This is a genomic window from uncultured Campylobacter sp. (assembly GCF_938030145.1).
In the GTDB taxonomy this organism is placed as follows: Bacteria; Campylobacterota; Campylobacteria; order Campylobacterales; family Campylobacteraceae; genus Campylobacter_B.
Map to the genome: position 1 here is coordinate 57672 of NZ_CALHGM010000009.1, position 115343 is coordinate 173014.

The window sequence follows — 115343 nt, forward strand, 5'->3', positions numbered from 1 at the left end:
CTCGTGGCGATTTACGCGCGCCATGATTAGATCGCACATTCGCGAGATCACGCGCGCAGTGTCTTTGATAGACTCGCCTCGCCCGAGCTGGATGTCGCGACTGCTCAAAAACAGCGCGTGTCCGCCTAGCTCGTTCATCCCCACGTCAAAGCTAACGCGCGTTCTAGTCGAGCTTTTTTCAAATATCATCGCTAATTTTTGATCTTTTAAATACGGCTTAAAATTTCGCGCCTTAGCCTCTTTTTTAATCTCAAACGCTAAATTTAAAATCTCGATTATCTCGTCTTTGCTAAAATTGTTTAACGTAAGAAAGTGCCTCATTTATCTCCCTTATATTTTATAAATTTACTAAAAAATTCTTTTAAATCACCTTTCGTCATATCGCCCGCAGCCACCTTTACGACTACGTCTTCCATCGCTGCATAAAATTCCTCGTCGTCCAAAACTATAGAATTCGCCGATAAAAACTAGCGTCAAATATTTCATTTATCCTTTAATCGCTCAAAAACGGCCCTATTGCTCGGCTTATCCAGTTTCGCAATAACGGCGCTCGAAAGCTCGTCGAAATTCTCTATGCACTCATCCCCGTTTACGGGTAAAATTTTAGCTTCAAATTTCATCTTTTTTGCTAGCTTCATCACTGCATCCAAGACGGCTTGCATTTCATTACTTTTAATTTCGAGTGCTATTTTATTCATCGCTAGCCCCTGTTTAAAATTTCCGCGATCTCTTTGGCGTGATAGGTGATGATCATATCCGCGCCAGCGCGCCTTATGCCTATCATCGTCTCCATCATCACGCGCTCATAATCGATCACGCCCGCCTTCTTGCCCGCCTGCAGTAGCGAGTATTCGCCGCTTACGTTATATGCGCAAATCGGCAGCAGCGTGCGCTCCCGCAGGTCTCTGATTAGATCCAGATACGCAAGCGCGGGCTTTATCATCAAGATGTCCGCTCCCTGCGCCTCGTCCTGCAAGCTTTCGTTGATCGCCTCAAATCTATTTGCGGGGTCCATCTGGTAGCTGCTGCGGTCGCCAAAACTCGGCGCGCTCTCAGCCACGTCGCGAAACGGCCCGTAGTAGCCGCTGGCGAACTTCGTCGAATACGCCATAATCGGCAAATTTTCAAATCCGCCGCGATCGAGCGTCTCTCGCAAGGTAGCGATAATGCCGTCCATCATGCCGCTGGGCGCGATCATATCCGCGCCTGCTTTGGCGTGGATGAGCGCTTGCTGCGCCGAAATTTCAAGCGTCGCGTCGTTATCCACCGTCTGATGCACATGATCGATGATGCCGCAGTGCCCATGGTCGGTGTATTCGCAAAAGCACAGATCGGTGATGACGAGCAAATTTGGAAATTTAGCCTTTATCGCGCGCAGAGAAGTCGCGATGATGCCGTCCTCGCTTAGCGCGTCCGAGCCGATACTGTCCTTTAGCGAAGGAATTCCAAAAAGCAAAATTTTATCCAAACCAAGCGATATGAAAATTTCACACTCTTTTAAAATTTCATCCAAGCTCATCTGAAATACGCCGGGCATCGAGGCGATCTCCTTTTTGATACCGCTTCCTTCCACGACAAAAAGCGGATAGATCAGCGAGCGGGTCTGCAGATCGGTTTGTCGCACCAGATCCCTAAGCGCGGGGTTTATTCGTAGCCGTCTAAATCGTTTAAACATTATTTTTCCTTTTTTAGCTAGAATTGCGGGATTCATAATATCACAATTGGAGTAAATTTAAGCATGGATATAAAAATTTCAGAGGTCGCAAATCTCCCCTCCCGTTTCGGAAGCTTCCGCGTTCAGTCGTTCAAGCAAGGAAACAAAGAGCATTTGGCGATATTTAAGCAACCTTTGGAGGGTGTCGTAAATGTGCGGATCCACTCGGAGTGCCTTACCGGCGATGCGATCGGCAGCCTAAAGTGCGACTGCGGCGAACAGCTCGAAGCGAGCCTAAAATATATCGAAGCACGCGGCGGCATGGTGATCTATCTGCGTCAAGAGGGGCGCAATATCGGACTTTTTAATAAAATCAACGCCTACGCGCTGCAAGACCGGGGCCTTGATACGATCGAAGCAAACCATCAGCTCGGCTTCAAAGCGGACGAGCGAACCTACGAGATCGTGGATTTCATACTCGCTCATTTTGGAATTTCGCGCATAAACCTGCTTACGAACAACCCGCAAAAGCTGCACGATCTGAAAGTAGAAGTGGTCGCGCGCGTGCCGATCATCATCACGCCTAATAAATTTAATGAAAACTATCTGCGCGTCAAAAAAGAGCAGATGGGGCATCTGCTGTGAAGCTTGCGCTGAGCGAGAGCTTTGGCGAGCAGGTGGCTAAATTTAAAGCTTGTCTGCAAAAATTTAACCGCGTCCATAGCCTCACGAATTACGATGATTTGGATGCGGTGGTGCGCGACAGCCTAAGCGGAGTGAATTTCATACCGCGCTACCCGCACATTGCATGCGACATCGGCTCGGGAGCGGGCTTTCCCGGGCTATTTTTGGCGCTCGCACTGCCGCTGTGCGAGTGGCATCTGTTTGAGCCAAATCAAAAAAAAGCGGCGTTTCTAACCTACGCGAAGGTTAGCCTCGCTCTAGCTAACGTAAAAATCCACGCCGAGCGCGTGCAAGACGGCGCAAAGCTGCGCGCCGATCTGATAAGCTCGCGAGCGCTGATGAGCGCGCGAAGCTTGGTTGAAATTTGCCGCGGCTTTTACGACGAAAACACGACGTTTTTACTCTACAAAGGCTCGGGCGCAGAGACGGAAGCAGAGGAACTCCGCAAGGAATTTGCAAGCGCGAGCTGCGAAATTTTTAGCGGCGAAAACGCTTTGAAAAATAGAAAATTTTTAGTGATCAAAGGGGTGAAATAATGGGGAAAATTCTAGCCGTCGCCGTTATCGCGGCGCTCATATATTTTTTGATAGTGCCTAGATTTCGCGTAAAGAAAAAGGACGATGCGACCGAGCTTTTGGCGTGCGACGAGTGCGGGACGTACTTTAGCAGCGACGAGCTTGCTCTGCGCGACAAAAAGCGCCTTTGCAAATCCTGCGAAGCCAAACTAAGGGGCGGCAAATGATCATCCTAGGCCACGCGCTCGTGCCCTACGAGCCGCTGTATCTCATCAAAAACGGCGACGAAGTTTTCAAATACGACAATCTGCTCTTTAAATTTAACGACAAGCTCATCGCCGCGGCGCAAAAGGCGCAGAAAAAATTTAGCGTTATTACGAACGATATAAATGAAATTTTACTCGCAAACGGCGCAGGCGCGCGCTTCATCATCGTGGATAAAAAATCAGCCGCAGCCGCGCAAAAACTAGCAAACGATTATTTATTCGACGCCAAGATCGCGATGTTTATCGGCTCTGCGCGGGCGTTAAAAGGCCTAGCCGAGCTCGGCATCGATGCGGCGATCTTTAAAGACGCGATCGCAAACGCGCCCAAATCGCTACTTGCAAGCATCGGAGATAGCGTAGGCTCGAAATTTCACTTCGGGCTTCCGAAAAAAGATGAAATTTTCGGCGGCGCGCAAAAGCTCGCGGATAAAATTTCGGCTCTGGATAAAAAGCTAAGCGCGCCCGCAGCTGGTAAAAATGACGATATCTGGAAAAAATAGCAAAGTCCTAAGCGAATTTATTCGCGGGCGTAAAATTTCTATGACTCACGCAAATTAAAATTCCGCGCATAATTTTGCTTAGCCTCGCGGCTTAGAATTTAACGCGAATTTCACCCGCTTACGCAGATAGGAATTCTACGCGGAATTTTGCCCTCTTTCGCAAATTAGAATTCTGCGCGAAATCCCACGCGTCCTCTGCAAAATTCTCTCGCTTATTCAATTTAAAATTTTACCCGCTCGGATATATTTAAATTTTACGTAGAATTTCGCCTGGCCTCGCGGCAAGAAATTTCAAAAAGAATTTTATCCTCCCGCGCGATGCGAAATTTTACTAAATTTTCTACGCGCGATATAAAATCTACGTAAATTTTACTCGCGCAATTAACGTAAATAAAATTCCGAACCTGCCTAAGCTTCATAGAATTTCGCGCAAAATTTACTCGCAGAGATGATATAAATTCCTAGCCATTGTTTTAAATTTTACTCGCGTTTTAGCTGATTTTATGCGCGCGGTAAGGATTTTTTAAAGCTAAAATTTTATATAATTATGCGTTTCAAAAAGGCATATTTTGAGTACTAAATTCTTTCTAGCGATCCTTGCGATAGGCGTTATAATGGGGCTTTGCGCAGGGCTCTTAAACTTCGGCATCAACGAAATTGAAACTTTTGCTTTCGGGCATAATGATGAGGAATTTCACATTATCACGGAGCAAACCACTGCGCTTAGGCGCTTTCTTAGCGTCCTCGCAGCCGGCGCAATCGTAACTTTAATTAGAATTCTGCTAATAAGACTAAAACCTTTTTTAAACGTAGCTTCGATGATGGAGGGACAAAATCCGCCGTTTTGGCAAAATTTAATCCACTCGGTTTTGCAGCTTGCAGCCATCGCCATGGGCGCACCGGTAGGCAGTGAGGCTGCCCCGCGCGAGCTAGGTGGCTTGTTTGCGGCTAAAATTTGCCGCACCTTAAATATCGGCGGAGATGAGCTTCGGCTATTTGTCGCATGTGGCGCGGGAGCGGGACTAGGTGCTGTATATAACGTCCCGTTAGCGGGCGCGCTTTTTAGCCTAGAAATTTTACTTAAAAGCTTCGATACTCGAGCGATTTTGTGCGCCTTTGCCACTAGTGCGGTGGCTACAGCTACAGCGGAATTCGGAGCTTCAAAAGAAATTTATTACACAGTTTCGAACTTCGCCCCTACCCCGCAGAATTTACTCGCAGCAGCGTTAATCGGACTTGTCACGGGGGTCGCGGCGAAATACTTTCAAGACGCGGTGCGCTTGTGCGAAAAGCTGCGCATAAAAAGCCTTAAAATCGCACTTACACTGCCGCTTGCGTTTTTACTTACCGCGGCGATCGGCGCATACGTACCAGAAATTTTAGGTAACGGGCGCTCCGCAGCGCAGTTTGCTTTTAACTCCGCGTCCTTCAGCCCCTATTTGCTTGCGATCTTGCTTTGCAAGGCATTTTGCATTTTGATGATCTTTCGCTGCGGCGGATATGGCGGCACGCTAACGCCAAGCTTCGCGCTGGGCGCAGTTTTGGGGCTATGCGTTGGATTTGCGATCGGCGAAATTCTACCTATTAGCCTAAGCGCAGCGGGGGTTTGCGGAGGGGCTGCCTTTTTAGCGATCAACCTAAACGCGCCGCTTTGCGCCTTCGCCCTAAGTGCAGGATTTTGCGGGCTAAATATCAACTCATATTCGGTCGTCGTTTTTAGCATCGTATGCGCCGTGATCGCTAGAAATTTACTGACGAAAAATTTAGCGTAGCCGCGGCGATGATGGTCCAAGAACCTGCCCCGTCAGCATAGAGTGAGCGCCATAGGTCGCGCATCACTGGGCTAGGGCGGAGTCGTAAGGATATGCGCCTAAGCTGATCGTTGGTAAATTTAAGATAAAATTTCGCCACTTTAACCAAAGGAGAAAACAATGGGTTTACTTTCATTCGTAGCCGAAGCAGGCAAGAAACTACTAGGTCTAGGCGATGACGCCAAGCACGTAAAAGACGAGATCGCCACCAATCTCAGCTCTACGCCGGTAGAGGGGCTAGAGGTCGAGGTACAGGGCGATACCGTCAAAATCAGCGGCAACGCCGATAAGGAAACTCTCGAAAAAGCAGCCCTCATCGCGGGCAACACCGCAGGCATTAAAAACGTGCAAATCGAGGGCATTCGAGAGGATAGCGCCGAGAACTACTACACCATCGCAAAGGGCGACAACCTCTCTAAAATCGCGAAGAAATTCTACGGCGACGCGAACAAATACAAGATTATTTTCGATGCCAACCGCGAGGTTATCAAGGACGCGAATCTCATCTATCCGGGGCAGAAGATCAGAATTCCAAAAGCTTAAGCTCGCTTTTGAATGCCGCGGCTTGATTTTGCAAGCCGCGAATTTTACTTTTGCGAGCATTGCGCTGCGTTTATGCGAGCTGCGATTTTATAAGCCCGCGACGCAGCGCGATTTTACGAGCCGTACTGCGGTGGGTAATTTACTATCCGCCGCACCTGCGCGCTACCGCCCTATTTGAGAGCATATAAAACACTTTGAAATTCTATTTATAAAGAGCTAAATTTGGATAAATTTAAAATCAGCACTACGCTAAAAAAGACCGAAACTAGGGATTACGACAAATATCCGATAATCATAAAAGACAACTCGATAGAGATGATTAGGCTATATCTGCCGATTGTATTCATCTTAGATGTGTTGTTGCATTTTGCACCATATAGGCCGCCACGTCCAGGAGAGTTAAATGAACGGCTAAAAGAGCTGGGAACCTGCTATATTAAATTTAAAAATTCCGCGATAGAGTATTTTTCTACGAAGAAGAATTTGATCTTATTTGAGATAGAGCTATCAAACATAGCGGAGATTAAGCGAACCTTCGGGCCTTCCTCCGAATTTCAATCATCAATTCCTACAAAAAAACTTATACTTAGCATCATTATAATTTATTTTGTTTTGATGTCCGCCGTTTTTTACTTTAAAGGTTACGCTATCGCCCCATTCGTAGTGCCGATAGCATTTGGGCTCAGCATACTCCCGCTACTGATTTTTAGATTAGTAAACGGGCTGGGGCTCGGACTGGATATGCTAAGCGGCGATAGTTTGATTATCTTCGATAAGCATTTCATTATCGACGCCTCGATTTTAACGAGCAACGAATACAAGGAGCTAAAAACCTATTTTTTACTAAAAACGGGTAAAAATTTAGATAAAATCCAGCCGCAAATTTTTATATAAATCAAAGGAGTAAGTAATGGCGACACAAAGTAAAAATAGATTAGGCTATGCGAAAAAACCATTACGATAAATCAAAATTTCATAAAAAGAATGTAAAGTAATGGAAATTTCTAATAAGCAAAAACCCAGGGATTACGACAAAGAGCCGCTAGTCATAAACGGCTATGAAAAATTTTTTGCGATCGCTTGGTATTTGGTATTGTTATTTTCAGTCTTAACGATAGCTATAATAGAGGATTTTATGGAATGTGGATCTTTATGTTCACCAAAAGGCGTAGTTATGAATTTGGTAATGTTAGGAATTCTTATTGCGATATGTATCTTTAAGTTAATTCGTAGCAAGCAACAAATAAGGTTTACGGATAGATATATAGGATTTATCGAAAACGGCGTCGTTAAGAGATTTTGTAAAGTAGAATTTGACGAACTGCGAAGGAGCTTTTCGATTGACGTATTTATTAGCTCAGAAATTTTGCAGTATATCTGCAATTTATCTCTTATGATAATGGGGCTCATAGCTTTAAAATGGGAGCTTTTGAAGATAATATTTTTTATCTACCTATGGGGATTTTTCTTAAATTTTATATTTTATCTATCAATGAATAAAAACCTCAAAGGCTTTAGAGCTATGCCGTTTATAAGGGTCGCCGAACCTACGACCAACCCCGGATATCACAATATTTTACCAAGATATTATCTTATCTATATCTACAACGATAAAATTTACAACGATATCAAAGAGTATTTTTTGCAGAAAAATATAAATATCGACTACATCAAAAAGAATTATCTGTTTGCCTAAAATCATAAAGCTGCAAGTATAAGCCTAGACGATCGACGCTCGGTTTGCCGCAAAAATCTATAAATTTTATCTAGCCGAACTCGCTCGTCTAAATCCAAATCCTCACATTCAGTTTTAAAATTTTAACGATACTCAAAAAGCTTAAAATTTCGCTCTTTATCTCGCTTGCGGGGTCGCGGCGCAGCACGCTTTCATAGACGCTAGGCTCGAAATTATCGCGCCTAGTGTGCACAAAAACATGGATCCGCCGCTCTCTGATGCTCGCCCAGATCTGCGCTCCCATCGCATCGCCCACCGCCAAAAATCGCTCCATAAATGCAGGGGTTAGCACGTACATCGCGTTTTGCGGCTCGTCGCTAAGCACCTTGTAGCGCGCGGCAAACTCCACGTTATCCATCGCGACGGGCCTTAGACCTACGTGCTGCTTACTTTGTATCTCGCGCGGATAGATGAAAACGGGCGCGATGATGCGCTTGTTAAATTCTGCTACGAAAAACGCCCCGATAAGCTCGTGCTGCAAATTTTGATGAAAAAAGCTCACGTCGCTAAATTCAAAGCTCACCCCCTGCCACGCGCCGCCCACGCGGTCGTTGCCGCGCAGATTTTCGATGAACTCGAACAGATCGCTCTGCACCACGCGCCAAAACGGCACGCTGCCGTAGGAGACGTATTCGTAGCCGAGCTCGCGCACGAAAGGCGCCAGATAGTGCTGCTTGTAACTTTGGCGGTATCGCCCGGTAAAGATATCTTGCGCGCTTCTTACGCCGAGCGCATAAAGCCGCGCCGCTAGCCACACCGCAAGCGCAAGCGCAGCCAAGCCTATCAGCGCCTGCGGCAAGGCTGCGGAGTATTTGAAGATCAAAAACGAGATCGCTACCGCGCCAAATTTCAAAATATTTTCCGTGCCGATGAGATCCTTTTGCCAGCCGTTTAGATGCACCTCGCGCAGGCTCACGGCAAGCGAGGCGACCGCCAGCAGCATAAGCAGTGTCGCGCTAAAACTCTGCGCGCCTTGCCTGCGCACGAAATACGCGATGACGCCGAATACCGCAAACAGCGCCACCGTGCTTATGACGGCTACGAGCTTTAGCTGCTCGACGTGCTTTTTGGCGTCCAGTCGCAGGCGCTCCAAATCGTAAATAGTCAAAATTTCGCCTTTTTTAAAATTTGTCCGCAATTTTAGCGAAATTCTAGGAATTTTAGAATTTTAAATTTCTCTATTTTCTAGCAAGGTTAAATTTTATTAGGAATTTCACGCGGTGGCTTAAATTTAAGGATAAATTTAAAACTCTAAGTTTAAAATTTCGCCGTAGCGGGCGGAGCGCACGGAAATGAAATTTCGTATAAAAGCGGCGCCGAATTTCAGCGCGCGGAAGCAAAATTTAAAGCGCAATTTAAAGTAAAATTCTGCGCGCAAGCAAACTCCCGCAAATCAAATCATCGGAGCAAAAATGAGATATATTTTCGGGCCCGTAACCTCGCGTAGGTTCGGGCGCAGCCTCGGCATCGATCTGAGCCCGCAGCGCAAGCAGTGCAACTTCAACTGCGTCTATTGCGAGCTGGGCGCGGGCAAGCCGGTAAGCGCGATGAGCGAGCCCTGTGAGATCGGCCCGGTCATCGCCGAGCTGAAAACTGCGCTGCAAAGCCACGCGGGCATTGATGTCATCACGATCACGGCAAACGGCGAGCCCACGCTGCATCCGCGCTTCGCAGAGCTAGTGGATGCGCTAAAAGCGCTGCACCTGCCACAGAAGCTGCTCGTTTTGTCAAACGGCTCACTCGTGCGCGAAAACAGCGCGGCGCTAGCGAAGCTTGATATCTGCAAATTTTCGCTAGATAGCGTGCTTGCAAAAAGCTTTCGCAAGGTGGACGGCCCGCACGCAGGCATTAGCACCGAGGATATCGTAAGCGCGATCGCGGATTTTGCGCGCGAGTTTCGCGGCGAGCTTGATATCGAAATCCTAGTCGTGCGCGGGCTAAATGACACGCAAGAGGATTTTGTGGCGCTGAATGCCGCTTTAGCTCGCATCAATCCGCACCGCGTAGATATTGGCACTATAGATCGCCCGCCCGCATACCGCGCAGAGGGGGTGAGCGAGGCGCAGCTGCGCTATCTGGCTACTTTCATCGAAAATCAAAACGTAAATATAATCGCCGCACCCAAATACGCAAGCGAGCGGCTGAGCTTTAGCGAGGACGAGATATTGCATACTTTAGCACGTCGTCCACAGCGCACTAGCGACGTGGAAGCGATGTTTGATGAAGCGAGCGCGCAGCTTTTAAAGCGTCTTGTGGATGCGGGTAAGGTTGTTTTCAGAGACGGCTACTATGAAATCGCCAAGAAATAGCGGCGGAATTGCGAGGTAGAATTTCGTTTCGTAATTTAATGGCAAAATTTTATCGAGATTTCGCAGGTGTAATTTTCGTCCAAATTTGCCGACAAAGTGGTGCGCCTAAGACACGGCAAACTCGATCGAATAGAACTTTTGGATCAAAGCACGATGAAGCACAATCTCGGCTCGCAAGATAAAATTTCAGATCGTAATCCAAACAAAAGCGCTTCGCAAAGCTCTAACGCCGAAGCTGCGAGCGAGCAAAATCCCGCTTCGCAAAATTTGGGTGGCGAAGATCAGAGTGCCGAAAATTCTAACGGCGAAAATCAAGGTGCCAAAAATTCGGGTGCGCAAAATTCCGATGCGTAAAATTTAGCTCGCATGATGAAAAATAAAGCTACGTTAAAATTTAAAAATTTCACCGCCCGCCCGCGCTCTTTTTGGGTTCATTTGCAGTTTGCGCAAGCAGGCGCGGCTCTTTGCTGCGCACGTCCCGCCGAAGCTGCTTGCCTCGAAAGATCAAGCACCGTTGCAAAACCGAGCGGAGTGGGTAAAAATTTTAAAAGTCTAAATTTTAAAATCGCACAGGCTCTCTCGCCGCATAAATTTCGGAGTCGCTTTTGCACGTTTAAATTTTAAAATCGCACGGAGGTAAATTTAATCCGAATAAAGCGTTATTCCGTGATTTTGGTGGGCTCACCGAAAAGCCTATTCATCTCGGAGATCAAAATTTCCTTGCCGTCCTGCGCGCCGTTTGCGAGCTCGGCGAGACCAGCCTTGGCGGCGCGCACGCTCTTACTCGTATCGCGGGGCTTTGCGGCGTAGTTTTGCGGATCAGTGGATCTTAACAGATCATCCTTGGGCGGCTGTTTTTCGCCCTCGCCGCTAGCGCCGTTTTTTTTCGGTTTTGCCGCTTTCGGCACGAAATTTTCTTCGTAATTTTCGCTGTCGTTTGAAATTTCATCCTGCTCTGAGTTTGCGGTCCTGCTCGCGCCCAAGTCAGAATTTTGCGCGCCGCTCGTCGTACCGCTAGAATTTTCAAGCGGTCTTTCTGTGCTACTTGTAGCGCTCTTTGCTTTGCCTTTTTCTACGCTATCTTTGCTGCTTGGGGCGGAGTTTTCCGCGCCGCTCGGCGCAAAATTTTCTTGCTTATGCGGCGCGCTTTGCTCGATCTTGATGGCCGCGCTCTCGCCGAAAAGTGATTTTAGCACGCTGTTGATCGCTCGCGAGCCCTTGCGCAGGTATTCTCTATCCTGCCCCTGCGCGCGCGAGAGCAGATACAGCGTGCCGCGCTCGAACTTTAAAAATTCCACGCACTTGCTAAATTTCTCGCCCAGATCATAATCGCGGTCGTAAATTTTGGCTAAAAAATTCTCGTAAATTTCATTTTGAGCGCCCGTTTGGACGGAAGAGTTAGAATTTTGCGCCTGCGCCGCCACGCCAGGTTTGATCTCGCCGCCTGCGTCAAGGTTCTGTTTCACTGCACCGCTGGCACCGGAGTTTTGTGCCGTGTTTGCGGGACGTTTCGCGCTTGTCGTAAAGCTAGGCACGCCGCTTGTCGCGCTACTCTGGCCGCTCGGTGAAAAAGTAGCGCCGCCCGGCTCGCTATTTGGCGAAAAATTCGCGCTTTGGTTGGAATTTGACCTAAAATTCGGCGCGGAGCTTTGCGCGTTTAAATTAGGCGCCGAAGCGGAAGGATAGCCCTCGCCTTGATCCAGGGATCTTCCGACCTCTATGAGCTCGTCGATTTCGCGCAGATTTACCGCCTCCATCATCATAAAAATCATCATAGAAATTGCGTAGGTGTTGTCGGGGCTGATGGCGAGCATGCTCTTGGCGCCCGCTAAAATGCGGAAAAACCGCTCATACATCAGCAGGCTAAATTTCGCGTCGCGGCGCAGGAATTTATCCTTTAAATTTGCGATCATCTCGTCGATTATCGTCTCGGCGTTGTAGTTTTCGACCTCTTTGATGATCTCGATCGCGCCCGCGCGGTCTTGGCGCAGCACGACGTCTAAAATTTCGCCTATTTTGGCGGGATCGAGCAGGCCAAGCATATCGGCGATCGCGCGCTGCGTGATTCCTTCGCGGCTAAAGATAATCGCCTGATCGAGGAGCGTGAGCGTGTCTCGTAGCGAGCCCGAGCCGCTGCGTGCTAGAATTTCGAGCGCGCCCTCTTCGTAAGCGATCTTTTCGGTTTTTAAAATTTGCTCTAGGTGCGCCACGACGGCGCTTTTTGCGATCGGTTTAAAGCGAAAGTGCTGCGTGCGCGATAGCACCGTGACGGGAAGCTTGAGCGGATCGGTAGTCGCAAGGATAAATTTTACATAGCTAGGCGGCTCCTCAAGCGTCTTTAAAAGCGCATTGGAGGCCTCTTTGGTGAGCATATGCACCTCGTCGATGATGAAAATTTTAAAGCGCGCGCTTGCGGGATGATACTTCGTCTGCTCGATGAGCTCGCGGATATCGTCGATCTTGCGGTGGCTGGCGGCGTCCATCTCGATGATGTCGATGTGGCGCCCCTCGTTTGCCATTACGCAGTTATCGCAGACCTCGCACGGCTTACCGGTAGGACCCTTGTCGCATAAAAGCGCTTTGGCAAAAATCCTAGCCGTCGAAGTTTTACCGCTGCCGCGAAGTCCGCTGAAAAGATATGCGTGGCTCAGCCTGCCCGAATCCAGCGCGTGCGCGAGGCTTTTGGCGACGGCATCTTGACCGATGAGCTGCTCAAAGCTTTTGGGTCTGTATTTTAAAGCGAGTGCTTGCAAAATTTCTCCTTTGATCTTGCAATGATACAAAAAAATCTATAAATTTTAAATTTAGTGCTACAATGCGCCCGAATTTCAGAAAAAGGATCAAAATGAAAAAATTTTTAATCGGCGTATTTGCGCTATTTTTTGTCGCCTGCTCGCAAACTAGCAGCGTCATCAGCCTAAATCCGTATCTTTCTAAGGCCGATCAGACCGTAAGCGGCAAGTCGGTAAATATCAACGCGATCAACGATCAGCGCGAAAATCAGATGGTAATCGCCGTTATAAACGACAACGACGGCAAACTCGTCGATGAGGTGCTTTTAAAAAATAATCTCTCGGCGTGGTTCGACAAGGCTTTGCGCGCGGAGCTTGAGGCTCGCGGCGTAAGGATCGATCCGGCAAGCCCGAATATCGTAACCGTAAATATTAGAAGCATCTCGGCGGCGATCAACGGCTACTCGAAGGAAAATATGAGCGCAAGAGGCGAGGTTGCGATTTCTATCGTGCAGGGCAACAAAACTACGACCAAGCGCGTTTCGCAGGATCAGAGCCAATTTACCGCGCTTCGTACGGCTAGATCGCTTAATCCTTTTGTGCAAAGCTTACTTGGCGACATCGTCAAAAAATCCGCCGATCAAATCATCTTGACGCTTTAGATGCGCTGCGTAAATTGCGGCGCGTTTAGCCTGCGCACGATCTGCGCCGCCTGCGCCGCAAATTTAGCCGAATGCCGCCTAGGCATGCGGCAGGTGGAGGGCTTTAGCGTATTTTACTACTACGGCTACTCCGAAATTCGAGAGCTTATACTTTCTAAACATCACGAATACGGCGCTGCGGTGCTTGCGCGCATAGCCTCTTTAAGCTTAGCGAAATTCCCGCTTGATCTGCGGCGCGAAATTTCTACAAATCCGCAAAATTACGAAGCGTTTAAAACAACGGACGGAATTTTTAAATTTAATGCCGTACCGCTGGATGATGACGCTCGCAGCGGCTATTCACATACGGCGATCCTAGCTCGCGCGCTAAAAAGCGAGCTAATTGAGCCAAAATTTCACTGCCTGCGCGCGCAAAACCGCGTCAAATACACCGGGCAGAGTTTGGAATTTCGCCTAAAGCACAAGCGAAATTTTAAAATTTTAACCCCGCCGCAATTCCCCGTGATCCTGGTAGATGACATCATCACCTCAGGCCTTAGTATGCTGCAAGCGCGCGAGAGCTTGATCGATGGCGGCTTTATGCCAGTGTGCGGCTTGGTTTTAGCTAATGCAAAAGAATAATTCGCTATAATCGCTCGTTAAATTTTAAAAGGATCTTTATGCAAGAAAGTATTTTTGAAAATCAAGAGATCATCGATATCGATGTCGAGGAATCGATCAAGACGAGCTATCTTGATTACTCGATGAGCGTTATCATCGGTCGCGCGCTACCCGACGCCAGAGACGGCCTAAAGCCGGTGCATAGGCGAATTTTATACGCGATGAACGATCTTGGCGTGGGCTCTCGCCAGCCATACAAAAAATCCGCCCGTATCGTAGGCGACGTCATCGGTAAATACCATCCGCACGGCGATACCGCCGTTTACGATGCGCTCGTGCGAATGGCACAGAGCTTTTCGATGAGAATTCCTTCCGTCGACGGTCAAGGTAACTTCGGATCGATCGACGGCGACGGAGCGGCGGCGATGAGGTATACCGAAGCGCGTATGACGCCGCTAGCCGAGGAGCTTTTAAAAGACCTGGATAAAGAGACGGTCGATTTTGTACCGAACTACGATGAGAGCCTAAACGAGCCCGATGTATTGCCTGCGCGCGTGCCGAATTTGCTGCTTAACGGCTCAAGCGGAATCGCCGTTGGAATGGCGACGAATATCCCGCCACATAGCCTAGATGAGCTTGTGGGCGGTCTTTTGATACTGCTTGAGAATAAAAACGCAAGCCTAGAGGAGATTATGGGCGAGATCAAGGGTCCCGATTTTCCAACCGGCGGCATAATCTACGGCAAAAAAGGAATCATCGAGGCGTATAAAACGGGCAGAGGGCGCGTTAAAATTCGCGCTAAAACCCATATCGAAAAAAAGGCTAGTAAAGACGTCATCGTAATCGACGAGCTGCCGTATCAGACCAATAAGGCGCGTCTGATCGAGCAGATCGCAGATCTCGTAAAAGAAAAGCAGATCGAAGGCATCTCCGAGGTACGCGACGAGAGCGATCGCGACGGAATTCGCGTAGTAATCGAGCTTAAGCGCGACGCGATGAGCGAGATCGTGCTGAATAATCTATTTAAGCAAACCACGATGGAGGCGACCTTCGGCGTGATAATGCTCGCAATCGACGGCAAGGAGCCGAAGATTTTCACGCTGATAGAACTTTTGAAGCTGTTTTTGAACCACAGAAAAACCGTCATCATCCGCCGCACAATTTTTGAGCTTCAAAAAGCGCGCGCTAGAGCGCATATCTTAGAGGGCTTAAAGATCGCGTTAGATAATATTGACGAAGTGATTGACGTGATTAGAAATTCCGCCGACACCAACGTCGCGCGTGAAAATTTAATGAGCAGATTCGGCCTTAGCGAGGCGCAATCAGGCGCGATTTTAGATATGAGGCTAAGCCGCTTAACGGGACTTGAGCGCGAAAAGATCGAGGAGGAGCTAAAAGAAATTTTAGCCGAGATAAAGCGGCTTGATGCGATCCTAAAGAGCGAGGAGCTGATTGAGGGGATCATCAAAGACGAGCTTTTGGAGATCAAGGATAAATTTAAATGTCCGCGCATCACCGAAATCGTCGATGACTACGAGGATATCGACATCGAAGATTTAATCGCGAATGAAAATATGGTCGTTACGATCACTCATCGCGGCTACATTAAGCGCGTGCCTAGCAAGACTTACGAAAAGCAAAAGCGCGGCGGCAAGGGGCGCGTGGCGGTCACGACGTACGACGATGACTTCATCGAGAGCTTTTTTACGTCCAACACCCACGATACGCTTATGTTTATCACCGACCGCGGGCAGCTTTACTGGCTCAAGGTCTATAAAATCCCGGAGGGCTCGCGCACCGCAAAGGGCAAGGCGGTAGTAAATTTAATCCAGCTCGGCGCGGATGAAAAGATCATGGCGATCATCCCTACGAGCGATTTTGATCCGAGCAAGTCGCTCGTATTTTTCACTCGCAACGGTATAGTAAAACGCACGAATTTAAGCGAGTTTAAAAATATCCGCTCGCTCGGTATCCGCGCTATCAGCCTAGATGAGGACGATACGCTAGTAACCGCTCTCATCGCTCCAAACAGCGCCGAGGAGATGCAAAACTACAAAGGAGGCGCTCTAAGCGGCGACGATCTGGACGGTGGCGAGGCTGAGGAAGCCTTAGAGCAGACCGAGCAGGATATTTTAGAAGGAAGCGAGAATGAAATTTTAGATGAAATTTCGCAAGACGAGGGCGCGCAAGAGGGCGAGCCGCAAAGCGCCAACGAAAATATGCTCTTCATCGCTACGAAAAAGGGAATGTGCCTTAAATTTAATCTAAATAAAATTCGCCAGATGGGGCGCATCGCTCGCGGCGTAAAGGGGATTAAATTTAAAGAAAAAGGCGATGAAGTCATCGGCGCCGCGTTTATTTTAAGCGATATGCAAGAAATTTTAAGCGTGAGCCAAAAGGGTATCGGCAAGCGCACGACTGCGAGCGAGTATCGCCTCACAAACCGCGGCGGCAAGGGCGTCATCTGCATGAAACTCACCAACCGCACGGGCGAGCTCATCGGCGTTGTGATGGTTGATGAGGAGATGGATCTCATGGCGTTAACCACCAGTGGCAAGATGATCCGCGTCGATATGCAAAGCATCCGTAAAGCGGGCCGCAACACCAGCGGCGTCATCGTCGTAAATGTCGAGGGCGACGACGTCGTGAGCATCGCGACCTGCCCGAAAGCCGAGGAGAGCGACGAGGTCGAAGCGGACGAGCTTGCGCAGGATGAAAATTTATTAAATTCAAATTTGGATAGTAAAGATTCGCAGAGCGACGGCCCTAGCGATGAAATTTTAAAAGGAGGAGAGGATGAGTAGTTACAATATCGCCATCGTAGGTGCTACCGGCGCCGTAGGCGAGGAGATTTTGCGCGTCTTAGACGAGATGAACTTCCCCGTAAAGGACATACTGCCGCTTGCAAGCGCAAAGAGCGCGGGCGAGAAGGTGGAATTCCGCGGTAAAGAATACGTCGTGAAGGAGCTTACCGACAGCACCTTCGACGAAAACGAGATCGACATTGCGTTTTTTAGCGCGGGCGGCTCCATTTCGGCGCATTACGTGCCTTTTGCTGCGGCAAGCGGCGCGGTGGTGATCGACAACACTAGTCACTTTCGCATGCAAGAAAATGTCCCGCTCGTAGTGCCCGAGTGTAATCCTCAGGATATAAAGCTATGGGAAGAGACAGGCATCATCGCCAATCCGAACTGCTCAACTATCCAGATGGTTCAAATTCTTAAGCCGCTTGATGACGCGTTTGATATCGAGCGCGTGGACGTAAGCACCTATCAAGCGACGAGCGGCGCAGGTAAAGAGGGTATGAGCGAGCTTGTAGAGCAGTTGCAGCAGTTTTTCGCTTTTAAGCTTGATGAGTGTGAGCCGAAGGTTTTCCCGCATCAGATCGCGATGAATGTCATCCCACACATCGACGTATTTTTGGACAATGACTACACCAAAGAAGAGATGAAGATGGTGAACGAAACGCAGAAAATTTTGCATAAAAACTTCGCCGTTTCGGCTACCTGCGTGCGCGTGCCGGTACTTCGCAGCCACAGCGAGGCGATCACGATAAAATTTAAAAAGGATTTCGAGATTAGCCGCGTGCGTGAAATTTTAAGAAACGCGCCTAGCATCGTGCTTGCAGACGATCCGAGCAAAAACGAGTACCCGATGCCGCTACTTTCGAGCGACACGAACGAAACCTACGTCGGCAGGCTCCGCAGGGACAATTTCGACGATAAAATTCTGCATCTTTGGTGCAGCGCAGATCAGATCCGCGTCGGAGCGGCTACAAACGCCGTGCGCATCGCGCTTCGCTGGATCGATATGCAGCAAGACAGATAGGATAAATTTAGCAGAGTTGCCGAGCCTTTGTGCGCGGATACGGTCGCGTGCGTGATTTCGGCGCCGAAGACCGGCGAATAAAATTTGCAAATCAGCCTAGTTAAAAATTTAATGCCGCGAGCTGAAATTTTGCGCCTTTAACCTGGCGCAAAATTTTAAAGACTCAAACGGGCGCGATCAAAAGAGATAAATTTACGCGATTGTAAACGAGCGTAAATTTAAACGAACGCTTCGGCATGGAGTGGTTTTTAAATTTATACGTTCGTTTGTGGAGCGGCTAATCCCAAATTAAAATTTAAGGAAGAAATGAAAGCTATATTTGAGAAATTTTTACTTTGCAGCAAATTTTTAACCCTCCTGCCGGTACTTTTTTGCATCGCGGCAGGCGCGGCGATATTTGTGGTGGCAAGCTACGAAATCTGCTCGGCGCTCTATAAAATCGTAGAATTTTTTCTAGCTCCGCAGAGCGAGCGAGCGTTTTACGTCGATATTTTAAGCGAGATAATAACGGCGATCGATCTGTATCTGGTCGCTATAGTGCTGCTAATCTTCGTATTTGGAATTTATGAGCTGTTTATCGACGAGTTTGTGGATCTGAATTTGCAAGTTTTAAAGATCGCCTCGCTGGATGAGCTGAAGCACAAACTCGGCAGCGTCATCATAATGGTGCTCGTAGTGGATTTTTTCAAGAGAATTTTGCACACCGATTTTACTACCCCTTTGGATATGCTTTTGCTCGCAGGGGCTATCTTTGCGGTTTGTTTGGCTTTGTATATTTTGAGTAAATTTAAAGGATAAAAATGGTTTTCATCGACGCATGCTTCGGCAAAGAGACCCCATACACGCCCATTTGGATGATGCGCCAGGCTGGGCGCTACCTGCCGCAATACATGGCGGTGCGCGAGAGGGCGGGCGATTTTTTGAGCCTGTGCCGCGACTATCGCGCCGCTAGCGAGGTGACGATCCAGCCCGTGGAGATTTTGGGCGTCGATGCGGCGATTTTATTTAGCGATATTTTGGTCGTGCCGATGCAGATGGGGATGGATCTGCGCTTCGAAGCGGGCGAAGGGCCGCGCTTTAGCAATCCGATCCGCTCTCAGGGCGATTTGGCGCGCCTTGATCCACAAAAGGCCGCGGCGGGGCTCGGATACGTTTATGATACGATCTCGCTTACACGCTCGCGCCTTGCCGCGGATAAAGCGCTTATTGGCTTTTGCGGCGCGCCGTGGACGATCGCTACCTATATGATCGAGGGCGGCGGCAGTAAAAATTACGCCGTTTGCAAAAGGATGCTCTACGAAAATCCGCAGCTTTTGCATGAAATTTTGCGCCTCGTTACGGAGGCGACGAAGCTTTATCTAGCGCGCCAGATCGGCTCGGGCGTTGATGCGGTGCAGATCTTTGACAGCTGGGCGGGCGCGCTGGAGCCGAGCGCGTACGAGGAGTTCGGCTGGCGATACATCTTGGAAATCACGGAATTTTTAAAGGCGAAATTCCCGCATATCCCGCTCATCGTCTTTGCCAAGGGCACGGGCGCACAGATGTCGCGGCTGAGCCGTATCGCGGCGCGGCGCGGCGCGGCGAGCTTTGACGTATGGGGCGTGGATTGGAGCACTCCTATGGGGCTTGCGCGCGAGCAGCTCGGGGGCAAATTTGCGCTTCAGGGCAACCTGGAGCCGATGCGGCTATACGATCGCGGCGCGATAGAATCGGGCGTGCGCGAGATTTTAGCGGCGATGAAGGGCGCTGCGCATATCTTTAATCTAGGCCATGGAATTTTGCCCGACGTGAGCGTGCAAAACGCCAAATATCTAGTGGATCTGGTGCATGAGCTAAGCGCACGCTAAAATCAGACTTTGCGATAGCCTGTTTGCAGCGCGCCGTTGTGAAATTTCATAGAGCCGTAATTTAAAATTTTGCTAGCCCGGGTTGCTTGATTTACTTCCGCACGATTTTTCCGCTGCCCATAAATTTTAAATTTTACACCACTTTCACGCCGTCAAAACAGCTTGCGGAACGCAAAGTTCTAAATTTTAAAATTCTGCGCCGTTTTGCGCGGCGGTATCGCTAAATTTTAAAATTTAGCCGCAATTTGAATTTTATATCGCTTTTACGCCGAGCGAGGCTTAAAATTTTACGCGCTATGTATGCGGCGGCGTAAAAATACCGCGAGCTCGCTAGTTTAAATTTAGCTCGCGCTTTAAATTTATGGCTCGCACGCCCCAAATTTAAGGATAAATTCAAAGCTCTAAGCTTAAAATTCCGTCCTAGCGGGGCGGAGCGCAGAAGTGAAATTTCGCATAAAAGCGGCGCCAAATTTCGGCGCTCGGAAGCAAAATTTAAAGCGAAATCTCGCGCCAAAAATGCCGTCATTCGTAAATCAAATCATGGAGCAAAAATGAGATATATTTTCGGACCCGTCGCCTCGCGTAGGTTCGGGCGCAGCCTCGGCATCGATCTGAGCCCGCAGCGCAAGCAGTGCAACTTCAACTGCGTCTACTGCGAGCTGGGCGCGGGCAAGCCGGTAAGCTCGATGAGCGAGCCCTGTGAGATCGGCCCGGTCATCGCCGAGCTGAAAACCGCGCTGGCGATGCATCCTAACATAGATGTCATCACGATCACGGCAAATGGCGAGCCTACGCTGCATCCGCGCTTTGCAGAGCTCGTGGATGCACTAAAGGCGCTGCATCTGCCGCAGAAACTGCTCGTTTTGTCAAACGGCTCACTCGTGCGCGAAAACAGCGCGGCGCTAGCGAAGCTTGATATCTGCAAATTTTCGCTAGATAGCGTGCTTGCAAAAAGCTTTCGCAAGGTAGACGGCCCGCACGCGGGCATTAGTGCAGATGATATCATAAGCGCGATCGCAGATTTTGCGCGTGAGTTTCGCGGCGAGCTTGATATCGAAATCCTAGTCGTGCGTGGGCTAAACGACACGCAAGAGGATTTTGCGGCGCTGAATGCGGCTCTAGCGCGCATCAACCCGCACCGCGTAGATATTGGCACTATCGATCGCCCGCCCGCATACCGCGTAGAGGGAGTAAGCGAGGCGCAGCTGCGCTATCTGGCTACTTTCATCGAAAATCAAAACGTAAATATCATCGCCGCACCCAAATACGCAAGCGAACGGCTGAGCTTTAGCGAGGATGAGATATTGCATACTTTGGCACGTCGTCCGCAGCGCACGAGCGACGTGGAAGCGATGTTTGACGAGCCCAGCACGCAGCTTTTAAAGCGGCTTGTGGATGCAGGTAAGGTCGTTTTTGAGGACGGTTTTTACGAGATCGCAAAAGGCTAGGGCGTTAAAATTTTAAAAGCTATTTTGCGGCTTGGCAAGGGGGGCTTACATTTAGACCTCGCGTCGCAAAGAGTGCAAAGGGTGTCGCCGCACGCCGAGCTAGAGAGGCGGTGCAAGGAGGCTAGCGTTAAATTTAGCGCCTAGTTGCGCCGCTGCCGCAAAGATGCTAGCACGCCCGGTTTTAGGAAACGATGCTGACGCGGCGTGCGTTGGTCTTTAATAGGCTAAGCGGTGCTTAAAAGCGCCGTTAAATTATGAAATTTATACACACGGCGCAAAGATACAGACCCCAAACGGCGCTTTTTGGGCGCCAGTGGATTATTGAAGTAGGCCGAATGGATGGCAAAAGCGGGTTTGGATCCGCGGGAGATCGCGAAATGTGCGCCTTTAAATTTAGCCCGCTACCGTGCTTCTTTGAGTTTTCTGCGTTCATTTTGGTGGATTTTTAATCACCCGCGCGTCGAATGCGCGCTTATGCACGATACTTGCGTGCTCAAATACCTGCGATCGGAAGTGCATAAACGCCGTGAAATTTTATCGCATACTTCGGTTTTTATTTTAGCCTGCAGAATTTGATTGTGCCGAAATTTTGGCGCGGATCGCGCTAAAAGCTCCGCGCCATAAATCGCCGTGGCCGATAAAATTTAATTCGCGTCGTTTTGTCGCGATAAAATTCTATGGAATTTTTTGAATGCTGGCTGCAAAATTTCAAGCCGTTACGCGCCTTGAGACGATGCCAAAATTTTAACGCGATAGAATTTCGCGGCAGAATTTTACCCCGCTTAGCGTATCTGCTAGAGCGAGCTTTGGGCGATAAAATTTAGGGCAGAGCTGCGGGCAAAATTTTAAATTCTAAGATGAAATTTTGCCCGTTAAGTCTAGCGCGCGACTATTTCGTCGATCCAGTCAAAAAGCTCCTCAAGATCGTAATCGCCGGCGTGTCCTTGCCCCCAAGGCACCGCAAAATCGACGTTTTTGCCCGCGTTTTGCAAGCTAAGCGCCAAAATCGCGGGAATCGCAAGCGCCGTATCGCGATCGCTCGCGCCGTGTCGGATGCGGTAAAATTTCGCGCCGTTTTCGTTGAGCACGAAGCTCATTGCATCCATCATCTCTACGATCCGCGCATCTGCGATTAGCACCCCTTTGGCGGGGTCATTCATCGCACTAAAATCCGTAAAATGTGCCGCGTTAAATTTAGCGCCGCCGAACAGCTCGTTTTCGGGATTTTCAAGCGCGAAGCCGTCGAATGCAGGCGGGGTCTTGGCGCGCGGCTTGGAGGTCGCGTAGCCCCAAAAAAGCATATGCGATTGCGACGCGTCGTCCTTGATCTTTGCAGCGAGGTATAGGGGCGCCTTCGCGCGAGGATTTTTCGCCGCAAAATCAGCAAACGAGGCCGATATAAGCCCGTTTATGTAATCTTTGAAGCTGCCGTCGCCGTTTTTATCCAGGCTTAGCGCGCGGCCGTCTCCGTCCTTTAAGCTTAGCGAGTTCAAATAGGCGGGGAATTGCGCCTTTAGCTCGTCTGAAATTTTAATCTGCGCTGCGCTTAGCTTGCCGCTTAGCATCTTGCGCGCGGGCTTTGCGGCGCTTTGATTTGCATCTTTTTTGGAATTTTTTTCAGCGCCGCTAGAATTTTCGCCGCGCTCGTTAAATCCCGCCGCATCAAGCCCGCTAAAATCCATCTTTTTATATTCGCTCTGCGCGCCGAACATCCACTCATACGCCGCGTCCGCGTGCTTTAGATTTGTGATCGGGCAGTATACGGACGCCGCGTAAATTTTATCGCTTGCCTTCGCAGCGCCCAGATCGTTCAGATACGGCTCGTACGCAGCCTCGTCCCCGCTTGCGCCCAAAAGCGCCGAGAGCGCTCCGCCCGCGCTCGTGCCATTTGAGACGATCCTGTTTGCGTCCCCCGGTATCGCCGCGTCGTTAAATTTCAGATACCGCACGGCGGCTTTTAGATCTACGATCGCTGCGGGCGCCTTGCCGATATAATCGCCGGTTGCGTCCTTTAGCGTGCGTCCGCGCGCTGCGGGAGCGGCTACAACGTAACCGCGCGAAAGCGCCGTAGCGATCGCGTTTGGTTTGCCGCTTGCGTCTATTTTGACCTCGCCCGCTTCGCCCGGCATGTAGCCGCCCACGCCGTTGGGTAAAAATATAGGCGCGCTTGCGGCGTCAAATTTGCCGCTCTTGCGCCCCTCAAAATACTGCTGCGGGATGAAGATATTCATGCTCTGATAGTGCGCGCTTACGGGTTTTGCGACGTAGATTATGTTTTTGTAAGCGCGAAATTTTATCTTTTTGCCACCTACGATCACGCTTTCTTGCGTAAAATTTGCGGCGTTAAATTTCAGATCTATTTGCGCGCTCTGCGTCGCCGCAACCTCGGCGTTTAGGCTTAGCGCGCCGCAAAGTATCGCGGCAGCGCCTAGGACAAGGGATTTTTTACTCATTGACGTTTCCTTTCTATTTTGATATCGCCGCTTTTTAGCCCTTTAAGCAGCTTAGTAACAAAGCTAATTTTAGCATTAAATCCGCTGCGTGCCTAAATTTTGAAATTTAAACGCAAAGGCGTCTGCAAGTTGAAAGGAATTTTAAACTCGAAGTGTTATTTTAGTGGGCATTTGCGATCCGCCGCCGTAAATCCGGCTGCATTAAATTCCGCTCTTTAATTTATAAGCTTGAGCTGTGTTTCGAAGGCGGATTTGGGGTAGAGGCCGATGAGTTTTTTGACCGCTTTGCCGTTTTTATCGTAGATCACCGACGTGGGGGTACCAAAAATTCCGCCTACGATGGTTTCAAAGTATTTCACCGAGCTCGCGCCGCTGACGCTTGGGAATTTTATCCCCTTTTCGCGAGCGACCGCGGCATCGGCTTCTAAGCCTTTGCCGTCGCCCAAAACGCCGATAACTAGCGCGTCGCCGCTAGCTTGCAGCTCGTTTAGCACGGGTACTTGGGCTTTGCACGCGCCGCAGCCGCTAGTGTAGAAAAATAGCACAAAGGGCTTGTCGTTGCCCTCGATCTTTAGCGTGCGCTCGGAGGGGTCGAACTTGGAGGCAAGCGAGGCGCCGTCGCTGCTTAGATGGTGCTTCCATCCGTCGCAGCCCGCGAGCAGTAGCGCGAACACGGCGGCAGCAACTTTTAAATTTAAAAATTTCATAATTTGAAATCCGTCCTTAAATCTACTTTTAAAACTGCTAAATTCGTTTTTAAATTTGCGTTTGAAATTTTAAAATTTGTGGCGAGATTTCTACCGGAATTTATATCGCGATCTGCGCTTAGGTGTATGTCGCGATCCGCGTCGTAATACGCACCCGTAGCGTTTTGGCTTTTAAAATTTAGAATTTTAAAATTTTTACCCACTCTACTCGGCTTCGCAACGGCGCTTGATATTTCGAGGCAAACGGCTTCGGCGGGATGCGCGCAGCAAAGAGCCTCACCTGCACGCGTGAGCTTTGTGCGAACCCAAAAAGAGCGCGGGCGGGCGGTGAAATTTTTAAATTTTAACGTAGCTATATTTTTCATCATGCGAGCTAAATTTTACGCACCGGAATTTTTGGCACCTTGATTTTCGCCGTTAGAATTTTCGGCACTCTGATCTTCGCCACCTAAATTTTGCGAAGCGGAATTTTTCTCACTCGTGCTCGAATTTTTATCGCCGTTCTTAGCTTTTAAATTTTCGGCGTTAGAGCTCTGTGAAGCGCTTTGGCTTAAATCGCGATCTGAATTTTCACCCTGAGAGCCTAGATGATGTTTCATTGTGCTTTGATCCAAAAGCTCTATTCGATCGAGCTTGCCGTGTCTTAGACGCACCACTTTGTCGGCAAATTTACCGAGCTCCTCGTTGTGTGTGACCAAAAGCAGCGTCTTGCCCTCGCTACGAAGCGTCTGAAAGAGCTGCAAAACCACGCGCTCGTTGGCCTCGTCGAGGTTGCCCGTAGGCTCGTCGGCGATGATGATGTCGGGGTCGTTGATGAGTGCGCGAGCGATGCAGACGCGCTGCTGCTCGCCGCCGCTAAGCTCGCTAGGGCGGTGCGTGATGCGGTGCCCGAGCCCCACTTTCTCAAGTGCTGCTTTGGCGCTGTCCTCGTCCACGCAGCTGTGGTAGTATTGATTTAACATAACGTTTTCGACGGCCGTTAGATAGGGGATTAGGTGAAACTGCTGAAACACGAGACCGATCTTTTTGCGGCGAAATTCTAAAATTTGCTCGTCGTTTAGCGCGCTCGCGTCGGCTCCGCCTAGGATGTATCTGCCTGCGGTGGGGGTATCCATCAGGCTTAGGATATTTACGAGCGTGCTTTTGCCGCTGCCGCTTGGGCCCATTATGCTGACCCACTCGCCGCTTAAAACGTCGAAGCTGATATTATCGAGAGCCTTGACCTCGCCGAAGTATTTGCAGATGCCTTCAAATTTTAAAATTTCCATGTCATTCCCTTAATAGATTCGCTAAATTTGGATTCAGCGCCTTTTTGATCGGATAGTAGCTTGCCGCGAGCGCAAAAATCAGGCTCAGCGCGACCGCCGCAAAGAGGCTAATCAGCCTAAAATCCACGCTGCTTGAAAATATCAGATGCCCGAGCAAGATCGCTAGCAGGTATCCCACGAATACTCCAGCTAGCGAGCCTGCGACGCAGACGGTTAAAATTTCGCTCAGGATCAGGTGGAGCAAATTTTGTTTGCTCGCGCCGATTGCGCGGATGAGCGCGAACTCTTTGATGCGCGAAAGCAGGATCGAGCTAAGGCTCGTGTTGATGCAGACCGAGGTGATCAAAAGGATCGTAATGCCGATAAGAAGCATCAAGAGCTTGATTTTGTTTAAGATGATGCCTTGGGTCTTGGATACCTTGCCGATCGGCGCGAAGCTCATCTGCGCATCGCTTAGGCTCTTTGAAATTTCGCTTAGCTGCTTAAAATCGCCGCTTACGATCGCTTCGGCGTAGTTTACCTGCGCAGGCTGATTTAAAATTTTTTGCGCCAGCGGCAGCGAGATTAGCAGCATGCCATCCTCTTTCTGCCCGTCATAGACGATGCCTTTTATCTTAACTTTGCTCGTTTCGTTTGAGCCGATCGGCGTGATCTCGATACTGTCGCCGAGCTTCGCGCCCAAAAGTTTAGCGAGATCTTGTCCGATGAGAGCGTTTTTATCGTCGAAATCCACGCCGATAAACGAGCCCTCTTTGAGATCCAAAAACGGCATAGTATCGCGCAGGGAGGAGAAATTTACGCCCATGATGATGCCTGAGTTGACGCCTAAATTTGCGCTGCCGAAAAGATATTTATTCGCGCTTTTCAGTGTGGGGATTTTAGCAAATTTTGCATCGAGCGCCGCTTCGTCCATATGGGAATTTTCTAAATTTGCGGGGCTTACGATTAAATTTGCGCCGTAGCTGTTTAGCTCGCTGGCGACCTTTTTATCGATGTCGGCGTAGATATTTACGAACGCCGCGCAAACCGCGCTGCCTAGCATGATCGCGACGAAAATCACGAAGCTGCGGATGCCGCTGTTGATGATACTTTTAAAGATCGCGCCTCTGAAAAACGCTCCGTTATTTCCTACCATAAAGCACCTCCGCAGGCAGTAGCTTGATCACTCCGCGTAGCGGCAAGATCGAGCCGATAATGCAAATAAGAAGTCCAAAGACGATACTAAGCGGAAAGACCATAAGTGAGACACCAATGAATGAGCCAAAAATTTGATATGCGATCGCCCAGCTAAGCACGTAGCCCACGACTGCGCCCAAGAGTGAGCTTGCTACGCATATGACGAAAATTTCGGCGGCGAACTGGATATAGATCATAAAGTTGCTCGCTCCCAGGGCTTTAAGCAAGCCGATCTCCTTTTTGCGCTTGTAAATTTCGCTGCTTAGCAGGCTCGTGATGCAGATGCTTGAAATCAGCAGCGATAGGATGCTTACGACGCCCATTAAATTTTGAATTTTTTTCGTGATGCCACTTTGAGCTTCGCTGACGCTAAGCACCGCCTTAGCAGTTGCATTTGGATACTCCTCGGTGATCTGATACGCGATGGAGCTTACGTATGCCGAGCAATACCATGTGTCGTATTCTGTGGCGTCTAGATTATCGAGGCTTCTTCTTGCCTTTACGGACAGATCGTCTTCGGGGATCGTCATGGCGCTGACTTCTGCCTTAGCGATGAGGCCCTCTTTGTGCGTTAGCTTTTGCACTAGCGATAAATTTGCTATCAGCTTTTTGGCTTCATCCTCCGCGCCGTGCAAAATCCCAACGACTTTAACCTCATAATCTCCAAGCTTAACCGTATCGCCGATCTTAAGCCCCAGCGCGTCGCCTGCGAGTACCTCATTCTCGGCGCCGTCTTTTACCCACTGCCCCTCTACACTCCAAAACGGATAGAGCGAGTGCACGCCCGATCTGAAATCAGGCTCGTCGCTAACGCCCACGTCCCTTTCAAAGTAGGTTCCCACGACGTCGTAATCTCCTGCGCGGGTAGTTAAAAAGGGCGCAAAGGCGGTGATATTGTTGCGCCAAAAGATTTCTTTGATCTTATGCAGCTCGCTCTCTTTTAAAAAATCATCGTTCTTAAGCGGAGAGTATTCGCGCCCACCGATCTCGATACTTAGGCTTTGCGAACGCGGCAGCACGACGATATTTGAGCCGTAGCTGCGTAGCTCCTTAGCGACCTCATCGCCGATTTTTAGCGTGATATTTAGCATGCAAGCGATCAGCGAGACCGATAAAAATATCGTCAAAAACGCTAGAATTTTGCTATCCCTGGAGTTTAAAATGGAGGATTTGATGATGCGTAAAAACATTATTTAAGCTCCTTTAGCGTGCCGTTTTCATCTACATAACGCTCGGGGTGCGCGGTGAAGGCGTTTGCATTCGCTTCGCTTTCGAAAAAGTAGGTGCGTCCGTAGTAAAGATAGCTAAATTTAGAGGTGTTTAAAATTTCTTTTCTGCTGACCGGATCGATCACTTTTTTATCCACAATCTCCGAGAAATAGGACGCGCCGTCCTCAATTGTCTTAAGCGCGATGACGATATTTTGCCCCTCTAGCTTATAATCCAGCGGGATCGGATTGCAGCCGCCCAGCTTGCCGACGCTCGGCAAAAATATCCGCACGTTGCAAGCGATGCAGATGAGCTCGTCGCCTTTTTTGATATAGCCCATATCGCCGCAGATCGAGCACGCGTCAAAAACCGCGACCGGGGCAAATTTATCCGTGAAGCGGTTTAGTAGAAAAAATCTGACCTTATGCCCGTCGTCGGTGACGTAGGCAAAGCGGTGCAGCTTGCCGTCCTTTACGATGTTTGCATCGATTATGAATTCCGCGCCTTGCGGCTCGATAATCTTAGGCTCATCGATCGTAGGCGGTTTTGAAGCGACCAAGATATAATAAAGCCCCAAAAAGCTGATTAGAATCCCAAGCGATAAGATCAGGCTAAAATCTCTAAAAATGGCAAATCTGCCCGCTTTAACCTCTCTAAATTTTATAATGTCCGCTTCGCGAGGCACTCGACTTGGCGCACGAAATGCCGTAAGTAGCGCAATTAGCGTAGCTATAAGGCAAAGAACTAGCGTCAGATAGGAGTTGTTGTAGTGGATGATTTTGGCGATGACGCTTAGAAACTCGGACGAGCCGATCGCGTTTGAAAGCCCTTCAAAACCCTTCGCAGCTAGTGCTTTGGGCGCGTCTGCCTGGCGCAGATCAAGACCTAAAAAGCCGATTTTAGCGATAAAAGCAAACGCCCATGCAAGAGCGAATGACGCTAGCTTTGCGCCCCTGCTAGCGCGCGCTAGAGCTGAGCGATAAATAAAATAGAATAAAATGAGCGCCAGCGCACCTAAAACCGCCATAAAGAGGTTGGTTAGGCTAAAGCTGTCCAGTAGCTCGCCGGAGAAAATTTTAAAATTCATCCCTATGAAGCGGTATTCAAATCCATACGCGCAACCAAGAGCAAAAATAACTATAGCGGTAAGATAGAATCGCTTAAACTTAAACGCAAGCAGTAGCGCGAGCAGCGCTAAAAGTGCGAGCGCGTCAAATATAATCTTGCCCGTATCGGCGTTTGCCGAGCGCGCAAATGCGCTAAAGCACAGCGCCCCGAATGCAGCTCCCAAAAGCGCGGGCAAAAACGATGCGCTGATAAAGCGCCTACCGCCCAGATACGCGCTTAAAAACGCGAGCGGAAACAGAGCCAAGCTAACGTGATAAAAAAATATACTCATCAAAATCCTCATCAAGCCTAATGCGCGTAAATCGCCTGTAATCGCTTAAATTTTAAAATTTTAAAACCTACGCCATTTTGTAAATTTTAAAATTTCAAATCCACTCGCAAAAAGTTCGCAACGGCAAGAGCCGCCCGCAAAGAGAAATTCGCCTCGCTCTTGCTTTGGTTTTGTCTCGCCCTCGCGCTGCGCTAAATTTAAAATTTTAAAATTTCAAGCCTCTTGAAATTTTAAAATTTTGCCGCAGCTAAAAAGATTCGTAAGCTTAAACGCATTAAAGCAAAAACGATACGCTTTGGCTGCGGCGTAGCGGTTAAATTTAAACTAGCTAAATTTAACCGCCTTAAATTTAAAGCGTGCGGCTAAACCCAATACCGCTAGGACTCCGCCGAAAACGGACTCGGCGAAGCTTGAAGCGTGATTTTACTCTTTAGGAGCGCCAGTGTATTGGAAGGTGTATTTAACCGAGAACGGCTCCCACCATTTGCCTACGCCGGTCGCTTTGTCTGCGTGGCGTCCGAATCCGTTGGCGCTTGGATTTTCGATGTTATAGGTTAGCTCGTAGTTGCCTACGCCGTTTACCATCTTGATATTGGCGCCGTAGTGAGGGCCGTCGCTAGCTACCATCGGCATGAAATTTCCTTTTTGAATCTTGCCTGTGTCTAGGTTTTTAAGCACATAAGCGATCTTTAGATAAGGGATCCACTCGCCCTCGCCAAATCCGTTTGCGTTGCCTTTAATGGCGTGGATATCCGCCTCTAGGTGGATGTCCGCTTTGCTAGGGGCTAGATCGATGCCTTTAGGCTCCATATCGATAGGCTGAAGATACACAGCAGCGATCTCCATTCCATTTTGCTCAATCGGCTCGCCGATCGGATGCTCTCCCGCCATTGCTATAACAGAGGCTAGGCTTAGTGCCAACATACCTGAAAAAATCTTTTTCATCTTTTCTCTCCTTATTAAGATTTGTTTTTTTGCTTATTTTTTAAGATTAAAATTCCTACGATTAGAAGCACGATCATCACCGCTTGCGGCACGAGGCTCTGGACGTAAGGATAAAATCCGATCCACGTAATCGTTGGAAGCCCGTCTATTACCGTAGGCACGAATACCTTGCCCTCGACTAGCTCCATCACGCCCTTGCCCACAAATACGACGGACATATAAAATATGATGACCGATGTAGCGATGAAAAATGGCTTGATAGCGATTTTAAGCGAGAATTTTTTGATGACGATATAAACTATGATAAGAGCCGCCAGACCCGCTACGAAGCCTGCTGCTACCATGCTGGTGGCTGCCGGACTTTTAGCATCGAAAAGTAGTGCCAGATAAAATAGCACCGTCTCTGCGCCCTCGCGATAAACTGCCAAAAATACCGTCCACCAAAGCATCTTGCTATCGCCAGAACTTAGGCTGTTTGAAATTTGACCTTGGATATAGGCGCTCCACTTTTTGGAGCTTGCATTTGAAAGAAGCCAAAAGCCCACGTAAAATAGCAGCACCACGGCGATTAACATCACCGCGCCCTCCATCACTTCGCGCGTTTGTCCCGCATTTTCGCTACCAAAGATATAATTCAGCCCGTAAGCCGTAGCGATACTTAGCACAACCGCGACGCCAAGAGCGCTGTAAACGATATTTAGGTGCTTTGAGTTGCCGGATTTTATAAGCAAAGCGATGACTGCGGCTACGATGATGAGCGCTTCAAATCCTTCGCGCAAGATGATGATAAACGCGTATAAGAATAGATCCCAGTTGCTTGATTTCTTCGTTAGCTCTAGGCTTTGGGTAAGCTGATCAAATAGCTTGTTTTGCGCCGCTACGATCTGCTCTTTGGAAGCGCCCGCGCGCATAAGAGCTGAAATTTTATTAAAGCTTGCTTCGGTGTCTAGCTTGAGTTGAGTATTTTTAGCACCGACGATATTTTCCATGCCGCTCTCTTCGTATTCGTCGAAGTAGATATTGCCGCTTTCGTCGATCGCGTCATCAACCTTGCCGCTCTCGTAAAGCTGCAAAACCTTAGCCATTTTGTCTTTGATATTTTGCACAATCGGCGTAAAATCCTTGCCCTCATCCTCACTAGTATCGCTTTGTGCTAGCGCAGTCTGCGGCGCTATGGAGTAGCTTTCTTGCGGCAAATCATTTACAGCTTTTAATGCTAGATTATCTAGGGCGTTTATCGCTTCGTCAAATTTTGATTTGTCCGTATCTGCATCCTCGCGCAAGAGATTTCCGATAATTTGCTGGATTGATTGATCGGTCTGAGATGAGACATATTTTCGCACTGCCTCCTCTAGACGTTCGTTGCGGTAGATATCAAATTTAGCGCGATTTAGCGCAGCTTTTAGCGCAGCAGTGTCTTTCTTATCAAACGCAGCTTTAGCGTTATCCAGCTCAGCTTTAAATTCCGTATAGACGCTCATCCACGGCGAAGTTGTACCGGATGCTGCGGAATTCCCGCCTGAGGCTGGCGCAGAAGTGCTGCCATCGCCTCCGTCTTGATACTCGGCTACGAGACGATGACCAGATTCAATCACAGGCAGAACCTCGTCAATCTCGCGATTTAGATTATCGATCATTGCTTGGATCTCATTTAGAGGCTTTTCAGCTTTGATCGCTTTACGGATATCGCCGAATTGCTTCTCCATATCGTAGGATTTTTTCTGACTTAAATTTATGCGAATGCCGGCTTCTAAATTTTCAAAATGCCCGAAATACGCCTCTTGGGTTATCTTTCTGGCCTCAGAATTATTACCATCGACATAAAGCTTGATCGCTTGAGCGAATTTCTCTTTTATCGTCGCTGCTTCGGCGCGATAATCTGTATCCGCAAAAAGCATAGCAAGCGGAAAAATTAGAGCTAAAACCGCAAATTTAAAAAATTTCATCTGAACCTTCTTGAGTTAAATTCATACATTAAATTTCAAAATCGAGCGGCAATTATATGTAGAAAAATCTTAAAAAGTAATAAAAAAAGCGGTTATCATAAAGCACGAAAGCGGCTAAATTCTCAATTGCAAGAGCTTTTTGATAGATGGAATTTAATAGAATTTAGGATATGGCGGAATTTTAAATGGCAGTCGGATTTTACTCCGACCGCTAAAATTTTAATGAAGTTTCGACCAAATTTTGCTTTTCCAAAGACCTGCAAAAACAGAAAGGATCAAGAAATAGATCATAATATTTATGGTTGTAGCTTCACGCTCAGCTTTTTTGCTATCGCCTACGTCAGCTAGATATTCCACGACCTTGGCTTCAGCGTTTTCGTTCAAGCCTACGCGCGGCATCGAAGTGCCTGGAAGCTTCTTTTGCGTATCATTGATAAACTCGTGTAGATAGTTGGCGCCCTTAGAACGGATCATCATCGAAAGATCAGGAGGCGTCGAGCCCATATACGCAGCCAAGCTAGCCTTGTCGCTGGATGCAAAGAGCTTATCATATTTGACGTCGTGGCATCTTAGACAAGCATCCTCAAAAACCGCCTTACTTAAAAGGAATTTTTTCTGCGCTTCGTCTAGTTCGGTGCCTTGCTTGATGCCGCTAGCAGCAGCCTCAGAGGCGATTAGTTTATCCTCGCTAGGAGCTAGCGACTTTAGATAGGCTACGATATCGGCGATCTCTTGATTTAAATCGCCGCCTGCACCGAAAAACCCGGGCATCGGAAAAGGCTTTTCGTCACCAAATTTCTGATCTAGCTTAAGAGCCATGATCGGATCTTTGATGAGTGCAGCTAAGAATTTATCGGTGTATAGATAGCCTGCGCTGCTAAGATCCGGAGGATTGACGCCGTATGCGGCACTAGCGCTTGCTGCGTCCATAGGAGCGGGGATATTTGCACTTTTTACTCCATGACATGCGGTGCAGCCTGCATTTGTAAAGGTTTCGGCGCCTCGCACGGCATCGCCTTTGCTAAGATCGATTTTATTTATCTCATCCCAAAAAAGCACCGTTTTGTCTTGTTGCTCTTTTGCGCTGGCAAGGGCTTTTTTAGAATTTTTTATCATCGTCTCATCTCCGCCCTTTTCGGCTGCGGCCAAAGCGCTTTCTGCTGCGGCTACGTTATGCGCGGCTAAAGCCGTATCGCCTGCTGCAAAATCGTAATTTACCGGATCGGTGTGCGGACTAAGCTTAGTATGAGCATAAGGCTCGATAAACCAGTATAAAATTCCCACACAAAAAAGCACTAAGATTAGGGTTCTTATCTCTTTCATGGCTAGACCCTCTTTCTTTCTGCGATTGTAATTAATGGAAGCACTACGACAAGCAATCCAATATAGACGATCGATAAAGCAAAGCCCCAGTATTTATTTTCGATACCAAGCTCCGCGCCGTCTGCAGGGAGCTTGCCGAAAAGGCTAAGCAGGATCATGTCGATTACCAAAACCCAAAACCAAATGAAAAACGCCTTGTTTTTGTGCGCGGGGGCTACTACGCTGCTGCGATCAAATAGTGGGATAAAAAACAGCGAAACTCCAGCGAAGGCAAAGGCGATAAGCCCGATATCGGCGGCCTTAAGCGGTCCTACGTCAAAGTAAAATCCGCGCAGAATTTCATATTCCCAGAGGAAGTACCATTCCGGATAGATATGCGTCGGGGTTTTGAGGCTATTTGCCGGCTCGAAATTTATCGGATCCATCGCAAAATCGAAATGAAAGCCCACCAGATAAAAGAAAAATATCATAAAGATACTGACGTAGAAAAAATCTTTCGCCAAAAAGCCCGGCCAAAACGGAATTACCTTACTTTCGCTAGTTTTTCCTTCCAAATACTTCTCGCCCTCGAGCTCAAAGTCAATCTCCTCGCCGTCTAGGTTATTTACATGCGGAAATCTAAGCGAATAAAAATGCACTGCCAGCACCGCTACCACCACGAGAGGCAGCAAACAGACATGAAGCATAAAAAATCGTGTCAGCGTCGGATCACTAACAGCATAATCGCCGCGAATCCATTCGACTATTGCATCGCCAACTACGGGAATTCCACCGAATAAATTCGTAATAACCATCGCTGCCCAGTAGCTCATCTGCCCCCAAGGAAGCATATAGCCGCTAAAAGCCTCCGCCGAAAAGATGATGAAAAGCAGCATTCCGCTTACCCAAATCATCTCTCGCCCTTGCTTATACGAGCGGTAATAAATAGCTACTAAAGTATGAATGTATAAGATCAAAAATACGACCGATGCCGATACCGCGTGGATATGTCGCCATAGCCAACCGTATTCGACCTCCTTCATAATCGTAAAATTTACGCTATCAAATGCCAAATTGACATCTGGCTTATAATACATCACGAGCATTAGTCCACTAACGAACAAAACTATAAATAGCGTCATCAAAATAACGCCCATCGCCCAAAGGAAGCTGATATTTTTAGGAATCCAATACTCGCTTACCATCACCTTGAAAAATTTCGTTACGGCGAGCCTTTGGTCGAACCAATCCCAAACTCCCGTAGCCTTTCTGATATGTGCCATCTGCGCCTCCTATACTTTCTGCTTTAGGGCTTGGTATTCGGGGCCCTCTTCGCCTAAAACGAGTTTCGTTCCGTCGATTTTAAAGGGCGGTATATCCATAGGGCGTGGCGGCGGACCAAATACGTTTACGCCGTTAGCATCGAAAATCCCGCCGTGACATGCACAGATGAATTGTTGCGTCGATGGCTTGTAGCTAGGAATACAGCCCAAATGCGTACAAAGCCCTATGCAAAGCGTATATCTAGCATCTCCTACGACGACATCACGGGCATCGTTTTTAGGCATATCGGCGGTCTTTTTAAGCACGAAAATCGGCTTTTTGCGCCACTGCGTTTGATACAGCTCGCCCTCTTTGATCGGACTTAAATCTACCGTAGTGACGCCGGCGGCGCGTACGCTAGGTAACGGATCCCACGATTTCTTCATCCCCACGAGTGCGAAAACGCCACCCACAGCGGCAACCGCGCCGAAAGTAAGCCCGATAAAGCCTCGTCTATCCTGTTTTAGATCAGACATCTTTATCCTTTCAAATTAAAAAATTGATAAGCGTCAATTTTAGCCAAATAAAGATTAAATCAATATGATCATAAGCAGAAATTTAGCTTAATCTTGCAAGCTAAATTATATTTTAAGATAATTTTAATGCCTAGCGAGGCGTTTTCGCAGTTTAAAATTTTATAAATTTTCAAATTCTATCATGTTCTATCATGGCGCGGAATTTAAAATTTTAAAATTTTGTCGCGCAAGAGTTATTGCGACAATGGCGTGCGAAATTTTAAAATTTCGACATCATAAATCAAATTTCATAAAGCGCGAGATTTTAAATTTAAAGACGAGCATAGAATTTATAAAATCAAATTTTAAAATTTCACTGCTCGGCTATGGTAGCGGCGGGGCGAATTTTGCACTAGCGCGCTAGCTGAAATTTTAAAATTCTAAATTACGTCGCGCTTCCGTCGCATGCAAAAATTCCGCTAGAAGCAAAATTTAAAACATTAAAACCCCATAGCGGCGCAAATTCCAAATCATTAGAATTTTACTACATCACAAAGTTTCAGGCATCAAAATTCCCTTGCGATACATTCTGTCGCGATGCAAAATTTTAAAATTTAGCGCAATCACGAGCCATAAAATTCTATAAAATTCTGCGGGGTTTTAAAGCCTAGCCGATTTGCCCGAGCGGAAATACGCCGCGATCGCAAGGGCCACCATCGAAGCGACCATCACGTACGCCCAGCCGGGCACCGGAATGCGCTCGCCGCTAGCATATGAGTGCATGCCGCTTAGGTAGAAATTTACACCAAAATAGGTCATTATGACGCTAAAATACGCAAACATCGAGGCTACGGCAAAAGCGAATTGATTATTGAGCTTAGGCATAAATCTAAAATGCACTACCACCGCATAGATGAAAATCGTAATGAGCGCCCAGGTCTCCTTCGGATCCCAGCCCCAATAGCGCCCCCAGCTTTCGTTAGCCCACACGCCGCCTAGGAAGTTGCCGACCGTCAGCAAACAAAGCCCTAGGATCATCGACATTTCGTTGATATGCGTAGCCTCCGTGATATTGCGCGCAATCTCGGGGTTTTTCTTGTCGAACAGAAACATCACGAGGGTAAAAATTCCAAGCAGCATGCAAAGACCTAAAAATCCGTAGCTCGCGGTGATTACCGAGACGTGGATCGTAAGCCAGTGAGATTTTAGAACCGGCTGGAGATTAGTGATCTGCGGATCGATGTCGCTAAGATGCGCCACCATCAGCGTTATGCCCGCCATTATTGACGTTAGCGCCAGCGAAATAGCGGATTTGCGCGAGAAAAATATTCCGCTTAGCGACAGCGCCCACGCGATGTAGATGAGCGATTCGTAGGAGTTACTCCACGGCGCGTGCCCCGAGACGTAGCCGCGCAGCGCAAGACCTGCAGTATGTGCGATGAAAGCGACGATATTTACGACGTAAACTAGCTTAAACGCGCCGCCTAAGCGAAGAGTGGGCTTCATCATTCGCAAAAAGATAAAGATCAGAAGCAAAAATCCCGAGATAGTGTAGATCGGAAAGAGGCGAGAAAAAATTTTAGCCTTATTAAATAAAATTTCATATTTTATCGCGCTTTCGCTAGGCATTAAATTTGCGCCGTTTTGTGCCTGATATTTTTTGACGTAGCTTAGCATCTTTTCTGCGCCGCTCCAATCCCCGCTTTCTTGGGCATAGACCACGGACGAAACGAATATTCCCATCATCTTTTTAACTTCAGTTGATTCGTTTTGATCCAGCGCATCGCCTAGATATAGCGGCGAAAGCCACTCGTTATTTTTAGCGTTCTTAACCGGAATAATTCTAAAATAATCCCCCATAAACGCCGAGTAAAAGACGTTTACGCGCTCATTTACCTTGATGATCTCTTTATCTAGCACACCGCGATTGCCCAAAGGCTTTCGGTTGATTTCCTCGACCATTTTATCGAGCTTGTAGTAGCTCTCGCCGCCTTTAAATTCAAAAAAATCCATCATGCTGGCGTGGCTTTGCTTTTCATCCATACCTAGAATTTTTTTAAGCTCCGGCTCGCTAACCTTGATGATTGGCGCACGCCTCCAGTAGCTTTGATTTAGCATAAACGAAAGCGCAGCGGCGTTATGGTTTAAAATTTCGCCATTTGGAGCCTTGTAGTTGTCGGCACGGTAAATTTTATTTAAAAGCTCCCTAGAAACGGTATCAAAAGGCTCCATTCGCCCATCAAATCCCTGAATTACGAGGCTTGCTAAATCCTCACTAAATTTAGGATCAAATTTCGGCACGGCTAGTTCGCCTCCCATAGTAGAAAAATTATGCGGAGGGATGGAGTCTTGCTCCGCCGCAGATTCTTGCGAAACGGAGCTCTGCTTGGAATTTTCGGCGGCGGAATTCTGCACGGAATTTTGCGCAGAATTTTGCGAAGCGGGATCTTGCACGCTAGCCGAGCTTTGCGGCGCTGAATTTTCTGCGGCTGCATTTGAGGCAGAACTTTGCGAAATAGAATTTTGAGTCGTGAAGTTTTGTTCGGCATTTGCTGTGCTAGGATACAATGCAGCCGAGCTCAAAGCCAACGCGCCTACAAATGCTAATGCCGCGCCTTTAGTACCGCGTCGCGATTTTTTGGCGCGTTTTGATGCAGAGTTTTCTGCGGAGCTTGCGGGCACCGAGCTAGACGCCGAATTTTTAGAATTTACATCTTTTTCTCGAGCAAGATGCGTATTTTCGCTGATTAAGCGCGAGAGCTTGAAAAAGCGCGAGCCCCGGTTGAAAAAGTTAAAAAACATCCCTACGCAAAGCAAAAAATAACCGATGTAAGTTGGAACTTTACCGGGGTCTTTATTGACCGAAAGCACGGTGCCGCGCTCGTCTGTATCGTATGAGCTTTGGAAAAATCGGTATCCGCCGTAATCGAGCACGTGATTCATAAAAATATCATAATCAAAGCTCGTATTGCTGTCTTTTAGCGTGATTTCGCTTTTATATCCGGAGGGCGAATTGGTGCCCGGGTAGCGATCCATCACAAAGTCGCGAAGCGCGATTTTAAAAGGCAGATGAAGCATCTTTGGCGCCAAGGCTACGATGAAATTCTTATCACCCATCTTGTAGCTAGCACCATGCGAATCCCTAGGCACGTAGATTTCGCGACTCTGCCCCGCAAAGCTTAGCGTAGCTACTACGCCGGGCTCACCCGGTAAATTCGCAGCGACCGGGACGAATTTCTCGACCGCGGAGCTAAGCAAGCTAACAGGGGCGAAATTTATCCCGTCGAAGTTGTAAAGCAAGAGATTGCCTAGCGGATTATCCTCGTTTCTCTTAAGCGGCGCAGTGCTCATATCAGCCATTTTAGTGGCGTTTATATCAAGACTTGAGTTTAAATAGAATTTGCCGTCTTTGGATTTTATGTAGATGAAATTCTTACTTTTAGGCTCTGCGTTAAAAGTGATACTAAGCTCGCCTATCTCCATGCTTTCACCCGATTGCAAGGAGACATTTTGGCTGCCAACGTTGTTGGAAAATAATAACTCCACGCGCGCAGGAGCCTGTCCGGTCGGATCTTGCACCCATTTTAGCTCGCCGTGTTCTATTAGCTCTTTAAATTTTAAATTTGCGATCCTACCCTCTACGTCTAGATTGAGATCGAAGTTCATCCGTCCTGCGCCGTTTAAAAATTTGCTCTCGTCAGCAGATATAAACTCGCCGTCACTGCCTAAAGTAAGAAGCTGAACGACCTCGTCTTTAGTCGTTACGATCGAGCTCTCGCCGCCCTCTCTTATATGGATATTGCCCTCAAAGCCGAAATATCTAGTCAAAATCGCTCCAGCAAGCATAAACAAAAAGCTCGCGTGAAAGATTAGCGCAGGCAGCGTGCGAAGTTTAATCATGCGGTAGCGATAGATATTGTAGGTTAAATTTATTCCCAAAAGCACCATCAGCGCGCCAAACCATGCAGTAGAATAAACGATCGCCCACGCTACTTCCGTGCCGTAAGCGGTCTCTACAAAAGTAGCGATCGCACAGGCTAGCGCCAAAATCAGTAGCATCACTGACGCGCACTCCATACTAAAAAATGTCTTCATTGATTTCCTTTAGATTTACGAGGGTTTTCAAAATCGCGAGATTTTAGCAAAAATTGCTTAATTTTTCATTTTACGACCTGCAAGCGCACGCCTACTAGCGTAGCTCAAATATGCGTTAAGATGCTCTGATAAAGCGGTCAAATTCTCATCTTAGGCATTCGCGCAGAAATTTAACGGCGCGGATAAATTTTGTAAAATGCTGCAGAATTTGGCAAAATTCTATGTAAATTTCATGCGTCATCTCATCGCGTAATTTCTAATTTAGAATTCCGCTGCGATAAAATTTTATCTTTGCGGAATTCCTTATTATTATTTTTTGCCTTGGGTATATGCGAGCTCGCACACGTCGCCCACGGCTTGGTGGCACGGGATCGCCGAGATCGAGTTATTAGGCGAGCCATCAATCACTTTGTCTGAATAAACCAAATAGATCAGCGAGCCCTGCACCGCGTCGTAAAGCCTAACTACGTGGGTCTTTTTGAAGATTAACGAGCTGCGTTTTTCAAAAATATCCTCTTTTTTCAGCTCCTCTTTGATGATGATTTTAGGCGCTGTCTGCACGCACGAAACAGAAGCTTCGGAGCGGTCCTCCTCCACGCCGATGATCTCTTTGGCGCCGCCTTTTTTGGCGTAAGAGACGTAGCAGGTCACGCCGTCGATCTTAGGATCTTTAACCGCGATGACTTCGATGCGATCGTCTTTGCCAAAAATTCTAAACGAAGTATTTACGCTACCTACGAGCTCGTAATCGCCCGCGCAAGCAAAAGCCGCTAAAATCGCTACTAGAATAAATTTTTTCATAACCATCCTTTGGAATTTTAGCGGCGATTTTATCATTTATAATATAAATATTAAGCAAGTTTTTATAAAATACCGCGATTTAAATTTAAAGGAATTTTATGATCGAAGATATCTTTAGAGAATACGATATTCGCGGCATCGTGGGTGGGGAGCTAAACGAGCGCAGCGTAAAGGCGATCGGCTTCGCGCTTGGCAAACATATCGCAAATCTGGGGCTTGAGCGCGTTAGCGTGGGATACGACGCCCGCCTTAGCGCGGATGAGCTTTTCGGCTATTTTGTAAGCGGGCTAAATTTTGCAGCTCTGCGAGTTTATAATATCGGCTTGCTACCGACGCCGGTGGGCTATTTTAGCGTATTTACGCATAAATTTGACGCAAACGTAATGATTACCGGCTCGCACAATCCTAAAAATTACAACGGCTTTAAGATCACGATCGGCACGGACAGCTTCTTCGGCGAGGATTTGAAGCGCCTAGGTGCGCAGGTGCGGGAGCTGATGAGTTCAAATTTTGAAATTCCAACTGATGTAGGCGCCCAGAGGTATGATATTTTAAGCGAGTATCTAGCATATTTTGAGAAGGAATTTGCGGCTCTTAAGGGCTTTGCCGCGCCCTTTATCATCGACTGTGCAAACGGCGCCGCAGGCGTTACGGCTACTAAAATCATCGAAAGGCTGGGACTAAACGCTAAAGTTTTGTTCCCGCAGCCCGACGGCAATTTCCCAAACCACCACCCGGACCCCAGCGAGGAGAAAAATTTAGCGGATCTTAAAGCTGCGATGAAGCAAGACGGCGTGGCTCTAGGGTTCGGCTTTGACGGGGATGCCGATAGGATCGCCGTGCTAACTCCGCGCCGCAACATCAAAGGCGACGAGCTAGCCTGCCTGCTTGCTCTAAATATGACCCATCCGCGCATCCTAGGCGAGGTCAAATGCTCGCAGGCGATGTACGATACCATTGATAAGATCGGCAAAAGCTTCATGGGTAAGACCGGCCACAGCAATATCAAAAAGGCGATGAAAGAGCTAGGCATCGACCTTGCCGCCGAGGTTAGCGGGCATATCTATTTTAAGGAGCGATATTTCGGCTTCGATGACGCCGTGTATGCGATGATGCGCGTGCTTGAGCTCGTAGCTAAAGGATATGATTTAGACGCCGAACTAGACAAGCTACCGCGAGTTTTTAGTACCGACGAGATAAAATTTAATACGAGTGAGGAGGCGAAATTTAAGATCATCGAAGCTCTTAAAGCTCAAATCCACGCAGGTATCGCGGAGCTGCCACCCATCCGCGATATTATCGAGATCGACGGCATCAGAGTGCGGTTTGATAACGGCTGGGCGCTCGTACGGGCAAGCAACACCACGCCTGTGATCGTAACTCGCTTCGAGGCCTGCAGCCCTGAGTTTCGCGACGAGATGCAGCGCGTATTTTTAGGTAAACTAGAAAATTTAAAGGACCAGAGATGAACGAATCTGAAAAGCAAGAGGTTGAAAAAAATATAAAAGAGCTTTTGGCTGCGAGAGCGGAATTTTTTAAATTCTTAGATGAGCGCGTGCCAAAAATCGCGGATACCGACGTATTTGATTTCGAGCGCGCAGGTGCGGCTAGCCTGAAAGAAGTTTATGCGAAATTTTATGGCTACGATTACGCCGCGCGCAAGCTGCTGCCATATTTATACCGCACTTATGGGCTAGACTTCGATGTCTGAGATCATCTTAGATCGCGCCGCTTATGCGCACAATCTAGCGCAAATCGCCGCCAAAGTAGGTGGAGCGGAGCGAGTATTTTTGGTAGCCAAGGATAATTCATACGGCCATGGCTGCAGGCTTTGCTGCGAGGAAGCGGCAAAGCTAGGCTTCGTACGCGCCGTAATGCGAAGTGCTGCGGAAGCTGCGCAGATCGCGGATTTATTTGATGAAATTTTAGTGCTCTCGCACATTCCGCGCGGGGACGAGGACGAGCGGTTTTGCTACGCGGTAAATGATCTGAGCTACCTCTCGCGTCTTAAACGAGGGCTTAAAATTTATATCGCTGCAGATACTGCTATGCACCGCAACGGCATCGCTGCGAACGAGCTAGATGAGGCGCTTAGGCTATGCAAGGCGGGCGGATTTAAGCTTCGTGGCTTTTTCACACACTTTCGCGCAAGTGACGAGCTAAGTGGAGATTTTTTCGCACAAAGGCAAAATTTCATAGAATTTAAGCGTATCGCGGGACAAAAAGCCGCCGCTGCGGGCTTTGAAAATTTAAAATTTCATTCGAGCAACTCCGCAGCTATCGAGCGAAGTGCGGGCTTTGAGGACGAATACGTGCGCGTAGGCATGGCGCAGTTCGGCTATCCGCAATTTGACGAGAGCCTAAATTTACGCCCTGTGCTAAAGCTCTATGCCGATCTGATCAGCTCGCGCGTGCTGAAAAAAGGCGAGCGCGTGGGCTACGGCGCGAATTTTGAAGCGCCACGCGATATGATGATCGGCACATACGATCTGGGCTACGCAGACGGGCTATTTCGCTACGACGGCGAGGGCGAGCTAGCGCTTGCAAGCGGGCAAAAAATGCTCGGAAAAATGTCGATGGATAGCTTCTGCGCGGAATTCGGTGGCGAGCGTATCTGCGTGCTGGGCGACGCGCGAACCTGGGCAAAGCGCTTCGGCACGATCGAATATGAAATTTTAGTCAAATTAAATTCCAACATCCCAAGGAGATTTCAATGAAAGAGCTGCAAGGAGAAAATAACGAGCGTATAGGTTACGACGATAAAGGCTTATCCGCGCGAGGCGAGAGCTTTGGCGGAGAAGAGTATCCGCGCCAAAAAGGAGGGCTTCATATCTTAATCAAAGCTCTAATCGTCTTAGTGATTGCGGCGATTGCGTTTGCGATATTTGCAGTGCCGGTTTACAATAAACTCGTAAGCAAAGATGAAGAAGTTAAGGCTGCGTGGAGCCAGGTACAAAACCAATATCAGCGCCGCGCCGACTTGATTCCAAATTTCGTAGAAACCGTCAAGGGCTACGCAAGCCATGAAAAAGATACCTTAGAAGGCGTCATAAATGCCCGCGCTAAGGCAACCGCTGTCAATATCAATGCAGAAAGTTTAGCGCAAGATCCGGAGGCGTTTGCGAAATTTAACGGCGCTCAAGGCGAGCTTAGCTCAGCCCTATCGCGCTTGATGCTGGTAGTCGAGCGTTATCCGGATCTTAAGGCAAATCAGAATTTCGCCGACTTGCAAAATCAGCTCGAAGGCACGGAAAACCGCATCGCCGTAGCGCGCAAGGACTACATCGCTTCAGTGCAGGAATACAATAAGCTAATTAGAACCTTCCCTACGAACATCATCGCGCGCATCGTAGGACTAGGCGGCGCCAAACCTAGCTTTAGCGCTGATAGCTCAAGCCAAAAAGCCCCTAGCGTCTCGTTTAAATAACGCTAAAGGCGGCAAATGCTAAGCGAGCAGTGCAAGCAAAAAATCCACGAGCTAATCACGAAAGCCGAAGCTGCAAGCGGTGCGCAGATCGTCTGCGTGGTCGCGCGCGAAGCAAGCGAGGACTGCGAAGCTAGCTATGGCGCGGCGGCAGTGACGGCGTTTGTGATTGGCATCGTTATGTGCTTCGTGCCGCAAATAAGCAAAGCTGAGCTACTGCAAATCGTAGCGCTCAGCTTCATAGCGATTAAAGCTCTGCTAGCTAAATGCCCCACGCTTTTAACTCTAATCACGCCTAAATCTCGCAGACTTCGGCTCTCGGGCGAGTTTGCGATGCAAAAATTTTACGAGCGCTACGGTAGCGTAAAAGAAGCGATAATGTTTTGCGTATGCGTCCGCGAACGCTGCGCTCATATCATCTGCGGCGCGCGAGCGGCGGAGTTTATCTCTAAGGGCGAGTTTGAACGTATCACGACGGAATTTAACCCCAGCACGCAAGGCCTTGAGCCTGCTGTTTTAAAGGCGATGGACGCGCTGTGCGAGCTAGCTATGCGAGTGCCTAAAGATAGCGAAAATAACGATATAGAAGAGACCTTGGTGGAGCTGCAATGAGAGTGGCTTGGAGATTTGCTTTTGCCCTAATGGCGCTATTTGCAATAAGCCTCGCCGCACCTAGCGAGTATCTAGCCCATCCAAACGGCACCGCCGTAATTGATGAGGCTGGTATTTTACGCCCAGCCGCAAGAGAGAGTCTGAATGAAATTTTAATGACTTTCGATAAAAATTCCACAAACCAGATCATGCTCGTAAGCCTAAAATCGCTCGGTGGCTACTCTATCGAGGAAATCGGCGTAGAGCAGGCGCGCGCTCTTGGTATCGGGCAAAAAGGGCGCGACAACGGCGTACTGCTGCTCGTCGCTCCGCACGAGCATAAAGTGCGTATCGAGGTCGGATACGGGCTAGAGGGCGTGCTAACCGATATGCGCGCCAAGCGTATCATCAGCAATAAAATTCTGCCCTATTTTAGGCAGGGGGATTACGAAAGTGGCGTCATTAGCGGGATTTCGGCGATCATTAGCACGATCGAAGGCGGCGATATAAAATTTGATCCGCTTAACGCCAACGCGCAGCAGGATCCGAGCAACAAGGACTTTGCGATCTTTATGGTACTTTTTGCGGTCTTGCTTTTCGCGATACTAAGCCGCCGCGTGACGCGCCGCAGAAGAAGCGACGAAGATATAATCTCGAGTGCAGACATCATAAGCGAAATCGCGCGCTCATCGCGCATGAGAGGCGGCTCATCCGGGGATTTTGGCAGATTTGGAGGAAATGGCGGTTTTAGCGGAGGCGGCTTCAGTGGGGGCGGCGGAAGCTTCGGCGGAGGCGGTGCTAGCGGAAGCTGGTAGCCACAGAAATTTTATCAAAATTCCAAATCGTAGAATTTTGTATAAATTTTAAAATTTCAGAATTTCTAAATTCGGCTGCTAGTATAGAAAAAACAGCACGAACGGCTTGTCGTTGCCCTCGATCTTTAGCGTGCGCTCGGAGGGGTCGAACTTGGAAGCAAGCGAGGTGCCGTCGCTGCTTAGATGGTGCTTCCATCCGTCGCAGCCTGAGAGTAGCAGCGCGAACACGGCGGCAGCAACTTTTAAATTTAAAAATTTCATAATCTAAAATCCGTCCTTAAATCTGCTTTTAAAACTGCTAAATTTGTTTTTAAATTTGCGTTTGAAATTTTAAAATTTACGGCGCGATCCCTACTAGAATTTATGTCACGATCCGCGCTGAGGCGTATATCGTAATAATCTATGCTTGGGTTCATGCCATGACCCTTGACGAGATTTATGTCATACTCCGCACTAGAATTTATATCGCGGTATGCATTGAAATTTATGTCGCGATCTATTATCGAGGCGTATGCCATAACCCACGCCGTAATCTGTGCTGAAGCGTATATCGCGACTCGTGCTGTAATCTGTGCTAAAAGTAAAATCTATATGGCGCGACCTGCCTCGCAATTCGTACTCATAGCGTTTCGGCTTTTAAAATTTAAGCGGTAAAGGCAATATATAAATTTACGCGGCGAATGGAGCTTACCCGATAAATTTTAAAATTTCGCGGCGCACAATCAAGCTATAAAGAGCAAGCTTTAAATTTTCACCAAAGCAAAGCACATTTTAAATTTAACCGCCCAAGAAATATAAAATTTATGCGCCGCGGCAGCCTAAATTTAGCGCGCCGCAAAGTATTCGCGCAGTCTGCCCTGTGCAAGCTCAAATCTAAATTTAAACGCGCGCTCACTATGATTCCAAAGATAAAATTTTGCCTGTCTGTATCGCAAATATAAAATTTCGCGCTCATCGGCACCCTGCCCTTCGAAATAAGGTTTTGGCCGTATCCGCGCAGATACTAGCGAGAAAACGCAGGCTCCGATAACCTGCGCGCGTATCGGTTACAATCCGCAGTTAAATTTCGCCATGGTAAGACCGCGGCAAGCCGAGCCACCCTGAAATTTTAAAGAATTTATCTCGCAAGCGTGCGGCGGTCCGCAATGCTCGCTTATAAATTTTACGCAAGTGCGGCGGGCGAATTAGCTAAAATTTAGCGCTTTTGGTGTAGAATTCGAGCAAATTTCAATCCAAAGGTCATCAAAATGCGCGGATATAAAATTTTCTCCGGCACCGCAAATCCCGAATTTGCCAAAAAAATCTCCAAATATCTCTCGCTGCCGCTTAGCGAGTGCGCGATCAAAACCTTCAGCGACGGCGAAATCAGCGTCCAGATCGGTGAGAGCGTGCGCGGCAAGGACGTCTTCGTCATCCAACCGACATGCGCGCCCGCAAACTCCAATCTGATGGAGCTTCTGATCCTAACCGACGCGCTGAAACGCTCCAGCGCGAACTCGATCACGGCGGTCGTGCCCTACTTCGGCTACGCTCGCCAAGACCGCAAGGCAGCCCCGCGCGTACCGATCAGCGCGAAGCTCGTGGCAAATATGATGCAGACGGCGGGGATCGACCGCGTCGTCACGATGGATCTGCACGCGGGGCAGATACAGGGCTTTTTCGACGTGCCGGTCGATAACCTCTACGGCTCGCTGATATTTTTGGATTATCTGAAAGAGAAAAATTTAAAAAATCCGATCATCGCTAGCCCCGACGTTGGCGGCGTCGCGCGCGCCAGAAGCTTCGCCAAAAAGCTCTCGCTCGATCTCGTCATCGTCGATAAGCGCCGCGAGGAGGCGAACAAAAGCGAAGTGATGAATATCATCGGTGACGTCGCGGGCAAGGACGTGATCCTAATCGACGATATGATCGACACCGCGGGCACCATCGTCAAGGCTGCGGGCGCGTTTAAGGAACAGGGCGCGAAGAGCGTCAGCGCGTTTTGTACGCACGCCGTGCTGAGCGGCCCGGCATACGAGCGCATCGAAAGCGGCGCGCTAGACGGCCTCGTCGTGACCGACACGATCCCGCTAAAGCAGGAAAGCGACCGCATCAAGGTAATCAGCGTCGCTCCGCTTTTCGGCGAGGTCATCAGGCGCGTATATCACGACGAGAGCGTAAACAGCTTATTCAAATAAAATTTTAAAATTTAAGCGTTGTGCGGTTTGTTTTAGACAGCCGCAGGAATGCGAACAATAGGCATCTTATAATAAAAGATCGCGGCTCAGCCTAAGTCAAGCGCTTACGGCGGCGGGCTCTAAATTTATAGCATTTGAGCTCGTTGCGATTTGACTATTGTCGATTTAACTGCGATGCAAAATTAGCTTCTAGGCGGCGAATTCAATTTATGCGCGGCATTTACTCCGCGCGGCGGAAAATTTAACTACAATCGCAGAGCAAATTTGCCGCATTAGCCGCTGCAAGCCGCATTTTAACGCTTGAAAAATTAGTATTAAAAATACGCTGCTTTAAATTCGCCGTAAAAATTTAATTGCCGTTCGCTTCTGTGCGCATCGGCTACGCTTCGCAAAGTCTCATTAAATTTCTCTGCAAAAACCCACGGCGCACACTAATGACAGATATCCCGAGCTCACTGCATTTAAATTTTGATATTTACAACGCGGCGTAAATTTTTAAAGCTCATTGCGCCTTTAAATTTATCATTCGCTCCTTAAACCGCCAAGAGCAAATAAAATTTTATTCATCAATGCCTATAACTAGCGATTGCACAGGAGAATAAAATATGCTTGATAGCGATAACGCCTTTTAATATTTCATAAATATTTAATCTTTTCGGAGCTATAATTTCGTCCGTGAATTTCATTCGCAAAATTTTATCAAAAGGACATAATAATGCGTAGTTTGCATTTATCACTCGTGGCAGTTTCGGTTTTAACCGCACAACTATGGGGGGGGGCAAGAGGCCGATTTAGGAGAGATCGTCGTAAGCGCCACCGCCTTTGAGCAAGATATCAAAGAAGCGCCGGCATCGATCTCGGTAATATCTCAAAAAGAGACCGAAAAGAGAAATCACAAAGACGTAGCCGACATCGTAAAGGATATACCAGGCGTATATTCCGCGCCTAGATTTAGCTCAATGAAGGGCAAAAGCGATATCAGAATGCGTGGTATGGATTCAAAATATACTAAAATTTTAATCGACGGTCGTCCTGTTTCCAGCGAGAGCGCATTTCCGGGTTTCGGCTCGCAAGGAAGCATCCAAAGCTTCATCCCGCCCGCAAATGCTATAGAGCGCGTGGAAGTAATCCGCGGACCGATGAGCTCTCTATACGGTACCGACGCTATGGGCGGCGTGATAAACATCATCACCAAGGGCTTTTCTAATGAACCTAGCGCCAATATAAACGGCTACTACGACATCGCGCAGCACAAAGACATAGGCAATGGCTACTCTACTGGATTTTATGCAAGCGGCGCGATAGTGCCAGACGCACTCGGAATTTCGCTTTACGGGCGATATTTTCATAAATTTGAAGACGCCAAAGACTACGGCAATCCAAAAGACGCGGATAAGAATTTCGGCGCGAAGCTTATGTATAAGCCTACCGAGAACGACGATCTCGCGCTTGATTACAAACACACTAAAAACTTGACCTCAAGAACTCTAGGCAAAACGGCGTATCTAGGATATAACACTCACGAAGACGACAAAGACGATCAAATTTCGCTCTCGCATAGCGGAAGATACGATAAATTTCTAACCGATACCTATCTATCGCACGAGGTTACAAAAACCTTTTCCGATCAAGCCGCAAGCGACATCAGGCTAAGATCTACGATATTTAATACTCAAGGCTCGTATCTTTTTGACTCAAATACCTTAACGCTCGGCGCGCAGTATCGCCACGAAAAACTGGATTCATCACAAAATGAGCCGGGCTTTAACGATGATGCGCATCTAAAAAGATGGGATGTGTCGGTATTTGGAGAGGATAATTTTTATGTCACAGACGCGCTTGCACTGACCGCGGGCCTAAGATACAACTACGACAAGGACTACGGCGGACACTTTGCGCCGCGCGGCTACATCGTTTATCATCTAAATGAAAATTTATCGTTTAAGGGAGGCGTATCGGCGGGCTATACGACGCCTAATATCGACGATAGATCCGAAGGGCTAAAAATTCCGATAAATCACGGACGCGGTATCAGACTGGGACGAAGTAGCCTCAAGCCCGAAACTAGCGTAAATTACGAGATCGGAACGATGTATGACAATAACGATAATCTAAGCCTTTCGGCGACCGTTTTTCACACCGACTTCAAAGACAAGATCGATAGCGTCGTAAGGTGCGGCGGCTGGGGATCGGGAGCGGATTTTAATAATCCCGCTACTTGGACATGCGTCTATCAAGGCAAGACCTATTTTGGAATTTATGAAAACGTAAATATCGGCAGAGCCTCCATAGACGGACTTGAGCTTAGCGGCGAGTGGAAAATTTTATCAAATTTAGCATTTCACGCAAACTATACCTATGCTAAATCAAAACAAAAATCAGGCGAAAACGAGGGCAAAGCGCTGACCGACACCCCGCGCTATATGATAAAAACGGGACTTGATTACGACTTTAATAGCGATCTGAGCTTCTGGACGCAGGTAAATTATATAAGCAGGGTAAAAAATGGCGTATATGTAAACACTAAGGGCTACGCCGTCACCGATGTCGGGACTAACTATAAAATCACGAAAAACGCTAGCGTAAATTTTAGCGTATATAACGTATTTAACGAAAGAGTAATAGACGATAAACCGACCAGGGCCCTCATAGCTGAGGGTCGTAAATTTCAGCTCGGCTTCAACGTAAATTTTTAATTCGAGCAAAATTTAAAGATGAAATTTGAACGATGAGGAGAGTTTTAAAGAAAAACTTTTGGTTCAACGTCCATTTAATTTTGTCTCTGCTTTGTGCACTACCGCTGCTCGTAGTCGTCCTATCGGGCTGTTTCATCTCGTATCACGATGAAATTTTTGACGCGATTAACGAGCGGCAGTCTTTCGCCGTCCAAAAAGATGTACCTCGCCTAAAAATTTCTGAAATTTTAAAAATTTTCGGCGAGAAGCAAAGCAGCTTCACGCCGGAGCTAATCGGCATAAAAGACGGCGGCGCAAGCATCGAAGTCGCGGGCAAAGACGGCAAAGGACGAGCAAGAGCGTATTTTTTGAGCCCTTATGACGGACAAATCGTCGGCGAGAACTATGAAGAGAGGATAATGAACGTTGTGCTAAGCCTACATACAAATCTAGGCTTTGAGCTTGCCTTTGGCGAGGGGGCTCGCGAGATCGGCAGGCAAATCGTGGCACTTAGCACGCTAGGGCTCATTTTGCTTTTGCTAAGCGGGATTTTGATCTATTATCCGTTTTTTAGATGCAAGCTCACAAAAGCGCTGAAGATCAACTTCAAAACTCGCGGCTACGCGCTGCTTTATCAGATCCACGGATGCACGGGCATCTATGCGGCTGCAATACTTTTTGCTATAAGCGCGAGCGGGCTATATTTTTCTTATGACTGGTTAGCAAGACTAACGAATAAAATTTTGGGCGAGGAGCAAATTTACAAAGCTGAAAAATTTGAACCTAGACAAAAGTTGGGGTTTAAGGATGCAGGCAAACTGCAAGAGATCGATGCTGTGTTTGAAATTTTTACCCGAAAGCATGGCGAAAATTTTAAATTTTTTAACATAATGCTTAATCCGAAAGACGGAGTATATAGCGCGATATACGGGATTGCGAGTGACGAGAGCGATGAATTTAATAGGATCGCGATCAATGCTACGAGCGGCGAAATTTTAAGGGATGTTAAATTTGCCGATATGAAAGCGCAAATGCCGCGTTTTGTGACGATACGCACGGCGGTTTTAGATATTCATTCGGGCGAAATTTTTGGGCAGATCGGCAAGCTTATATTTTGCCTAGCTTCGATTTCATTTTTGTTTTTAGCCGCGAGCGGTTTTTGGATGAGCTTAAAAAGGCTTATAAGATAGATTACGCAAAACACGCAGTACTCTACATAAAGACTTTGCAAAAGAGGCTACGCTCATAGCCTATAAACAAGTGCTTTGTACCGCAGAATTTCAAATTTATAGCATTTAAGATTTGGTTATAACGCAGAATTTGACTGCGAGGAAGCAGAATTTTCCTCAGCAAGGCTACCATCTGCAATTTCAATTGATTTCTTAATTGCTACGAAACTGCACTTTAATTTACCGCGCAGGTTTGCAGCTGTTTTTTTAAAATTCCGCGATTTAGAAGTTCACAAGGCATCAAAAACTATTTATGATGGTTTAGATCATGCGAACCGCCACATACGCCCGCCAGTCGTGTTTTAAAATTTTACTGTAGTTTAGTTTGCAATGCAAAGCCCTTGAGCCACTAAAAGCTCTTTATGATCTCCATTAAATGCTTGACAAGAGCCGTAATTGCGGCATTTTCATAGCTATCATCCGTATTTTGTAACGCTATGGTTTTCATATTGCCGAAAAATCCCGGATCGTAATGCTCGATGTCATTTTGCACGTAGCTTCTTAAAATTTGGCCGTTTCTTACCAGTTTAACCTCATAGATAAACTCTATGCCACCGATTCTATCGCTAGGAAACGGAGTAGCTTCACCCGTAAAGCCCCTGTGGTGCTTTATTGTAATTTTAAGCTCGTCGGTAGAGTTTTGATCCAGTAGGTTCGCCTCTTTTAGCGCCGCTAAAAGCTGCTCGTTGTACTTTTTCTCGACCGCTTCCGGCGGTTGATAGACAAATTTTTTCGGATTATGGTTTTGGATGTGGTAGTAGGTAATGCCTTTGAATTTATACGCGCTTGCGATTGGTACTTTCGGTTGAGACTGCCCGCAACCGACAAAAAATAGCGCCGCAAGAAGCAAAGCAAAAAATTTTTTCATTTTTTCTCCTTTAAAATTTTGTGCAATTATATAAAAACGGGGTTTAGCACGGGCTAAATTTCAATTCCTTTAAATTTGAAATCCATTGAAATTTCAAAGCCTCTTCAAATTTAAAATTTAATCCGAATTTGATCTGAAATTTTATAAAATTCCGCTGTTTTAAACGGGCTTTAAAAGCGCGCGCAAGCTGTTCTGAAAGCCCGAAAGGAAGGAAGCTAATGCCTACTTTTAGCACCAAAGACTACAAAGCCGCCCTTCGCAGCCGCGGCGCACGAACCACGAGCACAGGCGGATTTAGCGTCAAAAACGATAACTCCTTCATCGTGATCTTCGTCATTGCGATGATGGCTTTTATATTTTTTTACGGCATGTCGGCAGGGCTCGATTTAGATAAAATTTTTTTAGGAAACGGTCACGGACGCGGTGGAGGCGGGATTTTAGGACTTTTGATCGCCGGCGTAGCTTGGTATCAAGGGCGCGATGGCGGCGGGCTGTTTAAATTTAACGACTACGCGATTACCTTCGTTTCAAACGAGCGCAAAAGCGAAATTCTGCTCTTTAACATCGACTACGTTAGGCTCACTCCAGGCTTTTTGCGCACCTGCACCAGCTACACGGCGCTTAGCCACTCCCGCTACGTAAAACACGAGCGACTCTTTAAATTCGGGATCGGATCGATCATCGTGCTATGGCTAGTGGGTATCGCCATGAGCGAGCGCGTGGGGATGGCGTTCGCGATAATGGTCGTGGGCGTCGTGATCTTTTTCTTCGCCAAGGCACTCTCGTCGTGGCGGCTAAACGGCGACTTTCACGATATCTTGCTGCGCGACACCGTGCTGATCCGCGGCAAAGATCTGAACGACCGCGTGCTGTGGTTTGCGATCACGCCCGGTCGCAACGACCGCCGCAGGTTGCGCGCCTACCTCAAAGAGCATCTTGATTTCGACATCGACGGCGGCTAATTTTGATTTAAATTTAGAGATTTGGCGTAAATTTAGCGGCAGAATTTTGCAACGTAAAATTTTAAGAGGATTTCGCACGGCGGAATTTTGCGATCTAAATTTTACCGAGCAAAATTCTAAGGCTGAAAATTTTAAGATATAAAATTTACGAAGCAGAATTTCGCGGCGTAAATTTCAAAGCCATAAATGCACGGCGTGATATTTGCAGCCTTATACGGCGAACTCCACCTCGCTTAGCCGCCCCAAATTATCACGAAAAGAGTGCGTCATTTTTAAAATTTGCTACGATCTTGCCCGCCGCTTCGCTAAATTTCGTGCCGTTTCTAAGTAAAAGCGCCTTAATAAAAACGGCGTGATTTAACTGAAATGCGCCTATATAATCGCGCGCCAAAGAGATGAGATCGCTTGCGTCCATACCGGGCTTGATCGTGCCATCGGAGCTCACGCACTCGCCTGCCGCAAACTCCACAAACACCGCTCCGCCGGCGTGCGGACAGCGGTAGTAGATTACGAGCTCCTGCGATAATCCGCATGCGATCGTGCTTAGAGCGTGGCCGTTTATCTCCGCGCTTAGTGCGAGCTTAGGCGTGCTAAGCTCCTCTAGCCCGTGCCGCAAGCCGAAGTCGCGCACATCTCGCGCAAGGGTAAGTAGCCGCTCACCTAGGCGATTTATATTTTCGTATCCCCACAGCCACGTGCGGCTGCTGCTCGCTTCGCCGCTGCCGATATACCAGATAGCGCGCGGCGCATCATCGCCGAAACTGATCTCACCGCGCTCAAAATCCACAAACCGATGCCTGCCCTTTACGATCAGCTTCGAACCCGCCTCCCGCATCACTACGCCGCAGCCTAAACATGCCGAAAACAGATCAATAAAACTGCTCCTATCCACGCCCAAGCGGTCTAAAAATTTCATTTTTCTCCTTTGATATCGCGCCGATAAATTTAGCGCTTTTGTGGGATTTACGCTTCGCCCTCTTATACGCCGCTTTGCTATAAAACATTCGCGCTATGAAATTTCACGCGACGCGCAGGAAAATTTAATCAAATTTTATAAAGTCGCAGCGGGTAAAATTTCATAGCGGGCGCCGCCCGGATAGAATTTTGCAGGAGGCGACGGGCGCGGCGAGTGCAACTGTAGGAGATGACGGGCGCGACCGCAATGATCGGCTGGCGGACATAAAATTTAAACCGCTCGCGGAATTTTAAATTTGAAAGGCAAAATTTTAGCCTAACGGCATGCGGCAAAATTCTACGACCGAGCAGCGAGCGCTAGAGCTTAAAGCGGCGCAAAATGGGTGCGCAGCAGCGAATGTATCAGCTTGGGCACGAGCGATAGAGCTCAAAACGCCGTGCAGTCATAAAATTTAAATCATCTCTTAAGATCCTTAAATTTAAAGACGAAATTTCATACCAAACGACGAGCCGCTAAATTTAAACACCCGAGCGATCGTCAAAATTTAAAATCAAATTTTACGGCCGCGCGGCAAAAGATGAAATTTAGATTGCCCGCATACTAAATTTAATCGATCTTCAGCACGCTCAAAAACGCCTCGCTCGGCAGATTTACCTTGCCGATCGCCTTCATACGCTTCTTGCCCTCTTTTTGCTTTTCGAGCAGCTTGCGCTTGCGCGTGATGTCGCCGCCGTAGCACTTGGCGGTCACGTTTTTACCCATGGCGCGGACGTTTTCGCGAGCGATGATCTTGTTGCCGATGCTTGCCTGGATCGCGACCTCAAAAAGCTGCCGCGGCACGATCTCCTTCATCGCTTTGACGAGGTCGCGCCCCTTGGATTCGGCCTTTGAGGCGGGTACGATGATCGAAAGCGCATCGACCGCTTCGCCGGCGACGCGGATGTCGAGCTTTACGAGATCGCCGCGCCTATAATCGATCGGCTCGTAATCAAAGCTCGCATAGCCCTTGGTGCAGGATTTAAGCTTGTCGTAAAAGTCCATTATGATCTCGTTTGTCGGCACGTCGTATTCGAGCAGGACGCGCTCCGGCGTGATGTAGTCCATCTTGGTTTGGACGCCGCGGCGCAAATTTAAAAGGCTGATGAGATTGCCCAAAAACTCGCTCGGGGTGATGATGGTCGCCCTGACGTAGGGCTCCTCGATACGCTCGATGAAATTTGGCGCGGGAAGCTCGCTGGGGCTGTGTATCCGCACGCACGAGCCGTCCGTGAGATACACGGCGTATGTGACGGTCGGCGCCGTGGCGATGAGATCGAGATCAAACTCGCGCTCGAGCCGCTCCTTCACGACCTCCATATGCAGTAGCCCCAAAAACCCGACGCGAAAGCCGAATCCTAGCGCGAGCGACGTCTCGGGCTCGTAGCTAAGCGAGCTGTCGTTTAAGCTGAGCTTGTCCAAAGCGTCGCGCAGATCTTCAAATTTATCGGTCTGCACGGGATAGATGCCCGCAAACACGAAGGGCTTTGCCTTCTCAAATCCGCCCACCGGCGCGGCAGCGCGTTTTTTAAAAAGCGTGATCGTATCGCCCACCTGCACGTCGGCGACGTTTTTTAGCCCCATTACTACGATGCCCACTTCGCCGCTGCTAAGCTCGCGGGTTTTAGCGGGCGCAAGCGGGTTGGGATACATAAGATCAAGCACCTCGTGGCGGTTCTCGCTACCCATAATATAGACCTCGTCGCCCTTTTTCAGCACGCCGTCGTATAGCCTCGCAAGCGCGAGCGCGCCTAGGTAGTTATCAAACCAGCTGTCGTAGATTAGCGCCTTAAGCGGCGCGTCGTCGTCCGTTTTGGGTGCGGGGATGCGAGTGATTATCGCCTCTAAGAGCTCCTTGATGCCCGCGCCCGTTTTGGCGCTGACCTCGATCGCACTGCTACAATCAAGCCCGATGACGTGCTCGATCTCCTCTTTTACGCGCTGCGGATCGGCGGCGGGCAGATCGATTTTATTGAGCACGGGGATGATTTCGAGGTTGTGCTGCAGCGCGATATAGACGTTTGCGATGGTCTGCGCCTGCACGCCCTGGCTCGCGTCCACGACGAGGATCGCCCCCTCGCAGCTAGCCAGCGAGCGCGAGACCTCATAGCTGAAATCCACGTGGCCAGGGGTGTCGATCAAATTTAAAACGTATTTCTCGCCGCCGAGCTCATACTCGAGCCGCACGGACTGCGCCTTGATCGTGATGCCGCGCTCCTTTTCGATATCCATCGTATCCATGATCTGGCTGCTCATCTGGCGCGCCTCGACGGCGTTGCACTCGCTAATCAGGCGGTCTGCGAGCGTGGATTTGCCATGGTCGATATGCGCGATGATGCTGAAATTTCTGATATTTTTTGTTTTCAAGTGGCTTTCCCTGATGAAATTTTAAGCCGCATTGTGCCGAAATTTCATTTAAAAACGGGTAAATGGGCGAATGGAGGAATGGAATTTATGAGGCGAAATTTATAAGGCGGCTCTAGGCGGATTGGAATTTTACGAAATAAAATTTTGAAGGATAGAGGGAATACGGGCGACTTTGAGTGATATGCTTTTAAGCATTATTGGCAATGCGCTTTGTCGCGGTAGGATTTTAGGATGAGGATTGAAAGGCGTAATTTTACAAAGCGGAATTCTGCAGCTATGTTTGGGGCAGAAAAATTCTGAGTGATGAAATTTTACGGCAAATTTTACGCGATCGCGAACGCAAAGCTTGCTATGCTAACAAGCGAGAATTTCGTGCGGTAAAATTTAACTGCAAAATTTTGCTTTGGAATTCTGCTGCTTAAAATTAGTGCGTAAAATTATATATCATTACGACGCGCAAATCTTAGTAAGTAAAATTTGTCGTCAAGTTTGCAGCGAAATTTCGCAATTTAAAATTCCAAAAAATTTATTTCATGGAATTTTTAGGAAAAAATTTGCAAAGCAGAATTTTGAAAGATCTATCGCCAAGAAAACCAAAATTCCGCCCATAAAAAAAGGCTAGCCCGAAGGCTAGCCTTTGCATTGCGAACTTAACACTAACGCTACCAATCGGTCTTTTGATTGTAGATATCGCGAATGTCGCCCGTACCTAGCTTGTTAGTTGAAGTATCGCTAGTGCTATTATCCGATGTGCTGCCGCCAGCGAATGATCCTACGTCGTCTTCCGTACCGGACTTGACTTGACCCTCGCCGCCCCAGACTGTAGGTCTAACAGCTCTTACATTTACAGTAAGAGGATTGAAATACTGTGGCACACCAGGGAACCTGCTAGAGTAAGCTCCAGTAGTAGGAGGTACGGTAAACATAGTTCTCTGATTTTCAGCAGGCGTATGGATAAGCCATGGGTTAGTTTCAATACGTATCCTAGCCTGACCTGGTACAGTAGCCTGGATAGCTATATCTTCCTTGCCGCCGCTTACTACATTACCCCTGCGAACAGTTACGCCAGTAGGTGTAAAGCTAGTATAAGCGCTTACGAATTCTGCTCCTATATTATTTAGGGTAGCCCTAGTATTTACTACGAACTTCGTAAAATCAGTTAGGCTATGATCTTGAGCCGCTAGCACGGTAAATATATTCGAGCCAGGGGCTTCATAAGCAAGTTCTGCGCTAGGAGCAGGCATATTCGCGCACCTATCGGTTCTACCGCAATAGATCTGCGTATAAATAGGTACGGTTACCCCGGTTCTGGTAGTAGCCTGATACACCCTGGATCCTAGGCTCTTGTCATACGACGTACCATAGACAAATAGTGCGTAAGTGCCTACGTTATCGCTAAAGTCTATAACGGTTTTACCTGTTGCATAGGTCTTACTATTGGAATTAGCAGCGGCTATATAAGCAGCTTTGCTTGCAGCTCCGGTTTCGCTAACCTTTCTAGTGATGAAAGCATTAAAGTTCTCTTGGGATAACTTTATATCATCCTTCTTATATTGCTCCGAAGTTATATCCGAGATAGCATTGTATGATTTATCAAATTTTGACGGCCAAAAATTTTCGGCGATACTAATCGTGCCATTTCCGATATTAAAGTCACTAGCGTAGATAAGCACCGGAGTGCTAGGGGTTTTATGCATCCTAGCGAAATTAAAATATACAGTTGAACCAGGGGTCTGCCCCTCTCTAAATCCTTGTGCTAAAATCCTGAAATCCGTTGATTTAGAATCGTACTTAATTCCTGTGCCGTCTTTTGGTCTATTAATAAGTCCGCCTACTAATGAAGCGTCGGAGTAGTAATTAAGCGCTATTCCAAGCGGTATAGGCAAGCCGTAACCCGTATCGGCAGCAGAAGCAGCTTCCTCCCACCCTCCGGTAACAGTTGGACTTAGGGTCCTTGCGTTATATGTATAGCATCTGCTATCATAACCCGTAGAGCCTAGGCACTCGTTAGAATTCTTAGCGAAAAACTGTGTACCACCACGAATATTGTAAACAACGGTAGGTCTATTAGGATATGGCACGTAATTTGTATCTCCGCCGGTCTTGCTAGCGGTAGCTGTGGAGCAACGCCCATCGGCACTATTGCTAGCGCAATCAAATCCAAAATTTAGCGCAAAATCAAGATCGCTCGAAAATCCGCACACGGCTTGAGGAGTGCCGCCAACATCCTGCTTATATCCGTCATAAAGCGTAGCGATGACATCCTTATAAACTTTGTCAGATAGATACGCCACGGCATTGACTTTAAGTTTGGCAAGCTGGCTTATCTGACGCGTTACAGCTAAATTCTGTGCGGGATCTTCACCTGGATATACTACGACATTATTCTCAATATACGGATCATTAAAATATGTATATGCAGATGTTCCGCCCGTGATATTATTATCACCTACGCCGCTTGTTATACCATTATCAAGGCTTACGAGCGATACTCTGATGCGATCCGGCTTGTAACGCAATACGATATTGTCGTTTATCGCTTTATCTTTATTAGCAGCAATTCTCATGCCGACGTCGCAGCCTACCATACCTTTAGCGTCCGGAGTATTGCTAGATGAATTGATAATACATTTAGCGCTCTTCCACTTTTTAGAGTATGTCTGATCGGAGTAGGCATCCGTCCATGAGTTATCATAGACGTTTACCAGTACATCACCGACATTATAGTAGTTAAAAATTTTATCGGCATTTGCACCTAATCCTTCAGTATAAATAACGGCATTTTCTTTATCTTTATCCACAGAAGCTTTTCTAGACTGAGTCATCAAATATGCGCCTTGAGCATTGCCTTTGCCGCTGAATTTCGCTACACCTCCAGTCTCTACGATATCTCTAGCATTAAAATCCGCCCATAAGCTTACGGCATTTTTATCCCATACTCTTCTATACGATGCGTCGAATTTTGAGCTTGTACCATTTAACACGCACGAAACATCATCACTCTTGCCAAAAGAGCCCTTTTTGATAGCCGATGGATCGATCTCATATTTGCCTGTCTCGGCATTATATTTAGCACCGGAATACTCTACTGCAGTACCGCCGTAGCAGCCGTCTTGCTTTACACCGCGTTTTAATGTAGTGGTGGCTGTTTTTCTATCAACATAGTAGGATTGGGTATCTACATTAGCCACACATTCATTAGATATGAATGGGCGCAAGTAAGTCTGGATGCCACGGATCTTAGTCGATATATCTTGAGTATCGTCGGAATCCGTACCATAACTTTTACGTAGATGATAGCGCTGATTACCTAGATCGCCGCCGATTCTTGCAGTATAGTTAGGTACGCCATTATCGCTATAACTTCTAGCTGATATTACGTGTGCCAAAATATCTGCGTTCTGCTCATAGTCCCCACCCACGCGAAGTTCGGTAGGATTATAAACATCGGTACTAACGCCTTTTTTAGTTATATCGCCACTAGCGGTAGTATCTACGATCTTGCTATATTTACCGGAATTATTTAGCGCATCGGTATCTACTTTGAAATATGCAGGGCGAAGCACGAAGTTATCGCTACCACATATATGGAATGAGCCGTCTTTTGACATTTTAATTCCGAACTCATTGCTAGCCGTATCTATACTATTTTTAAGCTCATCCAGCTTCTTTTGTATAATATTATCCCAGATATCCTTCTTTTGTTCCGCAGTCAGACTTTTATTGCACCAATCAAAATCTTCATTGGCTTCACAATACCCGTATTGCTTCTTAAGCTCCCATTTTTTAAGCTCTAAATAGTAAGCCTTAGGATCCTCACTGTTTAAGTCCTTATCTTTTATATACTTATCTAAATCGGATCTCGAGGTAGCTTGCTCGTCAGGACGATAACCAAGCATAAACGTAAGACCTTGATACGCATCACCTATCTCTATATTATTTAGAGTTAAAATGCTCTTGTTTTTAAAATCTAATTCCTTATCTACAGAATAGGAATCGCCATTTAGCTTAAACGGAATTTTTAAGGTATCAGTTACTGATCGGCATGCATAAACTACGCTATTTTTCTTATCATCCTCACTGACTTTGTCTGACGTAGTAGCAGCATTTTTTGCCCTGATGACGGACAAATATAATTTTCCTCCCAAGCCAAATTTCTCAAGCTTTCTATCCTTGCTACCGATATATACGAGCTTACCTGTATTAGGATCTTTTTTAAAGTAAGGAGAATTCGCAGCCGCACCGATATAATCTGTACATTTACCGGTTTTATCATCATAAGACTTACAATATTGGCTCTCGTAATCTGGTCTAAAGATGAGTTTTGCATCAAAAGGCTTATCGGAGATTTGAGTATATAGCCTATCATCGTCGTCGCTATTACTAAAATTCTTATTTACTACTTGCAAACCACTTAGCGGCTGGATATCAACACTTTTAGAAACCTTCGTTGCATCGCATAGCTCAAGTTCAGAGGCACTATCCATATCTAGGACGACTCGCTGACCGCCGCCGATATCTAGACTCATCTTGTAGCTTAATGTCACGGCAGGAGCTTGAAGAATTTTTGCACCGGTATTAACGGTAGCGTTAAACTCACCATACGCCGCTTTACCTGGTCTCATTAGACCGCCCACCGGAGTAGTCGTGCCAGCTTTTATCTCTCCTGCACCCTCGCCGATATAGAATTTTAAGACATTATTATCTAGCGTCGTAAATTGCCTATCATTATAGATAGGATCCGTAACATTTGGGGTGCCGCCATTTATGACATCTTTCATCGTCTTATATGCACCCTTTTGACCATCGCGTAGATAGACCAGCTTCTCTGCAGCCGCTGCAGGTATGGTATTTGTAGTGGTAGTGATAGGATCGTTTATGGCTAGTTCATTATTTATAGTAGAACTATCTTTGGTATAGGCAGCGCCTGCCTGAGCAAAATCGATTGACACTACTGCACCTACAGCATCCTCGCTATTACCACCATTTAGTCTGTTTTCGAATTTCATTCTATAGTAGATATGCTCGCCCGCAACTACTGGATTTTTGATCTGCTCTGGCTTATTGTCATCAATCTCAGTCTTACTATATCTGCTACCGATAACTTTGCCATTCTGCGGATCTTCATCTTTAGTTCTAAAAAATTTTACCCAGTTAGCGGCATTATATACCTCATACTGATAGCATAGTTGAGGAACATACAGATCTACTGATATTGCTATCATACTTATAAAGTTTTGATCGGATTGGTTGTTTGTTGAGTTATACGTACCGCCCAGTTCCAACTTTATACTTGATTGCCCGTAGCCCATTTTATCGCTTATATCAAATTCATCTAAATCCACGGCGGCTGCCTGATCCGTTCCCTCGTAATGCTTACCTCTTAGGATTTCCGGTATCGCAGCATATCCACCATTTTCGCTTCTTAGCCTCATAATGGTACCGCCGAATATATTAGAATACCATTCGCTTCCGATCTGAGCCAATGCGTTTATTCCATTAGACCAAGCGGCATTAGGAGTATATAAAGTATCCATTTTACCGCCCGCTTTTTTATTCTCTACTCTAAAAAATTCCTTCGTCTTATCATTGCCGCTCATTTCAGGTCCAAGTTTCGCCTCACCACCAAAACCTAAAAAACTAAGCTTAGCATTAACGCGACCGCTCCTAGGAGTGTAAAAGCCTTTTAACTCGGCTTTTACGTTTATAGATTCATTTGCGCCTGCCCAAGGTGTAATAGCTATAAAATCACCATATACGGTTACATTTTTAGGTTTGTAATAATCGTTTTTAAATTTTGCAGCCTCTGCGTAAGTAAACGGTTTCGCTACACCTACAGGATTAGCAGGGCTTTGTAAATCTGCCATTAGCTTATTTCTAGAGTCCAAGGTCTTATCATATACTATGATTACACCCCAGCCACCCCACATACCAAGTCGAATATTTTTTAGCTCACCGTTAATAAGTGCCGCGCCAGCATTGTCCCTACCATCGCTGGCTACTATGTTTCCTACGGTAAAATCTATACTATCAGAGTAATCAACAAAGTTTGCCTTCACTTTATCCGTAATATCTGCAAAGCAGCCGTATTCCAAACGCATCTCTACCTTCCGAGGGTTAGGAAGATTTCTATAGCTAGCATTCTCCCTATAGTTCCAGCCGGCTACGCCGTTACATCTATCCCTTGGGATATCTATAGGAGCGGTACTTGTTGCACTTTTTGAGCTTTTCATTCTAAGCTTAGCCCATTTATACCATTTGGCAAACTTAACTCCATCGCCATTTCCTACGTATTTATCCCATCCCTCATTAATAAGCTCTCTTGCCTCTCTTACGTTGCCTTGCCAATATAAAGCCGCAAAAACAATATCGTCTTTAGTGATGCCCTTAGGTAGTTTTAGAGTCGATTTGGAGCTATTTAGATAAAAGGCGCCCGCCGAAGTATCTGGATCCTCTTTTAAATAATGACCGTTTGCGCCAGCTATAAAGTTTTTATCCACTCCTTTTGTAACTCCGTCCCAATCAAAACTAAGCACTGTATTTCCAGCTACGGCATAGTCTCCAAATACATAGGTACCGGGACCGCCAAATCTAACTACAGGGGTTTGATTTTTCCAATCTCGAATACCACTAAAATTCCATGTTCCACAATGTTTATGACCGGCGCCATCTCCACATTCACCGCTTGAATACCAATACCAATGCGGATCACTACTATTGATCACGCCACTATCAGGGTATTCCCAAGGATCTATAACGGCGGGATTGATCTTAATATTGGGCCTATTATCCGCAAAGGCCCCCGCCACGAAACAAAACAACAGCGCCAAGATAGGCGCAAAGCTAAAACTCTTAACTTTCATGATACTACCCTCCGGTCAATAACATAATTTTTAGCTACTATTTTACATTTTTTTTGCTTAAATTTTATACGGATATGGAACAAATATAAATAAATTTTAAAGAATTTCTAAAAAAAGATTTTATAAGATGTGGTTTTATTTATCTTGAGCTACATTAAAAAATAATATAACAACAAATAAACAACGACTCTCAAACAATAAAAGGCGCGAGAATTCCGCGCCTTAAAATTCTAAAATTCTAAAATTCTAAAATTCTAAAATTCTAAAATTCTAAAATTCTAAAATAAGCCGAATTTACCGTCTTTACGCTTGTAAAGCACACGCATTTTAGCGTCCATATCATTAAAAACCAAAAACTGATCGGCGCTTTCTTTTAGCTTATTTAGTGCTTCATCAATCTCTAGCGGTTTATAAAGCTCTAGCTCGGTAGGGACGATTTCATCGACCTCGTCGTTTAAATTTGGCTCATTAACGCCGATTGCATTATCTACGGCGTTTTGCTTCATTTCGTCGCGATTTTTGTGAGAATTTACCTTATCGTGGTATCTGCGAAGCACTTTTGAGGCGCGCTCGACGATGAGATCGACGGCAGCATAGAGATCTTTATCTTTTTGGCGCACGACGATAGTGTCTTGATGCGCTAAATTTAATGAGAAATCCACCACGAAGCCCTTTTTACCTTGCTTCTCGTCAGCAGAAATTACACAACGCCCCGAGATAATGTCGAGATTATATTTTTCTAGCGTCTCAAATGCGTTTTCGACATAATTTTTGATAGCTTCCGTTAACTCAAACTGCTTACCTACGATATTTAAATTCATCGTCTCTCCTTTGCATTATGGTTTTTGAATAGTACGCCTATGATATGTGATCTGTGGCCTTCCCATAACCGCTACATTAGATTTTACTACCACATCTACAAGCGCGGCATGACTTAAAATTCTGCCCACACTACCGTTCGCAAGACTTTCTGACGAGCCTTGCCCAAAATTACTATAAGCGACGGTATGATTGCCGGGCGCACCCAGCTGTCTATCGAAATATCCGAATGTCACGGTGATATCAAACATCTTTTGAGCCGGATCATTTGACGGATACTCAAGCGTAATCGTATTTAATGTAGGATTAGTCGCAGCAGTAGAGCCCTTTTCCTTAAGCTCGGTAGTTAGATACTCATGCTTTTGCATAGCAAGGACGGCTAACTCCGTAGCGCTCTGAGCTAGCAGTAGCGCCTGCTCTCTGCCTTGGATATTATTGACATCGCGAGCCGTCATAGACGCGATAGATAGTGCCGTAATCGCCGTAGTTGCTACAATGATGATAAAAAATATGGCTGCTACTAGAGCAAAGCCTTTTTGCATAGTTTTCATTAGTACACCACCTGTGCTTTACAAACGTTTAGATCCAGCTCTGCGGGATCGAAATTTCTGCCGTCATCTCTCATACATAGTTTAAGCGCAACGGCGCCGTTATCATCCTTAAACCTAAATAAGCTCACATCCTCTGCTAGTAGTGAGCTGCTAGCAGTGTCATATGAGTGCGCATCACCTGCGACAGTACTCCATGGGCGATAGTTATATTTCAAGAGCAGATTAAAATTCTTACTCAAATTGCCCGCATTGTCTTTCGTATATGTTACTACCTGATCGGGAACGATCGCGTAAGCGCTATGTGCTATATAGTACTGCTCAGAAAATTCCTGTGAGTTGGCATTGTTTGGATTGAACGGATATTGGTTGATAGCGATAGTTTCACCTTGTATACTACCGCTACCCGCAGCACTAGGAGTGCCTACGGCGATTAGCACGCGGTTTCTGCCGTCTGCCCAAACAGCCCTATCGTAGCCGAAGCCTATGCCTACGCTAGTAGGCGAAGCATCATTAGTAACAGCTCTAAATATAACGGCGACCTGAGTATTATTAGATGGAGTATTGTAAGCAGTAGCCCTTAAATTCCGAACTATCCTAGCTACTCGCGGAAAATCGCTACCCAAGGATACCATATTAAACGCAGCCCTAGTATCTGCGATATATCCGGCATTATCCGCATCGGCCGTCCATGTGCTATCTCGGAGTTGAGACATTGACATAAAGCCGCTCCAACCTGGAGTTCTCTGATTTATATTTCTCGTCTCTACGCTTTGTCCGATCCACTCTAATATATCAAATCTCGGATTAGTAAGGTCGCTAATCGGCACAAAATCATTTACGGCAAGATCTCTGCCTATGGTAGAGCTTTTTATTCTATCCTCCAAGCGATTTGTGATTAGCATCATCGCATTTTGCGTTCTGGCTTCCAGCTGATTTACCGCACGTACATGCACGTAAGATTTATAGATCTTGGTGTATAGATCAGCGCCAAACATCGAGATGATCCCCAGCACTACGATAACAAACACAAGCTCTATAAGGGTAAAGCCTCTTTTCATCTCGCGCTCCTATTAGTTATGTAGTCTAGTGACGGTTGTCTGAACGCCGACGCCGATATTAGATAAAAATGCCTTTAAAACAACTGATTTAGCAGCACCGTCTCTCGCTACGGCGTCGTTTAGATCCGTAGCAGCAACCCTAACCATCTTGATATTGGTAACGGCGCCATTAGATGGTTGATCGCTAAGAACACCACTTATATCGGTACCGGAAGCATATTCCACCGCGCTAAAAGGCTCTGCTACATAATCTACATCGACATTAATCCTAGTATTGAGGATAAAATCACCTCTACTGCTAGAGCCCACCAAATTACCGACTGTTATATTCGTCGTGAATCGATCAAAATCGTCGATATCGTTATAACGACCGCCACCAAAAGAAATTCCATTTCTACCGAATTGTCTTTTTGTAGCTGGAGCTTGAGCGCTAATTCCGCGCCTACTAGCTTCATTTAAAATCCCTGGTCTGACCTCGGGGGCGCCATCAGCAGGCGGATTTACCGTTAAAATTCTCCTCATGCAGCTTGCATCTCCTCCGCACGTAGCATCTCCTGCGTATGCGCTATCCCACTGCGCTTTAGATATACGAGACATAAAAGCTTTAGCGTTATATACGAGCTCCTCTTTAATCGCGAGAGCGTTTAGTTCGGTGGTTTGCGCGACGATACGAGGGATCGCCATCGTCGTAATCGCTAAAATCACGATAGTAAAGATCAGCTCAATTAGAGTAAAACCTTTTTTCATCTTACATCCTTTCTTTAAAATTTTGAAATTACGGAAACGCAAACTTACTCTGCGTTATCGGCGCTAATTATACTATTGTTAAACTTAAATTTAGAATTTATCGCGTAAATTCTTTTGGTTTACAAAGATTTTTAAGCCCGAACGCACAAAAATTTTAAAGAAATTCCATTTTTAAATTTGAACGCGGAATTTAAGCTTGCATTTACTCAAAGACTATAAAATTACGAGCTAAATAAATTCCAAGGATTTTTTATGACAAATCTAAGTAAAATTCTATCCGCTCTCCTATTTATCGCGTTTATCGGCGGCTGCAGTGGCAAAGGCGACGGCGAGCTTTTTAATCTAAGCCCCGAGGCATGGTATTCTAAAATTTTAGAAGATATAAACAACGCCAGCATGGAGGATGCCGAGAAGCACTACACTAGCTTTTCTAGCGAACATATCGCTTCGCCGTTGCTTGAGGAGATGACACTCATTATGGCGTGGGCTTTTGTGGAGGATGAAAACTACGAGAAAGCAAACAAATACCTAGACGAATATATCCGTCTCTACGGCACGACGCAAAAGATCGAATACGCAAGATTTCTAAAAATTAGAGCAAATTTCGATTCCTTTAGCCGCCCAAATCGCAACCAAAAGCTAATGCTAAACAGCATCGACGAAATTCGAAAATTTATAGCTGAATATCCGCAGAGCGAGTATCGTCCGCTACTTGAGACGATGCTAACGAAGCTCAGGCTTGCAGAGCATCAGCTAAATATCGACATCAAAGACCTTTACCAGCGCACCGACCGCGAAAGTTCTGCCAAAATTTACGAGCAGCGCATCGAAGAGTCCCCGTTAAACGGCACCGACGTCATCAAACCGCGCTCGCCTTGGTATCGCGCGATTTTTGAGTAGGAGGAGCGATGCAACTGATGCAAAACACAACCTTTCCTAGTGATCTACCTATCATCGTCGAGGACGAGCTATTTTTATATCCCTTTATGATAGCGCCCCTTTTCATCGGCGACGAACATAACAAAAAGGCTCTCGATCTAGCAGCCAAAAACGAATCTATGATAATGGTCGTAAGCTCGAAGTCGGAATTTAGCGGCGATAGAAGCTTCGGCGGTATCTATAACGCAGGCGTCGTGGGCTCCGTGATGAGAACCGTGCCACTTCCCGACGGTCGGGTTAAAATTTTATTCCAAGGTGCGCTAAAAGGCAAAATCGTAAAAGAAATTTCGCAAGATCCGCTGGTCGCTACCGTCGATATCATCCACGACGAGCGCGGCAACGACCAGAAATTAGACGCGCTGGTAAGCGTGCTGAAGGAAAAAACCAAGACGCTTAGCACGCTTACGCATTTTTTTCCGAACGATCTGCTAAAGACCATCGACGACGGCACCGATGCCGCGCGCGTCTGCGATCTGATTTTAAGCGCACTACGGCTAAAAAAGCAGGTAGCCTACTCATTTTTTACCGAGAGCAATTTGCAAAAACGCCTTTTCAACCTCATCAACTACATCTCCGACGAGATCGAAGCGCAGAGGCTCGAAAAGGAGATCAAAAGCAAGGTTCATTCCAAGATCGACAAGACGAACAAAGAGTATTTTTTAAAAGAGCAGCTCAAGCAGATCCAAAAAGAGCTCGGAGGCGATGCCGATCGCGATGTCGAGATCGAGGAATACCGCAAAAAGCTGGAAGCCAAAAAGCCCTATTTGGGCGAGGATGCCTACAAAGAGATCAAAAAGCAGATCGATAAATTTGCCCGCTTGCACCCCGATAGCGCCGATGCGGGGCTAGTGCAGAGCTATCTGGACTGGGTTTTGGAGGTGCCTTTTGAAAAGACCGCCAAGCACAAGATGTCCATCGAGGGCGTTACGGCGCAGCTAAACAAAGACCACCATTCCCTGCAAAAGCCCAAAGCACGTATAGAGGAGTATTTCGCGCTAAAGCAGCTTTTGGAGCTTCGCGGCACAAGCGGCAAGAAGAGCAAAGAGGACGGCAAAAACGGCGGCGCGATCTTGTGCTTCTACGGCCCTCCCGGCGTAGGCAAGACGAGCCTTGCGAACTCTATCGCGACCGCGCTTAAGCGCAAACTTATCCGTATCGCTTTGGGCGGGCTCGAGGACGTAAACGAGCTACGCGGACACCGCCGCACCTACATCGGCGCGATGCCGGGTCGCATCGTGCAAGGTCTCATCGAGGCAAATCAGATGAACCCCGTCATCGTGCTTGATGAGATTGATAAAATTTCAAGCTCATACAAGGGCGATCCGACGGCGGTTCTGCTTGAAATTTTAGACCCGGAGCAAAACTCGAGCTTTAGGGATTACTATCTAAATTTCAACATCGATCTTAGCAAGATCATCTTTATCGCCACGGCAAACGACGTATCTCTCATACCCGCGCCGCTGCGCGATAGGATGGAGTTTATCGAGCTTAGCTCATACACGCCGCAGGAGAAATTTCAGATCGCCAAAGACTATCTGATCCCTCAGGAGCTGCAGCGCCACGGCTTAAAATCAGCCGACGTAGCGATCAACCCGGCAGCTCTTTCCGAGATCATCGAAGAGTACACGCGCGAAAGCGGCGTGCGAAACCTGCGCCGCCAAATCGCTGCGATCTTCCGCAAGGTCGCGGTTAAAATTTTAAAAGACAAAGAGTTTAAAAAGATCGTCGTGACGACGAAAAATTTAAGCGAATTCCTAAATAAAAAGGTTTTCGAGATCGACGAGGTTGAAAAACGCGATCAAATCGGCATAGTAAACGGGCTTGCGTGGACTGCGGTAGGCGGCGACGTGCTCAAAATCGAAGCAGTCAAGATCAAAGGCAAGGGCGAGATGACGATCACGGGCCAGCTCGGCGACGTGATGAAAGAATCCGCGCAAATCGCCTTTAGCGTCGTGAAGGTGTTAATCGACGAGGGCAAGCTACAAGCGGGGCAAGGCGCGGAGGCGGCAAAAGCCTCACGCGCGGGCAAAAACTCCGCATTGCGCGCAAATGGCGGCGCGTCTAAAAGCTCGGCGGCGCGAAATTTAGGCGCGGAGGAAAATTCCGAAAGCTCGGAGCAGATTTATAATAAATTCGACCTTCACATCCACGTGCCCGAGGGCGCGACGCCGAAGGACGGACCTAGCGCAGGCATCACGATGAGTACAGCGATCGCGTCGATTTTAAGCGAGCGCGAGGTACGCGCAGATCTAGCGATGACGGGCGAGATCACGCTAAGCGGCAAGGTGCTGCCGATCGGCGGGCTTAAGGAGAAGCTCATCGCTGCGCACAAAGCCAAAATCGCCGAGGTTTTGATCCCGCGCAAAAACTACGAACGCGACCTGGAGGAGATCCCGGACGAGGTCAAAAACGATCTGAAAATAACGCCGGTAGATCGGATCGAAGAGGTGCTGAAGCTGGCGCTCGTTTAAATTTAAAGCGCCGCTTTAAATTTAGCCGCTTTAGTCGCGCGCTTTAGCGGAATTTTAAAATATTTATAGCGGCGTGAAATTTCACCCACGTAAAATTTTGCTAGCATTAAATCCATCTGCATGCGTTAAATTTCTAAAATTCTTGCGGTAAAATTTCATACCCAGTTTGAGAACGGCGTAAAATTTTATTGCGCAGCTGGATGTTGAAATTTCTTATAACGATGCGGCGAACGTAAAATTTCGTAGAATTTCACATTCACGCGATCGCGTAATGATGTAAAATTTTACGATAGTTTAAAATTTCAGCTTCGCTTTTAGCGCAAAATTTTATGAAATTTACCTCGTAAAAGGAATAAAATGTTTGATTTTAAAAAAGAGTTTAGACAACTTTACGCGCCAAAGCAGGTGCCGAAAATTTTAACTGCCCCGCCTGCAAATTTCGTCTGCGTCCGCGGCGAAGGCGATCCAAACGAGCCGGGTGGCGCGTATCAGCGCGCGATAGAGGTACTTTACGCCGTGAGTTACGCGCTAAAAATGAGCTATAAAACGGATTATAAAATAGATGGCTTTTTTGAGTACGTCGTGCCGCCGTTAGAGGGATTTTGGCGGCAAAGCGGCTCGGCTTGCGGCGAGGCAGACTACGCTAGAAAGAGCGATTTTAGCTGGATTGGCGCGATTAGACTGCCAGATTTTATCGCGCGAGAAAATTTCGACTGGGCGGTAGAGCAAGCCGCAAAAAAGAAAAAGATCGACTGCGGCATAGCGGAGTTTTTGAGGATAGACGAAGGTCTTTGTGCGCAAATTTTACACATAGGCAGCTTTGACGACGAGCCGCAAAGCGTAGCCAAAATAGACGAGTTTATCGCCGCAAACGGCTACGCAAAGGACTTTGGCGAGCAAAGAGCGCATCATGAAATCTACCTAAGCGACCCTAGAAAAATCGACCCGCAAAAATGCAAAACGATAATCAGGCTCCCGATTAGGAAAATTTAGCGGCGATTGCTATAAGTGCAAAAATAAATGGATAATAATGAAAGAATTTGAAGTAGAGATCGTCGAAACTTCGGCGAGAAGAGTCGTTATTAAAGCAAGAAATAAAGAAGAAGCGTGTAAGATCGTCCGAGTAGCTTACGAAAGCAGCGAGATTGTTTTAGGTGCGGAGGACTTCGTTTGTGCGGATTTTAAAACGACGGTCGCGGACGAGCCGAAAACTAAATTATAGGGATTTTATGGAAACGAATTTAATGTAACCCGTCTCACGATTTTCGTAAAAAAATTTCTCATTTTTCACCTTAATGTAAAATCAATAAGATATTTTGCATTAATAACAAAAACACAATAAATGCCGTATAATATAACCAGGCAAAAAACAAAAAAGGTAGTGAAATTTATGAAAAAGACAGAATTGATTGATGTTGTAGAAGCACAAGAAAATAATTTTTATAAAGATGGAAATATATTTTTACTAAAAAAAGACAATGAGTTCATTGATGGTGATCTCAGAACCGCAAAAATAGATGATGAGAAATTAGATATAAATGGTATGAAGATAAAAATTATATCATCACTATTTAAAAGACAAGAGGGGGTTTCTAGTTATTGGAGCATATATGAATTTGCAAGTGTTGGATTTAATGAGACAAGAGAAGGCTACTATAAGCTATGGATACCTTGTGAAAATGCCAGTAGTAAACATCTTAATTTATTTGATCATTTTGGTAGTGATGTATTTGCACATGGGCCTTACGTTATTTTGAATAATTATTTAAAATTTAATATTAAAGAAAAATATACATTTTTATTTTTTTATCATATTTATAATTTTTTAATTATAGATTGTGAGGAAAAAATCACCTTCAAAGAGTTTGATGAGTATTGCAGGGTTATATTATCTGCAATTGGTTTCATTACCGGCTTTATACAGATGGATAGAGGTTATTATTTTGAAAGTGATAATTTGGAATGCTCAGAATACAAAAATTTTAAATACACAAGTTGCTTTACTCCTACTTACAAAAGTGGCTTTTACACAATAGAAGGAAATCCGCATCAATATTGCTTCTCAAATAAAAAAATTGATATCGATGGAAAAAATAAAAAACTTAACAAAAAAGATTTTGAAAATTTGATAGATAAAATGCTAGACAATATAAATTTCAGAGAAGCGATAGATACGTTAATGATAGTAAATACCTTGTCTATAAGCTACTACTCAATGAGATTACTTGCAACAGTTTTAGAAATTTTAACGCAAAAAAATGAATCGGACAATAAGAGAACTGGAATAAAAAGAACTACTTATGAAAAAGATTTTATTAAGCAGCTCAAGAAAGAAGTAAAACGACTCATAGGAGATAATTCTAGTTTAAAAGAAAAAAAGAAAAATATATTAGGCAGAATTGACAATATATTTAATCTACCAAACAATGATAAGTTATTATCATTGTTTGATGAAAATACAATTAAATTAAACGAGTTAGATAAAAAGTGTATTATGCTTAGGAATCATCTCTTACATGGAAATGTGTCCATAACTAGCATTCTTAAAAATCAAGACGAGATAACACAAGTAATGTTTATATACTTAAAATTAAATACATTGATAAATGCTGCAATATATAGCAGTATAGGATACAAAGGGATAATAAGAAATTTACCAAAACTTTTTATGGATTACAAAAATATAGAAGAGCTCCAGAACGAAGAGTATTTTATTTCTATAAATCAATAGATAAAACTTACAAAATTTCTAGTAGCCTTAGATCGAATTAATATTGTTAAGTTTCTGATTTTTTACATTAAGGCAAAAAATGAGATTTTTTATGAAAATTATGAGATAGGTTAAAGGGTCTTCAAAGGCTTATTAAATGTCTTTAAATTTATTTTTTGAGAGCTTGAACGTATCTTACCTTTGATAGGATACTCTCTTATGAGATCTTTCGATTTTTAAATATTCAATAGTATTTAAAGTTTATTTGACGAATTTTTATGCTTTTTAAGGGTTAAATCTTGCATTTAAAATGATAGTATGCAAAGCCCGATTTTTTTTCTCCACTATCATTTTAAATGCAAGATACTGCCATTTTAAATGCGCGCCGATATAATCCGCCGCCGAATTTTAGCTGCCGATACCTTACGCATAGCACCGAGCAAATAATCTGGGCGAGAGAAAGCGAGAAATTTAAGCACATTTTCAACTACGAACTGATGAAAAAGCTAAACGACGGCAAGCAAATGAAAGACGTTTGGAGTTTTCCGGCGATCGCGCCGTGGGAGAAGGCCTGCGGCAAGCATCCGACGCAAAAACCGCTACCGCTTTTGGTGCGACTAATTTTGATGGCGAGTAACAAAAATAGTGTTGTTTGCGATCCGTTTGCCGGCTCTTCGACGACGGGCATTGCTGCAAATTTGCTCGGGCGGAAATTTGTCGGCATCGAAAAAGAGGATGAATTTATAAATATCGCCATGAAGCGTAAAAGCGAGCTGGACGCAAATTTTGATCTTTTTAAGCGCAGGATTTTAGATATAAATAAGTTAGATTGATTAGGCCGAAATTTTTAGCTATAATCGCGCAATGAAAAATCTAGTAAAAAGCGAATTTTTTGGCGTTTTCATCACGCTTCTTGGCGGCGTATTATGGGGATTTAGCAGTGTTTGCGGGCAGTATCTGTTCACGCAAAAAGGCGTCAGCGCCGACTGGCTCGTACCCTACCGCCTAGGCCTCGCCGGGCTTGCAATGGTAGCGTATTACATCGCTCGCTCGCCGCGCCTAGCCTTTGCGCCGCTAAAAGATCGCGTGCTTTTGCCGCAGCTGCTCATCTACGCGTTTTTTGGGCTTATGATGACGCAGTATTCGTACTTTTGCGGTGTCGAGCTCTCAAACGCCGCCGTCGCGACCGTGATCCAGTACTCCGCGCCCGCGCTCATCCTTGCCGTCGTTTGCTTTTTAGAACGACGCGTGCCTAAAAAGGTCGAGCTCATCGCGCTCATTTTCGCGGTGCTGGGCGTCGTGCTGCTCGCCACCCACGGCGATCTTGGCTCGCTGGTTATCAGCGCGGAGGCGCTGGTTTGGTGCCTCATTAGCGCGCTTGGCGTCGTGATTTATAGTCTCATCCCAACGAAGCTAAATCAAAAATACCCCGTCGCGCTAAATTTAGGCTGGGGCATGGTCATCGGCGGCGGCGCGCTTGCGCTTTACACGCGGGTTTGGCAGCTAGGCGGCGTGAGCGACGCGGACGGCTTTGCGGCGCTTGCCGCGGTGGTGATTTTAGGCACGATATGCGCGTTTAGCTTTTACATGACGGGGCTAAAGATAATAGGCGCGAGCAGGGCGAGCATGATCGCGTGCATCGAACCGGTGAGCGCGGCGGCGTTTGCCTATTTTTGGCTGGGGACGGAGTTCGTGTTTCTTGATTTTGCAGGCTTTACGCTCATTATCTCGTGCATATTTTTACTGGCCAAAGATAGGAAAAAGGCGTAAATTTGGAGGAGAGATGATCTATTTGGCGCAGACTGATACGACGGCGGGATTTTTGAGTAAGGATTTTCGCGAGATAAACGCGCTCAAACGCCGAGCGGCGGATAAACCCTGCCTCATAACGACGGCAAAGCTTAGCGAGCTAAAAAATCTCGCTCGCGTGCCCGCTAAATTTAAAAATTTAGTGCGCCGTGCGAGAAAAACGACTTTTTTGTATCCGAACGCTAAAGCCGTGCGCGTCGTGAAAGAGTGCGCTCACGAGGAGTTTTTGAGGCAATTTGACTGGCTCTACTCCAGTAGCGCAAATTTAAACGGACAAAACTTCGACGAAGAGTGGGCGAAAGCTGCGGCAGATCAGGTCGTGGATCAAAATTTCAGCCAAAACGCAAGCTCGAAAATTTATAAAATCTCAAAAACTAAAATTTTGCGGATTAGATAGAGCTGCCGATTAAAATTTACGCGTGCTAGGAGCGCTCAAAAAGAGGCGCTAGTTTATAAATTTAGGCGACTGTGTAAATTTAAATTGCTCTATAAATTTCACGAACCGGAAAATTTCGTCACATATAAACCGCACAAATACCGTCTGGAATTTTAAAAATCGCGAAAGGATTACGGCAAACTCTCAGAAAAATCATATAAAAAGCCACAAATCTCCGCTGCCTTCAAGCAGTAAAATTCCTGCCGTTCTCAAAAACGCAAAATTTCACTGCTGGTAGCTTTTGGATGAAATTTTATCGCCCAAATATTCTCGATCAAAATTCCGACTAGGACGAGCTAAGATTATCGCTATAAATTCTCACATCCCGAGTGTTTTCGATCTAAATTTTGTAGCTCAGGTGTTACCGCCGATTTTTATCAGAGCCGCTACGCGCGATATTTTGATCGAAGCTCTACCTATGTTGCCTGCTTTAGATTAAAATTTCGCCGCTTCTGCCGATAGTTTTAATTAAAATTTCATCGCCGCGGGAGTAAATTTCGATCAAAATTCTATCATCGCCGATTGTATATCAAAAGTCCCGCCGCTGCCGATACTATCGCCTTTCATCGCCGCTATCGCCGCCGCAGCTATTGCACTCTTCTTCACTGCTTGCGCCGCAGCAAGCGCCGCAAAGCGTCCGCATCACTCACGCCCTTTAGTCGCCAAAGCTGCGCGTAAAGCGCAAGCGGTCGCCACATTGCTGCACCGCGGCGACCGATCCTCGATAAAATTTCCTCTGCCCGCCGCGTAGCGCATTAAAACAAACAGCATATCAAAGCAAACGCTGCAAATTTTAAAATTTTAACCACTCTCGCCGCACGGCACAGATAAACTCCAACCGATAAACTCCGCTAGTCAGTCCATCATCCCCGTATAAATCATAAATTTTCATGAATTTAACACCGCCATTCTTGCTTTATATTAAAATTTCGCTAAAATTACCGCATTAAATTTGAGGCGCAAACGGAGCTTAAGCTTAAACCGCTTGCGAGCAAATTAAATCCATTTAAGGAGCTTTTATGAGCGGTGTTGCGTTAATCATCTGCTTCGCCATAGCGGTCGTCGTGATGATTTTTTTGATCTCCAAAGCAGGCGTCCACCCATTTTTGGCGCTAATGCTTATCTCCCTGGCGCTCGCGATCGTCGCGGGCATACCGCTAGCCAAGATCCCCGCGATTATCGGCGACGGATTCAGCGGCACGTTTAAGAGTATCGGTATCGTCATAATCTTCGGCGCGCTCATCGGCACCGTGCTCGAAAAGACCGGCGCGGCGCTCAAACTCGCCGATATGGTCGTAAACGTAGTCGGGCAGAAGCGCCCCGAGCTTGCGATGCTCATAATGGGCTGGATCGTAGGTATCCCCGTATTTTGCGACAGCGGCTTCGTCGTATTAAATCCGATCCGAGAAGCGATCAGCAAAAAAATCGGCGAAAATCCGGTCGCTCTTGCAGTAGCGCTCTCCGGCGGACTTTATGCCTCGCACGTATTCATCCCGCCGACTCCAGGACCGATCGCCGCAGCAGGCGCCGTGGGTCTAGGCGGTAATCTGCTGCTCGTAATCGCAATGGGCGCGGTAGTGTCCTTGCCGGTGCTGATCGCTACATACTTTTTTTCTAAAAAAGTCGCCAAGAGCGTCCATATAAGCGAGGCTGAAGCGAATGAAGTCATCACTAAAAGCTACGACGATCTGCTTAAACAATACGGCAAATTGCCGGGCGGATTTTTAAGCTTAGCCCCTATTTTGGTGCCGATCCTATTTATGGCGCTGGGTTCCGTCGCCAAGATCCTAAAAGTAGGCGGGTTTGCGGGCGAAATTTCGCAATTTTTAGGAAATCCTATCATCGCGCTAGCCTTGGGCGTAGTTTTTGCGGTATTTTTGCTCGCACAAACCGGCAAACTAGGCGAATTTAGCGAGATCACCAACGAGTCCTTAAAGATAGTAGGCCCGATCCTCTTTATAACCGCAGCGGGCGGAGTGCTAGGCAAGGTCATCACCGACGCCGGCTTCGTAACCTACATCAAGGACAATGCGACCGCGATTAAAGCCGCGGGGATTTTCTTCCCGTTCTTAATCTCGGCAGTCCTAAAAACCGCACAAGGAAGCTCCACCGTTGCGATCATCACTACCGCTTCGATTATGGGGGCATTTAACGCGGACGGCTCGATTATGCAGGTACTAGGCTTCACCTCCGAAATGTCCGGCGCGCTTGTGGTAATGGCGATCGCAGCGGGCGCGATGACCGTTTCGCACGCTAACGACAGCTACTTCTGGGTCGTTACGAATTTCAGCAAGATGAACCCGCAGCAAGGCTACCGCACTCAAACAATGCTAACCCTAATTATGGGCATTACGGGTATGATCAGCGTGTGGGTTTTGTCGCTGTTTTTGATCTAGCGGCTCTAAATTTAAAACAGCTAAATTTACGGTAACAAAAGCCCGCCGTCGCGCTTTAAATTTTACTGCGCGGGGCGGGTCGGCTTTTTTGCTCTAAATTTACGTAGCCCCAAGCGCTCTGCCCTCGCCGCTTAAATTCTATCGCACGAGCGCGCCTCGCCGTTTAAAACGGCAGCAGTTTAAAATTTTCCTCATTTACCAATGCGGCGACGCACAAACTCCTCAAAGCTAAATTTAGGGCTAAATTTATTAAAATACCAAATTAAAAAGCGGTTTTCGCAAAATCCGCGCGAGCCCCGTCTGAAAGGAATTTCATGAAAGTTTTGATTGCTATCGATTCGTTTAAAGGCTCTCTTAGCTCGCTTGAGGCGGGCAACGCCGTAAAATCGGGCATCGAAAAGCTCTGCGACGAAGTGGTAGTTAAGCCGATCGCAGACGGCGGCGAAGGCAGCGTCGAAGCCCTCGCCGACGCGCTCGGGGCGGAATTTCAAGAGCTAGCCGTGCAAAACCCTCTCGGCGAAAAGATCACCGCGCGCTACGCTCTTGCGGGCGAGCTCGGGATTTTGGAGATGGCGTCGGCGTCGGGGCTCACGCTTATCGAAAAATCGCGCCGAAACCCGCTAAAAACAAGCACCTACGGCTTTGGCGAGATGATCTTGCACGCCGCAAGCAAGGGGGCGCGAAAGTTTATCATAGGCATCGGCGGAAGCGCTACGAACGACGCAGGCACGGGCATGCTAAGCGCTTTGGGCTTTAAATTTACGGACGCGCGCGGCGAAGCGCTTGCGGGCACAGGCGAAAATTTAATCAAAATAGCGGCGATCTCGGACGCGGACGTGCCGCAAAGCATCAAAGATAGCGAGTTTCTCATCGCCTGCGACGTGGATAATCCGCTCTTTGGCGAAAACGGCGCGGCGCATGTTTACGGACCGCAAAAGGGCGCGGACGAAGCGGCGGTAGAGGCGCTGGATGCGGGGTTGCGAAGCTTTGCAGGCGTCGTAAGCAAAAGCCTTGGAAAGGAGCTTTGCAGCGAAAGGGGCGCGGGCGCGGCTGGTGGTCTGGGCTTTGGCTTCGTGAGCTTCCTACGTGCGCAGCTAAGGTCCGGCATCGACATCATCACCGAACAGATCGGGCTGCAAAACGACGTGCGCGGCGCCGATCTGATCATCACCGGCGAGGGCAGGCTCGACTTCCAAAGCCGCATGGGCAAAACCCCAAGCGGCGTGGCAAAGATCGCCGCGCGCTACGGCGTGCCCGTCATCGCGCTGGCAGGCTGCGTCTCGCCCTGTGCCGGCGGCTGCAACGAGCACGACATCGGTGCGTTTTTCAGCGTTTTAAACGAGCCGATGAGCCTTGAGCGTGCGATGGAGCCCGCCGTCGCAACGCAAAATTTAGCCCGCGTCGCCGAACAAGCGGTGAGATTGTTTCTGCTAGGACGCAGCGCGAAATAGGACTTTTGGGCTGAAATTTTAAGGCGCGTCCGCTAGAGCTTGCACGGGTACGACGAGTGCGGGCAGGGATACAGCGCGGCGGCGGCTCGCGGCATGCAACGCGGCGAAGAAGCGAAATTTTAGTAGGATAAATTTTCATGCTTTTGAAAAACGCGGCGCAGCCTTAACGCAGATGCAGCGCTCGCGTGGCTTACAGCACAAAAATATGCGTAACGAGACGGACGAGCGGCGACGGCTCGCGGCAGACGGATGCTAGTCCATGACGCGTATACGCGGTAAGCAAACCACACAACCGATACGAAAAACCCCGCTGGGCCGTGACGCGCATGCACGACAAGCAAATACCACGCACAGCTTACGACGGGCGGCAGAATTTCATCCGCCGTAGACCGCGGTAAGTGGATAAATTTTGCATTAAAACGTAGCTTTGCTGAAATTCTAGCGCATTTGAAGATACGAAGTGATCGGATGAGAGGTAAGACAGCGGACGGCTCGGCGGTGACATAGCGGCGTGAAATTTTCGGCGCAAAAATTTATTTTACCGCGCGATACATACGCAAGGCGCGATCTAAAACTCATTTTCCAATCAAGCGGCTCGCGGACCCTCGCAATTCACACTTCAAGGCGTGATTAAAACAGACAGAATTTTAAAATTTAACCACTGTATTCGCAGCCTATGAGATTTGCAACGTAAATTTAAAAGCAGCGCCGCGCTTTATGAAATTCCGTTTCGAATTTTAGCCCGCAATATGTCCGTCTTGAGGCGAAAAAGGCCGCTCAATCGCAAAATCGCGCTTCTTGCAAAGATGGTGGCAGCGCATTACTTCGCCCGCTCACAAAGCCCGTCAGTCTTCCGATGACGCTTTGATTCGGAGCGGGGCGCGTCTGCGTAAATTTTGTATTATAGGATCGCGGATTCGCTTATCGCTAAATTTAGTGCGGATGCGGTCGCCCGTACGCCGCTACGATAAATTTTGGGTTTACGTAAATTTGCTCCGATCGCGCTGTGTTTTTACGATAAAATTTCATTTTCGGTCGGCGCCGTGAAATTTTATAAAGCTCCATTTTAAAATTTGCGGCACGGGCATGTACCGATCAGGTCATCAAACTAAAATCAAATCTCAAAATTCTAAGCGGCGAATGCGGCAAAGCTCGCGTGCTCAGCATATCTGCGGCGTGGGCGCAGATGCGGTTAAGCTTATCGCTTTTTAGACGCAAAAAACGACCGCAAGCACAAGTAAAATTTATTGATTTGAAAATTTAAAGCCTCGAATTTACACCGAGCCAGCCTGAACTGAATTTTAAAATTTAAAGCAGGCGACGCCTTGGGCGCATCCGCGCGACTGCGAACACTCATAAAATTCGCCCGAAGCAAGGTTGTAAAACCGCGGGCGGCCGCAAAATTTATCGCCGCAAAGATCAAAAACCGCGAAAGCAAAAAGGCTCCACGAGCGCTCGCTGCCGCACCCGCCCGAGCAAATTAAAATCGCATGATCCGCCTAGCCGGCATACGCGGAGGGCGCCGCTGCGGGCATTTACACTTAAATTCAGTGCGATCGCAATGCGATTTAAAACCGCGCCTGCTTAAATTCGCGCCGTTTCGGTTCGCTCGCAATCACATCTCGCCACAGTAGCGCTTTAAATTTGCGCCGCCGCGATTTGTGCGCATTCAATCGCTACGGCAAGGGTAAAATTTCAAAATCTAGGTCCATACACGCCGATTTGCGCGCCCAAAATCGCTCGGATCGAATTTACGCTACCGCAATCCGCGCAGATTAAAGCGCCGCCGCTTAAAAGCGTAAAATTTACCTCTCAAACGGCGGCGCGAAATTTCACTAAAATTTCATCTCTTAATTCGGCGCGCGATTTATAAAATTTCACTCTCGCCGCGCCCCGAAATCTGCGGCTTAGGCAGCGCCAGGCTCTTTGCAGTTTTGCTAAAAAGTATCAGATCCTCGGTGCTTTGCACGCTCCACGGTAGCCGCTTTAGAGCGAATTTAAAAATTTCAAAGCAGGAAACGGCGTCGCTAAATGCGCGGTGGTGGACGTTTTGCACGCCTAAAAGCTCTTTTAGCGAGCCAAGCCCATATCTTTGCGCCTCAATCGTGCGGCGCGCGAGCTCGACGGTGCAGAGCCTGCGATTTAAAAGCATCCCAAAGCCGCATTTTTGCAGGCTAGCGTCGATGAAGCCGTAGTCAAATTTGACGTTGTGCGCCACAAAAACGCTATCTCCTAAAAACAGTCTAAAGCGCTCCAGCACGCTAGCTAGCGGCGGCGCGCCCACTAGATCGTCCGCGCGGATACCGGTAAGCTCCGTGATATTTTCAGGCACGGCGGGCGCGTAAACGAAGCTCTCGAAGCGGCCCAGCTCCTGCGTGCCGCGCGTTTTTATCGCGCCGATTTCGATGATCTGGCCGTTTGAGAGCCCGCCGTTCGTTTCGATGTCCACGAAGCAAAAAATTTCATCCGAAATATCCGTCTCGCGGGTTTTGAGCGTGATTTTGCCGCTATCTAGTTTTATTATCTCTATGCCCAGCGCACGCCACATCGAAAGGTCTTTGGGTTCGAAAAGCTCGGTAATTTCGGCAATGTCGCTTGCTTTTGAGATAAAATCGTAATAATTTATGCTCTTTTGAGCCAGTAAATTTATAAGATTTTCGATTCTATGCGTCAAAATTTTACCCCTGTGCCGCGCCTAAATTTTAAGCGCACGGATCGCCTCCGCGTAGTCGTTTGAAGAAAATATGTAATTGCCCGCTACCACGACGTCGGCGCCCGCTTCGTCGATACCTGCGATATTCAGCCCGTTTACGCCGCCATCGACCTCGATGAGGCATTTTGCGCCTTTGCGATCGATCAGCTCGCGCAGCTGCTTAATTTTTTCAAGCGCCGAGGGGATAAATTTCTGCCCTCCAAAGCCCGGATTGACGCTCATCAAAAGCACCATATCGACCTCGCCCAAGATAAACTCCAGCGCGCTAAGCGGAGTGTGCGGATTTAGCACGACTGCGGGCGAGACGCCGCTATGGCGGATGTGATCTATGAGGCGCAGCGGATGGGTCTCCTCCTCGATATGGAAGCTAAGAAATTTCGGCTTTAACGGCAAAAAAAGATCGACGAAAAACGACACGTTTTTAACCATCAAATGAATGTCTAAAGGCTTACTGCTCGCCTTTGCCGCGGCGCTTACTACGAGCGGTCCGATCGTGAGATTGGGTACGAAATGCCCGTCCATCACATCCACGTGAATGAGATCGGCGCCCGCTTCGCAGACTGCGCGAATTTCCTCCGCAAGCCTTCCGAAATCCGCTGATAAAATGCTGGGTGCGACATACATTAAGATTCCTTTAAAATTTCAAGATGCGGAATTTTACTTAGTTTTCTCATAAATTTCGCTAAATTTAAACCGCGGCGGATTTTAAGCATAATTTGAAATTTTTTCGCTATAATCGCCATTTATTTTAATCATCAAGGATTTATTATGGCAAGAAGATGCGCAATCACCGGCAAAGGTGCGATGGTAGGCAATAACGTCAGCCACGCAAATAACAGGACCAAAAAGAAATTCCAGGTCAATCTACGCACCATCCGCGTTCAGCTAGAAGACGGCTCAACCAGACGAATCAAAGTAGCCGCCTCAACTCTACGAACTATGAAAAAACAATCAAAATAACCTCTTAAAGAGGAATTTATGTCTGTTTTGGACAAGATCAAGCGATTCCTCGACTGGTCCGGCTCGACTAAGCCGGACATCAACCTCTACACAGAAATTTACGACCAGCTACGACCTTTTCGCTTACCACTGATAACCATCGTGCTGATGATGCTAATCGGCACATTAGGCTATGTCTTTATAGCGGGCTTTTCGCTCGTGGATGCCTTTTATCAGGCGGGTATGACCTTCACGACGGTAGGCTTTACCGAAGTAGCGCCGATATCGCCCGCGGGTAGAATTTTTACCGTCTTATTCATCCTCATGGGCTTTGGAACCTTTTCGTTTTGCCTGGGCGTCGTCGTCGAGGTCATAAAAAACGGCAAACTTCAAAATTTACTTAGGGAGCAACGAATGATCAACAACATCGCAAGGCTCAAAAACCACTACATTATATGTTATAACAACATCTACTGCGCCGAGCTTGCCAAGCAGTTTCGCGAGAATCATCTACCTTTTGTCGTGATCGACCCCGATCCCGCTCTAGCCAAAATCGCCGAAGAAAACCGCTATCCATATTTCATCGTAGGCGAGCCGCATGTAGAAACTACAATGCTAAAAGCGCATCTATCATCTGCAAAATCCGTCATCACGCTAAGTCCAAATTTAGCCGATAATATCGCAATAATCTCGCTCGTGCGCCTATACGAAAAGGAGCTTGGTCGCATCACCCCCTACTTCATCATGGCAAATAGCGATGATGACAGCGACACCGAAAGGCTAAAAAAACTCGGCGCAAATTCTATCGTCTCACCATCCAAACTCGCCGCACAAAGGCTCTCTGCAATCAGCGTGCGCCCCGATATGGAAAACATTTTGGAGCGGTTTTTGTATAAAAAAGACTCACTCATCGATATCGAGGAGATCACGGTGCCCGATTTTTCGTGGATCCGCTTCAAGCGTCTAAAAGAAACTCGCTTGCGCGATTTTACAAACGCCGACGTCGTGGGAATCAAAGAGCCCAACAGTCGCTTTATCCCGATGCCAGATGGCGACTACCTCATCGGTACTGGGGTGAAATTTTTAGTCATCGGCACGGCAGAGGGCATCCGCAACACCAAAAAGCTCATCCGCAGCAAATACAAGCCGCAGGAGATGAGATATGTTTAAAATAACTAAGCTTGAGGGCGGTTTGAAGAATGTCGAGGGCTTTTATTTTGACGGCGTAAATTCGGGCTTTAAAAAAGAGGGGAACGATCTGGGATTTATCCGTGCGGACGAGCCCTTTGTCGTAAGCGCGATCTTTACGAGCAATAAATTTCAAGCTGCGCCGATTAGGCATTTCAAAATGGCGCAAGAGAGCGCGGGTGGAGAGCTTAAAACAAATTTTATCCTAGTAAATTCTAAAAACGCAAACTCTATGACCGGGGAGCAAGGCGTCGCGGACATCGATGAAATTTTTAGCGAGCTTGGCAAAAAAATCGCTCTGATAAACCCCGTCATGAGCTCCACCGGCGTTATCGGATACCGCCTCAAAAAGGAAAAAATTATCGCCGCCGTGCAAAATTTTAACTTCTCGGCGCGAAACTCGGATGCCCTAGCCACCGCCATTATGACTACCGATACGATAAAAAAGGAACTTGCGTATGAAATTTCTTTAGAAAACGGCGAGAAATTTCACATCGCAGCCGTTTGCAAGGGCGCAGGTATGATCAATCCTGCGCTTGCGACTATGCTCTGTTTTGTCCTAACCGACGCAAAAATCCCGCGCGCTGATATGGACGAGCTGCTAAAAAAAGCAGCGGAGCAGAGCTTCAACACCGTAAGCGTCGACGGCGACACCTCTACTAACGATACGATTATGCTCTGCAGCAGCGCCAAATGCGCCTACGAAAAGAATGCTTTCGCCTCCGCGCTAAACGCTCTGACGCGCGAGCTTGCGCTGATGCTGGTAAAAGACGGCGAGGGCGCAACCAAGCTGGTGCGATTTAGGGTAAGCGGCGGCGCAAACGCCCAGGATGCCCGCAGGGCGGCAAAGGCGCTAAGTAATTCGCCGCTTGTTAAAACGGCGATCTTCGGCGAAGACCCGAATTGGGGTCGCATAGCCTCGACCATAGGCGCCTGCGGTATCGAATGCGATGAAGAAAAGCTGCGTATTAAATACGACGACGTGCTGCTTTATGACGCGCAAAATCGCGAACTGGACGCCGCTCGCGAGGCCGCGGCTCACGCCGTAATGCAACAAAAAAGCTTTACGATCTGGTGCGATTTAGGGCTCGGAGATGGCGAGTTTAGCGCATACGGCTGCGATCTTAGCTACGACTACGTAAAAATAAACGCCGATTATAGATCATAAAGATTCACAGCTCGCTTCATGATAAAAATCTCGTCTCGAAAATAGCAAATCATGGCAGGGTTTTAGAGCTATGCTCTTAAGATTTTATCATTTAAAATTGCCTGTTTTAAATTTTTAAAGGCTAAAATTTTACCTCTTAAAATTTGGAATCTCATGCGTGAAATTCAGTCTAAATTTGATAGCTAAAATTAGGTTTTAAGCGCTTTATTGATATACTTAAATAAATTTTTCAAAGGAGTAGGCATGTTTCATGAATACAGAGATTTAATCACTGAGTTAAAAGGCAAAAACGCGCGATTTGATTCGCTTTTTGAGAAGCACGACGAGCTGGATCACAAGATCGCCGACGCACAAGCCGGCAGAGTGCATATGAGCGATCTGGAGATCGATGCGATGAAGAAAGAAAAGCTTCGCATAAAAGATGAGCTAGGCACCCTGCTAGCGCAATATAAAGCCGAAAAGGCAGATAAATAAAGCTGCTTGCGGCGAAATTAAGATGCAGCAGAGTGCTAGCAAGGCTAATTTCGCCGCTAAGCTTTAATCCGTGTTTAGAATTTTCTAATCTCAATAAGTTTAACCGCTTAAATTTGCCTCGCATGATAGAGATATTAAAACAGCGTGCTAAAACGAGTTAAAATCTACCCCGCACGCTTCTCCATATTGACACCGCTAAATAATTTTTACGCATCGGCTACATAACTGTAGATATCTATAATGCAATATTAGCATGATAAATATAACTCATCTCGGCTCGTTACCGCCCCTTCTGTTTCCGAAAATATCTCTTGCTGAATGCACTTTTGCGCTACAGAGTAAATTAAAATTTACGCTGTGTCGCCTTGCAGCCTGGCTCTTAAATTTTATTTCGCAGTGAGCATTTTCTAGTAAATTTCAAATCTTGCGTTTTGCTTGTTGCAGGCGCAATACCTATTTTTAAAATTCCACATTTCGCAGAAATCTAAAGTGGCGCTAGAATTTTAAATTCCCGTTCGCGCTGGCCGCGAAATTTCAAATTCGCAGACTCTAACTAAGCACTAGTTTATGTTAGAACTTTCTTTGGTCGCTCCACGGAATTTAGCCAAGCTTGCTTATTTTAACCCACTTCGTTGAGCTTTAAAATTTAGATTATTTCTTTGATCGTATCGGATAATGCCTGTCGCCACGGAATTGCTCAAGCCGCTCTATTACCATATGTGCAATTAAAAGCGGCGTTAACGCGGAATTAAATAGTATAAGTGAAATCTGTAAAAGGTGTGAAATTTAATCATAGAATTTTAAGCGCTAAGGATTTGAGATAGAATTTCGCCGCGCAAATCAAATCCCAAAGCCAACCTGGTCTACTCGAAAACCTTCGCTTCTAAGCCATGTAGCCTTTGCAAGCCGATATCGATATATTCGTTAAGCTTCTCATTATTTTCCAGCAATTTGTCGTAATAACTCTTGGCTCTTTCTCTCGCGGTCGCATCAGGCTCGATATACTTTAGCCCACTTTTGAAAAATCCTTTGGATTCCACAAAATAGATCGAGTGAATCTTCTCGCAGTGCGATAGCCCTGCTTCAGTGTAGTTTAAAATCGATTCGTACGCGATGTTGCCTAATAGCTCCTGCAGTCTATTTGCGGGATTTTTGAAAAACTCGGCAAACTCCTTATACGGCGTAAAAACCTGATCCAGGTTTTTCATAGCATCGCCGTAGATACCCTTTTTCAGGCGAAACATCGTCATTTCTTGAGAACTTACAAACTTCTCTATTGCTTTTATCGTATCGTTTTTATTCACTGAATTTTTCCCTTTTAAAATATGAAACGCTCGGATTATATCGTTTGTTTTATAAAAATCGGTTAAAAATCGGTTAAATTTTGCCCTTGCGTTTTAGCTAAATTTCCTTGAGCGCTTTTGATTAAATTTCCCGCCTCAGCCGCCGCATTTCTCGCACAATCCTCGCACGAGCACGCTTTTGACATTTTTTTGTGGCAAAGTAGGCATCGAAATCTCCTCCATTTTATGGCAGTTTTCGCAGACAAAATACGCTTTGGCGCCATCGGTGAGCTCATAAAAGCTTTTATGATTATTTTCGCTGGTGATTATCAAATTTTTCTCTTCCAAAAGCGCTATATTGCGATATATTGTGGTTTTATTAGCGCCCGTTAGTTCTACTAGTTCATCGTAGCTTACCGGGCATTTTTTCTCGCTTAGGATCTGCACGATCTGCACTCTAAGCGCCGTAGGAGCGATATCGTGACTCGCTAAAAAATCTTTGGGATCCATTTTACGCCTTTTTTAAAATTTAAGCGATGATAGCGAAATTTAGATAAATTTATATTAAGTTGCAACTAAGTTGCTTTTGATATACTTCCGCAATTTTTTTGGAAAGGAATTTTATGAAAAAGCTTGTTTTCACGCTTTTAGCAGCTAGTTGCGTAGCATTCGCCAAACCTACGGTCACCACGACCATACTTCCTACGAAGTATTTTGTTGAACAGATCGCAGGCGATACTCTGCAGGTAAATACGATGGTCGGCAAAGGCGCCGATCCGCACACATACGAGCCTAAGCCTTCGGAGATGAAAATGCTAGAAAATAGCGATCTGTATTTTGCAGTCGGTATAGAATTCGATGAAGTCTGGCTACCAAAGCTTGCCGCATCGTATCCAAAGATGAAGATAATCCGCACCGAAGATGGCATCACCAAAATGGCTATGGCAGAGCATCACCATCACGACGAACATGATCATAGCGCACATCACGATGATCACGATCATGACGCGCATCATGAGCATGGCGACAAAGACTACGAGGCGCACGAGCATCATCATCATCACGGCGGTTTAGACCCACATATCTGGCTCGATCCGCAGCTTGTAAAAATTCAAGCTAAAAATATTAAAGACGCGTTAACCAAACAGTATCCTAAGGATGCTAAAATTTATGAAGCAAATTTCGATAAATTTGCTAAAAAGCTTGACGAGCTAGACGCTTACGCAAAGCAGAAATTAGCGGGCGTCAAGGGAAAGAAATTTATGGTTTATCATCCGTCTTGGGGCTATTTTGCACACCGATACGACCTGGAGCAGATCGCAGTCGAAGTGGAGGGCAAAGAGCCTAAGCCTGCGGATTTAGCCGAGCTAATCGAGGAAGCCAAAGAGGAAAAGATCAAGGTGATTTTCGTCGCACCGCAGTTTTCCAAAAAGGCAGCGCAAACTATCGCCGCACAAACAGGCGCAAAGGTGATGGAGATCGATCAGCTGCCGCTAGATTGGTACGAGACGATGAAAAAGACGATCGACGTTTTCGGAGAAAATTTGTAGTTGATGAAATTTATTAAAATTTTACTTTTATCCGCGATCTTTAACTCGCGGATATTTGCGTGCGCTCTGTGCGCCCTATACACGCCCACTGCGCACGTTAGCATCACTCCCGTCGCACAAGACGGCAAGATCGTGAGTCTGCATTTTTCGTGGCTTTTCTCTCAAAATTTTACCGACGTCATAATGCAGACCTACGATATAAATTCCAACGGCAAGCTTGAAAATAGCGAGCTTGCCGAGATAACTAAGGCGATGACCGATTATCTAACCCCCAAAAACTATCTTTGCGAGGCGGAATTCTACGATCAAGCGCCAAAAAACGCAAAGCCTGCGCTTAGCAACCTCGTAGGCACGCAGATCAAGGGAAATTTTAAAAACGCAATAAGCCTCGTCAAAAAGGGCAGACTCGTGTTTGAGTTCGATCAAAAGGTCGGCTTCGAGCTGCGAAACGGCCGCGTTCTTAAAATTTCCATTAACGACGATCAGGGATTTTTCAATTTCAAAATGCTTGACGACAAGCCCATTAATCTAGGCGAGGGCTTTGTAGCGAAGCCTAATTCAAATTTAGCCACCACTTTTATAGAATTTAGCGGCGAAAAACCAAAGATCGCAGATAAAAAGCCGCCAATTTCAGGCGCGCCGAACTCCGATTTAACGCAGAGCGAACTTACATCTAGCGAGCAGAGCCTTGCGGGCTCAGAGGATAAACTTGCGCAAGGCGGGCAAGGAAAACCTAATGCCAGCTCGGCGCGCAGATCAAACCAAAGATCGGTTGGTGATATCGTTTCGGAGGCTGCAGTAGAGGCGCAAAAAAATATCGCCGCTTCGGATGCTCTCGCGCAGATTAATAAAGCCGCTAAAAAGGATGCGCAGGCAAAAGGTGGCCCCGCAAATTCTACGGCGCCTGCAGATAAAGGCGCGGGCGAAAATTTTGCTGCGATCCGAGATAACTCTTTAAATTCCGCGCATTCTACGCAAAATTTAGCGACGCCGCCCGAGGAGAGTTCTTTAAATTTAGCGCAAAATAGCGCGAGCAAAAACGGCGCCACATCCGACAGCGACGAGATTTCAAGCGAGCCACAAAAAGAGGCTACGCTGGGATTTGTCGCGCAAAAGACGATGGATTTTATGAAAAGCCTCAAAACGGCGTTTCGCGCAAGCAGCGAGCATGCAAGCGCAAGCACCATCCTATGGGTCTTGGCGCTTTCTTTCATATACGGCTTTTTCCACGCGGCAGGCCCAGGGCACGCGAAGCTGCTAACGGCGAGCTATTTCTTAGCCCATGGCGGCAGCTACATCAAAGCCTTCGGATTTGCCCTTAAAATCGGGCTTCTACACGTCCTAGGAGCGCTCGTTTTGGTAAGCGCGAGCATGTTCGTGCTGCAAAATGTCGCAGGCATAGTTTCTGCAAACTCCGCCTCGATCACCACGAAAATTTCGGCGCTTCTGATCATCGTCATAACCGCGCTCATCATCTACGACAAAGCTCGCCGCGTAAGATCGGGCGCCCACCACAATACGGGCTGCTCCTGCGCCGCTTGCGCTTCCGCCGCAAACACCGCAGAGACGGACGTCCGCTTAAAAAATACGGCATTTACAAACGCTAGGGATTCCGCTCATGCAGCGTCAAAGAGCTATAAATTTTCTAAATTTAATATTCAAAGCGGCGAATCCGCGCAGTATTTGGATGCCAAAAATTTAGGCGCCACAGCGGCAGAGTCAAATTCCGATTTAAATTTAAATGAGAACCCGGAAGAAAACTCGCCTAGCCAAAACGAGCAAAAACAGGCTTTAAATTCTGCAAATTTAAAAAACCAAACCTCATCTCGCTCGCTGCAAAATGGCGCGAGTGGCGGCGGCGAGAAAGGACGAGAGTGGCTTATCGCACTTGCGGCGGCGCTCGTGCCCTGCCCCGGCACGATCCTAATTTTTGTACTTGCCTTCAGCCTCGGAAGCTTCGCGCTTAGCGTCGCGAGTGCGCTTTTCATCGGTTTTGGAATGAGCGTCGTGATATTTTTAGCCGCACTTTTCGGCGCGAAGGCAAACGAGCTAAGCTCGAAGCGGCTCGTAAGCTTGAAGCTTTACGTCGAATTTGCAGGGCTTTTCGTGATGTTCGGGCTCGGAGTTTTTATGTATTTCATCTCTGACACCCTCAGGATACTGTGATTGCAAGCTTCGGATGCAAATTTTAAAAAGCAGCTCGCGTGAAATATAAGCTTATGCGATGCGTTAAATTTCAATTCGGTGCGGATCTAATTTCAAAGAGTAAGATTTTAAAATTTTACGCCGCACGGACCCGCGTAAATTAAATTTCGATCCCGACTATTCATTAAGTGGCGGAATTCGCTCTTTATAAATCACGTTAAATTTTGCTACAATACGGGCGAAATTTTTATCAAGGACAGATATGTCGCCTGCTCTGCAAGATGTCGTTTCGCAGACTTTAACCGAACAAAAAGCATGCGCTAGAGCTTTTAATAGATATTACTACCTCAGTATAGCCGCCTTTTTTGCGGTCCTATTCGCAATAATGTCTCTAGACGGCGTTAAAGCAGATACTCCTGTGATAAAAATTGCCGAAATTTTAGGTACCTTAATTTTTCTTCAGATCTTTTGGATATTCCTTCTTCATTGTGCCGGTCAAGAAACTGAAGCAGAAATTCGCTACTACAAATTTTACAAAGAGATATTCGTCCGCGCCGTAATAAACGATATAGATGCCGGTTTAAAATATGATCCATATACCGGTATGCAAGAAGAGGAATTTCAAAAATTTAGAATTTATAGGAAATCTAGGATCAAAAGCGAGGATCGGATTACGGGCGTGCACTGCGGGATTAAATTTAGCCTCAGCGAGGTACATAGCAATAGCAGGTTTTACATGAAAACGGATAATCCGCTCATAGCGGCGATTATGTTGATCAAAATATTCTACGATAACTATATGGACTTTGACGGCAACGTACTGATCTGCGAGCTCGCGAAAAAAACCTCGGGCAAAACGATAGTGGTAAGCAGGGAGCTAAACGCCAAGATCTTCGGCGAAAAAGAGATGATGGACGATGTGGATTTTATGCGCGATTTTCGCGTGTTTGCGGATGACAAAGTAGAAGCGCGCTATCTGCTAACGCCCGCGTTTATGGAGCGTCTGCGCGAAATAAATCGCGAAACGAGCGGCGAGTTCAGCTTGAGCGCGGTATTTATGGATGAGCGCTTATATCTATTTTTAAAAGGCGCGCCCGATCTTTTCGAAAATACGCTTTTTGATAGACCCGCTAGCATAGAGCTCGCGCGCGAATACCAAACGCAGATCCGCAAAATTTTAAGCCTAATCGAGACATTTAAACTCACAAATTAGCAGGGTGCATTGCGGCTGAAATTTTGTACCTGCTCATTTTAGGCTAGACGGAATTTTTCGGCGAAGCATAATTTCGGCAAAACGTAAAATTTAATCAGCGGTGTAATTTCTCGACAGCCGCCCTAAATTTAATCAACGGCGCAATCTCTCGGCGGCTATCCGAAATTTAAACGGGCGATACGATTAGAGAGATGAAGCGCCTGCCGCGCATAAATTTGAAGCAAAAACGCCTTGCCGTGTCTAATAAATAAAATTTAACCGCGTTTTGTATCGTGGCACAGTGCTTTGAGCGCTAAACCTAGGTAGCGGCAAAATTTAATCGGCGGCGCCGCGATGATGAAATTTAAAAGTAGATATGCAAGGATGAAATTTAAATTTAAAAGCAAGCTTGAGACGAGAGTTAAATTTAAAGCGCACGCGGCGTTTACAAAAGCCGCGAGCCAAAGCATATCTGCCTAGCGCATACCGCAACGTACCTCAAGCGCCGGCTCTGCACGTACGTCAAGTCCGCCAAAATCCTCGCCACGCGTTCCTGCATCGTCTCATAAAACACCATCGTAGGCTGGATTGTAAATTTAAATTATAAAGAATTTGTATGAGGCGAAATTTAAAATTTCGCCTCCTAAGCGGAAAAGGATTAAAGCGCCGCGTAGCGCACCATTAGGCAGGTTTGAAGCGCCGCCAGCTTATCAAGCGTGCTTTTTTGCACTTCGGAATCGACCAAAATGACCGCCAAAGCGTCCCCCTCCTCGCCTCTGCCTAGGCGAAAATCCGCGATATTGATATTTTCGTCGGCTAGGATCGTGCTTACGGATTTGATAACGCCCGGCACGTCGGTATTTTTGAAGATTATCATCTTGCCTTTCGGCTTAAAATCGGTCTTAAATCCGCCGATATTTACGATGCGCTCTTCGCTTCCGTCAAAGACGGTACCCGCGACGTTTGAGATCGCTTTGTCGGTCGTGACCTTAACCGAGATCTCGCTTTTATAAACACTGCGCGCAAGCTCGCCAAAGCTCGTCTCAATCCCCTTTTCATCCGCAAGAAATTTAGCGTTGACGTAATTTAGCGAGTCGCCCAAAGAATCATGCAGCGCGCCTACGATGGCAAAAACGAGCATCGATTTCAGATACTGCACCACCTCGCCGCTGCCCTCGATGCGAATCGATTTGATCGGGCCTTTGTTGATCTGCGCCGCAAGATAGGCCATTTTGGAGACCAAATTTATATACGGCTCGATACCGCGCGGCAGATCCTCGAGCTTAAGCGGCAAATTTAAAGCGTTTGGATAGTTTAAGCCGCGCGCGGCGCTGATCGCCTGCTCCGCGGCTTCCCTGGCGATATTGCTTTGCGATTCGAGCGTATTTGCTCCAAGATGCGGAGTCGCGCTTAAATTTTCGATATCCAAAAGCTCGTGATCGGTCGCAGGCTCTTTGTCGAAAACGTCGATGCCGAGATACGCGATCTTGCCGCTGCGTAGATTGTTTGCGAGCGCTTTTTCATTATACAGCCCGCCTCTAGCGCAGTTTATTAGGCGCACGCCGTCCTTCATCTTCGCTATTTGCGGCTCATCGATCATATTTATCGTCTCTTGATTTTTCGGCGTATGGATCGTGATGAAGTCGCAAGATAAAATTTCATCAAAATTTTTCGTATATTTTACTCCGAGCTTCGTTGCCTTTTCGGGCTCGATATAGGGATCATAGGCGATGACGTTCATTCCAAACGCAAGCGCGCGCACCCCCACGCGCGAACCGATATTCCCAAAGCCGATGATGCCGAGGCTCTTTTTATAAAGCTCGGTGCCGTACCATTTCTCGCGCTTCCAAATTCTATTAATTTTAAGATCGTTGCAGGAATTTACATATTTGCGCGCTGCATTTAGCAGATGGCACATAGTCATTTCGACCGCGGCGATGGTATTTGCCGTAGGTACGTTCATCAAAATAATGCCGCGCTTGGAGCAGCCGTCGATATCGCAGTTATCTACGCCCACGCCCGCACGCACGATCGCTTTTAGCTTGGTGCCTGCGCCAAGGAATTTCTCATCCACCGCCGTAGAGCTTCTGGTGATCGCAATGTCCACATCACCTAAAATTCCGTAAAGCTCGCTCTTGGGCACGCTCGTAGCGTCGATTACTTTAACGTCCGATTCTTGTTTAAGCAGATCAAAACCGATTTTGTGGATTGCGTCGCAGACTATGATAGTTTTCATTAAATTTAACCTTTTGAAGTAGGTCCGCAAGGCGGTGATGCCTTGCGGGAGGAATTATTTATTTAGTTGATCTTTGATCAGATCCCCTAGGCTTTGCTTCTCGTCGTCGTTGCTATTGATTTCGTTTAGCGCCTCGCGCTCCTTCTGATGAGCCAGCCTGCGCACGCTTAGGCGGATTCTATTTTTCTTCTCGTCGATGAAGGCGATCGCAGCCTCGATCTCATCGCCCACTTTTAGGCTATCTACGCTTACGTTGCCGAGATCTTCCTTGCGGATAAGCGCGTCTATACCGCCTCCGAGCTCGACAAAAATTCCGAATTCTTTAATATCGCGGATCTTGCCTTTTACGACATCGCCTTGATTGTGACTCTTGGCAAACTCGCTAATCGGGCTATCGCCGAGCTCTTTGTGGTTTAGAGAAATTTTTTGAGTATCTTTGTCGATCTTGATGATCTTAACCTCGATCTCGTCGCCTACTTTGAATAAATTTTTGCACTTCTCGCCGCGATCCCACGAAGCGTCTTCGTTATGCAAAAGCCCCTCTACGCCGTCGATCCTTACAAACGCGCCGAAATTCGTAATCGTAGTGACGCTGCCTTTTAGCACGTCGCCCACTTTGTATTTAGCAACGAACTCGTCAAACGGCTTAGTGAGTAAATTTTTAAGGCTCACGCGCAATCTACGCTCGCTAGGGTTGATCTCTACGACCTCAACGTCAAGCTCTTCACCCTCGCTGATAAAATCTTTCGGATTTTTGATATTTTTATCCCACGAAATTTCGCTAATATGCAAGAAGCCCTCGATGTCGTTGCCAAGATCGACAAACGCGCCGTAAGGCTCGATATTACTTACTTTTACGCGGATAGTATCGCCCACTTCCAGGCTATCTTTGATCTCGTTCCAAGGATCGGGCATCGCCTCTTTGATCGAAAGGGAGAGATGCTTTTTATCGTTGTCGTATTTGATAACTTTAACTGGAACCTTATCGCCCTCTTTGTAGAGCGAGCTTGGATTTACAGGACCTTTGTATGAAATTTCGCTGTAGTGCACGAGCCCGTCCACGCCGCCTACGTCTACAAACATACCGTAGGTGGTGATCTTTTTGACGACGCCTTCGATGATGCCCTCGGTAGCGATTACTTTCTCGATCGCCTCTTTGCTTGCTTTGCGATCCTCATCAAGTAGCTTCTTGCGCGATACTACGATGCTTTGTTCGTCTCTATCAACTTTAATGATCTTTACCTTGAAATTTTTACCGACGGCGCCATTTGGGTTTTTAAGCGCGCTTTGCGAGCGAGGCATAAAAAATTCCACATCATCTGCGTTAGCACAAACGAAACCGCCCTTATTAAATGATAGAATTTTAACGTCATAGACATTCTCTGCGTTTTCATCATAGGAGTCGATGAATGCCTTTACTTTTTCCTTCTTTAGAGCCTTTTTATACGATACGACCGGGCGACCGCCTCTGCTTCCGATAATAGCGACTTTGATGTCATCTCCCACATTAACCTGCGGGTTTCCTTGATCGTCGCTAACCTCGGCGGCATCTAAAATACCCTCCGACTTCCTGCCTACGTCTATGAAAACCTCGCCGTCCTTAAGGGCGATAACCTTACCTGTGACAACCTCGTCGCGAGACTTCCCGGTGTCATACTCCTCTAACAATGTCGCAAAATCTTCCTCTGCGTGGTTTTGAACCTTCTCGTTCACCTCAGCCATATGCTTCCTTTAAATTTATTTGTGCTTTTTTGAAAAGAACTAAAATGCGCGATTCTAGCTAAAATTTGCTTTCGATTTGATAAATTTCTAAGAGTAAATTTGATAAGAGGGCTTATAAATTCTGCGTTAAATTTTCGATTCGCGCTACTACCTTTTTGATGATCCAATCAGGCGTGCTGGCTCCTGCGGAGATGCCGCAGAGGCTTTTGTTTTCAAACCACGAGCGCTCAAGCTCGCTTTCGTTTTCTATGAGATAGCTGTCTTTGCAAAAATTCTGCGAAATTAAAAAAAGCTGCTTGGTGTTGGAGGAATTTTTCCCGCCTACGATTATCATCACGTCGGCCTTTTGCGACAGGCTTTTTACGGCCTCTTGATTCTCCAGCGTCGCATTGCAAATCGTATTAAAAATTCTCAGCTCCCTAGCACGCTGCATCAAAAAATTCGCGATTTTGGTAAAGCTTTCTATCTTTTTCGTAGTCTGCGAAACGAGCGCGACGCGAGGTCCAAGCTTGACGTCTTGCAGTTCCTTCGTATCCATGATCACGAATACGCGTGATTTTGCGTAGGATTTCACGCCCTTTACCTCAGGATGATTTTTATCGCCGAAGATCACGATATCATAGCCCTCCGCGCTCATCTTTTCTACGATCTGCTGCGGCTTGGTCACGAAGGGGCAGGTAGCGTTGATGAGCTCTTTATTTTGCGCCTTTAATCTTTGCAGATCGTCCTTTTGGATGCCGTGCGTGCGAATGATGAGCTTTTGCTCGTCCTTGATCTCACTAACGCCTTCTAAGGTTTTGACGCCGAAATTTTGCCTTAGCCTGTTGATCTCTTCGGCGTTATGTATAAGCTCGCCGATCGTAGCGGCCTCGCCGGCGCTTTCTGCGATCTTGATCGCGCGCTTGACGCCAAAGCAAAAGCCGTAGCTTTTCGCCATCTCAATCTTCAACGCCGGCTCCGATCTGTCTTAAAATTGCGGCAAAGTTCGGAAACGACGTCGCGATACAATCGCTATCCTCGATGATCATCCCAGATCTTAAGCCTAAAATCGCAAAACTCATCGCGATGCGGTGGTCTCCGCACGGCGTGATGATCGCCGCGTTCGCCTCGCCGCCTTCGATCTGCCAGCCGTCCTGCAGCTCGCGCGCCTTGATGCCGCAGGCGCAAAGCCCTTCGCAGGTTACCTTTATGCGGTCGCACTCCTTTACGCGCAGCTCGGCGGCGTTTTGAAGCACACTAGTTCCTTGTGCGCAAGCAAAAGCGATCGCAAGCGCAGGCGCCTCGTCTATCAGCCACGAGATATTTTCGCTCACCTCTACGGCGTGAAGCGGCGCGTAAGCAACCTCTATATCGCCGATCTGCTCGTAAATTTCGCTCGTTTTATTAAATTTAACCTCGGCGCCCATGCGTTTTAAAATTTCATACGCCTCTATGCGAGTTTTGTTTAACAGCATATTTTTTAGCACTATGCGCGAACCCGGGGTTATCGCTGCGGCGACCGCGAAGAAAAACGCCGAACTGGGATCGTTTGGGATAAAAATTTCAAGCGGTTTAAGCGGCGAGCTAAGCGGCGCGACTTCGATCGCAAGACCATTTTGCGACATTTGCGCGCCCATTGCCTTTAGCATCCGCTCGCTATGATCGCGGCTAAGCTCGGGCTCGCTAAACCTGCATCCGCTGCCGCGTAAGGCCGCTAAAATAAGAGCGGTCTTAACCTGCGCGGACGCGATTTTGCTCGCGTACTCAAAATATCCGAGCTTCTGCCCGAGCACCGCAATCGGCGCCTTTTCGCCGCCTGCTCGTCCGTAAATTTTAGCGCCCACCTTACAAAGCGGATCCGCAACGCGCCTCATCGGACGCTCGCTTAGATACCGATCGCCGCACAGCACGAAAAAACCCTCGCGTCCTGCTAAAAAGCCCATAAATAGCCGCATAGCAGTGCCCGAGTTGCCGCAATCAAGCGGAACGTTAGGCTCTTTGATAACCTCCGGCGGAGTGATTAAAATTTCGCCCGCATCGCGCTGCACGCAAGCGCCCAAAAGCTCCACAATCTTTAGCGTATTTAGCGTATCCTCGGCGGCTAGATAGTTCGAAATTTTACTCGTCCCCTCCGCTAGCAGCGAAAAGATCGCCGCACGGTGCGAGATCGATTTATCCGCGGCAATATTTGAAATCTCCGCCCGCAAAGGGCCCGCTTGCGCAAAAATTCTCATCGCAGTCCAAGTCCCAACTCGCTGCTAAGCGCGGCTAAAATTTTATCGGTAAAGCCCGCGACTTCCTCGTCGCAGAGCGTTTTTTGAAGGTCTTGAAATACAAGCCTGATCGTCAGGCTCTTTGAATCGCCCAAGCTTTCGTCGCCGTAAAGATCGCTCGGGATAAGCTCCTTTAGCGCCTCGATTTTAAGGGAATCTATGCACTGCTTAATCTGCTCGAAGCGTATTCCGCTCGGCACCAAAATACTTAGATCGCGCGATACGCTAGGAAACTTCGAATAAGCGTCCGCTACGATATTTTTAAATTTAAGCTTTGAAAAATCGATCTCGCACAGATAGCTTTTATCCAGATCGCGCCCCGCTTCTACGGCGTAATCCACGCGCCCGATAAAGCCTACTATCTGCCCACTCTGCTCGATCTGAGCTTGCTCGAATTCGCTTAAAAATTTCAAATTTTCGCTAGGCAGCCTGACGTTAAATTTACCGATGACGCTTTGGATTAAATTTGCAAAATACAAAAAATCGACTGCGGCAGGTTTTGCGCCGGCAGCGATAGAGGGCTCCGCCTTTAGTCCGCTAGCGATAAAGCTCAGTCTTAGACTCTGTTTGCCGTCCGCATCAAACACCTCTCCTAGCTCAAAAAGCTTGACGCTTCTGCGAGAATTCTTTAAATTTCGCTCAGCAGACTCCAGCAGATGATTAATCAGCGTCGGTCTTAACGCGTCCAGCTCGCCGTTTATCGGATTTAAAATTTTAACCTTGCACGGCGCAAAGCCTAAATTCTCTAGCGCTTTCCCGTCGTCAAATACATAATGCACGCACTCGAAAAATCCCACTGCTGCCGCCTTGCTGCGAAGCTTGCGCCCGTTTTGTAAATTTACGTAGGTATCGTTTAGGCGGTTTTTTTCGTAGAAGCTTAGCGGCGCGGCGGCGATATTGTCGATGCCCACGATACGTACGATCTCCTCGCACACGTCGTGAGAATTTACGATATCGTGGCGGAAAGGCGGTACCTTGGCGGTGATTAGATCGGCTTCGACGCCTACATCAAAGCCCAGCCTTTTTAAAATTTTTACGATCTTATCGCGCGGAATTTGCGCGCCGATCATTGAGTTTATCTCTTTTTCGCTAAAGCCCACGATAAGCGGCTCCAAAGCGTTTGAAATCTTTTGTGTGCCCGCATATAGGCTAACGGCTTTATTTTTAAGTAGCAATCTAAATAGCAGATCGAGCCCCAGCCTAAGCTTTGGCTCGCTGCCTCTGCTTGAGCGATACACATGCTCGTCACCTTTTAGGCCTTTGTTTTCGTTTACTGCTTTAGCGATGATCAGTGGCGCGGTATAGTTTGCCTCCAATAGCACTACTTTGCTACTGCAACACGCCTTTAGCTCCGCGTCTTGGCAAATCCCTGCTACGCTAAGCAGTCTCTTGCCCGCATAAACGCCGAACTCGCCGTTTGGCATAGGCTTTATGTCAAGCGCTACTTTGCCATCTGCGGAAGCGATCTTTTCAAAATCATAAGCGCGCAGCAATACTCCGGTAGAATGAGTAGCGTAGTTGATGAAATTTTGCACCGCGCAGCTTTGCAAAATACCAACGCTTGCAAGACGCAAGGTCTGCTTTAAATTTAACTTCAGCTCGCCTTTGATCTCGTAAGCTCGAAAAGCAAATTTAGCGCTTACCTCGTCGCTTGCACGCACGCTTAGAATTCTACCGATACCAGGCGCTCCGTCGGCATCTTCAAACTCGTGCTTTTCCTTTAGCGGTAGATCAAGTGCCGCGCCCAGATCGCGCGCTATGCCTAAGATGCTAAGGCAGTCGCCGCGGTTGGCGGTAAGCTCGATCTCGATAAGATCGTCGTTAAAAATTTCATACTCGCGCAGCTCCTTGCCCAGCACGAGCTCGCCGATACTGCTATCAAGCACCATAATGCCGTCATTCGTCTTGGCAAGCCCAAGCTCGATTGCCGAACAGATCATGCCAAAGCTCTCCACGCCGCGAAGTTTGGCGGGCTTGATCTCAAGGCCGTTAGGCAGCACGGCGCCGATCAGGCTAACTGCGACATATTGCCCTGCCTCAACATTTTTCGCGCCGCAGACGATCTGCAAGCTCTGCTTACCGACATCAACCTCGCAGACATTGAGATGATCAGAATTCTCGTGACGACGCTTGCTTTTTACGAGTCCTACTACGACGCCTTTAGGAAGCGAAATTTTATTGTGAGCGTCAACCTCCAGACCGATGGAATTTAGCGTAGAAAGCAGCCTTTCGCTTGAAATTTCGCTTATATCGATCCACTCCTGCAACCAATTTCTCGTTATTATCATTTAAACTGCTCCAATAATCTAATATCACCTTCAAATAGCGAGCGCAGATCGGGGATACCATGTAGCAGCATCGCAAATCTCTCCACGCCGAGCCCGAATGCGTATCCGCTGACGTTTTTCCAGCCTACTGCTTTAAAGACGTTAGGATCGACCACGCCGCTGCCTAACACCTCGAGCCAGCCCGTCTGCTTACAGACGCGGCATCCCTCGCCGTGGCAGAAAATACAGCTGATATCGACCTCGGTGCTTGGCTCCGTAAACGGAAAGAAGCTCGGGCGGAAGCGCACCTTTACGTCTCCAAACATATAGCGCAAAAATTCCTCTAAAACGTATTTTAAATTTGCAAAGCTCACGCGGTCTCCCTGCTCGACTACGAGGCCTTCTACTTGATGAAACATCGGCGTGTGGGTTAGATCCATATCGCGGCGAAAGACCGCGCCCGGGGCGATCATACGCACCGGCGGAGCTTTAAATTTCTCCATCGTGCGGATCTGAACGCCGCTGGTGTGCGTGCGTAGCAGCCGCCCGTCATTTAGATAAAACGTATCTTGCATATCGCGCGCCGGGTGGTATTTGGGTAAATTTAGCGCCTCGAAATTATGAAAGTCGTCCTCGATGAGCGGACCGCTTTCGACGCTGAAATTTTGCGCGATGAAGTAATCTATGATCTTATCCATCGTCTCCATCACCGGATGCAGCGCGCCGCAGCTTACATTTTCGTTAAAAAGCGTGACGTCGCTCGCTTCATTTTTCATCGCCTCTTTTTGCTCTGCCTCTTCCAGGCTCGCCTTTTTTGCGGCGATGAGCTCGCTGAAATAATCGCGCTTTTCATTCGCGCTTACGGCAAGCTCTTTTTTCTGCTCGGGCGCTGCGGATTTGAGCTCGGAAAAAAGCGCCGTTATGATGCCTTTTTTGCCGAAAAGCTCCAAGCGCACGGCTTCCAGCTCGCTTAAGCTCGATGCGGCGTCTATTTTTGCTTTAATCTCTTGCAAATTCTATCCTTGTGGTTAAATTAATGGCGCGATTGTAGTTAAAATTTGATAAAAGCTAGGTAAATTTGCGTGTTTGGATTTTTTGGCTATAATCGCGGCTAAATTTAAACCTCATAAAAGGATCTAAAATGAACGTCTTCGAAAAGATCGTAAACGGCGAAATCCCGTGTAACAAAGTGTTAGAGAACGATGAATTTTTGGCTTTCCACGACATCAACCCAAAAGCGCCAATCCATATCCTGGCGATCCCTAAGAAATGCTACGAAAACTTCCAAGTAACGCCGCCTGAAGTGATGAGCAAAATGAGCGCTTTTATCCAAGAAGTAACTCGCAAAATGGGGCTTGATAAGAGCGGATACCGTCTCGTTTGCAACTGTGGCGAAAATGGGGGTCAGGAGGTGATGCATCTGCACTTTCATATCCTGGGCGGAATGAAGCTGCCGTGGGACAATGTCAGTGACCACAATACTGAAGAGAATTTTTAAGGCTCGAACCAAATTCTATTAAAATCAAAATTCCGTGAAATTGCAAAATTTTGCGGAATTTGCGAAATTCTTTGAAATTTTTAAAATTCCGCTTCATTTATAAGCACCGAGGTTTTAAAAATAATCAAAATAGTAAAACTACAAGTAAAAATTTATCATCAGACGCTAAAAAGAAATACAAATTTATCACAGACGATCTCTTAGCAAATACCATTCTTGAGCTGCAAAGCCTTAGCTCTTAGAATTTTTACGGCTACGAAATTTGAAATCGGCAAGGAAATTTTAACAACGCGGCAAAATTTTAAATGAAACCGAGCTTTATAAAAAGAGTTATGATTTTACATGGCGAATGAGTTAGATTTCGATGATATGAAATTTAAAACCTACATGAATTTTGCTTTGAATGAGCGATTTAGCTTCAGTTTTCAAGCATAATTTAAAATTTTAGCGTGAAAATGTAATCTTAGAATTTTAAAATTTTTTGAAATTTCAATATTAACTTTAATGGATTTTAGGGGCATATGCCCCTAATAATTTTGAAAGGATTTGCAAGGATTATTTGCTTAGCATTGAGCTTAGCATCCATAGGCGTTTTTCATAATCGCCATAGTGATCCTGCGCAATATTTGAAGTCGTATCGTCGCCCTCCTCCTCAGCAATCTCTTGAAGCTTTTTAAATTCTTTTACCAAATACTCGTAGGCTTTTTTAACATCCTCAAGTACCTCAGATACGCTATAGCTATCTTTTACGCTAATCGGAGCGTCTTTTGAAAGCTCAATTAGATCCTTAGCCTTAGTTACGGCCTTGCCACCTATTTGAAGCGCGCGCTCAGCCATATCGTCGAAAAGCTCGCCCATCTCGTCATATGCTTTCTCGGTGTAAGCGTGAACCTGCGCGAATTGCAAGCCTTTAACATTCCAGTGATAATCGTGGAATGCAACAAAGAACGCATGAGCGTCCGCCTGAAGTTTGTTTAATTGTTTTACTGTTTTTGACATTGTGTCTCCTTTATTTAAAATTGCTGTAATTATAGCAAGATTTACTTAAATTATAATTATACTAAGTAATAAATTTTATCTTTTAGTGAAATTTTAAAATTAAATGGCTTTTAAATTTATCTACAATTTTTTTGAAATTTCAGCTATGCTGCATTATAATGCCGCATTATGAAAAACAAATTTATGATAACTATAACCGACCTTAACGGCTCTAGGAATTTTTTGCTTTCGCAAATCATCAAAAAGATCGCGTTATATTTGGTGCTATTTGTTTTTACCGTTTTCGTCACGGGTGCGCTATATATCAGGTATCTGGGCTCTAAAATCGATAGCCTTTCGCGAACCAAAACCGAGCTTAACGAGCTAAATCAAAAACTTCGCGACGGTATCGCGGCAAGTCAGATGGAATTTGAAGCCATCGAGGGTAAAATTTCGGATTTGGAGCATCAGTTTGGGCTTGATCCTGAGGAGGATGAGCGCGCGATCGACCGCCTATCTCACATCAAACCTACTTCCGAACAAGAGATCAAAGAGCGTGCGCAAAAGATCATCAACGAAAAATTCTCCGACGCACTGATCAAAGAAATTTTTATGCAGATCCCAAACGGCAGGGTCATGCGCACTCATCAGCTCAGCGAGAAATTCGGCTGGCGCAACCATCCTATCTTAAAGCGCAAGCAATTCCACCCAGGCGTTGATCTACGTACGCCGCCTAAAACGCCTATCTACGCGCCTGCAGACGGTATCATCCAATACAGCGGCGCGGGTGCTACGGGCTACGGCAATCTAGTCGAGATCCGACATAATTACGGCTTTACGACACGATATGCGCATTTGGATTCAAATTTAACTCGCAAAGTAGGCGAGTTTGTAAACAAAGGCGATCTCATCGCTTTTAGCGGCAACACCGGGCTTAGCACCGGACCTCATCTGCACTACGAGATTAGGTTTTTGCAGCTGCCGTTAGATCCGCTAAATTTCATCAACTGGAACGAAAAAAATTACAAAGAAATTTTTACTAAGGAGGAAGATGTCCCATGGCAATCTTTAATAAAGGCGATGCAAACACCGCTCAAACAACAATAATCTCGTCAGGCACGCTCATCAAAGGAGAGCTGCACCTGTCGTGCATTTTGCATATCGACGGCAATGTCGAAGGCGACGTGATCTCCGATAATACCGTCGTCATCGGTAAAAATGGTACCGCGCGCGGCTCGATTAGGGCCAAACATATCGTAATCAGCGGCAAATTTTTCGGCAATATCGAAGCCGAGCTCGTCGAGCTGCTAGGCGGCGGTGTGCTCGTAGGCGACGTGCTATCGCAAAGCTTCGGCATCGAAGTGGGCGCAAAATTTAATGGAAAAAGCGCTGTAAGTGGCGGCGATCAAGCCCTAGTCATCGACGGCAGCGCAAGCGAAGACGTCAAGCTCATCGACAAAGCTCTAGGCGAATAAATCGCACATATTTGGAATTCTTGGAATTTTAAACGCTTTAGCTAATGGGGTTTTAGAATCTGATTGATATTAAAATTTTAAAATTTCTAGCCTTTGGAATTCTTAGAATTTTTAAGGCTTTTATATTTGCGTAATCTTAGAGTGTCTTCAATCTTAAAATTTAGAATTTTAAAAAAATTCCAAATTTTAAGATCCTCGCAACCAAAATTATTGAAATTTTTAAGCTTTGAAATTTTCGAAATTTTAAAGCTTAACTATGCTTAAAATTTTAGAATTACGCAGATCGTAAAACCCTAAATTCTAAAATTTTGCACTTGCACGGGGTTTTGAAATTTTGTTTGTAAGCCGGATTTTAAAATTCGCGCCCTAGAAAAATTTAAAATTTTAAAATTTCGCCGCAAAATAACGCATGGACGTAAATTTTTTGCTCGCATAGACTTTAAAAGCTCGCGTAAGTTTTAAGTTTCGCAGAAGCTATGTAAGCAAGTATAAATTATCTACGCCGAGTGTTTTGACTCGTTATAGCTCTTTGTGCCGCCGGCTCAAAATTCCGCGCGGTGATAAATTCTGCGAGCTAAGCTAATTTAAGCCCATTATTAGATTAGTTATGTATAATGCGATTTCTTTTTGTGGACAGATGGGTGAGTGGCCGAAACCACACCCCTGCTAAGGGTGCAGCTTCTAACCGGGGCTCGAGGGTTCAAATCCCTCTCTGTCCGCCACTACTTTAGAATCTAAATCAATAAAATTTCACTTCCGTGGTTCAGTCGATTCTAGCCGCCTAGGATACTGCCTAAAAGCAGCACCGGCATCATTAGCGGCATTACGATGAGTCCTTGTATATCGGTATCCATTTTTGCATCGCGCTCGCTTTTGATCCCGCTATCGACCGCTATACGCGCGGGATACTCGATCGGCACGCCTAGGCGGTGCGATCTGCGTAGCTCGTCGTGATCTTTTAGGCGCTTAAAATATTTGCCTTCGATCAGATAAGAGTAACGAAACGTAGAACTATACGCGGGCTCCAGCTGCTCTGGGTCGTCCATCAGCTTAGCCTGCACGGATAGCGGTAGATCGTATTTTACGAGCTCGATTTCGTGCTGGATATATGCGGCATCACTGCCTTCATTGTATCTGTCGATCGTGAGCATGCTTACGTTGCGCCTTATCGCGTCTTTATTTAGCGACGCCAGACTCGCAACCTTGGCGCGCACGGCACTAAGATTTGCATCAAATACGTAATCATAAATCTCGCCGCTCATACGCAGCTGACCGCCAGACGCCGCGCTCATAGCGATGATATGCTCGCGCCCTTGCATGTAGCCCGGCAAATTCTTACTCGCGCATCCGCTAAAAATCCCACAGCATAGTGCCAAAACCGCGCCGCAAATCCAAAATTTCATAAACTTCCTTCGTAAAATTTAAAGACGGATTGTATTAAATTTTGCCTTAATGAGAGTGGAATTTTACGGCGCAGCGGAATAGAATTCTGCGGTGGAATTCTATGGCGGCGACGCGTAGAATTTCGCGCGGACTTCCATAAAATTCCGATGAAATTTCGCAAGAATTGAAACCAAAACGCACGGAAAAGGCAAAATAAGCGCAATGGCACTGCCAAGATTTTAAAATTTTAAAATCTCGAGGAAATTTCTCGGAAGGAAGCGAGCTATTTGCGCGTCAAAATTTAACCGTCATCGCGAGCTTGCTTTTAAATTTTAAAATTTTACGGTAGGCTTTAGAATCTAAAATTCCAAAGCCATTTTTGATATGTGGCGGGCTACTTTCGATTTGCGTTAGCAAGCATCAGCTTTATGCGGTTTTCTTGATTTACCGCGCTTGCGCCCGGGTCGTAGTCGATAGCGGCGATGTTTGCTTGCGGGTAGTTCTGTTTGATCTTTCGGATCATTCCGCGCGCGATGATGTGGTTCGGCAGGCAGCCAAAGGGCTGCGCGCACACGACGTTTTGTATGCCGTGACGCATAAACTCGACCATCTCCGCCGTCAGCAGCCAGCCCTCGCCCATCTTCACGCCATGACCGATGTAGCCATCGGCGGCGGCACGAACCTCGCTAAATGGGCTCGGCGCGCGAAATCCGAAGCGCTTCATCTGCTTAATCATCATGCGCTGGAAAAATTCCACTACTTTAGCGACCGCAAGCGAGCCGTAATACGCCGCGCCGCCCTTGCCGTAGAGCTGCTTGTCGTAGACCGCATCGTAGATGCAGGTAAGCACGAAGTCCATCAGCCCCGTATTTACGGGCTCGGCGTTTTCGCGGATGAGGTAGGCGTTTAGGCCGTTGTTGCCGATGGGCGAGTATTTGAGATAAATTTCGCCCACGATGCCCACTTTTACTCGCGGCTTATCGTCACGCTCGATTTTAGCGAACTGTGAGAGGATAAATTTGAAATTTTTCTTGAGATTGAAAAACGATCTTTGATCGGTCAAATTTTTGATCCGCTCGGCGCAGAGTTCGTAAATTTCATTCGTTTGATTTTTGATCTTTTCGTAGGGCTTGCACTGATTATATAGTCCCATCATCAAATCGCCGTAAAATATCGCGGCAAAGAGCTTTAGAAGCGATTTTTTGCCGAGGCTAAATTCATTCTCATCTAGCGAGCCGAAATTTAACGAGATCGCAGGGACGTAGCTAAAGCCGCTGTCCTCAAGCGCTTTGCGAAGCAAATTTATGTAGTTGCTCGCTCTGCAGCCGCCGCCCGTTTGGCTGATGAGAAGCGCTACTTTGTGCGTATCAAACTCGCCGCTTTTGAGCGCGTCGATAAACTGCCCGATGACGAGCAACGCGGGGTAGCACATGTCGTTATGCACACTGCGAAGCCCCTCCTCGACGATATTTTGACGATTTTCGCCGAGTAGGACGCTCTTATAGCCCTCGTCGCGCAGCACGCCTTGCATAAAGCGAAAATGCGGATCGATCATCGTGGGGATCAATATCGTGTGGGTCGCTTTCATATCCTTCGTAAATTTAGCAAACATTAGCGCGCATCCTTTCTTGCTTCTTGTTGCGCGCCTTGCCTTTCGCGCTCTATCATAGTCGCTTTTAGGCTACGCAGACGAATTTTAACGGCGCCTAGGTTCGTAACCTCGTCGATTTTAAGTTGAGTGTAAATTTTACCGTTTTGGCGCAGTATGTCGCGCACCTCGTCGCCCGTGATCGCATCGATCCCGCAGCCGAAGCTAACTAGCTGCACCAGCTGCATGCGCGGGTATTTACAAACAAACTGCGCCGCGCTATAAAGCCTGGCATGGTAGGTCCATTGATTAAGGCTTTTCGTCTGCACCCTGCTAAGCGGCAGTGCGTCCTCGCTAAGCACTATAAAGCCCAAGGAATTTAGATAGCGATCGATGCCGTGGTTGATCGTCTTGTCGATATGATACGGACGACCCGCTAGCACAATGGCGCTGGCACCGCTGCTTTGTATCTCTTTTAGGGTCTCCTCGCCTTTTATTAAAATGGTATTTTTATAGTTTTGCAGCTCCTTAAGGCCTTGCAAGACGGCGTTTTTCACGGCGTCGGAATGAAATTTATACCCGGCGTCCGCTAGCTCAGCCTGCATCGTTTTGCAAAACGAATCTTGCATGTTAAGATCCACGTGCGGGTAGAGGAATTTTTTCTCCTCCAGCGCCCCTACGTTTGAGCGAATCAGCTCGGGGTAGTATGCGACTACGGGGCAATTGTAGCAGTTCTCGCTGATATTTTCATCGAGGCTGTAGCTCATGCATGGATAAAAGATAAAATCCACATCCTTGTTTAAAAGATCGTAGATGTGGCCGTGCACGCTTTTAGCCGGGTAGCAGACGGTGTCGCTCGGGATGCTCTGGCTTGCTAAAAACAGCGTCTCTTTTCGCGGCTTTTGCGACAGCATGACGCTCATGCCTAAATTTTCAAAAAACGCACTCCAAAACGGGATCATCTCAAACATATTCAAAACAAACGGAATTCCAACCTGCGGCGCATCCTGCTTCGGTGGCTTGCGATATTTTCGCAAAAGCTCGTTTTTAAACTCAAATAAATTCGTAATGTCGTGGCGGATCTCCTTGCCCGCGCCGCGCTCGCATTTATTGCCCGAGACAAATTTAGTATCGCCGAAGTAGCTGATCGTAAGCGGGCATTTGTTCGTACAGAGCTTGCAGACGCTAAATTCGCTGCGATGAGTGAAATTTTCAAGCTCTGCACGACTGATCATATCAGTGTGCTCGTTTGCGTTATTTTTGGCAAAAAGCGCCGCGCCGTATGCGCCCATAAGCTCGCTGATATCTAGACGGATCACGTCCTTGCCGAGCTCTTTTTCGAAGGCACGCAGCACAGCGTTATTTAAAAAGGTACCACCCTGCACTACGATGTTTTGACCCAAATCGTCGGCGTTTCGCACTCGGATGACCTTGTAAATCGCGTTTTTTATGACGCTAATAGCAAGTCCAGCGCTGATGTCCTCGATCGTAGCGCCGTCCTTTTGAGCCTGCTTGACCGAAGAGTTCATAAAGACCGTGCAGCGGCTACCAAGCTTGGCGGGATGGGTTGCAAAAAGGGCTAGGTTTGCAAAATCTTTGATATCGTAACCCAAGGAATTTGAAAAGGTCTGCAAAAACGAGCCGCAGCCCGAGCTACATGCCTCATTTAGCACGATAGAATCGATATTGCCATCTTTAATGGAGAAACACTTGATGTCCTGCCCGCCGATGTCGATGATAAAATCTACTTTCGGATTGAAGTGGCGCGCAGCACTATAATGCGCGATTGTCTCGACGATACCGTAATCAAAGCGAAAGGCGGTTTTAATGAGATCCTCGCCGTAGCCGGTAACGCCGCTGCCTTTAATTTTAATGCGGTCACCGCAAAGATCGTATAGTTCCTCAAGGCGCGGCAGTAGAATATCGACCGGATCGCCTTTATTGGAGGAGTAAAATTTATACAGTAGCTCGTAGTTTGCGCCCATAAGCACGACTTTGATCGTAGTGCTGCCGCAATCCACGCCCAAATACGCATCTCCGCTGTAGGTGTGGATATCCACCTTAGGCACGCTTGCGCGGGCATGGCGAGCGGTGAACTCGTCAAATTCCGCCCTGTCTTTAAAAAGTGGCGGCTCGGCTTCCAGCGCGGTCCTGTCAGGCTCCTTTTTTAAAAGCGCGATCGTCTCCTCTAAATTTAACGTCTCGCCCGTATCTTTTGCGTACAGCGCGCTGCCGTAAGCCACGAAGTAAGGCGCGATGTCGGGAAAGGTCGCGGTTTCGTCGGTAAGCTTTAGCACCTCTTTAAAGCGCTTCTGAAGGCCTTTTAGGAAAAACAACGGACCGCCCAAGAATAGGATATTGCCCTTGACCTCGCGACCCTGCGCAAGCCCTGAGATCGTCTGCTCGACGACCGCGGCGTAGATACTAGCGCAAATATCCTCTTTTCTAACGCCCTGATTTAGTAGCGGCTGAATGTCGCTTTTAGCAAATACGCCACAACGTGAGGCGATCGGGTAAATTTTATTAGCCGCAAAGCTTAGGCGGTCGAGCTCCGTGATGTCCAGATGCAAAAGGTTGGTCATCTGATCGATAAATGCGCCGGTACCGCCCGCGCATGAGCCGTTCATACGCTCTTCAAGCCCGCCCGTGAGAAATAAAATTTTAGCATCCTCACCGCCCAGCTCGATGACGACATCGGTCTTTGGAAACATCCGCTTGACGCCGAGCGAGGTAGCGAAAACCTCTTGGACGAACGGAATTTTGCAATTTTTGGCGATACCCATGCCCGCCGAACCCGCTATGGCGACGCTGAATTGCTCGCCTGCATAGGTTTTTTGGATTTGCAAAATTTTATCCAGCACCAACTCCTTGGGCTTTGCCAAATGCCGCTCGTAGCTCTTGCTTAAAATTTCATATCTTTCGTTTAAAACTACCGTTTTAACAGTGGTTGATCCTACGTCAATGCCTAAAAAAATCACATCTCGCTCTTTACTGAATAAATTTTTACTCGGCCGAATCCTCGAATTTAGCGCGAGCTTTCTAAATTAAAATTTGCATTTTATAGTAATATTTTTAAACGCAAATAAAATCAGGATATATTTTATCTTTTTCTATAGGAAAAGACGATTTTTAGGCAGTTTAGAATTAAAAATTTTAATGGAAAAGTTGTAAAATTTTAGATTTAATGCGAGTAGATTTTGCGCGAAATTTTTTAAAATCTCGCGCATTATAAAAAGAGGTTCCTTTTTTTAATTGAGAAGCGTAAATTTAAAGGATTATTTTCTAAGCTCTTTGATTTTAGCCGCTTTACCGCGTCTGTCGCGTAGGTAAAATAGCTTCGCGCGGCGAACGCGTCCTTTTCTTAAAACCTCGATACTTTCGATACTCTCGCTGTAGATTGGGAAAATTCTCTCTACGCCGACGCTATTAGCGCCGATCTTGCGGATGATAAAAGTCTCGCTGACGCCGTTTCCGCGACGCGCAATGCAGGTACCCTCGAAATTTTGAATTCTGCTCTTATCGCCCTCTTTGATCCTGATGGCTACCTTTAAGGTGTCGCCGGCACGGAAATCAGGCACACTTTTGCTTGTGATCTGAGCGTCCTCGAACGCTTGAATATATTTATTTTTCATAAATTTCCTTTATTTCTGGCGATCTTTCGGTACATATCCGGGCGGAAGAACCTCGTTTTGCATAGCGCCATTTGATTTTTTAAGCTGCGCATTTTAGCGTGATTACCCTTTAAAAACTCTGAAACTATAGGTAAATTTTCAAAAACATCAGGCTTTGTAAATGCGGGCGCCTCTAAAATTCCGCCCTCAAAACTTTCTTCAACAAGCGAGCTTTCGTTGCCTAAAACGCCCTTTATGTTGCGGCTTATCGCATCACACATGCAAAGCGCGCCGAGCTCGCCGCCGGTAAGGACGAAATCGCCGATGCAAAAAATTTCATCTACATATCTTTCGACTATGCGCTCATCGATCCCCTCGTAGCGCCCGCAGATAAAGCATAGGCCCTCTTCGCCGCTTAGGCGCTTGGCATCGTTTTGGTTAAATTTTTTACCGGCGGGCGAAAGGTAGATAACCTTGGTGTTTTTAAATTTAGCTCTTACATGTTCGATCGTCTTAGCAAGCGGCTCCGTACCGATCAAAAGCCCAGCACCGCCGCCTATCATATAATCATCTACCTTTTTATACCGATTTGCCGTGAAATTTCGCGGATTAAAAAAATGCGTCGCAATTATTTTTTTATCGACCGCGCGCTTTAAAATAGAGTCCTCAAAATACGGCGCGATGAGATTTTCAAACAGCGAGATGAAGATAAAATTCATGAATTTTCCAAAATCGCGCGCGCGTTTTGTGTAAAAATTTTACGCTCGTTAAGCGAAATTTCTTTCACATAGGCATCCACGTAGGGGATGAAAAATTCTTTCGGCAAAGCCTGCGAGATTAAGCTTTCATCCGTTTCTACCTCAAAAAGATAGCCGCTTCCGATCTGCGATATGTCCTTTACGCGCCCCAAAACCGCGCCGTCTTCGTAAATTTCAAGCCCGATAATATCGAAGTAAAAAAACTCGCCCTTTTGTAATTTGCAAAATTTCCGCGTGTCCTCTTTGCTTCGGTAAAGAATTTGGTTGGTTAAATTTGCCGCCGCTTCTACGCTTTCGTAATTTTTAAAAATAGCGCTAGAATTTGCGCCGTTGAAGGATAGAATTTCTAGAATTTCGCCGTTTCGCAGATAAAATTTGGCGCCTTTTTTAAACTGAGAGGGGAAGTCGCTGCGATCGAAAATTTTAACCGCGCCCTTTAGGCCGATAGTCCGACCGAGCTTCGCGACCTCTAAAAGATCATCAGGCATCTTTGGCTTTGACGGTAATTTTATAATTGATCGGATCTTTTGCTTTGTAGCCGATGATGACGGTCTTTATGGCGTTTATCATTTTGCCGTCCTTGCCGATGAGTTTGCCGGTGTCGGCCTTGTCGGCATAGACGATGATCTCGGTAAAGTTTTCACCGACCCGCTTTTGCGTAGAGACGGACTGCGGATAGTCGGCGATCAACTTTGCGTATTCTTTTATAAAATTTTCTACCATTTTATTTGCTTGTGATTTGAGCGACCCTATCGCTTAACTTCGCGCCTACGCTCTTCCAGTATGCCAAACGTTCCACGTCAAATTTGATATTATCGCTCTGCTTTAACGGATTATAAAAACCGATCGTCTCGATAAAGCCGCCGTCGCGTCTTTTCCTGCTATCCGTTACCACGATGCGGTAAAAAGGCTGCTTCTTTCTTCCGATTCTTGTAAGCCTAACAACTGTTGCCATTTTTTCTCCTTAAATTTTTGTAAGTTTTAGAACTTGCAGATGGCTAAAACTTAAACATCTGCAAACTCTACCGAGAAATTATCTCGGTAAATTTTGCCTTTGAGCGATTGAGGCAAGCCCCTGCATGCCGCCCTTGCCCGAAAATTTTTTCGCAAGCTTCGAAGCGCCCGCGAACTGCTTTAAGAAGCGGTTCACCTCCACCTGCGAAAGCCCCGCGCCGGCAGCAAGCCTGCGCTTGCGCGAATTATTTAGCAGTTCCGGATTTTCGCGCTCTTTCGGCGTCATAGAATTGATCATCGCTTTGATATGAAGTATCTCTTTGGAGTTTTCCAAATCGATATCTTTTATCTTATTCGCCATGCCGGAAAGCCCCGGGATCATGCCGATTAAATTTTTCATATTACCGAGCTTTTTCACACTTTCTAGCTGATTTACGAAATCGTTGAAATTAAACTCGCCCTTTTTGATCTTTTTGTTCAAAGCTTTAGCTTCTCTTTCGTCAAAAACGGCGCTTGTTTTCTCGGCCAGCGTCGCTAAATCGCCCTCGCCCATAATGCGGCCGGTGATTCTATCGGGTATAAAGCCCTCCAGATCGGCCACCTTTTCGCCGGTTCCGATAAAGCGAAGCGGGATACCCAGCTGCTGCGCGATACCAAGGGCTACGCCGCCTTTGGTATCGGCATCAAATTTACTTAAGATCACGCCAGTAAGGCCTAAAATTTCATCAAATTTAGCGGCCGTTTTAATGCCGTCTTGACCGCTCATGGCGTCCGCTACGTAAAAAATTTCATGCGGATTTAGAGCTTTTTTCATCTCTGTAAGCTGCGCCATTAGCGCCTCATCTATCGCGAGACGTCCCGCCGTATCTACGAGCAATACGTCATAAAGCCCGCTTTTAGCCTTGCTTAGCGCCTTCTGCGCAACCCTTAACGGATCGCTCTCGCCCTCGATGAAAAATAGCTCGATCTCGTTTGCTTCGCAAAGCTGGCGGAGCTGCTCGACCGCGGCTAGACGCTGCAAGTCGCACGCTGCGACCAAGACCTTTTTTTTACGAAGTTTCAGATAATTCGCGAGTTTTATCGTGCTTGTGGATTTTCCGCTTCCTTGAAGTCCCGTCATCAAAGCTACCGTAGGAGGCGTGCTAGCGAACACAAATCCCTGGCTGCTGCCTCTAGGCGCCGTTAAAATTTTAGTCAAATTTGTCTTGATGGACTGCAAAAATGGCTTCTGCCCTATCGTACCGATACGAAGATCGGCTTCGACAAGCGCCAAAAAATCCTTTACGACTTTGTGATGCACGTCGGCCTTTAAAAGCGCCTTTTTTAGCGTCTCCAAAGCGTTTTTTAAAGCTTTTTCGTCATCGATTGTTTTTAATTTATTGACCGCGTTTTTAAACGACTCGCTTATGATCTCAAACACTTTGATCCCTTATAAAATTTTTAAACTTGCGATGTTACCTAAAATTAACTTAAAAGCCATTGAATATCAGAGATCCTTAGGAATTTCAAAGCCGAATTCGTTGAAGCTTGTACCTAGCGGAGCTTTAAATTTAAGCCCTAAAATTTCAGTCTCGTACGAGTGCAGAAACATCCGCTTCGCACGGCTTTTAGCGTATTTTTCATCGCCTATTACGCCGAATCCCGCATTTGCTAGATGCACGCGGATCTGATGCGTCCTGCCCGTTTCGATCCGCACTTTTACGAGCGATTTTTTGCCGCTTACCATCAGCGGATAAACCTCGCTAAATGCGCTCTTACCGTTTGGCGAAATTTTAGAAAACGCGCCGCTTCTGGTCTTTATCGTCAAAATAGGCTCGTCAAATTTCATCTCTTCGCTTACGATCCCTTTTACGATCGCGATGTAGCTTTTTTTCACGCGCAAATTTTTAAACTCCGCAATCGCCGCCTCGCGAAATTCTTCGTTTTTATGCAGCAGCACGACGCCGCTAGTCTCCTTATCCAGGCGGTTTAGAAGCCCGAATTTATAGATTTTTTCCAAATTTTCGCTGCTCATAAAGGGCGGCTTATTGACCGCCAAAACGTTCTCATCCTCGTAAATGATCGCGGGTTTTGCGGGCTTCATCACGCTAAATTTAGTATTTTCGCCGAGCATCTCGCGCGCTAGAGCGATCTTTGCGTCGCGCGCGCTTACAAGCCCCGCGTCGATGAGGGCTTTGGCTTCATTGTGAGAGATATTTTCCTGCGCCGCCAGCAGTTTGTAGGCTTTTTCTTGCATTAAATTCTTTCCTTGATTAAATTTTCTATCTCTTGCAGATCGCAAATTTTATCTATCCGCGTGCCCTTTAGCGGCTCTTTTAAAGCGTTCGAAATTTCGTTCGCGTCGCACAGAGCGATGTTTTGTACGAGCGCGTACAGCGCCTTTTGATTATGAAAAAATCGCCCGCTGATGATCGGCACGCCGAAGCTCGCCGCCTCGATCGGGCTATGTCCGCCGATATTGCGCAAAAAACTGCCACCCAAGATCGCGACGTTTGAAATTTTATAAAAGTTCGCTAGCTCGCCGAAGGCATCAAGCAAAATAAAATCGCTCTCAAGCCCAGCGCCCTCGCTAAATCGTTCAAAGCTAAGCCCGTGCTCATCCGCCCAAGCCTTGCAAATTTCACATACCTTTTCGAAGCGCTCAGGATGTCTCGGCGCCAGGATGATTTTTAGCTTTTGCGGCGCGGCGATCGCAGGCGCTGCATTCGGTACGGCAGAATTTAAAGACGCACCGTTTAAAGGCGCCGTATTCGGCACGGCGGACGAAGCGTCGCTTGAAGTCGTCGCATCCAAAGAAGCTGCGTTTAAATTTACAATCTCGGGCGAGCCTGTCTCGCCATGAAGCTCAGCCCCAGGCAAGCTTTTATCGCCGCGGGCACCCGCTGCGTATGGGTCTTTTTTGGGCGAATTCTGCGAGCCGTGAAATTTTATAAAATCGTTTAAATTTGATAAAATGAGCTCCTCTTCGCTCTCGTGAGTGTTTGAGATCGTAAGCACGAAGCTATTTGCGGCCGCGGCGGAATAGTCTTTCGTCGCAACGGCGATATTCGCGCTTTTTATGTTGCCCGCGACCTTTATGTTTTTTGCGCCGAGCTCCCGTAACCGCGCCGCATCAAGCTCGCTTTGCGCAAGCACCAGATCGATATTTTCAAACACTTTGCGATAATAAAACTTAAAGCGCAGATAGCTCGCGTACGAGCGGTCGCTAATACGCGCGTTTAGCAGGATTACGTAGCTTCCGCGCGATTTAGCGGTGCGGATCAAATTTAGCCACAGCTCCGCTTCGAAAATTACCAGCACGCGGCTGCCCGTAAGCCAAAACGGAAGCCAATTTTCAAACGGCAGGTAGCGAGAGTTCGGCGTGAGAGAGAGCGCCGCACCGAAGCCCGTCTGCGTGGTCGTGCTAAGCGCGACTCTCTCAAATTTAGAAATTAGCGGCGCAAGAG

General features: G+C 46.9%; 99 protein-coding genes, 1 tRNA gene and 2 pseudogenes (2 of these 102 cut by a window edge). 49 read left to right on the top strand and 53 right to left on the bottom strand.

Annotated features, from left to right (window positions below; translation table 11 throughout):
* The 4 genes in view from argF to hemB are tightly spaced (at most 39 nt apart) and all read right to left on the bottom strand, a layout consistent with a single transcriptional unit that may run on beyond the window.
* Positions 1-321: the beginning of an ornithine carbamoyltransferase gene (argF, locus tag Q0323_RS02385; RefSeq protein ID WP_298051126.1), read on the bottom strand. 603 nt of this gene lie to the left of the window's left edge; 321 of the gene's 924 nt are visible here — the first part of the coding sequence; it begins with the start codon at positions 319-321; its stop codon lies off the left edge, out of view.
* Positions 318-443, bottom strand: a complete 126-nt coding sequence (locus Q0323_RS02390) for a hypothetical protein (protein ID WP_298051129.1) — start codon at positions 441-443, stop codon at positions 318-320. The genes argF and Q0323_RS02390 overlap by 4 nt, the downstream gene beginning before the upstream one ends.
* A 39-nt stretch (positions 444-482) precedes the next feature.
* Positions 483-698: a hypothetical protein gene (locus Q0323_RS02395; RefSeq protein WP_297913778.1), complete on the bottom strand. Its 216-nt coding sequence runs from the start codon at positions 696-698 to the stop codon at positions 483-485.
* 2 nt (positions 699-700) lie between these two features.
* Positions 701-1675, bottom strand: a complete 975-nt coding sequence (hemB, locus tag Q0323_RS02400; protein WP_298051131.1) for a porphobilinogen synthase — start codon at positions 1673-1675, stop codon at positions 701-703.
* 63 nt (positions 1676-1738) lie between these two features.
* On the opposite strand from hemB, the gene ribA reads away from it, so the two are divergent.
* From ribA to Q0323_RS02440, 8 genes are all read left to right on the top strand, one after another.
* Positions 1739-2299: a GTP cyclohydrolase II gene (gene ribA / locus Q0323_RS02405; RefSeq protein ID WP_298051134.1), complete on the top strand. Its 561-nt coding sequence runs from the start codon at positions 1739-1741 to the stop codon at positions 2297-2299.
* Positions 2296-2874, top strand: a complete 579-nt coding sequence (gene rsmG / locus Q0323_RS02410; RefSeq protein WP_298051136.1) for a 16S rRNA (guanine(527)-N(7))-methyltransferase RsmG — start codon at positions 2296-2298, stop codon at positions 2872-2874. The genes ribA and rsmG overlap by 4 nt, the downstream gene beginning before the upstream one ends.
* On the top strand, positions 2874-3080 hold the full coding sequence (locus Q0323_RS02415) for a hypothetical protein (RefSeq protein WP_291939433.1): 207 nt from the start codon (positions 2874-2876) through the stop codon (positions 3078-3080). The genes rsmG and Q0323_RS02415 overlap by 1 nt, the downstream gene beginning before the upstream one ends.
* Positions 3077-3619, top strand: coding sequence for a hypothetical protein (locus Q0323_RS02420; RefSeq protein ID WP_298051138.1), 543 nt, complete (start codon positions 3077-3079; stop codon positions 3617-3619). The genes Q0323_RS02415 and Q0323_RS02420 overlap by 4 nt, the downstream gene beginning before the upstream one ends.
* Before the next feature lie 569 nt (positions 3620-4188).
* Positions 4189-5391 (top strand): chloride channel protein, encoded by a 1203-nt coding sequence (locus Q0323_RS02425; RefSeq protein ID WP_298051139.1) that lies wholly within the window; start codon positions 4189-4191, stop codon positions 5389-5391.
* Between the two features lie 159 nt (positions 5392-5550).
* Positions 5551-5973: a peptidoglycan-binding protein LysM gene (gene lysM, locus Q0323_RS02430; protein WP_298051140.1), complete on the top strand. Its 423-nt coding sequence runs from the start codon at positions 5551-5553 to the stop codon at positions 5971-5973.
* 222 nt (positions 5974-6195) lie between these two features.
* A complete protein-coding gene (locus Q0323_RS02435; protein ID WP_298051142.1) occupies positions 6196-6867 on the top strand; it encodes a hypothetical protein in 672 nt (223 codons plus the stop codon).
* 100 nt (positions 6868-6967) lie between these two features.
* On the top strand, positions 6968-7669 hold the full coding sequence (locus tag Q0323_RS02440) for a hypothetical protein (RefSeq protein WP_298051144.1): 702 nt from the start codon (positions 6968-6970) through the stop codon (positions 7667-7669).
* 88 nt (positions 7670-7757) lie between these two features.
* Here Q0323_RS02440 and Q0323_RS02445 read toward each other — a convergent pair whose 3' ends face one another.
* Positions 7758-8816 (bottom strand): DUF3137 domain-containing protein, encoded by a 1059-nt coding sequence (locus tag Q0323_RS02445; protein WP_298051146.1) that lies wholly within the window; start codon positions 8814-8816, stop codon positions 7758-7760.
* Between the two features lie 304 nt (positions 8817-9120).
* Between Q0323_RS02445 and Q0323_RS02450 the strand changes: the two genes are divergently transcribed.
* Both Q0323_RS02450 and Q0323_RS02455 read left to right on the top strand, forming a co-directional pair.
* Entirely contained in the window at positions 9121-10017 is an 897-nt protein-coding gene (locus Q0323_RS02450) for a radical SAM protein (RefSeq protein WP_298051147.1), read from the top strand.
* Between the two features lie 99 nt (positions 10018-10116).
* Positions 10117-10371 carry a hypothetical protein gene (locus Q0323_RS02455; protein ID WP_298051149.1) on the top strand — a complete coding sequence of 85 codons (255 nt, stop codon included), beginning with the start codon at positions 10117-10119 and terminating at the stop codon, positions 10369-10371.
* Positions 10372-10676: 305 nt separating this feature from the next.
* Here the strand turns inward: Q0323_RS02455 and Q0323_RS02460 are convergent, their stop codons facing one another.
* The gene (locus tag Q0323_RS02460) at positions 10677-12770 is read right to left on the bottom strand and encodes a DNA polymerase III subunit gamma/tau (RefSeq protein ID WP_298051151.1); all 2094 of its coding nucleotides are present in this window, start codon (positions 12768-12770) and stop codon (positions 10677-10679) included.
* Positions 12771-12862: 92 nt separating this feature from the next.
* Between Q0323_RS02460 and Q0323_RS02465 the strand changes: the two genes are divergently transcribed.
* The 7 genes from Q0323_RS02465 to Q0323_RS02495 all read left to right on the top strand — a co-directional run bounded on the left by Q0323_RS02465 (position 12863) and on the right by Q0323_RS02495 (position 21134).
* Positions 12863-13411 (top strand): YajG family lipoprotein, encoded by a 549-nt coding sequence (locus tag Q0323_RS02465; protein WP_177386869.1) that lies wholly within the window; start codon positions 12863-12865, stop codon positions 13409-13411.
* Positions 13412-14032, top strand: coding sequence for a ComF family protein (locus Q0323_RS02470; RefSeq protein ID WP_298051154.1), 621 nt, complete (start codon positions 13412-13414; stop codon positions 14030-14032).
* A gap of 38 nt (positions 14033-14070) precedes the next feature.
* The gene (gyrA, locus tag Q0323_RS02475; RefSeq protein ID WP_298051156.1) at positions 14071-16815 is read left to right on the top strand and encodes a DNA gyrase subunit A; all 2745 of its coding nucleotides are present in this window, start codon (positions 14071-14073) and stop codon (positions 16813-16815) included.
* The gene (locus tag Q0323_RS02480; RefSeq protein ID WP_298051157.1) at positions 16808-17839 is read left to right on the top strand and encodes an aspartate-semialdehyde dehydrogenase; all 1032 of its coding nucleotides are present in this window, start codon (positions 16808-16810) and stop codon (positions 17837-17839) included. The genes gyrA and Q0323_RS02480 overlap by 8 nt, the downstream gene beginning before the upstream one ends.
* A 306-nt stretch (positions 17840-18145) precedes the next feature.
* On the top strand, positions 18146-18637 hold the full coding sequence (locus Q0323_RS02485; protein WP_298051158.1) for a YqhA family protein: 492 nt from the start codon (positions 18146-18148) through the stop codon (positions 18635-18637).
* Positions 18638-18639: 2 nt separating this feature from the next.
* Positions 18640-19686, top strand: a complete 1047-nt coding sequence (gene hemE / locus Q0323_RS02490) for a uroporphyrinogen decarboxylase (RefSeq protein ID WP_298051160.1) — start codon at positions 18640-18642, stop codon at positions 19684-19686.
* A gap of 551 nt (positions 19687-20237) precedes the next feature.
* Positions 20238-21134 carry a radical SAM protein gene (locus Q0323_RS02495; protein WP_298051161.1) on the top strand — a complete coding sequence of 299 codons (897 nt, stop codon included), beginning with the start codon at positions 20238-20240 and terminating at the stop codon, positions 21132-21134.
* Positions 21135-22012: 878 nt separating this feature from the next.
* Here the strand turns inward: Q0323_RS02495 and Q0323_RS02500 are convergent.
* The 12 genes and pseudogenes from Q0323_RS02500 to petA all read right to left on the bottom strand — a co-directional run bounded on the left by Q0323_RS02500 (position 22013) and on the right by petA (position 35338).
* Entirely contained in the window at positions 22013-23587 is a 1575-nt protein-coding gene (locus Q0323_RS02500) for a subtype B tannase (RefSeq protein WP_298051164.1), read from the bottom strand.
* A 215-nt stretch (positions 23588-23802) separates the two neighbouring features.
* The gene (locus Q0323_RS02505; RefSeq protein ID WP_298051167.1) at positions 23803-24294 is read right to left on the bottom strand and encodes a TlpA disulfide reductase family protein; all 492 of its coding nucleotides are present in this window, start codon (positions 24292-24294) and stop codon (positions 23803-23805) included.
* Positions 24291-24659, bottom strand: coding sequence for a hypothetical protein (locus Q0323_RS02510; protein ID WP_298051169.1), 369 nt, complete (start codon positions 24657-24659; stop codon positions 24291-24293). The genes Q0323_RS02505 and Q0323_RS02510 overlap by 4 nt, the downstream gene beginning before the upstream one ends.
* A 264-nt stretch (positions 24660-24923) precedes the next feature.
* Positions 24924-25562, bottom strand: a pseudogene (locus tag Q0323_RS02515) (ABC transporter ATP-binding protein); the annotation flags it as partial.
* A 1-nt stretch (position 25563) separates the two neighbouring features.
* On the bottom strand, positions 25564-26697 hold the full coding sequence (locus tag Q0323_RS02520; RefSeq protein WP_298051171.1) for an FtsX-like permease family protein: 1134 nt from the start codon (positions 26695-26697) through the stop codon (positions 25564-25566).
* Positions 26684-27928: an ABC transporter permease gene (locus Q0323_RS02525; protein ID WP_298051175.1), complete on the bottom strand. Its 1245-nt coding sequence runs from the start codon at positions 27926-27928 to the stop codon at positions 26684-26686. The genes Q0323_RS02520 and Q0323_RS02525 overlap by 14 nt, the downstream gene beginning before the upstream one ends.
* On the bottom strand, positions 27928-29346 hold the full coding sequence (locus Q0323_RS02530) for a Fe-S-containing protein (RefSeq protein WP_298051178.1): 1419 nt from the start codon (positions 29344-29346) through the stop codon (positions 27928-27930). The genes Q0323_RS02525 and Q0323_RS02530 overlap by 1 nt, the downstream gene beginning before the upstream one ends.
* A gap of 423 nt (positions 29347-29769) precedes the next feature.
* Positions 29770-30291: an iron transporter gene (locus Q0323_RS02535; protein ID WP_005869331.1), complete on the bottom strand. Its 522-nt coding sequence runs from the start codon at positions 30289-30291 to the stop codon at positions 29770-29772.
* A 14-nt stretch (positions 30292-30305) separates the two neighbouring features.
* Positions 30306-32237 (bottom strand): FTR1 family protein, encoded by a 1932-nt coding sequence (locus Q0323_RS02540; RefSeq protein WP_298051182.1) that lies wholly within the window; start codon positions 32235-32237, stop codon positions 30306-30308.
* Positions 32238-32456: 219 nt separating this feature from the next.
* Positions 32457-33560, bottom strand: a complete 1104-nt coding sequence (locus Q0323_RS02545; protein WP_297880687.1) for a c-type cytochrome — start codon at positions 33558-33560, stop codon at positions 32457-32459.
* Positions 33561-33562: 2 nt separating this feature from the next.
* On the bottom strand, positions 33563-34822 hold the full coding sequence (locus Q0323_RS02550; protein ID WP_298051184.1) for a cytochrome bc complex cytochrome b subunit: 1260 nt from the start codon (positions 34820-34822) through the stop codon (positions 33563-33565).
* A 9-nt stretch (positions 34823-34831) separates the two neighbouring features.
* Entirely contained in the window at positions 34832-35338 is a 507-nt protein-coding gene (gene petA / locus Q0323_RS02555) for a ubiquinol-cytochrome c reductase iron-sulfur subunit (protein WP_298024154.1), read from the bottom strand.
* A 181-nt stretch (positions 35339-35519) separates the two neighbouring features.
* On the opposite strand from petA, the gene Q0323_RS02560 reads away from it, so the two are divergent.
* Complete coding sequence (locus Q0323_RS02560; RefSeq protein WP_298051187.1) at positions 35520-35741, top strand: hypothetical protein; 222 nt, start codon at positions 35520-35522, stop codon at positions 35739-35741.
* A gap of 236 nt (positions 35742-35977) precedes the next feature.
* Here Q0323_RS02560 and ccsA read toward each other — a convergent pair whose 3' ends face one another.
* On the bottom strand, positions 35978-39412 hold the full coding sequence (gene ccsA / locus Q0323_RS02565) for a cytochrome c biogenesis protein CcsA (protein ID WP_298051190.1): 3435 nt from the start codon (positions 39410-39412) through the stop codon (positions 35978-35980).
* A gap of 309 nt (positions 39413-39721) precedes the next feature.
* Positions 39722-40213, bottom strand: coding sequence for a CreA family protein (locus Q0323_RS02570; protein ID WP_298026422.1), 492 nt, complete (start codon positions 40211-40213; stop codon positions 39722-39724).
* Between the two features lie 98 nt (positions 40214-40311).
* Here Q0323_RS02570 and Q0323_RS02575 point away from each other — a divergent pair, with 98 nt between their 5' ends.
* Genes Q0323_RS02575 through Q0323_RS02600 form a run of 6 tightly spaced genes read left to right on the top strand, consistent with a single transcriptional unit; the run spans position 40312 to position 45043 of the window.
* Positions 40312-41682 (top strand): phosphomannomutase/phosphoglucomutase, encoded by a 1371-nt coding sequence (locus tag Q0323_RS02575; protein ID WP_298051191.1) that lies wholly within the window; start codon positions 40312-40314, stop codon positions 41680-41682.
* On the top strand, positions 41679-41924 hold the full coding sequence (gene cmeU / locus Q0323_RS02580; RefSeq protein WP_298051192.1) for a CmeU family protein: 246 nt from the start codon (positions 41679-41681) through the stop codon (positions 41922-41924). Before Q0323_RS02575 ends, cmeU begins: the two co-directional genes overlap by 4 nt.
* Positions 41917-42930, top strand: a complete 1014-nt coding sequence (locus tag Q0323_RS02585; protein ID WP_298051193.1) for an alanine racemase — start codon at positions 41917-41919, stop codon at positions 42928-42930. Before cmeU ends, Q0323_RS02585 begins: the two co-directional genes overlap by 8 nt.
* Positions 42927-43640: a LemA family protein gene (locus tag Q0323_RS02590; protein ID WP_297988084.1), complete on the top strand. Its 714-nt coding sequence runs from the start codon at positions 42927-42929 to the stop codon at positions 43638-43640. Before Q0323_RS02585 ends, Q0323_RS02590 begins: the two co-directional genes overlap by 4 nt.
* A 15-nt stretch (positions 43641-43655) precedes the next feature.
* On the top strand, positions 43656-44249 hold the full coding sequence (locus Q0323_RS02595) for a hypothetical protein (RefSeq protein ID WP_298051195.1): 594 nt from the start codon (positions 43656-43658) through the stop codon (positions 44247-44249).
* Positions 44246-45043, top strand: coding sequence for a YgcG family protein (locus Q0323_RS02600; protein WP_298051198.1), 798 nt, complete (start codon positions 44246-44248; stop codon positions 45041-45043). Before Q0323_RS02595 ends, Q0323_RS02600 begins: the two co-directional genes overlap by 4 nt.
* Positions 45044-45121: 78 nt before the next feature.
* Here the strand turns inward: Q0323_RS02600 and Q0323_RS02605 are convergent, their stop codons facing one another.
* A complete protein-coding gene (locus Q0323_RS02605) occupies positions 45122-45304 on the bottom strand; it encodes a hypothetical protein (RefSeq protein ID WP_298051201.1) in 183 nt (60 codons plus the stop codon).
* The gene (locus tag Q0323_RS02610; RefSeq protein ID WP_298051203.1) at positions 45301-45561 is read right to left on the bottom strand and encodes a hypothetical protein; all 261 of its coding nucleotides are present in this window, start codon (positions 45559-45561) and stop codon (positions 45301-45303) included. The genes Q0323_RS02605 and Q0323_RS02610 overlap by 4 nt, the downstream gene beginning before the upstream one ends.
* A gap of 729 nt (positions 45562-46290) precedes the next feature.
* Here Q0323_RS02610 and Q0323_RS02615 point away from each other — a divergent pair.
* From Q0323_RS02615 to Q0323_RS02625, 3 genes are all read left to right on the top strand, one after another.
* Positions 46291-47220 (top strand): ribose-phosphate pyrophosphokinase, encoded by a 930-nt coding sequence (locus Q0323_RS02615; protein WP_005873085.1) that lies wholly within the window; start codon positions 46291-46293, stop codon positions 47218-47220.
* Between the two features lie 863 nt (positions 47221-48083).
* Positions 48084-49916 (top strand): TonB-dependent receptor, encoded by a 1833-nt coding sequence (locus Q0323_RS02620; RefSeq protein WP_298051316.1) that lies wholly within the window; start codon positions 48084-48086, stop codon positions 49914-49916.
* A gap of 32 nt (positions 49917-49948) precedes the next feature.
* Positions 49949-51085, top strand: coding sequence for a PepSY domain-containing protein (locus Q0323_RS02625; RefSeq protein WP_298051206.1), 1137 nt, complete (start codon positions 49949-49951; stop codon positions 51083-51085).
* 388 nt (positions 51086-51473) lie between these two features.
* Here the strand turns inward: Q0323_RS02625 and Q0323_RS02630 are convergent, their stop codons facing one another.
* A complete protein-coding gene (locus tag Q0323_RS02630) occupies positions 51474-51992 on the bottom strand; it encodes a hypothetical protein (protein WP_298051208.1) in 519 nt (172 codons plus the stop codon).
* Positions 51993-52210: 218 nt separating this feature from the next.
* Between Q0323_RS02630 and Q0323_RS02635 the strand changes: the two genes are divergently transcribed.
* A complete protein-coding gene (locus Q0323_RS02635) occupies positions 52211-52954 on the top strand; it encodes a hypothetical protein (protein ID WP_298051210.1) in 744 nt (247 codons plus the stop codon).
* Positions 52955-53204: 250 nt separating this feature from the next.
* Here Q0323_RS02635 and Q0323_RS02640 read toward each other — a convergent pair whose 3' ends face one another.
* The 7 genes from Q0323_RS02640 to Q0323_RS02670 form a co-directional block, all read right to left on the bottom strand.
* A complete protein-coding gene (locus Q0323_RS02640) occupies positions 53205-53870 on the bottom strand; it encodes a DUF6882 domain-containing protein (protein ID WP_298051213.1) in 666 nt (221 codons plus the stop codon).
* 606 nt (positions 53871-54476) lie between these two features.
* The gene (gene lepA, locus Q0323_RS02645; protein WP_298051216.1) at positions 54477-56273 is read right to left on the bottom strand and encodes a translation elongation factor 4; all 1797 of its coding nucleotides are present in this window, start codon (positions 56271-56273) and stop codon (positions 54477-54479) included.
* 662 nt (positions 56274-56935) lie between these two features.
* Entirely contained in the window at positions 56936-62140 is a 5205-nt protein-coding gene (locus tag Q0323_RS02650) for a hypothetical protein (protein ID WP_298051217.1), read from the bottom strand.
* A gap of 1274 nt (positions 62141-63414) precedes the next feature.
* The gene (gene raiA / locus Q0323_RS02655; RefSeq protein WP_298051220.1) at positions 63415-63957 is read right to left on the bottom strand and encodes a ribosome-associated translation inhibitor RaiA; all 543 of its coding nucleotides are present in this window, start codon (positions 63955-63957) and stop codon (positions 63415-63417) included.
* A 15-nt stretch (positions 63958-63972) separates the two neighbouring features.
* Positions 63973-64506 (bottom strand): hypothetical protein, encoded by a 534-nt coding sequence (locus tag Q0323_RS02660; RefSeq protein WP_291939558.1) that lies wholly within the window; start codon positions 64504-64506, stop codon positions 63973-63975.
* Positions 64506-65564 carry a type II secretion system protein gene (locus Q0323_RS02665; protein WP_298051225.1) on the bottom strand — a complete coding sequence of 353 codons (1059 nt, stop codon included), beginning with the start codon at positions 65562-65564 and terminating at the stop codon, positions 64506-64508. Before Q0323_RS02665 ends, Q0323_RS02660 begins: the two co-directional genes overlap by 1 nt.
* 12 nt (positions 65565-65576) lie before the next feature.
* Positions 65577-66311 (bottom strand): type II secretion system protein, encoded by a 735-nt coding sequence (locus Q0323_RS02670; protein ID WP_298051228.1) that lies wholly within the window; start codon positions 66309-66311, stop codon positions 65577-65579.
* A 252-nt stretch (positions 66312-66563) separates the two neighbouring features.
* On the opposite strand from Q0323_RS02670, the gene bamD reads away from it, so the two are divergent.
* The 10 genes and pseudogenes from bamD (at position 66564) to Q0323_RS02720 (ending at position 78523) form a co-directional block, all read left to right on the top strand.
* On the top strand, positions 66564-67211 hold the full coding sequence (bamD, locus tag Q0323_RS02675; protein WP_295152470.1) for an outer membrane protein assembly factor BamD: 648 nt from the start codon (positions 66564-66566) through the stop codon (positions 67209-67211).
* 8 nt (positions 67212-67219) lie between these two features.
* A complete protein-coding gene (lon, locus tag Q0323_RS02680) occupies positions 67220-69721 on the top strand; it encodes an endopeptidase La (RefSeq protein WP_298051231.1) in 2502 nt (833 codons plus the stop codon).
* 357 nt (positions 69722-70078) lie between these two features.
* Complete coding sequence (locus Q0323_RS02685; protein WP_298051233.1) at positions 70079-70714, top strand: GyrI-like domain-containing protein; 636 nt, start codon at positions 70079-70081, stop codon at positions 70712-70714.
* 37 nt (positions 70715-70751) lie between these two features.
* On the top strand, positions 70752-70943 hold the full coding sequence (locus Q0323_RS02690; RefSeq protein WP_298051235.1) for a DpnD/PcfM family protein: 192 nt from the start codon (positions 70752-70754) through the stop codon (positions 70941-70943).
* Positions 70944-71111: 168 nt separating this feature from the next.
* Positions 71112-72452, top strand: a complete 1341-nt coding sequence (locus Q0323_RS02695; protein WP_298051237.1) for a hypothetical protein — start codon at positions 71112-71114, stop codon at positions 72450-72452.
* A 362-nt stretch (positions 72453-72814) separates the two neighbouring features.
* Positions 72815-73264: pseudogene (locus Q0323_RS02700) on the top strand (site-specific DNA-methyltransferase); the annotation flags it as partial.
* Positions 73265-73295: 31 nt separating this feature from the next.
* Entirely contained in the window at positions 73296-74201 is a 906-nt protein-coding gene (locus Q0323_RS02705) for a DMT family transporter (protein WP_298051239.1), read from the top strand.
* A gap of 13 nt (positions 74202-74214) precedes the next feature.
* Positions 74215-74637 carry a Sua5/YciO/YrdC/YwlC family protein gene (locus tag Q0323_RS02710; RefSeq protein WP_298051241.1) on the top strand — a complete coding sequence of 141 codons (423 nt, stop codon included), beginning with the start codon at positions 74215-74217 and terminating at the stop codon, positions 74635-74637.
* A 1058-nt stretch (positions 74638-75695) separates the two neighbouring features.
* Positions 75696-77072, top strand: a complete 1377-nt coding sequence (locus tag Q0323_RS02715; protein WP_298051244.1) for a GntP family permease — start codon at positions 75696-75698, stop codon at positions 77070-77072.
* A 314-nt stretch (positions 77073-77386) separates the two neighbouring features.
* Positions 77387-78523, top strand: coding sequence for a glycerate kinase (locus tag Q0323_RS02720; RefSeq protein WP_298051247.1), 1137 nt, complete (start codon positions 77387-77389; stop codon positions 78521-78523).
* 1867 nt (positions 78524-80390) lie between these two features.
* Here the strand turns inward: Q0323_RS02720 and Q0323_RS02725 are convergent.
* Both Q0323_RS02725 and rpe read right to left on the bottom strand, forming a co-directional pair.
* Positions 80391-81197 carry a 3'-5' exonuclease gene (locus Q0323_RS02725; protein ID WP_298051250.1) on the bottom strand — a complete coding sequence of 269 codons (807 nt, stop codon included), beginning with the start codon at positions 81195-81197 and terminating at the stop codon, positions 80391-80393.
* 21 nt (positions 81198-81218) lie between these two features.
* Positions 81219-81860, bottom strand: a complete 642-nt coding sequence (gene rpe / locus Q0323_RS02730; protein ID WP_298051253.1) for a ribulose-phosphate 3-epimerase — start codon at positions 81858-81860, stop codon at positions 81219-81221.
* Between the two features lie 144 nt (positions 81861-82004).
* On the opposite strand from rpe, the gene rpmB reads away from it, so the two are divergent.
* The 4 genes from rpmB (at position 82005) to Q0323_RS02750 (ending at position 85005) form a co-directional block, all read left to right on the top strand.
* Positions 82005-82196 carry a 50S ribosomal protein L28 gene (gene rpmB, locus Q0323_RS02735; protein WP_040304421.1) on the top strand — a complete coding sequence of 64 codons (192 nt, stop codon included), beginning with the start codon at positions 82005-82007 and terminating at the stop codon, positions 82194-82196.
* A gap of 18 nt (positions 82197-82214) precedes the next feature.
* On the top strand, positions 82215-83345 hold the full coding sequence (locus tag Q0323_RS02740; protein WP_177387602.1) for a potassium channel protein: 1131 nt from the start codon (positions 82215-82217) through the stop codon (positions 83343-83345).
* Entirely contained in the window at positions 83338-84531 is a 1194-nt protein-coding gene (gene argJ / locus Q0323_RS02745; RefSeq protein WP_298051256.1) for a bifunctional glutamate N-acetyltransferase/amino-acid acetyltransferase ArgJ, read from the top strand. Before Q0323_RS02740 ends, argJ begins: the two co-directional genes overlap by 8 nt.
* Before the next feature lie 243 nt (positions 84532-84774).
* Positions 84775-85005 carry a YdcH family protein gene (locus Q0323_RS02750; RefSeq protein WP_177387402.1) on the top strand — a complete coding sequence of 77 codons (231 nt, stop codon included), beginning with the start codon at positions 84775-84777 and terminating at the stop codon, positions 85003-85005.
* Between the two features lie 863 nt (positions 85006-85868).
* On the opposite strand, the gene Q0323_RS02755 is transcribed toward Q0323_RS02750, so the two are convergent.
* Both Q0323_RS02755 and Q0323_RS02760 read right to left on the bottom strand, forming a co-directional pair.
* Positions 85869-86309 carry a hypothetical protein gene (locus Q0323_RS02755; protein WP_005873131.1) on the bottom strand — a complete coding sequence of 147 codons (441 nt, stop codon included), beginning with the start codon at positions 86307-86309 and terminating at the stop codon, positions 85869-85871.
* 135 nt (positions 86310-86444) lie between these two features.
* Positions 86445-86798, bottom strand: a complete 354-nt coding sequence (locus tag Q0323_RS02760; protein ID WP_298051257.1) for an HTH domain-containing protein — start codon at positions 86796-86798, stop codon at positions 86445-86447.
* Positions 86799-86911: 113 nt separating this feature from the next.
* Between Q0323_RS02760 and Q0323_RS02765 the strand changes: the two genes are divergently transcribed.
* From Q0323_RS02765 to Q0323_RS02775, 3 genes are all read left to right on the top strand, one after another.
* A complete protein-coding gene (locus Q0323_RS02765) occupies positions 86912-87838 on the top strand; it encodes a zinc ABC transporter substrate-binding protein (RefSeq protein ID WP_298051258.1) in 927 nt (308 codons plus the stop codon).
* Positions 87839-87841: 3 nt separating this feature from the next.
* The gene (locus Q0323_RS02770; protein WP_298051260.1) at positions 87842-90004 is read left to right on the top strand and encodes a DUF1007 family protein; all 2163 of its coding nucleotides are present in this window, start codon (positions 87842-87844) and stop codon (positions 90002-90004) included.
* A 241-nt stretch (positions 90005-90245) separates the two neighbouring features.
* A complete protein-coding gene (locus Q0323_RS02775; RefSeq protein WP_298051262.1) occupies positions 90246-91196 on the top strand; it encodes a DUF3137 domain-containing protein in 951 nt (316 codons plus the stop codon).
* 254 nt (positions 91197-91450) lie between these two features.
* On the opposite strand, the gene Q0323_RS02780 is transcribed toward Q0323_RS02775, so the two are convergent.
* The 7 genes from Q0323_RS02780 to pheS all read right to left on the bottom strand — a co-directional run bounded on the left by Q0323_RS02780 (position 91451) and on the right by pheS (position 100665).
* Positions 91451-91645: a hypothetical protein gene (locus Q0323_RS02780; protein ID WP_298051264.1), complete on the bottom strand. Its 195-nt coding sequence runs from the start codon at positions 91643-91645 to the stop codon at positions 91451-91453.
* A 188-nt stretch (positions 91646-91833) separates the two neighbouring features.
* On the bottom strand, positions 91834-93411 hold the full coding sequence (serA, locus tag Q0323_RS02785) for a phosphoglycerate dehydrogenase (protein ID WP_298051266.1): 1578 nt from the start codon (positions 93409-93411) through the stop codon (positions 91834-91836).
* Positions 93412-93465: 54 nt separating this feature from the next.
* Entirely contained in the window at positions 93466-95133 is a 1668-nt protein-coding gene (locus Q0323_RS02790; protein ID WP_298051269.1) for a 30S ribosomal protein S1, read from the bottom strand.
* A gap of 112 nt (positions 95134-95245) precedes the next feature.
* Complete coding sequence (locus Q0323_RS02795) at positions 95246-96082, bottom strand: 4-hydroxy-3-methylbut-2-enyl diphosphate reductase (RefSeq protein ID WP_298051271.1); 837 nt, start codon at positions 96080-96082, stop codon at positions 95246-95248.
* Positions 96072-97346 carry a 3-phosphoshikimate 1-carboxyvinyltransferase gene (aroA, locus tag Q0323_RS02800; RefSeq protein ID WP_298051274.1) on the bottom strand — a complete coding sequence of 425 codons (1275 nt, stop codon included), beginning with the start codon at positions 97344-97346 and terminating at the stop codon, positions 96072-96074. The genes Q0323_RS02795 and aroA overlap by 11 nt, the downstream gene beginning before the upstream one ends.
* Positions 97343-99673, bottom strand: a complete 2331-nt coding sequence (pheT, locus tag Q0323_RS02805; protein ID WP_298051277.1) for a phenylalanine--tRNA ligase subunit beta — start codon at positions 99671-99673, stop codon at positions 97343-97345. The genes aroA and pheT overlap by 4 nt, the downstream gene beginning before the upstream one ends.
* Positions 99670-100665: a phenylalanine--tRNA ligase subunit alpha gene (gene pheS / locus Q0323_RS02810; RefSeq protein WP_297902218.1), complete on the bottom strand. Its 996-nt coding sequence runs from the start codon at positions 100663-100665 to the stop codon at positions 99670-99672. The genes pheT and pheS overlap by 4 nt, the downstream gene beginning before the upstream one ends.
* Positions 100666-100793: 128 nt before the next feature.
* Here pheS and Q0323_RS02815 point away from each other — a divergent pair, with 128 nt between their 5' ends.
* A complete protein-coding gene (locus Q0323_RS02815; protein ID WP_298051279.1) occupies positions 100794-101150 on the top strand; it encodes a histidine triad nucleotide-binding protein in 357 nt (118 codons plus the stop codon).
* A 555-nt stretch (positions 101151-101705) separates the two neighbouring features.
* Here Q0323_RS02815 and Q0323_RS02820 read toward each other — a convergent pair.
* The gene (locus Q0323_RS02820) at positions 101706-102149 is read right to left on the bottom strand and encodes a DNA starvation/stationary phase protection protein (RefSeq protein WP_297902213.1); all 444 of its coding nucleotides are present in this window, start codon (positions 102147-102149) and stop codon (positions 101706-101708) included.
* A gap of 165 nt (positions 102150-102314) precedes the next feature.
* Here Q0323_RS02820 and Q0323_RS02825 point away from each other — a divergent pair, with 165 nt between their 5' ends.
* From Q0323_RS02825 to Q0323_RS02835, 3 genes are all read left to right on the top strand, one after another.
* Entirely contained in the window at positions 102315-103235 is a 921-nt protein-coding gene (locus Q0323_RS02825; protein WP_306528386.1) for a M23 family metallopeptidase, read from the top strand.
* Complete coding sequence (locus tag Q0323_RS02830) at positions 103187-103603, top strand: polymer-forming cytoskeletal protein (protein ID WP_005873147.1); 417 nt, start codon at positions 103187-103189, stop codon at positions 103601-103603. Before Q0323_RS02825 ends, Q0323_RS02830 begins: the two co-directional genes overlap by 49 nt.
* A 631-nt stretch (positions 103604-104234) precedes the next feature.
* A tRNA-Ser gene (locus Q0323_RS02835) sits at positions 104235-104325 on the top strand.
* 51 nt (positions 104326-104376) lie between these two features.
* Here Q0323_RS02835 and Q0323_RS02840 read toward each other — a convergent pair.
* The 11 genes from Q0323_RS02840 to Q0323_RS02890 form a co-directional block, all read right to left on the bottom strand.
* Positions 104377-105006, bottom strand: coding sequence for a hypothetical protein (locus Q0323_RS02840; protein WP_298051280.1), 630 nt, complete (start codon positions 105004-105006; stop codon positions 104377-104379).
* Between the two features lie 374 nt (positions 105007-105380).
* On the bottom strand, positions 105381-106598 hold the full coding sequence (locus tag Q0323_RS02845; RefSeq protein ID WP_295098664.1) for a 2-hydroxyacyl-CoA dehydratase: 1218 nt from the start codon (positions 106596-106598) through the stop codon (positions 105381-105383).
* Entirely contained in the window at positions 106598-109552 is a 2955-nt protein-coding gene (locus Q0323_RS02850; RefSeq protein ID WP_298051282.1) for an acyl-CoA dehydratase activase, read from the bottom strand. Before Q0323_RS02850 ends, Q0323_RS02845 begins: the two co-directional genes overlap by 1 nt.
* 297 nt (positions 109553-109849) lie before the next feature.
* A complete protein-coding gene (rplS, locus tag Q0323_RS02855; protein WP_005873155.1) occupies positions 109850-110206 on the bottom strand; it encodes a 50S ribosomal protein L19 in 357 nt (118 codons plus the stop codon).
* The gene (gene trmD, locus Q0323_RS02860; protein WP_298051284.1) at positions 110203-110904 is read right to left on the bottom strand and encodes a tRNA (guanosine(37)-N1)-methyltransferase TrmD; all 702 of its coding nucleotides are present in this window, start codon (positions 110902-110904) and stop codon (positions 110203-110205) included. Before trmD ends, rplS begins: the two co-directional genes overlap by 4 nt.
* The gene (gene rimM, locus Q0323_RS02865) at positions 110901-111431 is read right to left on the bottom strand and encodes a ribosome maturation factor RimM (RefSeq protein WP_298051286.1); all 531 of its coding nucleotides are present in this window, start codon (positions 111429-111431) and stop codon (positions 110901-110903) included. Before rimM ends, trmD begins: the two co-directional genes overlap by 4 nt.
* Positions 111424-111666 carry a KH domain-containing protein gene (locus tag Q0323_RS02870; RefSeq protein WP_005873158.1) on the bottom strand — a complete coding sequence of 81 codons (243 nt, stop codon included), beginning with the start codon at positions 111664-111666 and terminating at the stop codon, positions 111424-111426. The genes rimM and Q0323_RS02870 overlap by 8 nt, the downstream gene beginning before the upstream one ends.
* 1 nt (position 111667) lies before the next feature.
* Positions 111668-111898, bottom strand: a complete 231-nt coding sequence (gene rpsP / locus Q0323_RS02875) for a 30S ribosomal protein S16 (protein WP_298051288.1) — start codon at positions 111896-111898, stop codon at positions 111668-111670.
* A 78-nt stretch (positions 111899-111976) separates the two neighbouring features.
* On the bottom strand, positions 111977-113317 hold the full coding sequence (gene ffh / locus Q0323_RS02880) for a signal recognition particle protein (protein ID WP_298051289.1): 1341 nt from the start codon (positions 113315-113317) through the stop codon (positions 111977-111979).
* Between the two features lie 66 nt (positions 113318-113383).
* Complete coding sequence (locus Q0323_RS02885) at positions 113384-114133, bottom strand: RluA family pseudouridine synthase (protein WP_298051291.1); 750 nt, start codon at positions 114131-114133, stop codon at positions 113384-113386.
* Positions 114133-115343 carry the 3' portion of a 3-deoxy-D-manno-octulosonic acid transferase gene (locus Q0323_RS02890; protein WP_298051293.1) on the bottom strand. 178 nt of this gene lie beyond the right edge of the window, so 1211 of the gene's 1389 nt are visible here — the last part of the coding sequence; its start codon lies off the right edge, out of view — the gene reads right to left on this strand; it ends in the stop codon at positions 114133-114135. Before Q0323_RS02890 ends, Q0323_RS02885 begins: the two co-directional genes overlap by 1 nt.

Excerpts from the sequence above, each read along its gene's own strand:
- Q0323_RS02395 (WP_297913778.1), bottom strand. The coding sequence starts at position 698 with ATGAATAAAATAGCACTCGAAATTAAAAGTAATGAAATGCAAGCCGTC.
- hemB (WP_298051131.1), bottom strand. The coding sequence starts at position 1,675 with ATGTTTAAACGATTTAGACGGCTACGAATAAACCCCGCGCTTAGGGAT.
- ribA (WP_298051134.1), top strand. The coding sequence starts at position 1,739 with ATGGATATAAAAATTTCAGAGGTCGCAAATCTCCCCTCCCGTTTCGGA.
- Q0323_RS02415 (WP_291939433.1), top strand. The coding sequence starts at position 2,874 with ATGGGGAAAATTCTAGCCGTCGCCGTTATCGCGGCGCTCATATATTTT.
- Q0323_RS02420 (WP_298051138.1), top strand. The coding sequence starts at position 3,077 with ATGATCATCCTAGGCCACGCGCTCGTGCCCTACGAGCCGCTGTATCTC.
- lysM (WP_298051140.1), top strand. The coding sequence starts at position 5,551 with ATGGGTTTACTTTCATTCGTAGCCGAAGCAGGCAAGAAACTACTAGGT.
- Q0323_RS02440 (WP_298051144.1), top strand. The coding sequence starts at position 6,968 with ATGGAAATTTCTAATAAGCAAAAACCCAGGGATTACGACAAAGAGCCG.
- Q0323_RS02450 (WP_298051147.1), top strand. The coding sequence starts at position 9,121 with ATGAGATATATTTTCGGGCCCGTAACCTCGCGTAGGTTCGGGCGCAGC.
- Q0323_RS02465 (WP_177386869.1), top strand. The coding sequence starts at position 12,863 with ATGAAAAAATTTTTAATCGGCGTATTTGCGCTATTTTTTGTCGCCTGC.
- Q0323_RS02470 (WP_298051154.1), top strand. The coding sequence starts at position 13,412 with ATGCGCTGCGTAAATTGCGGCGCGTTTAGCCTGCGCACGATCTGCGCC.
- gyrA (WP_298051156.1), top strand. The coding sequence starts at position 14,071 with ATGCAAGAAAGTATTTTTGAAAATCAAGAGATCATCGATATCGATGTC.
- Q0323_RS02480 (WP_298051157.1), top strand. The coding sequence starts at position 16,808 with ATGAGTAGTTACAATATCGCCATCGTAGGTGCTACCGGCGCCGTAGGC.
- Q0323_RS02485 (WP_298051158.1), top strand. The coding sequence starts at position 18,146 with ATGAAAGCTATATTTGAGAAATTTTTACTTTGCAGCAAATTTTTAACC.
- hemE (WP_298051160.1), top strand. The coding sequence starts at position 18,640 with ATGGTTTTCATCGACGCATGCTTCGGCAAAGAGACCCCATACACGCCC.
- Q0323_RS02495 (WP_298051161.1), top strand. The coding sequence starts at position 20,238 with ATGAGATATATTTTCGGACCCGTCGCCTCGCGTAGGTTCGGGCGCAGC.
- Q0323_RS02500 (WP_298051164.1), bottom strand. The coding sequence starts at position 23,587 with ATGAGTAAAAAATCCCTTGTCCTAGGCGCTGCCGCGATACTTTGCGGC.
- Q0323_RS02505 (WP_298051167.1), bottom strand. The coding sequence starts at position 24,294 with ATGAAATTTTTAAATTTAAAAGTTGCTGCCGCCGTGTTCGCGCTACTG.
- Q0323_RS02510 (WP_298051169.1), bottom strand. The coding sequence starts at position 24,659 with ATGAAAAATATAGCTACGTTAAAATTTAAAAATTTCACCGCCCGCCCG.
- Q0323_RS02520 (WP_298051171.1), bottom strand. The coding sequence starts at position 26,697 with ATGGTAGGAAATAACGGAGCGTTTTTCAGAGGCGCGATCTTTAAAAGT.
- Q0323_RS02525 (WP_298051175.1), bottom strand. The coding sequence starts at position 27,928 with ATGTTTTTACGCATCATCAAATCCTCCATTTTAAACTCCAGGGATAGC.
- Q0323_RS02530 (WP_298051178.1), bottom strand. The coding sequence starts at position 29,346 with ATGAGTATATTTTTTTATCACGTTAGCTTGGCTCTGTTTCCGCTCGCG.
- Q0323_RS02535 (WP_005869331.1), bottom strand. The coding sequence starts at position 30,291 with ATGAAAAAGATTTTTTCAGGTATGTTGGCACTAAGCCTAGCCTCTGTT.
- Q0323_RS02540 (WP_298051182.1), bottom strand. The coding sequence starts at position 32,237 with ATGAAATTTTTTAAATTTGCGGTTTTAGCTCTAATTTTTCCGCTTGCT.
- Q0323_RS02545 (WP_297880687.1), bottom strand. The coding sequence starts at position 33,560 with ATGAAAGAGATAAGAACCCTAATCTTAGTGCTTTTTTGTGTGGGAATT.
- Q0323_RS02550 (WP_298051184.1), bottom strand. The coding sequence starts at position 34,822 with ATGGCACATATCAGAAAGGCTACGGGAGTTTGGGATTGGTTCGACCAA.
- petA (WP_298024154.1), bottom strand. The coding sequence starts at position 35,338 with ATGTCTGATCTAAAACAGGATAGACGAGGCTTTATCGGGCTTACTTTC.
- Q0323_RS02560 (WP_298051187.1), top strand. The coding sequence starts at position 35,520 with ATGTTCTATCATGGCGCGGAATTTAAAATTTTAAAATTTTGTCGCGCA.
- ccsA (WP_298051190.1), bottom strand. The coding sequence starts at position 39,412 with ATGAAGACATTTTTTAGTATGGAGTGCGCGTCAGTGATGCTACTGATT.
- Q0323_RS02570 (WP_298026422.1), bottom strand. The coding sequence starts at position 40,213 with ATGAAAAAATTTATTCTAGTAGCGATTTTAGCGGCTTTTGCTTGCGCG.
- Q0323_RS02575 (WP_298051191.1), top strand. The coding sequence starts at position 40,312 with ATGATCGAAGATATCTTTAGAGAATACGATATTCGCGGCATCGTGGGT.
- cmeU (WP_298051192.1), top strand. The coding sequence starts at position 41,679 with ATGAACGAATCTGAAAAGCAAGAGGTTGAAAAAAATATAAAAGAGCTT.
- Q0323_RS02585 (WP_298051193.1), top strand. The coding sequence starts at position 41,917 with ATGTCTGAGATCATCTTAGATCGCGCCGCTTATGCGCACAATCTAGCG.
- Q0323_RS02590 (WP_297988084.1), top strand. The coding sequence starts at position 42,927 with ATGAAAGAGCTGCAAGGAGAAAATAACGAGCGTATAGGTTACGACGAT.
- Q0323_RS02595 (WP_298051195.1), top strand. The coding sequence starts at position 43,656 with ATGCTAAGCGAGCAGTGCAAGCAAAAAATCCACGAGCTAATCACGAAA.
- Q0323_RS02600 (WP_298051198.1), top strand. The coding sequence starts at position 44,246 with ATGAGAGTGGCTTGGAGATTTGCTTTTGCCCTAATGGCGCTATTTGCA.
- Q0323_RS02605 (WP_298051201.1), bottom strand. The coding sequence starts at position 45,304 with ATGAAATTTTTAAATTTAAAAGTTGCTGCCGCCGTGTTCGCGCTGCTA.
- Q0323_RS02610 (WP_298051203.1), bottom strand. The coding sequence starts at position 45,561 with ATGGCATACGCCTCGATAATAGATCGCGACATAAATTTCAATGCATAC.
- Q0323_RS02615 (WP_005873085.1), top strand. The coding sequence starts at position 46,291 with ATGCGCGGATATAAAATTTTCTCCGGCACCGCAAATCCCGAATTTGCC.
- Q0323_RS02625 (WP_298051206.1), top strand. The coding sequence starts at position 49,949 with ATGAGGAGAGTTTTAAAGAAAAACTTTTGGTTCAACGTCCATTTAATT.
- Q0323_RS02630 (WP_298051208.1), bottom strand. The coding sequence starts at position 51,992 with ATGAAAAAATTTTTTGCTTTGCTTCTTGCGGCGCTATTTTTTGTCGGT.
- Q0323_RS02635 (WP_298051210.1), top strand. The coding sequence starts at position 52,211 with ATGCCTACTTTTAGCACCAAAGACTACAAAGCCGCCCTTCGCAGCCGC.
- Q0323_RS02640 (WP_298051213.1), bottom strand. The coding sequence starts at position 53,870 with ATGAAATTTTTAGACCGCTTGGGCGTGGATAGGAGCAGTTTTATTGAT.
- Q0323_RS02650 (WP_298051217.1), bottom strand. The coding sequence starts at position 62,140 with ATGGCAGATTTACAAAGCCCTGCTAATCCTGTAGGTGTAGCGAAACCG.
- raiA (WP_298051220.1), bottom strand. The coding sequence starts at position 63,957 with ATGAATTTAAATATCGTAGGTAAGCAGTTTGAGTTAACGGAAGCTATC.
- Q0323_RS02660 (WP_291939558.1), bottom strand. The coding sequence starts at position 64,506 with ATGAAAACTATGCAAAAAGGCTTTGCTCTAGTAGCAGCCATATTTTTT.
- Q0323_RS02665 (WP_298051225.1), bottom strand. The coding sequence starts at position 65,564 with ATGAAAAGAGGCTTTACCCTTATAGAGCTTGTGTTTGTTATCGTAGTG.
- Q0323_RS02670 (WP_298051228.1), bottom strand. The coding sequence starts at position 66,311 with ATGAAAAAAGGTTTTACTCTAATTGAGCTGATCTTTACTATCGTGATT.
- bamD (WP_295152470.1), top strand. The coding sequence starts at position 66,564 with ATGACAAATCTAAGTAAAATTCTATCCGCTCTCCTATTTATCGCGTTT.
- lon (WP_298051231.1), top strand. The coding sequence starts at position 67,220 with ATGCAACTGATGCAAAACACAACCTTTCCTAGTGATCTACCTATCATC.
- Q0323_RS02685 (WP_298051233.1), top strand. The coding sequence starts at position 70,079 with ATGTTTGATTTTAAAAAAGAGTTTAGACAACTTTACGCGCCAAAGCAG.
- Q0323_RS02690 (WP_298051235.1), top strand. The coding sequence starts at position 70,752 with ATGAAAGAATTTGAAGTAGAGATCGTCGAAACTTCGGCGAGAAGAGTC.
- Q0323_RS02695 (WP_298051237.1), top strand. The coding sequence starts at position 71,112 with ATGAAAAAGACAGAATTGATTGATGTTGTAGAAGCACAAGAAAATAAT.
- Q0323_RS02705 (WP_298051239.1), top strand. The coding sequence starts at position 73,296 with ATGAAAAATCTAGTAAAAAGCGAATTTTTTGGCGTTTTCATCACGCTT.
- Q0323_RS02710 (WP_298051241.1), top strand. The coding sequence starts at position 74,215 with ATGATCTATTTGGCGCAGACTGATACGACGGCGGGATTTTTGAGTAAG.
- Q0323_RS02715 (WP_298051244.1), top strand. The coding sequence starts at position 75,696 with ATGAGCGGTGTTGCGTTAATCATCTGCTTCGCCATAGCGGTCGTCGTG.
- Q0323_RS02720 (WP_298051247.1), top strand. The coding sequence starts at position 77,387 with ATGAAAGTTTTGATTGCTATCGATTCGTTTAAAGGCTCTCTTAGCTCG.
- rpe (WP_298051253.1), bottom strand. The coding sequence starts at position 81,860 with ATGTATGTCGCACCCAGCATTTTATCAGCGGATTTCGGAAGGCTTGCG.
- rpmB (WP_040304421.1), top strand. The coding sequence starts at position 82,005 with ATGGCAAGAAGATGCGCAATCACCGGCAAAGGTGCGATGGTAGGCAAT.
- Q0323_RS02740 (WP_177387602.1), top strand. The coding sequence starts at position 82,215 with ATGTCTGTTTTGGACAAGATCAAGCGATTCCTCGACTGGTCCGGCTCG.
- argJ (WP_298051256.1), top strand. The coding sequence starts at position 83,338 with ATGTTTAAAATAACTAAGCTTGAGGGCGGTTTGAAGAATGTCGAGGGC.
- Q0323_RS02750 (WP_177387402.1), top strand. The coding sequence starts at position 84,775 with ATGTTTCATGAATACAGAGATTTAATCACTGAGTTAAAAGGCAAAAAC.
- Q0323_RS02760 (WP_298051257.1), bottom strand. The coding sequence starts at position 86,798 with ATGGATCCCAAAGATTTTTTAGCGAGTCACGATATCGCTCCTACGGCG.
- Q0323_RS02765 (WP_298051258.1), top strand. The coding sequence starts at position 86,912 with ATGAAAAAGCTTGTTTTCACGCTTTTAGCAGCTAGTTGCGTAGCATTC.
- Q0323_RS02770 (WP_298051260.1), top strand. The coding sequence starts at position 87,842 with ATGAAATTTATTAAAATTTTACTTTTATCCGCGATCTTTAACTCGCGG.
- Q0323_RS02775 (WP_298051262.1), top strand. The coding sequence starts at position 90,246 with ATGTCGCCTGCTCTGCAAGATGTCGTTTCGCAGACTTTAACCGAACAA.
- Q0323_RS02780 (WP_298051264.1), bottom strand. The coding sequence starts at position 91,645 with ATGCTTTGGCTCGCGGCTTTTGTAAACGCCGCGTGCGCTTTAAATTTA.
- serA (WP_298051266.1), bottom strand. The coding sequence starts at position 93,411 with ATGAAAACTATCATAGTCTGCGACGCAATCCACAAAATCGGTTTTGAT.
- Q0323_RS02790 (WP_298051269.1), bottom strand. The coding sequence starts at position 95,133 with ATGGCTGAGGTGAACGAGAAGGTTCAAAACCACGCAGAGGAAGATTTT.
- aroA (WP_298051274.1), bottom strand. The coding sequence starts at position 97,346 with ATGAGAATTTTTGCGCAAGCGGGCCCTTTGCGGGCGGAGATTTCAAAT.
- pheT (WP_298051277.1), bottom strand. The coding sequence starts at position 99,673 with ATGATAATAACGAGAAATTGGTTGCAGGAGTGGATCGATATAAGCGAA.
- Q0323_RS02815 (WP_298051279.1), top strand. The coding sequence starts at position 100,794 with ATGAACGTCTTCGAAAAGATCGTAAACGGCGAAATCCCGTGTAACAAA.
- Q0323_RS02820 (WP_297902213.1), bottom strand. The coding sequence starts at position 102,149 with ATGTCAAAAACAGTAAAACAATTAAACAAACTTCAGGCGGACGCTCAT.
- Q0323_RS02830 (WP_005873147.1), top strand. The coding sequence starts at position 103,187 with ATGGCAATCTTTAATAAAGGCGATGCAAACACCGCTCAAACAACAATA.
- Q0323_RS02840 (WP_298051280.1), bottom strand. The coding sequence starts at position 105,006 with ATGAAATTTTGGATTTGCGGCGCGGTTTTGGCACTATGCTGTGGGATT.
- Q0323_RS02845 (WP_295098664.1), bottom strand. The coding sequence starts at position 106,598 with ATGTTTGCTAAATTTACGAAGGATATGAAAGCGACCCACACGATATTG.
- rplS (WP_005873155.1), bottom strand. The coding sequence starts at position 110,206 with ATGAAAAATAAATATATTCAAGCGTTCGAGGACGCTCAGATCACAAGC.
- trmD (WP_298051284.1), bottom strand. The coding sequence starts at position 110,904 with ATGAATTTTATCTTCATCTCGCTGTTTGAAAATCTCATCGCGCCGTAT.
- rimM (WP_298051286.1), bottom strand. The coding sequence starts at position 111,431 with ATGCCTGATGATCTTTTAGAGGTCGCGAAGCTCGGTCGGACTATCGGC.
- Q0323_RS02870 (WP_005873158.1), bottom strand. The coding sequence starts at position 111,666 with ATGGTAGAAAATTTTATAAAAGAATACGCAAAGTTGATCGCCGACTAT.
- rpsP (WP_298051288.1), bottom strand. The coding sequence starts at position 111,898 with ATGGCAACAGTTGTTAGGCTTACAAGAATCGGAAGAAAGAAGCAGCCT.
- Q0323_RS02885 (WP_298051291.1), bottom strand. The coding sequence starts at position 114,133 with ATGCAAGAAAAAGCCTACAAACTGCTGGCGGCGCAGGAAAATATCTCT.